The organism is Pseudomonas sp. PDM21, assembly GCF_014852505.2.
Lineage (GTDB): Bacteria > Pseudomonadota > Gammaproteobacteria > Pseudomonadales > Pseudomonadaceae > Pseudomonas.
The window spans coordinates 727,594-840,416 of the sequence record NZ_CM181223.1 but is presented as its reverse complement, the minus strand read 5'-3'; the positions used below and the strand labels follow the sequence as shown (position 1 = coordinate 840,416).

General features: G+C 66.4%; 105 protein-coding genes and 1 riboswitch (2 of these 106 only partly in view). Of the genes, 46 read left to right on the top strand and 59 right to left on the bottom strand.

What is annotated here, in order from left to right; all coding sequences use genetic code 11:
* The 10 genes from IB275_RS04110 to IB275_RS04065 form a co-directional block, all read left to right on the top strand.
* A protein-coding gene (locus IB275_RS04110; RefSeq protein ID WP_192290335.1) for an NAD(P)/FAD-dependent oxidoreductase crosses the window boundary here: on the top strand, positions 1-671 show its 3' portion. Its footprint begins 577 nt before the window's first position; only the last 671 of its 1,248 coding nucleotides appear in the window; its start codon lies off the left edge, out of view; its stop codon occupies positions 669-671.
* Between the two features lie 156 nt (positions 672-827).
* Positions 828-1,607, top strand: coding sequence for an AraC family transcriptional regulator (locus IB275_RS04105; RefSeq protein WP_192290337.1), 780 nt, complete (start codon positions 828-830; stop codon positions 1,605-1,607).
* A gap of 428 nt (positions 1,608-2,035) precedes the next feature.
* Positions 2,036-2,842, top strand: a complete 807-nt coding sequence (locus IB275_RS04100) for an ABC transporter substrate-binding protein (protein WP_192290339.1) — start codon at positions 2,036-2,038, stop codon at positions 2,840-2,842.
* Positions 2,843-2,912: 70 nt separating this feature from the next.
* Positions 2,913-4,631, top strand: a complete 1,719-nt coding sequence (gene lhpI, locus IB275_RS04095; RefSeq protein WP_192290341.1) for a cis-3-hydroxy-L-proline dehydratase — start codon at positions 2,913-2,915, stop codon at positions 4,629-4,631.
* Positions 4,631-5,296 carry an amino acid ABC transporter permease gene (locus IB275_RS04090; RefSeq protein ID WP_045216994.1) on the top strand — a complete coding sequence of 222 codons (666 nt, stop codon included), beginning with the start codon at positions 4,631-4,633 and terminating at the stop codon, positions 5,294-5,296. Before lhpI ends, IB275_RS04090 begins: the two co-directional genes overlap by 1 nt.
* Before the next feature lie 11 nt (positions 5,297-5,307).
* Positions 5,308-5,958 (top strand): amino acid ABC transporter permease, encoded by a 651-nt coding sequence (locus IB275_RS04085; RefSeq protein WP_081517229.1) that lies wholly within the window; start codon positions 5,308-5,310, stop codon positions 5,956-5,958.
* A complete protein-coding gene (locus IB275_RS04080) occupies positions 5,951-6,673 on the top strand; it encodes an amino acid ABC transporter ATP-binding protein (protein ID WP_045216990.1) in 723 nt (240 codons plus the stop codon). Before IB275_RS04085 ends, IB275_RS04080 begins: the two co-directional genes overlap by 8 nt.
* Positions 6,674-6,710: 37 nt before the next feature.
* Positions 6,711-7,742: a trans-3-hydroxy-L-proline dehydratase gene (locus IB275_RS04075; protein WP_138212078.1), complete on the top strand. Its 1,032-nt coding sequence runs from the start codon at positions 6,711-6,713 to the stop codon at positions 7,740-7,742.
* 105 nt (positions 7,743-7,847) lie between these two features.
* Positions 7,848-8,765, top strand: a complete 918-nt coding sequence (locus tag IB275_RS04070) for a dihydrodipicolinate synthase family protein (RefSeq protein WP_192211169.1) — start codon at positions 7,848-7,850, stop codon at positions 8,763-8,765.
* Between the two features lie 261 nt (positions 8,766-9,026).
* Positions 9,027-10,604, top strand: coding sequence for an aldehyde dehydrogenase (NADP(+)) (locus tag IB275_RS04065; RefSeq protein ID WP_192290343.1), 1,578 nt, complete (start codon positions 9,027-9,029; stop codon positions 10,602-10,604).
* 182 nt (positions 10,605-10,786) lie between these two features.
* Here the strand turns inward: IB275_RS04065 and IB275_RS04060 are convergent, their stop codons facing one another.
* Positions 10,787-11,791 carry an Ldh family oxidoreductase gene (locus IB275_RS04060; RefSeq protein WP_192290345.1) on the bottom strand — a complete coding sequence of 335 codons (1,005 nt, stop codon included), beginning with the start codon at positions 11,789-11,791 and terminating at the stop codon, positions 10,787-10,789.
* A gap of 401 nt (positions 11,792-12,192) precedes the next feature.
* On the opposite strand from IB275_RS04060, the gene IB275_RS04055 reads away from it, so the two are divergent.
* The 3 genes from IB275_RS04055 (at position 12,193) to IB275_RS04045 (ending at position 18,016) form a co-directional block, all read left to right on the top strand.
* Positions 12,193-13,692: an Ig-like domain-containing protein gene (locus tag IB275_RS04055; protein WP_192290347.1), complete on the top strand. Its 1,500-nt coding sequence runs from the start codon at positions 12,193-12,195 to the stop codon at positions 13,690-13,692.
* A 234-nt stretch (positions 13,693-13,926) separates the two neighbouring features.
* A complete protein-coding gene (dxs, locus tag IB275_RS04050) occupies positions 13,927-15,837 on the top strand; it encodes a 1-deoxy-D-xylulose-5-phosphate synthase (protein WP_192290349.1) in 1,911 nt (636 codons plus the stop codon).
* A 41-nt stretch (positions 15,838-15,878) separates the two neighbouring features.
* A riboswitch (cobalamin riboswitch) is annotated at positions 15,879-16,053 on the top strand.
* A gap of 106 nt (positions 16,054-16,159) precedes the next feature.
* Entirely contained in the window at positions 16,160-18,016 is a 1,857-nt protein-coding gene (locus IB275_RS04045) for a TonB-dependent receptor domain-containing protein (RefSeq protein WP_192290351.1), read from the top strand.
* Positions 18,017-18,309: 293 nt separating this feature from the next.
* Here the strand turns inward: IB275_RS04045 and IB275_RS04040 are convergent, their stop codons facing one another.
* The 4 genes from IB275_RS04040 to IB275_RS04025 are packed head-to-tail and all read right to left on the bottom strand — an operon-like array spanning position 18,310 to position 21,944.
* Positions 18,310-18,909, bottom strand: a complete 600-nt coding sequence (locus IB275_RS04040; protein ID WP_192290353.1) for an HAD family hydrolase — start codon at positions 18,907-18,909, stop codon at positions 18,310-18,312.
* Complete coding sequence (gene tesB / locus IB275_RS04035) at positions 18,906-19,775, bottom strand: acyl-CoA thioesterase II (protein WP_192290355.1); 870 nt, start codon at positions 19,773-19,775, stop codon at positions 18,906-18,908. The genes IB275_RS04040 and tesB overlap by 4 nt, the downstream gene beginning before the upstream one ends.
* Before the next feature lie 13 nt (positions 19,776-19,788).
* On the bottom strand, positions 19,789-21,405 hold the full coding sequence (locus IB275_RS04030; RefSeq protein WP_192290357.1) for a nitroreductase family protein: 1,617 nt from the start codon (positions 21,403-21,405) through the stop codon (positions 19,789-19,791).
* Positions 21,402-21,944 carry a GNAT family N-acetyltransferase gene (locus IB275_RS04025; RefSeq protein WP_192290359.1) on the bottom strand — a complete coding sequence of 181 codons (543 nt, stop codon included), beginning with the start codon at positions 21,942-21,944 and terminating at the stop codon, positions 21,402-21,404. Before IB275_RS04025 ends, IB275_RS04030 begins: the two co-directional genes overlap by 4 nt.
* Positions 21,945-22,155: 211 nt before the next feature.
* On the opposite strand from IB275_RS04025, the gene IB275_RS04020 reads away from it, so the two are divergent.
* Entirely contained in the window at positions 22,156-23,361 is a 1,206-nt protein-coding gene (locus IB275_RS04020) for an MFS transporter (protein WP_192224594.1), read from the top strand.
* 102 nt (positions 23,362-23,463) lie between these two features.
* A complete protein-coding gene (locus IB275_RS04015) occupies positions 23,464-24,387 on the top strand; it encodes a histone deacetylase family protein (protein WP_192290398.1) in 924 nt (307 codons plus the stop codon).
* Here IB275_RS04015 and IB275_RS04010 read toward each other — a convergent pair.
* Complete coding sequence (locus IB275_RS04010) at positions 24,372-24,872, bottom strand: hypothetical protein (protein WP_192290400.1); 501 nt, start codon at positions 24,870-24,872, stop codon at positions 24,372-24,374. The two genes, IB275_RS04015 and IB275_RS04010, sit on opposite strands and share 16 nt — an antisense overlap.
* 309 nt (positions 24,873-25,181) lie before the next feature.
* Between IB275_RS04010 and IB275_RS04005 the strand changes: the two genes are divergently transcribed.
* From IB275_RS04005 to IB275_RS03995, 3 genes are all read left to right on the top strand, one after another.
* Positions 25,182-26,423, top strand: a complete 1,242-nt coding sequence (locus IB275_RS04005; RefSeq protein WP_192290402.1) for a TIGR03862 family flavoprotein — start codon at positions 25,182-25,184, stop codon at positions 26,421-26,423.
* Positions 26,424-26,483: 60 nt separating this feature from the next.
* Positions 26,484-27,089, top strand: a complete 606-nt coding sequence (locus tag IB275_RS04000) for a GNAT family N-acetyltransferase (RefSeq protein WP_192290404.1) — start codon at positions 26,484-26,486, stop codon at positions 27,087-27,089.
* An 89-nt stretch (positions 27,090-27,178) separates the two neighbouring features.
* Positions 27,179-27,547: a VOC family protein gene (locus IB275_RS03995; protein ID WP_192290406.1), complete on the top strand. Its 369-nt coding sequence runs from the start codon at positions 27,179-27,181 to the stop codon at positions 27,545-27,547.
* Between the two features lie 166 nt (positions 27,548-27,713).
* Here the strand turns inward: IB275_RS03995 and IB275_RS03990 are convergent, their stop codons facing one another.
* The 9 genes from IB275_RS03990 to IB275_RS03950 form a co-directional block, all read right to left on the bottom strand.
* Positions 27,714-29,192 carry an aldehyde dehydrogenase family protein gene (locus IB275_RS03990; RefSeq protein WP_192290408.1) on the bottom strand — a complete coding sequence of 493 codons (1,479 nt, stop codon included), beginning with the start codon at positions 29,190-29,192 and terminating at the stop codon, positions 27,714-27,716.
* A 25-nt stretch (positions 29,193-29,217) separates the two neighbouring features.
* Positions 29,218-30,036 carry an ABC transporter permease gene (locus IB275_RS03985; protein WP_081517210.1) on the bottom strand — a complete coding sequence of 273 codons (819 nt, stop codon included), beginning with the start codon at positions 30,034-30,036 and terminating at the stop codon, positions 29,218-29,220.
* A 1-nt stretch (position 30,037) separates the two neighbouring features.
* Positions 30,038-30,949, bottom strand: a complete 912-nt coding sequence (locus IB275_RS03980) for an ABC transporter permease (RefSeq protein ID WP_081517209.1) — start codon at positions 30,947-30,949, stop codon at positions 30,038-30,040.
* A 95-nt stretch (positions 30,950-31,044) separates the two neighbouring features.
* On the bottom strand, positions 31,045-32,187 hold the full coding sequence (locus tag IB275_RS03975) for an ABC transporter substrate-binding protein (RefSeq protein WP_081517208.1): 1,143 nt from the start codon (positions 32,185-32,187) through the stop codon (positions 31,045-31,047).
* 50 nt (positions 32,188-32,237) lie between these two features.
* Positions 32,238-33,353: an ABC transporter ATP-binding protein gene (locus tag IB275_RS03970; protein WP_192290410.1), complete on the bottom strand. Its 1,116-nt coding sequence runs from the start codon at positions 33,351-33,353 to the stop codon at positions 32,238-32,240.
* Between the two features lie 300 nt (positions 33,354-33,653).
* Positions 33,654-34,472 (bottom strand): helix-turn-helix transcriptional regulator, encoded by an 819-nt coding sequence (locus tag IB275_RS03965; RefSeq protein ID WP_151189338.1) that lies wholly within the window; start codon positions 34,470-34,472, stop codon positions 33,654-33,656.
* 169 nt (positions 34,473-34,641) lie between these two features.
* Complete coding sequence (gene rhlE1 / locus IB275_RS03960) at positions 34,642-36,024, bottom strand: RNA helicase RhlE1 (protein ID WP_192290412.1); 1,383 nt, start codon at positions 36,022-36,024, stop codon at positions 34,642-34,644.
* Between the two features lie 50 nt (positions 36,025-36,074).
* Entirely contained in the window at positions 36,075-36,551 is a 477-nt protein-coding gene (locus tag IB275_RS03955; RefSeq protein ID WP_192290414.1) for a LabA-like NYN domain-containing protein, read from the bottom strand.
* Between the two features lie 93 nt (positions 36,552-36,644).
* Positions 36,645-37,394 (bottom strand): DUF2076 domain-containing protein, encoded by a 750-nt coding sequence (locus IB275_RS03950; protein ID WP_192290416.1) that lies wholly within the window; start codon positions 37,392-37,394, stop codon positions 36,645-36,647.
* 157 nt (positions 37,395-37,551) lie between these two features.
* On the opposite strand from IB275_RS03950, the gene IB275_RS03945 reads away from it, so the two are divergent.
* Entirely contained in the window at positions 37,552-38,202 is a 651-nt protein-coding gene (locus IB275_RS03945; protein ID WP_192290418.1) for a YciC family protein, read from the top strand.
* A 102-nt stretch (positions 38,203-38,304) separates the two neighbouring features.
* Positions 38,305-38,736 carry a VOC family protein gene (locus tag IB275_RS03940; RefSeq protein ID WP_192290420.1) on the top strand — a complete coding sequence of 144 codons (432 nt, stop codon included), beginning with the start codon at positions 38,305-38,307 and terminating at the stop codon, positions 38,734-38,736.
* 86 nt (positions 38,737-38,822) lie between these two features.
* Here IB275_RS03940 and IB275_RS03935 read toward each other — a convergent pair whose 3' ends face one another.
* A complete protein-coding gene (locus IB275_RS03935; protein WP_192290422.1) occupies positions 38,823-39,659 on the bottom strand; it encodes an SDR family oxidoreductase in 837 nt (278 codons plus the stop codon).
* Between the two features lie 142 nt (positions 39,660-39,801).
* Between IB275_RS03935 and IB275_RS03930 the strand changes: the two genes are divergently transcribed.
* Both IB275_RS03930 and IB275_RS03925 read left to right on the top strand, forming a co-directional pair.
* Complete coding sequence (locus IB275_RS03930) at positions 39,802-40,884, top strand: endonuclease/exonuclease/phosphatase family protein (RefSeq protein WP_192290424.1); 1,083 nt, start codon at positions 39,802-39,804, stop codon at positions 40,882-40,884.
* Positions 40,885-40,988: 104 nt separating this feature from the next.
* A complete protein-coding gene (locus IB275_RS03925; protein ID WP_192290426.1) occupies positions 40,989-41,753 on the top strand; it encodes a substrate-binding periplasmic protein in 765 nt (254 codons plus the stop codon).
* 125 nt (positions 41,754-41,878) lie between these two features.
* On the opposite strand, the gene hrpB is transcribed toward IB275_RS03925, so the two are convergent.
* Positions 41,879-44,410, bottom strand: coding sequence for an ATP-dependent helicase HrpB (hrpB, locus tag IB275_RS03920; protein WP_192290428.1), 2,532 nt, complete (start codon positions 44,408-44,410; stop codon positions 41,879-41,881).
* Between the two features lie 193 nt (positions 44,411-44,603).
* Here hrpB and pmcY point away from each other — a divergent pair, with 193 nt between their 5' ends.
* Genes pmcY through IB275_RS03905 form a run of 3 tightly spaced genes read left to right on the top strand, consistent with a single transcriptional unit; the run spans position 44,604 to position 46,430 of the window.
* Positions 44,604-45,020, top strand: coding sequence for a periplasmic Zn2+ metallochaperone PmcY (gene pmcY / locus IB275_RS03915; RefSeq protein WP_192290430.1), 417 nt, complete (start codon positions 44,604-44,606; stop codon positions 45,018-45,020).
* 1 nt (position 45,021) lies between these two features.
* Positions 45,022-45,534 (top strand): DinB family protein, encoded by a 513-nt coding sequence (locus IB275_RS03910; protein WP_081517196.1) that lies wholly within the window; start codon positions 45,022-45,024, stop codon positions 45,532-45,534.
* A complete protein-coding gene (locus IB275_RS03905) occupies positions 45,534-46,430 on the top strand; it encodes a cation diffusion facilitator family transporter (protein WP_192211179.1) in 897 nt (298 codons plus the stop codon). Before IB275_RS03910 ends, IB275_RS03905 begins: the two co-directional genes overlap by 1 nt.
* 6 nt (positions 46,431-46,436) lie before the next feature.
* Here IB275_RS03905 and IB275_RS03900 read toward each other — a convergent pair whose 3' ends face one another.
* Entirely contained in the window at positions 46,437-47,639 is a 1,203-nt protein-coding gene (locus IB275_RS03900; RefSeq protein WP_225607855.1) for a DUF6515 family protein, read from the bottom strand.
* Positions 47,640-48,079: 440 nt separating this feature from the next.
* Here IB275_RS03900 and IB275_RS03895 point away from each other — a divergent pair, with 440 nt between their 5' ends.
* Both IB275_RS03895 and IB275_RS03890 read left to right on the top strand, forming a co-directional pair.
* On the top strand, positions 48,080-48,559 hold the full coding sequence (locus IB275_RS03895) for an Lrp/AsnC family transcriptional regulator (protein WP_017521771.1): 480 nt from the start codon (positions 48,080-48,082) through the stop codon (positions 48,557-48,559).
* Positions 48,560-48,870: 311 nt separating this feature from the next.
* Positions 48,871-49,074, top strand: a complete 204-nt coding sequence (locus tag IB275_RS03890; RefSeq protein ID WP_015475469.1) for a DUF2788 domain-containing protein — start codon at positions 48,871-48,873, stop codon at positions 49,072-49,074.
* Positions 49,075-49,095: 21 nt separating this feature from the next.
* Here IB275_RS03890 and IB275_RS03885 read toward each other — a convergent pair whose 3' ends face one another.
* Positions 49,096-49,662 (bottom strand): pseudouridine synthase, encoded by a 567-nt coding sequence (locus IB275_RS03885; protein WP_192290667.1) that lies wholly within the window; start codon positions 49,660-49,662, stop codon positions 49,096-49,098.
* A 141-nt stretch (positions 49,663-49,803) separates the two neighbouring features.
* Between IB275_RS03885 and IB275_RS03880 the strand changes: the two genes are divergently transcribed.
* The gene (locus tag IB275_RS03880; protein ID WP_192290669.1) at positions 49,804-50,856 is read left to right on the top strand and encodes an MBL fold metallo-hydrolase; all 1,053 of its coding nucleotides are present in this window, start codon (positions 49,804-49,806) and stop codon (positions 50,854-50,856) included.
* 224 nt (positions 50,857-51,080) lie between these two features.
* Here IB275_RS03880 and IB275_RS03875 read toward each other — a convergent pair whose 3' ends face one another.
* The 19 genes from IB275_RS03875 to IB275_RS03785 all read right to left on the bottom strand — a co-directional run bounded on the left by IB275_RS03875 (position 51,081) and on the right by IB275_RS03785 (position 70,567).
* Positions 51,081-51,644, bottom strand: a complete 564-nt coding sequence (locus tag IB275_RS03875) for a hypothetical protein (protein WP_192290432.1) — start codon at positions 51,642-51,644, stop codon at positions 51,081-51,083.
* 116 nt (positions 51,645-51,760) lie between these two features.
* A complete protein-coding gene (gene deoC / locus IB275_RS03870) occupies positions 51,761-52,537 on the bottom strand; it encodes a deoxyribose-phosphate aldolase (RefSeq protein ID WP_192290434.1) in 777 nt (258 codons plus the stop codon).
* Positions 52,538-52,619: 82 nt separating this feature from the next.
* The gene (gene amn / locus IB275_RS03865) at positions 52,620-54,095 is read right to left on the bottom strand and encodes an AMP nucleosidase (protein ID WP_138212040.1); all 1,476 of its coding nucleotides are present in this window, start codon (positions 54,093-54,095) and stop codon (positions 52,620-52,622) included.
* Between the two features lie 254 nt (positions 54,096-54,349).
* Positions 54,350-54,691 carry a type II toxin-antitoxin system HicB family antitoxin gene (locus tag IB275_RS03860; RefSeq protein WP_192290436.1) on the bottom strand — a complete coding sequence of 114 codons (342 nt, stop codon included), beginning with the start codon at positions 54,689-54,691 and terminating at the stop codon, positions 54,350-54,352.
* The gene (locus IB275_RS03855) at positions 54,688-54,939 is read right to left on the bottom strand and encodes a type II toxin-antitoxin system HicA family toxin (protein WP_192290438.1); all 252 of its coding nucleotides are present in this window, start codon (positions 54,937-54,939) and stop codon (positions 54,688-54,690) included. Before IB275_RS03855 ends, IB275_RS03860 begins: the two co-directional genes overlap by 4 nt.
* A 183-nt stretch (positions 54,940-55,122) precedes the next feature.
* Positions 55,123-56,772 (bottom strand): acyl-CoA dehydrogenase family protein, encoded by a 1,650-nt coding sequence (locus tag IB275_RS03850; protein ID WP_192290440.1) that lies wholly within the window; start codon positions 56,770-56,772, stop codon positions 55,123-55,125.
* Entirely contained in the window at positions 56,769-57,452 is a 684-nt protein-coding gene (locus tag IB275_RS03845) for a TetR/AcrR family transcriptional regulator (RefSeq protein WP_192290442.1), read from the bottom strand. The genes IB275_RS03850 and IB275_RS03845 overlap by 4 nt, the downstream gene beginning before the upstream one ends.
* Before the next feature lie 121 nt (positions 57,453-57,573).
* Positions 57,574-58,824: an OprD family porin gene (locus IB275_RS03840; protein WP_192290444.1), complete on the bottom strand. Its 1,251-nt coding sequence runs from the start codon at positions 58,822-58,824 to the stop codon at positions 57,574-57,576.
* 245 nt (positions 58,825-59,069) lie between these two features.
* The gene (locus IB275_RS03835; RefSeq protein ID WP_192290446.1) at positions 59,070-60,047 is read right to left on the bottom strand and encodes an NADH:ubiquinone reductase; all 978 of its coding nucleotides are present in this window, start codon (positions 60,045-60,047) and stop codon (positions 59,070-59,072) included.
* 19 nt (positions 60,048-60,066) lie between these two features.
* Positions 60,067-60,984 carry an SDR family NAD(P)-dependent oxidoreductase gene (locus IB275_RS03830; RefSeq protein ID WP_015475457.1) on the bottom strand — a complete coding sequence of 306 codons (918 nt, stop codon included), beginning with the start codon at positions 60,982-60,984 and terminating at the stop codon, positions 60,067-60,069.
* 54 nt (positions 60,985-61,038) lie between these two features.
* Positions 61,039-62,184 carry an acyl-CoA dehydrogenase family protein gene (locus IB275_RS03825; RefSeq protein WP_192290447.1) on the bottom strand — a complete coding sequence of 382 codons (1,146 nt, stop codon included), beginning with the start codon at positions 62,182-62,184 and terminating at the stop codon, positions 61,039-61,041.
* A 16-nt stretch (positions 62,185-62,200) separates the two neighbouring features.
* Positions 62,201-62,956, bottom strand: coding sequence for an enoyl-CoA hydratase/isomerase family protein (locus IB275_RS03820; RefSeq protein WP_192290671.1), 756 nt, complete (start codon positions 62,954-62,956; stop codon positions 62,201-62,203).
* A gap of 8 nt (positions 62,957-62,964) precedes the next feature.
* Positions 62,965-64,023 (bottom strand): acyl-CoA dehydrogenase family protein, encoded by a 1,059-nt coding sequence (locus IB275_RS03815; protein WP_192290449.1) that lies wholly within the window; start codon positions 64,021-64,023, stop codon positions 62,965-62,967.
* Between the two features lie 4 nt (positions 64,024-64,027).
* Positions 64,028-64,432 (bottom strand): PaaI family thioesterase, encoded by a 405-nt coding sequence (locus tag IB275_RS03810; protein WP_192290673.1) that lies wholly within the window; start codon positions 64,430-64,432, stop codon positions 64,028-64,030.
* Between the two features lie 50 nt (positions 64,433-64,482).
* Positions 64,483-65,850 carry an MFS transporter gene (locus tag IB275_RS03805; RefSeq protein WP_192290451.1) on the bottom strand — a complete coding sequence of 456 codons (1,368 nt, stop codon included), beginning with the start codon at positions 65,848-65,850 and terminating at the stop codon, positions 64,483-64,485.
* Between the two features lie 39 nt (positions 65,851-65,889).
* Positions 65,890-66,771 (bottom strand): MaoC/PaaZ C-terminal domain-containing protein, encoded by an 882-nt coding sequence (locus tag IB275_RS03800; protein WP_192290453.1) that lies wholly within the window; start codon positions 66,769-66,771, stop codon positions 65,890-65,892.
* Entirely contained in the window at positions 66,755-68,890 is a 2,136-nt protein-coding gene (locus IB275_RS03795) for an acetate--CoA ligase family protein (protein ID WP_192290455.1), read from the bottom strand. The genes IB275_RS03800 and IB275_RS03795 overlap by 17 nt, the downstream gene beginning before the upstream one ends.
* A 142-nt stretch (positions 68,891-69,032) precedes the next feature.
* Complete coding sequence (locus tag IB275_RS03790; protein ID WP_081517175.1) at positions 69,033-70,184, bottom strand: thiolase family protein; 1,152 nt, start codon at positions 70,182-70,184, stop codon at positions 69,033-69,035.
* Entirely contained in the window at positions 70,181-70,567 is a 387-nt protein-coding gene (locus tag IB275_RS03785) for a Zn-ribbon domain-containing OB-fold protein (RefSeq protein WP_192211188.1), read from the bottom strand. Before IB275_RS03785 ends, IB275_RS03790 begins: the two co-directional genes overlap by 4 nt.
* A 141-nt stretch (positions 70,568-70,708) precedes the next feature.
* Between IB275_RS03785 and IB275_RS03780 the strand changes: the two genes are divergently transcribed.
* Together IB275_RS03780 and IB275_RS03775 are read left to right on the top strand one after the other, a co-directional pair.
* Positions 70,709-71,521, top strand: a complete 813-nt coding sequence (locus tag IB275_RS03780; protein ID WP_192290457.1) for an IclR family transcriptional regulator — start codon at positions 70,709-70,711, stop codon at positions 71,519-71,521.
* A gap of 372 nt (positions 71,522-71,893) precedes the next feature.
* The gene (locus IB275_RS03775; RefSeq protein ID WP_192290459.1) at positions 71,894-72,913 is read left to right on the top strand and encodes a branched-chain amino acid aminotransferase; all 1,020 of its coding nucleotides are present in this window, start codon (positions 71,894-71,896) and stop codon (positions 72,911-72,913) included.
* Between the two features lie 66 nt (positions 72,914-72,979).
* Here IB275_RS03775 and IB275_RS03770 read toward each other — a convergent pair whose 3' ends face one another.
* Positions 72,980-75,370 carry a hybrid sensor histidine kinase/response regulator gene (locus IB275_RS03770; protein ID WP_192290460.1) on the bottom strand — a complete coding sequence of 797 codons (2,391 nt, stop codon included), beginning with the start codon at positions 75,368-75,370 and terminating at the stop codon, positions 72,980-72,982.
* Between the two features lie 208 nt (positions 75,371-75,578).
* Here IB275_RS03770 and IB275_RS03765 point away from each other — a divergent pair, with 208 nt between their 5' ends.
* From IB275_RS03765 to IB275_RS03750, 4 genes are all read left to right on the top strand, one after another.
* A complete protein-coding gene (locus IB275_RS03765) occupies positions 75,579-76,376 on the top strand; it encodes a hydroxymethylpyrimidine/phosphomethylpyrimidine kinase (RefSeq protein WP_192290462.1) in 798 nt (265 codons plus the stop codon).
* A gap of 16 nt (positions 76,377-76,392) precedes the next feature.
* Complete coding sequence (gene thiE, locus IB275_RS03760) at positions 76,393-77,022, top strand: thiamine phosphate synthase (protein ID WP_192290464.1); 630 nt, start codon at positions 76,393-76,395, stop codon at positions 77,020-77,022.
* 41 nt (positions 77,023-77,063) lie between these two features.
* The gene (gene hemL, locus IB275_RS03755) at positions 77,064-78,350 is read left to right on the top strand and encodes a glutamate-1-semialdehyde 2,1-aminomutase (protein ID WP_192290466.1); all 1,287 of its coding nucleotides are present in this window, start codon (positions 77,064-77,066) and stop codon (positions 78,348-78,350) included.
* 229 nt (positions 78,351-78,579) lie between these two features.
* A complete protein-coding gene (locus IB275_RS03750; RefSeq protein WP_017521798.1) occupies positions 78,580-79,122 on the top strand; it encodes a tetratricopeptide repeat protein in 543 nt (180 codons plus the stop codon).
* Positions 79,123-79,264: 142 nt separating this feature from the next.
* On the opposite strand, the gene IB275_RS03745 is transcribed toward IB275_RS03750, so the two are convergent.
* Entirely contained in the window at positions 79,265-79,597 is a 333-nt protein-coding gene (locus IB275_RS03745; protein WP_138216935.1) for a DUF1820 family protein, read from the bottom strand.
* A 136-nt stretch (positions 79,598-79,733) separates the two neighbouring features.
* Between IB275_RS03745 and miaB the strand changes: the two genes are divergently transcribed.
* The 5 genes from miaB (at position 79,734) to lnt (ending at position 85,270) form a co-directional block, all read left to right on the top strand.
* Positions 79,734-81,071 carry a tRNA (N6-isopentenyl adenosine(37)-C2)-methylthiotransferase MiaB gene (miaB, locus tag IB275_RS03740; protein ID WP_192290468.1) on the top strand — a complete coding sequence of 446 codons (1,338 nt, stop codon included), beginning with the start codon at positions 79,734-79,736 and terminating at the stop codon, positions 81,069-81,071.
* 125 nt (positions 81,072-81,196) lie between these two features.
* Positions 81,197-82,198, top strand: a complete 1,002-nt coding sequence (locus tag IB275_RS03735) for a PhoH family protein (protein WP_192290470.1) — start codon at positions 81,197-81,199, stop codon at positions 82,196-82,198.
* Positions 82,191-82,652, top strand: a complete 462-nt coding sequence (gene ybeY / locus IB275_RS03730; RefSeq protein WP_192290472.1) for an rRNA maturation RNase YbeY — start codon at positions 82,191-82,193, stop codon at positions 82,650-82,652. The genes IB275_RS03735 and ybeY overlap by 8 nt, the downstream gene beginning before the upstream one ends.
* A gap of 21 nt (positions 82,653-82,673) precedes the next feature.
* Entirely contained in the window at positions 82,674-83,513 is an 840-nt protein-coding gene (locus IB275_RS03725; protein WP_015475436.1) for a CorC family transporter, read from the top strand.
* Between the two features lie 224 nt (positions 83,514-83,737).
* Positions 83,738-85,270, top strand: coding sequence for an apolipoprotein N-acyltransferase (gene lnt / locus IB275_RS03720; RefSeq protein ID WP_192290474.1), 1,533 nt, complete (start codon positions 83,738-83,740; stop codon positions 85,268-85,270).
* 48 nt (positions 85,271-85,318) lie between these two features.
* Here the strand turns inward: lnt and IB275_RS03715 are convergent, their stop codons facing one another.
* Positions 85,319-86,080 carry a YdcF family protein gene (locus IB275_RS03715; protein WP_192290476.1) on the bottom strand — a complete coding sequence of 254 codons (762 nt, stop codon included), beginning with the start codon at positions 86,078-86,080 and terminating at the stop codon, positions 85,319-85,321.
* Positions 86,081-86,126: 46 nt separating this feature from the next.
* A complete protein-coding gene (locus tag IB275_RS03710) occupies positions 86,127-86,558 on the bottom strand; it encodes a hypothetical protein (protein WP_192290478.1) in 432 nt (143 codons plus the stop codon).
* Between the two features lie 236 nt (positions 86,559-86,794).
* Here IB275_RS03710 and leuS point away from each other — a divergent pair, with 236 nt between their 5' ends.
* From leuS to holA, 3 genes are all read left to right on the top strand, one after another.
* Positions 86,795-89,416, top strand: coding sequence for a leucine--tRNA ligase (gene leuS, locus IB275_RS03705; RefSeq protein WP_192290480.1), 2,622 nt, complete (start codon positions 86,795-86,797; stop codon positions 89,414-89,416).
* Between the two features lie 80 nt (positions 89,417-89,496).
* Positions 89,497-90,111, top strand: a complete 615-nt coding sequence (locus IB275_RS03700) for an LPS-assembly lipoprotein LptE (protein ID WP_192290482.1) — start codon at positions 89,497-89,499, stop codon at positions 90,109-90,111.
* 36 nt (positions 90,112-90,147) lie between these two features.
* Positions 90,148-91,185 (top strand): DNA polymerase III subunit delta, encoded by a 1,038-nt coding sequence (holA, locus tag IB275_RS03695; RefSeq protein ID WP_192290484.1) that lies wholly within the window; start codon positions 90,148-90,150, stop codon positions 91,183-91,185.
* 97 nt (positions 91,186-91,282) lie between these two features.
* On the opposite strand, the gene IB275_RS03690 is transcribed toward holA, so the two are convergent.
* On the bottom strand, positions 91,283-91,633 hold the full coding sequence (locus IB275_RS03690; protein ID WP_192290486.1) for a YciI family protein: 351 nt from the start codon (positions 91,631-91,633) through the stop codon (positions 91,283-91,285).
* A 178-nt stretch (positions 91,634-91,811) separates the two neighbouring features.
* Between IB275_RS03690 and arfA the strand changes: the two genes are divergently transcribed.
* The 3 genes from arfA to IB275_RS03675 all read left to right on the top strand — a co-directional run bounded on the left by arfA (position 91,812) and on the right by IB275_RS03675 (position 93,819).
* Positions 91,812-91,964: an alternative ribosome rescue factor ArfA gene (arfA, locus tag IB275_RS03685; RefSeq protein ID WP_192290487.1), complete on the top strand. Its 153-nt coding sequence runs from the start codon at positions 91,812-91,814 to the stop codon at positions 91,962-91,964.
* 73 nt (positions 91,965-92,037) lie between these two features.
* Positions 92,038-92,337 carry a hypothetical protein gene (locus IB275_RS03680; RefSeq protein WP_192290489.1) on the top strand — a complete coding sequence of 100 codons (300 nt, stop codon included), beginning with the start codon at positions 92,038-92,040 and terminating at the stop codon, positions 92,335-92,337.
* A gap of 219 nt (positions 92,338-92,556) precedes the next feature.
* Positions 92,557-93,819 carry a lytic murein transglycosylase gene (locus IB275_RS03675; protein ID WP_192290491.1) on the top strand — a complete coding sequence of 421 codons (1,263 nt, stop codon included), beginning with the start codon at positions 92,557-92,559 and terminating at the stop codon, positions 93,817-93,819.
* 1,049 nt (positions 93,820-94,868) lie between these two features.
* Here the strand turns inward: IB275_RS03675 and IB275_RS03670 are convergent.
* The 15 genes from IB275_RS03670 to IB275_RS03600 form a co-directional block, all read right to left on the bottom strand.
* The gene (locus IB275_RS03670) at positions 94,869-97,460 is read right to left on the bottom strand and encodes a fimbria/pilus outer membrane usher protein (RefSeq protein ID WP_225607852.1); all 2,592 of its coding nucleotides are present in this window, start codon (positions 97,458-97,460) and stop codon (positions 94,869-94,871) included.
* Positions 97,461-97,733: 273 nt separating this feature from the next.
* Positions 97,734-98,483, bottom strand: coding sequence for a fimbrial biogenesis chaperone (locus IB275_RS03665; RefSeq protein WP_192290495.1), 750 nt, complete (start codon positions 98,481-98,483; stop codon positions 97,734-97,736).
* Between the two features lie 93 nt (positions 98,484-98,576).
* Entirely contained in the window at positions 98,577-99,080 is a 504-nt protein-coding gene (locus tag IB275_RS03660) for a fimbrial protein (RefSeq protein WP_192290497.1), read from the bottom strand.
* Positions 99,081-99,402: 322 nt separating this feature from the next.
* Positions 99,403-100,398, bottom strand: coding sequence for a lipoyl synthase (gene lipA, locus IB275_RS03655; RefSeq protein ID WP_192290498.1), 996 nt, complete (start codon positions 100,396-100,398; stop codon positions 99,403-99,405).
* On the bottom strand, positions 100,395-101,048 hold the full coding sequence (gene lipB, locus IB275_RS03650) for a lipoyl(octanoyl) transferase LipB (protein WP_192290500.1): 654 nt from the start codon (positions 101,046-101,048) through the stop codon (positions 100,395-100,397). Before lipB ends, lipA begins: the two co-directional genes overlap by 4 nt.
* Positions 101,048-101,347, bottom strand: coding sequence for a DUF493 domain-containing protein (locus IB275_RS03645; RefSeq protein WP_045215124.1), 300 nt, complete (start codon positions 101,345-101,347; stop codon positions 101,048-101,050). Before IB275_RS03645 ends, lipB begins: the two co-directional genes overlap by 1 nt.
* 190 nt (positions 101,348-101,537) lie before the next feature.
* Positions 101,538-102,695 carry a D-alanyl-D-alanine carboxypeptidase family protein gene (locus tag IB275_RS03640; protein ID WP_138216919.1) on the bottom strand — a complete coding sequence of 386 codons (1,158 nt, stop codon included), beginning with the start codon at positions 102,693-102,695 and terminating at the stop codon, positions 101,538-101,540.
* A gap of 98 nt (positions 102,696-102,793) precedes the next feature.
* Positions 102,794-103,816: a septal ring lytic transglycosylase RlpA family protein gene (locus IB275_RS03635; protein WP_192290502.1), complete on the bottom strand. Its 1,023-nt coding sequence runs from the start codon at positions 103,814-103,816 to the stop codon at positions 102,794-102,796.
* The gene (mltB, locus tag IB275_RS03630; RefSeq protein WP_138216917.1) at positions 103,813-104,835 is read right to left on the bottom strand and encodes a lytic murein transglycosylase B; all 1,023 of its coding nucleotides are present in this window, start codon (positions 104,833-104,835) and stop codon (positions 103,813-103,815) included. Before mltB ends, IB275_RS03635 begins: the two co-directional genes overlap by 4 nt.
* An 8-nt stretch (positions 104,836-104,843) precedes the next feature.
* Entirely contained in the window at positions 104,844-105,947 is a 1,104-nt protein-coding gene (gene rodA / locus IB275_RS03625; protein WP_138216950.1) for a rod shape-determining protein RodA, read from the bottom strand.
* Positions 105,948-105,991: 44 nt separating this feature from the next.
* On the bottom strand, positions 105,992-107,881 hold the full coding sequence (gene mrdA / locus IB275_RS03620) for a penicillin-binding protein 2 (protein ID WP_192224564.1): 1,890 nt from the start codon (positions 107,879-107,881) through the stop codon (positions 105,992-105,994).
* A 15-nt stretch (positions 107,882-107,896) separates the two neighbouring features.
* The gene (gene rlmH, locus IB275_RS03615; protein ID WP_015475414.1) at positions 107,897-108,364 is read right to left on the bottom strand and encodes a 23S rRNA (pseudouridine(1915)-N(3))-methyltransferase RlmH; all 468 of its coding nucleotides are present in this window, start codon (positions 108,362-108,364) and stop codon (positions 107,897-107,899) included.
* Positions 108,365-108,371: 7 nt separating this feature from the next.
* Positions 108,372-108,725: a ribosome silencing factor gene (gene rsfS, locus IB275_RS03610; protein ID WP_045215138.1), complete on the bottom strand. Its 354-nt coding sequence runs from the start codon at positions 108,723-108,725 to the stop codon at positions 108,372-108,374.
* Between the two features lie 19 nt (positions 108,726-108,744).
* A complete protein-coding gene (gene nadD / locus IB275_RS03605) occupies positions 108,745-109,401 on the bottom strand; it encodes a nicotinate-nucleotide adenylyltransferase (protein WP_192290504.1) in 657 nt (218 codons plus the stop codon).
* Positions 109,401-110,666 carry a glutamate-5-semialdehyde dehydrogenase gene (locus tag IB275_RS03600; protein ID WP_192290506.1) on the bottom strand — a complete coding sequence of 422 codons (1,266 nt, stop codon included), beginning with the start codon at positions 110,664-110,666 and terminating at the stop codon, positions 109,401-109,403. The genes nadD and IB275_RS03600 overlap by 1 nt, the downstream gene beginning before the upstream one ends.
* A gap of 299 nt (positions 110,667-110,965) precedes the next feature.
* Here IB275_RS03600 and IB275_RS03595 point away from each other — a divergent pair, with 299 nt between their 5' ends.
* Positions 110,966-112,192: an alpha/beta fold hydrolase gene (locus IB275_RS03595; RefSeq protein WP_192290508.1), complete on the top strand. Its 1,227-nt coding sequence runs from the start codon at positions 110,966-110,968 to the stop codon at positions 112,190-112,192.
* 215 nt (positions 112,193-112,407) lie between these two features.
* On the opposite strand, the gene IB275_RS03590 is transcribed toward IB275_RS03595, so the two are convergent.
* Positions 112,408-112,823, bottom strand: partial view of a class I SAM-dependent methyltransferase gene (locus IB275_RS03590; RefSeq protein WP_192290510.1) — the final stretch only. Its footprint extends 439 nt past the window's final position; the window shows 416 of its 855 coding nt (coding positions 440-855); the start codon falls outside the window, past its right edge; its stop codon occupies positions 112,408-112,410.

The following is a 112,823-nucleotide window of genomic DNA, read 5'->3' as shown; positions in this document are numbered from 1 at the left end:
TGCTGCAGTCCTTCGGTCTGTATGACCCGGCCTACCGCGCCGGCAGCCATGTGGTCGCCGCCCTGGGTAGCGATCACCTGGAAGGCGTACGCATCAACCAGGGCGGCAAGCTGAGGGAAATCGCCTGCGACCTGCTGGCCTGCGGCTTTGGCCTGGTTCCCAACGTGCAGCTCGGCCAGGCGCTGGGGTGCGCGGTGGAAGACAGCGCGATCCGCGTCGATGCCTGGCAGGCGAGCAGCCGTGATGGCATCTATGCAGCGGGCGAATGCACCGGCTTCGGCGGCTCGGAGAAAGCCCTGGTGGAAGGTCGTATCGCCGGCCACGCCGCAGTGGGTGAGCACGACCGCGCGCGCGGGCTCTGGTCGCAGCGCCAGCGCTGGCAGGGCTTTGCCGACGCCCTGAAGCGCGACTTCGCCCTCGATCCGCGCCTGAACCAGTTGGCCCAGCCGGACACCCTCGTCTGCCGCTGCGAGGACGTTCCCTACTCGGCGCTGGCCGGCAAACCGGACTGGACCGCCGCCAAGCTCGCCAGCCGCTGCGGCATGGGCGCCTGCCAGGGCCGCGTGTGCGGCGCAGCGGCGAAGCAACTGTTCGGCTGGCAACCGCCGGCCCCGCGCCCGCCCTTCAGCCCGGCGCGGGTGGAAACCCTGTTGCAGCTGGCCGAAGACTGAAGACTGCGCCTGTCCCGTAGGGCGGATAACGCCTTTGGCGTTATCCGCCACACGCCGCCACATCGAAGCCAAGGCGGCGGATAAAGCTTCCGCTTTATGCGCCCTACGAGTTGACAGCGCCCCGCCACCTCGCCACTTTGCACCGTACCTTTCGCCATGTTCCGACAGCCGACCCGCTTCCCGATGCACGACCTGATCCCCCAGGGCGCCCGCGACCTGGACAGCCTGCTGCAGACTTTCCGGCAGATAGCCCCGTTGCTCGATGCCATGCCCGGCGTGGTGTTCTTCATCAAGGACACCGCGGCCCGCTATGTGCTGGTCAACCAGACCCTGGCGCGGCGCTGCGGCGTGAAGGACGCCAGCGAACTGCTCGGGCGCACCGCCGAGGAAGTCTTCCCCTCGCGCTTCGGTCCGGTCTACACCGAGCAGGACCGCCGCGTGCTGGAAACCGGCGGCCAGCTCAGCGACCAGCTGGAACTGCACCTCTATCCCGGCCGCCAACCCGGCTGGTGCCTGACCCACAAGCTGGCGCTGCACGATGCGGACGGCGCAGTGATCGGCATGGCGGGGATTTCCAGTGACCTGCAGGCGGCGCAATCCACGCACCCGGCATACCAGCGCCTGGCAGCAGTGGACGCCTACATCCGCGAGCACTTCGACAAGCCGATCAACCTTGGCGAGCTGACCGAGCTGGCCGGGCTGTCCGTCGCCCAGCTGGAGCGCCACTGCAAGCGTATCTTCCAGCTCACCCCGCGGCAGATGATCCACAAGGCGCGCCTGGGCGCGGCCACCCGCCTGCTGGGCGAAGACCTGCCAATCACCGAGATCGCCCTGCGCTGTGGTTACACCGACCACAGCGCGTTCAGCCGACAGTTCCGCGCGCTCACCGGGCTGTCGCCGACGCAGTACCGTGAATCCCAATCGGTTTCCAACTGACGAAACACCTGTAGGAACCGGCTATGCCCGCAACCGGGGCCCCCGTCCACACCGATATGACGGCAGAGCACGAACGTAGGATGGCGTGGAGCGCAGCGATACCCATCCTACGAAAGCGTTCAGCAGGAGCAACGGCGGAGTGCCGTTCGCGAGCAAGCGTGGCCCGCTTTTACAGGGCATGACTGTGTCCCACCGAGTGCTCCCATAAGGGGCAGCGAAACGCACTCCTGCTTCATTTGGTAACAGCGCGCAGAACCCGCCTACAGTTAATTCGGAAGGCTCCCAGTACCCAATCCCCCAAACACCGGGCCCTGCGATCCATGGGTCACACCCGAGTGGTTTCTGGCACATGCCTTGCTCTAAGAAATATCGTATACGAAATCCATAATACAAAAACTGCTGCACAACACTGACTCAGAGAGGCCCCCATGAAATTCTCCCGAATTGCTCTAGCCCTCACCGCTGTGTTCCTCGTCGGTCAGGCCCAGGCCGACAAGCTCGACGACATCATCGAATCCGGCAAGCTGCGCTGCGCCGTGACCCTGGACTTCCCGCCCATGGGCTCGCGCGATGCACAGAACAACCCGGTCGGCTTCGACGTGGACTACTGCAACGATCTGGCGAAAGTGCTCGGCGTCACCGCCGAAGTCGTCGAGACGCCCTTCCCCGATCGTATCCCCGCGCTGGTTTCCGGCCGTGCCGACGTGATCGTCGCCTCCACCTCCGACACCCTGGAGCGTGCCAAGACGGTCGCCATGACCATCCCCTACTTCGCCTTCCAGATGGTGGTGCTGACCCGCGAGGACACCGGCATCACGAAATACGACGACCTCAAGGACCGCCCGGTGGGCAACACCAGCGGCACCTATGAAGCCATCGCGCTGGAAAAGGACGTGAAGAAGTGGGCCGGCAAAGGCAGCTTCCGCGCCTACCAGAGCCAGAACGACACCATCCTCGCCGTCGCCCAGGGCCACATCGATGCCACCGTGGTGACCAACACCGTCGCCGCCTCCACCCTCAAGTCCGGCAAGTACAAGGGCCTGAAGGTCGTGGGTAACGCACCCTACGTGATCGACTACGTCTCGCTGGCCGCCGCGCGCAACGAGTACGGCCTGATCCATTACCTCAACCTCTTCGTCAACCAGCAGGTCCGCACCGGCCGCTACGCCGAGCTGTACGAGAAGTGGGTGGGTGGCGCCCCGGTCGATCTCACCGTTCCCCACGTGTACTACTGACAGCGGGTGCGACATGTCTTCGATGCAGGCTTCAAGGGTGCGGGACTCACGCCTGACAGGGCGGGTCCTGATGGGGGGTAGCGCCGAAGGGGCGCTACTGTCCGCCGACACCGGGCTGAGCTTCTGGGGAGGCGTCGAGCCTTTCACGGGCGAGGTCATCGACCGCCACCATCCGCTGTCGGGCAGCTTCCTGCCCGGCCGGGTGCTGGCGATTCCCAGCGGACGCGGCTCCTGTACCGGCAGCAGCGTGATGCTGGAAATACTGCTCAACGGCCACGCGCCGGCAGCCCTGTTGCTGGCCGAGCCGGACGAAATCCTCACCCTCGGCGTGCTGGTGGCGCAGGCGTTGTTCGGCCGCTCCATCCCGGTGCTGAGCCTGGGGCGCGAGGGTTTCGAGCAGTTGTCCGCGGGTGGCTGGGCCCGTATCGAAGACGGTCAGGTAACACTCAGCGCCGAGCGCCCTGCCGATGGCTGGCAGGGCGTGATGGCCAGCGACGCCGGCCCGCTGCCGGAAGGCCTGGCACTGAATGCCGGCGACCATGAGCTGCTCGACGGCAAGCACGGCAAGGCCGCCCAGGCCGCCATGCAGATCGTCCTGCGCATGGCCGCGCTGCAAGGCGCGAAAGACCTGCTCGATGTCGCCCAGGCGCACATCGACGGCTGCATCTATACCGGCCCCGCGAGCCTGCGCTTCGCCCGCCAGCTGGCGGACTGGGGCGGCCAGGTGAGGGTGCCGACCACCCTCAACTCCATCTCCGTGGACCACCGCCGCTGGCGCGAGCTGGGCGTCGACAAAGCCTTCGGCGAACCCGCCGCCGCGCTGGGCGATGCCTACATGGAGATGGGTGCACAGATGAGCTACACCTGCGCGCCCTACCTGCTGGACAGCAAACCGGGCCTCGGCGAACAGGTGGTCTGGGCCGAATCCAACGCCGTGGTGTACGCCAACAGCGTGCTCGGCGCACGGACCCTGAAATACCCGGATTACCTCGACATCTGCATCGCCCTCACCGGCCGCGCGCCGAATGTCGGCAGCCACCGCGACGAAGGCCGGCTGGCCACGCTGCGGATCGATGTCGAGCTGCCGGCCGCACACGACGAGTCGATCTTCCCGCTGCTCGGCTACCACATCGGCGAGCTGTGCGGCTCGCGTATCCCGGTGGTCGACGGCCTGCAGCCGCTGGCCCCGGACAGCGATGCGCTGAAAGCCTTCGGCGCGGCCTTCGCCACCACTTCCGCCGCACCGATGTTCCACATCGCCGGGGTCACCCCGGAAGCGCCGGACGCCACCACCGCCCTGGGCAACAAGGCGCCGCTGCAGCACCTGCGCGTCACCCCGGCGGACCTGGTCGCCTCCTGGCGCGAACTGGACCACGCCAGCGAACCGACCGTGCAACTGGTCTCGCTGGGCAACCCGCACTTCTCCGCCAGCGAATGCGCGGACCTGGCGAAACTCGTCGCCGGGCGCCGCAAGCATCCGGGCGTCGCGCTGGTCATCGCGCTGGGCCGCGCCGTGCAGGAGAAGGCCCGCGCCGCCGGAGACGTGAAGGTGCTGGAAGACTTCGGCGCGCAACTGCTCAACGACACCTGCTGGTGCATGATCGGCGAACCAGTGATCCCGCCGGCCTGCACCACGCTGATGACCAACTCGGCGAAGTACGCCCACTACGGTCCGGGCCTGGCCGGGCGCCAGGTGCATTTCGGCAGCCTTGCCGCGTGCGTCGAGGCGGCCTGCAGTGCTCGCGCCGATGGCGGCGTGCCCAGCTGGCTGAGCGAGGGGGTGCGCTGATGTTCAACTACAGCTTCCACTGGCGTTCCGCGTTCAAGGCCCTGCCGGACATGCTCGGCGGCGCCTGGGTGACCCTGGAGACGGCCGCGCTGTCGATGATCCTGGGCGTGCTCATCGCACTGCTGCTGACCGTCATGCGGCAGATGAAGAACCCGCTGCTCAAGGGCTTCGCCGATACCTGGGTGTCCATCGCGCGCAACACCCCGTCGCTGTTCCAGATCTACATCCTCTACTTCGGCCTGGGTTCCTTCGGCCTGCACGTCAGCTCCTGGGTGGCACTGCTGGCGGGGATCACCTTCAACAACGCCGGCTACCTCGCGGAGAACTTCCGCGGCGGCCTCAAGGCCGTGCCGGACACCCAGATGCGCGCCGCGCGCTCGCTGGGCATGAGCGCCTTTCAGGCGTACCGGATGATCATCGTTCCGCAGCTGCTGCGCATCGTCTATTACCCGCTGACGAACCAGATGGTCTGGGCGGTGCTGATGACTTCGCTGGGCGTAGTGGTAGGCCTGAACAACGACCTCACCGGCGTGACCCAGGACTTCAACGTGCGCACCTTCCGCACCTTCGAGTACTTCGCCCTGGCCGCGGTGCTCTATTACATCATCGCCAAGGTCATCGTGGCGGTCGCCCGCCTGTTGAGCTGGCGGCTGTTCCGCTACTAGGAGAAGCGCGCATGTTTTCCACGAGCTTCACCGTCAACGACCTGATGTTCCTGCTGCAAGGGGCCTGGGTCACCGTCAAGCTGACCGTCGGCGCCATGCTCATCGGCACCCTCGCCGGCGTCGTGCTGGGCTGGCTGCGCGCCGCCCTGCCGCGCGCCACGATGCCGGTCGGCTGGTTCCTCGACATCTTCCGCAGCGTGCCGCTGCTGATCCAGTTCGTGCTGTTCAACTCACTGAAAAGCATCGTCGGCCTGAACTGGAGCGCCTTCACCGTCGGCTGCCTGGTACTGGGCATCTACGCGGCGGCGTTCTGCACCGAGATCATCCGCAGCGGCATCCTCGCCGTCGGTCCGAACATCCGCCGGGCGAGCCGCTCGCTGGGTCTGACCTACTGGCAGGACCTGCGCTACATCGTGCTGCCGCTGGCCGCGCGGGTGGCCTTCCCCGGCTGGCTGAACCTGGTGCTGGGGGTGATGAAGGACACCGCGCTGGTCATGTGGATCGGCATCGTCGAACTGCTCCGCGCCTCGCAGACCATCGTGACGCGCATCCAGGAACCCCTGCTGGTGCTGTGCGTCGCCGGGGTCATCTATTACCTCATGAGTTGGGTCGTGGCGCGCCTCGGTGCCCGGCTGGAAAAAAGGTGGCAGGAAAATGATTGAAATCGACAACGTGCACAAAGCCTACGGCGATCTGGAAGTGGTCAAGGGCGTGAGCCTGACTGTGAAGAAGGGCGAAGTGGTCTCGATCATCGGCGGCTCGGGTTCGGGCAAGTCCACCCTGCTGATGTGCATCAACGGCCTGGAGCCGATCCAGCGCGGCAAGATCCGCGTCGACGGCATCGAGGTCCACGCCAAGACCACCGACCTGAACAAGCTGCGGCAGAAGATCGGCATCGTCTTCCAGCAGTGGAACGCCTTCCCCCACCTCACCGTGCTGGAGAACGTCATGCTCGCCCCGCGCAAGGTGCTCGGTCTCTCCAGGGAAGAAGCCGAGGCGATGGCGGTGAAGCAACTCAAGCACGTAGGCCTGGGCGACAAGCTCAAGGTGTTCCCGCAGAAGCTTTCCGGCGGGCAACAACAGCGCATGGCGATCGCCCGCGCGCTGGCCATGTCGCCGGACTACATGCTGTTCGACGAAGCCACTTCGGCACTCGACCCGCAGCTGGTGGGCGAGGTGCTCGACACCATGCGCCTGCTCGCCGAAGAGGGCATGACCATGGTCCTGGTGACCCATGAAATCCGCTTCGCCCGCGACGTGTCCGACCGCGTGGCGTTCTTCCGCGAAGGACTGGTGCACGAGATCGGCACACCGGACCAGGTGATCGTCAACCCGCAGCGGGCGGAAACGGCGGAGTTCCTCCGCTCGGTGAACTGACCGCGCGTTCATTGGCCCATTCGCACAGGAGACAGACATGCGTTCGAGCAAGATCATCCATGTGGTCAGTTGCCATGCCGAGGGCGAGGTCGGCGACGTCATCGTCGGCGGCGTCGCCCCGCCGCCGGGCGACACCGTGTGGGCGCAGTCGCGCTTCATCGCCAGCGACAACGTGCTGCGCAACTTCGTCCTCAATGAACCGCGCGGCGGCGTGTTCCGCCACGTGAACCTGCTGGTCCCGCCCAAGGACCCGCGCGCGCAGATGGCCTGGATCATCATGGAGCCGGCCGACGTGCCGCCCATGTCCGGCTCCAACTCGCTGTGCGTCAGCACCGTGCTGCTCGACAGCGGCATCCTGCCGATGCAGGAGCCGCAGACGCGCCTGACCCTGGAAGCTCCCGGCGGGCTGATCGAAGCCGTGGCCGACTGCAAGGACGGCAAGGTGCAGCGCGTGGAAGTGCGCAACCTGCCCTCCTTCGCCGACAAGCTCGATGCCTGGATCGAGGTAGAAGGTCTCGGCTCGCTGCAGGTGGATACCGCCTATGGCGGCGACAGTTTCGTGCTCGCCGATGCCCACGCCCTGGGCTTCACCCTGCACGCCTCGGAGGCCGCCGACCTGGTTGCCACCGGCCTGAAGATCACCCAGGCGGCGAACCAGCAACTGGGCTTCAAGCACCCGGAAAACCACGACTGGGCGCACATCTCCTTCTGCCAGCTGACCGCTCCGGTGGAGCGCGTCGACGGCGTACTGCACGGCCGCAACGCGGTGGTCATCCGCCCCGGCAAGATCGACCGCTCGCCCTGTGGCACCGGCTGCTCGGCGCGTATGGCGGTCTTGCATGCCAAGGGTCAGCTGAAGGACGGCGAGCGCTTCGTCGGCCACTCGATCATCGATTCCAAGTTCCACTGCCGCATCGACGGCCTCACCAGCGTCGGCGGCAAACCGGCGATCCACCCCTGCATTTCCGGTCGTGCCTGGATCACCGGCACCCACCAGCACCTGCTCGACCCGTCCGACCCGTGGCCTGAGGGTTACCGGCTCTCGGACACCTGGCCGAACGGCTACTGATTCCCCCTTTCACCCCTGATTCGCCGCGTAGCGGCACCCGACGACGAAATTTCAGGAAAACCTTCCAGAACTTTCGTATACGAAATACGACAATTGGAGAAAAACATGAGCAAGAAGGTCAATTGGAGTGGCGTGTTCCCCGCAGTGACCACTCAGTTCAACGACGATTTCTCGGTCAACCTGGAAGCCACCCACAAAGTGATCTCCAACCTGGTGCGCGATGGCGTGTCGGGCCTGGTGGTGTGCGGCAGCGTCGGCGAGAACACTTCGCTGTCCATCGAGGAAAAGATGGCCGTCACCGAAGTCGCCAAGGACGCCTCCGGCGGCCGCGTGCCGGTGATCTGCGGCATCGCCGAGTTCACCAGCCACGGCGCCTCCCAGGTAGCCAAGGCGGTGCAGAAGGTCGGTGTCGACGGCATCATGGTGATGCCCGCCCTGGTCTACTCCTCCAAGCCCCATGAGACCGCCGCGCACTTCCGCAGCGTGGCCACCAGCACCGACCTGCCGGTGATGGTCTACAACAACCCGCCGATCTACAAGAACGACGTCACCCCGGACATCCTCATCTCCCTGGCCGACTGCGAGAACATCGTCTGCTTCAAGGACAGCTCCGGCGACACCCGCCGCTTCATCGACGTGCGCAATGAAGTGGGCAACCGTTTCATCCTCTTCGCCGGCCTCGACGACGTGGTCCTGGAGAGCATCGCGGTGGGCGCCGAAGGCTGGATTTCCGGCATGTCCAACGTCTTCCCGCAGGAAGGCGAGACCATCTTCCGCCTGTGCAAGGCCGGCCGTTACGAGGAAGCCATGCCGATCTACGAATGGCTGATGCCGATCCTCCACCTCGACGCCCGCCCGGACCTGGTGCAGTGCATCAAGCTCTGCGAAGAGATCGCCGGCCGCGGCACCGCCCTCACCCGCCCGCCGCGCCTGGCGCTGCAGGGCGCCGACCGCGAGCACGTGGAGAAGATCATGGCCAAGGCGCTGGCCAATCGGCCGAAGCTGCCGGATGTGGGGCTCTAAGGAAAACACAGCAGAGTTGAGAGCGTTTCGTGCCAGCCGGGACACCTGAGCCCCCGGTCAGCCGTGCCCTCTCCCTAACCCTCTCCCTGAAGGGAGAGGGGACTGGTTCGGCGTAAAGGGAACCCGCGTGCTCCGCCTGCAACCAAGGCATCAGCAAAGCACGGCCGCCAAAGCCACTCGGACACTCCCTCTCCCTTCAGGGAGAGGGCTGGGGAGAGGGGCTCTACGCCATACCGAAATCCAGCCCCAGAGAGCCTGCCCATGACCGCCCACAACTTCATCGCCGGCCAGCGCATCGGCGCCGGCACTGTCCGCCTGCAGAGCCTCGACGCCAGCACTGGCGAGGCCCTGCCCCGCGAATTCCTCCAAGCCACCGAGGCCGAAGTCGACGCCGCCGCCCGCGCCGCCGAAGCCGCCTTCCCCGCCTACAACGCACTGTCACCGGAACGTCGCGCACAGTTCCTCGACGCCATCGCCAGCGAACTCGAAGCCCTTGGCGACGACTTCATCGCCACCGTCTGCCGCGAGACCGCGTTGCCCGCTGCACGCATCCAGGGCGAACGTGGCCGCACCGCCAATCAAATGCGCCTGTTCGCCAAGGTCCTGCGCCGTGGCGATTTCCTCGGCGCGCGGATCGACCGCGCGCTGCCCGAGCGCCAGCCGCTGCCTCGCCCGGACCTGCGCCAATACCGCACCGGCGTCGGCCCAGTGGCCGTGTTCGGCGCCAGCAACTTCCCGCTGGCCTTCTCCACCGCCGGTGGCGATACCGCCGCCGCACTGGCTGCCGGTTGCCCGGTGGTGGTCAAGGCCCACAGCGGCCACATGGCCACCGCTGAATTCGTCGGCGAGGCGATCACCCGCGCGGCCGAAGCCACCGGTATGCCGGCCGGGGTGTTCAACATGATCTACGGCGCCGGCGTCGGCGAGCCACTGGTCAAGCACCCGGCGATCCAGGCGGTCGGCTTCACCGGTTCGCTCAAGGGCGGACGCGCGCTGTGCGATCTCGCCGCCGCACGCCCGCAACCGATCCCGGTGTTTGCCGAGATGAGCAGCATCAACCCGGTGCTGGTGCTGCCCGCCGCCCTGGAAAATCGCGGCGAGAAGATCGCCCGCGAGCTGGCGGACTCAGTAGTCATGGGCTGCGGTCAGTTCTGCACCAACCCCGGCCTGGTCATCGGTATCGCCTCGCCGGCATTCAGCCTGTTCGTCGCCAACCTGATCGCCGAGATCGGCCAGCGCCCGGCGCAGACCATGCTCAACGCCGGCACCCTGAAGAGCTACGAAAAAGGCATCGCCCGCCTGCTCCCCCACCCCGCCATCCGCCACCTCGCCGGCCAGCCGCAGGAGGGCAAGCAGGCGTTGCCGCAGCTGTTCCAGGCCAGGGCCGAACTGCTGCTGGCAGGCGAGGAGCTGCTGCAGGAAGAAGTCTTCGGCCCGACCACCATCGTCGTCGAAGTGGCCGACGAAGCCGAGCTGCGCCGCGCGCTGGACGGCCTGCACGGCCAGCTCACCGCCACGCTGATCGCCGAAGCCGAGGACCTGTCGCGTTTCGCCGCGCTGGTGCCGGTGCTCGAGCGCAAGGCCGGGCGCCTGCTGATCAACGGCTACCCGACCGGCGTGGAAGTCTGCGACGCGATGGTCCACGGCGGCCCCTACCCGGCCACCTCCGACGCACGCGGCACCTCGGTCGGCAGCCTGGGCATCGACCGCTTCCTGCGCCCGGTGTGCTACCAGAACTACCCGAACGCGCTGTTGCCCGAAGCGCTGAAGGACGCCAACCCGCTGGGTATCGCGCGGCTGGTGGATGGCGAGACGACGTACAGTGCGGTGACTCGCTGAGGGTTCGTCGGCGCGGGAGTGAACTGTCGGCCAGTCCCGCGCCGATGCTCAGCCCCGGCCTTGCGCCGGGGCTTTTTTATGCACAGGTGATGGGTTTTGCGTAGGAGCGGACTCCGTCCGCGATAGGTCCGCATCGCGCCGGAAACCATCGCGGATAAATCCGCTCCTACAGGGAGACCGTACTACTCCAGCAACCTGCGCAAATCGGCATACAGCGAATCGCTGATCTCCACGCCCTCGGCGAGGCTGCGCTGGCGCGCCGCGAAACGCCGCTGCGACGGCAGCCGCGCGCCCATGTCGACGATGGACTCGAACAGCGTCTCCGCCCGCGCCAGATGTTGCGGGGCATCCGCGCCGAGGAAGCGCGCCGGGTCCAGCGCGATCAGCAGCTCACCGTGGTGTGGCGAGGACCTGGTGCCCTCATCGAACACCGTGGATTCCGCACTGGTCAGGTCGCCGATCAGCGGGCCGGCGATCAGCTCGACCATGGTCGCCAGCGCCGAGCCCTTGTGCCCGCCGAAGGTCAGCATGGCGCCATCGAGCACCGCGCTTGGGTCAGTACTGGGGTTGCCCTGCGCATCGATGCCCCAGCCCAGCGGAATGGCCTTGCCCTCGCGCTCGTGCAGCTGGATTTCCCCGCGCGCCACTACCGTGGTGGCGAAGTCGAAGACATACGGGTCCTTATCCCCACGTGGCCAGCCGAAGGCGATGGGGTTGGTGCCGAACAGCGGCCGCGTCCCGCCCGCTGGCGCCACATAGGCCTGGGCCGGGGTGACCGCCAGCGCGACCAACCCCTGGGCGGTGATCCGCTCGATCTCCACCCACAGCGCCGAGAAGTGCACGCAATGGTTGATCGCCAGCGCAGCCAGGCCCTGGCTGCGGGCCTTCTCCACCAGCTTCGGCAGGCCAAGATCGAAGGCGCATTGCGAGAAGCCGCCCTTGGCATCCACGCGCACCAGTGCCGGCGCGGGCTCGGACAGTGCCGGCACGGCATCGGCCACCACCTTGCCAGCGCGCACGGTGTGGATGCAGCCCAGCAGCCGCCAGACACCGTGCGACGTGCAGCCATCGCGCTCGCCCGCCAGCACGGTGGCGGTCACCGCCTGTACGTGAGGTTCGCTGAAGCCGTTGTGGCGCAGGATCGCCAGCGACAGCTCACGCAGTTCATCCAGGGTCAGTCGGGTCACAGGTCACTCCTTGCGGACAGGTTGGGAAGCCAAGGGCACCTTCTACTGTGATGCTTCGGCACCGGCGAATCTTGGTCCCTATCGGCCAGCCGAGCGACGAAATCGGCACAGTCCTGTCACTACACCGAAACGATCCGCCCATCGTTGCCGCTCGGAATTCAGCCTCATCTCGCTCAGAACATTTACCAGCAACCAGCCCCACTTCCCAGTAGCGCTGGCCAGAAGTTTCCAACAGCCGAACCGACGAAAACAGAACGCCCTTCAAATTTCCATCTGCCCCCAGGCCATCCAGGGGCTGGGGCCACTTCCAGACCAGTGCTGCCGCTTACCCTTTCGCGCAAACAAGATGGCGGAAAGACCACTTTCAGCCCCCCGAATACTCACACCTCAAGAGCACAGCCATGGAAAACAACTCTGGAAGTACCCGCAATCAAAGCTATTCACTCTGGGGCAGTTATCAGGCGAACAGCCTGTACACCAGCTCCGCAGCGACCCAAGCGGTTGCCACCACCATCACCGGCGCCTTCGACCTGTACGGCCCAGCCGCCGCCGACCTGACCAACGGCGCCACCACCAGCATCTCCCGTCTGACCTTCCACGGCACCGGCACCCCCGGTGAACTGATCAACGTCATGGCCGTTGCCATCGGCGCCGACGGCAAGGCGTCGGACATCTCGATCCACCTCGGCACCGCCCTCGTGCAGCAGAACGGCACCTGGCAGCTCAGCGCCAACCAGCAGCTCCCTCAGGGTGCCTACGACTTCCATGCCGGGTATGGCCCCACGGATGGCAATGCCTTCCACCTGGTCATCGACCGCTCCGCCGGCTTCCCTGCGCCCCAGCCACAACCGGAACCGCAGCCACAACCCGAGCCGCAGCCCCACCCGGAGCCGTCCCACGGTGACACGACCATCACTTCAGCCACCGACCACATCGGCCCGGTGACTGGCGAGCTCGCCAGCGGCGCCACCACCGATGATACCCGCCCGACCTTCCACGGCACTGGCACGCCAGGGGATCTGATCCACCTCAGCGCCACCGCCATCGGCGCGGATGGCAAGGCTTCCGGCCCGATCCTCGGCCTGGGCACCGCACTGGTCCAACAGGACGGCACCTGGCACTTCACCGCGCCTTACGCCATCCAGGAAGGCACCTACGACTTCCGCGCCGGACAGGGCCTGCTCGAAGGCGATGCGTTCCGCCTGGTCATCGACCGCTCCGCGGCCATGCCTCAGCCGCAACCCGAACCCGTTCCGCAGCCTGACCCGCAGCCGCTGCCGGAGCCGCCCCATGACAACGCCAGCATCACCGGCGCCGTTGACCACGTCGGCCCGGTCACCGGCGAACTGGCCAGCGGCGCCACCACCGACGACACGCGCCCGACCTTCCACGGTACCGGCGCCCCCGGTGAGCTGCTCAACGTCAGCGCCATCGTGATCGGCGCAGACGGCAAGGCCTCCGGCGCCATCCTCGGCCTGGGCATTGCCCTGGTGCAGCCGGACGGCACCTGGCACTTCAATGCTCCCTATGCCCTTCAGGAAGGCACCTATGACGTCCACGTCGGTCGTGGCGGCATCGAAGGCGAGGCTTTCCGACTGACCGTCGACAGCCATTCGCCGCTGCAGGCGAACGCCGGATTCGATGCCCAGCACAGCCTCCAACTGATGGGCCAGCAGAGCCTCGAGCTGAACCTGAGCGCACTGGCTCCCCAAGCCGGAGCGGATCAGGCCAAGGCGGCCTTGCCCTCGATGGGCAGCGTTCTGGAGACCGGACACGCGAACCTGACCTTCGCCGGTGACGCAGGCAGCCCCAACCAGGCCGGCTCGACCCCGCACTACGGCGCGATGGACGTGCGCCCGATGCTGATCGACGAGTTGTCCGTCCACCACCCCGTGATCTAAGCCGCGGCAGCGCAGCGGGTGGCCTCCGGGCAGCCCGCTGCGACGCTTTGCCACTCCCCGACCGGGACGCCCCGCCCGCTTCCGCCTGGGACGAAGACCGGCAATCCCGGCCACCAGCGCTTCTGCCCGGCCCCGACCATCCGGTCGTCCAAAGGATTGGCCCCACGTTGCTTGGGCCAATCCGGAGCTTCGGGTAAACTTCCGCATCTTTGCCTTCTCATAACGATCAGCCTGATGCCCACGACGTTTCACGAGATTCCCCGCGCGCGCCCTGCCACGCCCCTGCTCGACCGCGCCAGCACGCCGGTCGAGCTGCGTCGCCTGGGCGAAGCGGAGCTGCTGACCCTCGCTGACGAACTGCGCCAGTACCTGCTGTACAGCGTCGGCCAGACTGGCGGGCACTTCGGCGCGGGCCTGGGCGTCATCGAACTGACGGTCGCCCTGCACTACGTCTTCGACACCCCGGACGACCGTCTGGTGTGGGACGTGGGCCACCAGGCCTATCCGCACAAGATCCTCACCGGGCGCCGCGAGCGCATGGGCAGCCTGCGCCAGAAAGACGGCCTGGCCGCCTTCCCGCGCCGCTCGGAGAGCGAGTACGACACCTTTGGCGTCGGTCACTCCAGCACCTCCATCAGCGCCGCCCTGGGCATGGCCATCGCCGCCCGCATGCAGGGCTCCGGCCGCAAGTCGGTGGCGGTGATCGGCGACGGTGCTCTCACCGCCGGCATGGCCTTCGAAGCGCTCAACCACGCGTCGGAGGTCAAGGCCGACATGCTGGTGATCCTCAACGACAACGACATGTCGATTTCGAACAATGTCGGCGGCCTGTCCAACTACCTGGCCAAAATCCTCTCCAGCCGCACCTACAGCAGCATGCGCGAAGGCAGCAAGAAGGTGCTCTCGCGCCTGCCCGGCGCCTGGGAGATCGCCCGCCGCACCGAGGAATACGCCAAGGGCATGCTGGTCCCCGGCACGCTCTTCGAGGAGCTGGGCTGGAACTACATCGGCCCCATCGACGGCCACGACCTGCCAACCTTGATCGCCACCCTGCGCAACATGCGTGACCTCAAGGGCCCGCAGTTCCTCCACGTGGTAACCAAGAAGGGCAAGGGCTTCGGCCCGGCCGAGATCGACCCGATCGGCTACCACGCCATCACCAAGCTGGAGCCCGAGGGCGCCCCCGCCCACGCCGTGCCGAAGAAAGCTGGCGGGCCGAAGTACTCCAGCGTATTCGGCCAGTGGCTGTGCGACATGGCTGCCCAGGACCCGCGCCTGGTCGGCATCACCCCGGCAATGAAGGAAGGCTCCGACCTGGTCGCCTTCGCCGACCGATTCCCGGACCGCTACTTCGACGTCGCCATCGCCGAGCAGCACGCCGTGACCCTGGCGGCCGGCATGGCCTGCGATGGCGCCAAGCCGGTGGTGGCGATCTACTCCACCTTCCTGCAGCGCGGCTACGACCAGCTGATCCACGACGTCGCGGTGCAGAACCTCGACGTACTGTTCGCCATCGACCGCGCAGGCCTGGTGGGTGAAGACGGCCCGACCCACGCCGGCAGCTTCGACCTCTCTTACCTGCGTTGCATCCCCGGCATGCTGGTGATGACTCCCAGCGACGAGAACGAACTGCGCAAGCTGCTCACCACCGGCCATCATTTCGAAGGCCCGGCGGCGGTACGCTACCCGCGCGGCACCGGCCCCAACGCCCCCATCGAGGCGGCGCTGGAACCGGTCGAGATCGGCAAGGGCGTGGTGCGCCGCGAAGGCAAGGCCGGCAAGGTCGCCTTCCTGGTGTTCGGCGTGCAGCTGGCCGAAGCGCTGAAAGTGGCCGAGCAGTTCGATGCCACGGTCGCCGACATGCGCTTCGTCAAGCCGCTGGACGAAGAGCTGGTGCGCCAGCTGGCCGCCAGCCACAAACTGCTGGTGACCCTCGAGGAGAACTCGGTGATGGGTGGCGCCGGCGCCGCCGTCAGCGAATTCCTCGCCCGCGAGAACCTGCAGCAGCCAATCCTGCACCTGGGCCTGCCGGACTACTACGTCGAGCACGCCAAGCCCGCGCAGATGCTCGCGGAGTGCGGGCTAGACGCCGCCGGCATCGAAGCCTCGGTGAAGGCGCGCCTGGAGGCCCTCGGCAAGCGCTGAGACCGATCGGCGCATCCCTCCCCGGGAGTATTGCCAGTGACGGGCGCACCGACTAAGGTGCGCCCGTTTTCGTTCGAGGTAACGGGAAGCAGGTGAAAGACCTGCGCTGCCCCCGCAACGGTAACCGACGCGCCCCTCACGGAGCGCAGCATCGCCATCCGCCACTGCTGAATGCGGGAAGGCGGCGATGTGACGTCGGCAGCCCGGAGACCGCCCTCGACACGCCCCGACAGGTGTTGCGGAGGGCCGCACCGTCAAGTGCGGCCTGCCGCCCTTGCCACGCCCTCCTCGAAAGTCATCCGACCGCTTTTGAGGACGTTCCATGAAACTGACCCGACTCGCCCTGGCCACCAGCCTGCTGCCCGGCCTGGCCTTCGCCGCCGACGACATCTACCGGCTCTCCGACCAGGTGATCACCTCCGCACGCCAGGCCCAGCCGCGTGCCGAAGCCACTTCGGCCAACAGCGTATTCACCCGTGCCGACATCGAGCGGCTACAAGTGCGCAGCGTGCCCGCCCTGCTCGCCCGCGTGCCCGGCGTGCAGATGGGCAGCTCCGGCGGCGTGGTCTCGTACTCCGTGCGCGGCACCAGCACCGCGCAGACCCTGGTCCTGGTCGACGGCCAGCGCGTCGCTTCTGCAAGCAGCGGCATCGCCCGCCTGGACTACCTGAGCATCGACAGCATCGAGCGCGTCGAAGTGACCCGTGGCCCGCGCTCCGCCCTGTACGGCGCCGACGCCATCGGTGGGGTCATCCAGATCTTCACCCGTCGCGGCGAAGCCGGCCTGCACCCCGAAGTGCGCCTGGCTGCCGGCAGCCACGGCACCTTCGAACGCAGCCTGAGCCTGTCCGGCGGCGACGAGCAGACCCGCTACAACCTCGGTGGCAGCCTCGACGAGAGCCGGGGCTGGGATCGCACCAGCGACAACGTCGGCGCCGACAACGATCACGACGCCCAGCGCAACAAGGCCGTGCACCTGAACCTGGACCACCGTTTCAGCGAGGACTGGAAGGCCGGCCTGAACCTCAACGACCAGCGCGGCAAGAACGAATACGACGACGCCTACAACTTCGAGCCGGGCTTGCCCCGCGACGAATTCCGCGTCAGCAGCTACAGCGCCTACCTCGACGGCCAGATCACGAAGATGTGGAACAGCCACCTGGAACTGGGCCGCAGCTTCGACCGCAACAAGGCCGTGGGTGCCGCCGACAGCTGGAACAACGGCACGCTGGAAACCACCCGCCACTCGGCGAGCTGGATCAACCGCCTGCAACTGGACGACGCCAACCAGCTGGCGCTGGGCACCGACTGGTACGAAGACAAGGTCGACGGCACCACCGCCTTCGCCGACGACCAGCGCAGCAACCGCGCCTTCTTCGCCCAGCACAGCTTCAAGGGCGACAGCTTCGGCACCGAGCTGGGTATCCGCCACGACAACAACCAGGCCTACGGCAGCCAGAACAGCTGGAACGCCGCCTTCAGCCTGCCAGTGGGCGACAGCCAGACCTGGATCGCCAGCTACGGCGAAGGCTTCCGCGCGCCGACCTTCAGCGACCTCTACTACCCCGGCGCGAGCAACCCGGACCTCAAGGCCGAGACCTCGAAGACCTACGAGCTGCAATGGCGTGGGGACTTCTCCGGCACGCATCTGGAAGCCTCGCTGTACCGCACCGAGATCGACGACCTGATCGCCTGGGACAGCACCAGCAACCAGCCCGAGAACATCAACAAGGCGCGCATCAATGGCTTCGAGGCCAGCGTCGCCCGCGACGTGCTCGGCTGGCAGGCCGCGCTCGGCCTGAGCCTGATCGACCCGCGCGACCGCGACACCGGCCACACCCTGCCGTACCGCGCGCGGCGCACCCTGAGCCTGGACCTGGATCGCCAGTTCGGCGCCTTCGGCGTCGGCGGCACCTGGCGTGCGGTCAGCCAGCGCTACGACGATGCGGCCAACACCCGCGAGCTGTCCGGCTACGGCGTGCTCGACCTGCGCACCAGCTGGCTGGCCAGCGACGAGATTCGCTTCGACCTGAAGCTGGATAACGCCCTGGACCGCGACTACACCCTGGGCGACTACCTGCGCCCGACCAGCCCGATGGACTTCATGGGCGAAGCCCGCCCCTACCAGGAACCTGGCCGCACCGCGCTGCTGGCGGTGACCTGGACGCCGGAGCTTTAAGAGAAGCGGCCTGACGGCCCCTCACCCTAACCCTCTCCCGGAGGGAGAGGGGACCGTTCAGCGCACGATGAAACTACAGCGTCAGCCGGCACAATCTGCTCCCTCTCCCCCAGGAGCGGGGCGCGCAGCCAGGGCTGGGGTGAGGGGGAAACGTCGGCACAGACTTGCCGGAAAGAAGACAGTTTCGTAGGGCGCATAACCTGGAACAGGTTATCCGCCGCACGTTACTCCGGCGGATAACGCTGGCGCGTTGTGCGCCCTACACCCACCCAGCCATCGGTGTGGGGATGAGGTCAGCCCAGCACCCCCGCCATCCGCCCCAGCTCCGCACAGTCCTGCGCGTGCCAGTCGGTCAGCTCGGGCCAAGGGTTCTCTGGCAGGTTCACCAATGCGCTGTGCGCACCGGCGGCGCGGGCGCAGTCGAGGTCGAAGCGGTAGTCGCCGACCATCAGCATTTGCTGCGGCGCCACGTCCCAGCGCGCGGCGAGGCGCAGCAGGCCGTCCGGGCTGGGCTTGGGGTCTGCCTCGCCACGGCCGAGAACATCCTCGGTCAGGAAGCAATCACCGATGCCAATCGCAGCCAGCGTGATCAGCGCCAGCTCATGGGCATTGCGGGTGAGGATGCCCAGGCGATAACCGGCGCCATGCAGCGCACGCACCAACTCGACTGCGCCGGGAGCCGCAGTGGAAGCCACCGCCAGCTCGCGCTCGTGCTTCAGCAGCCAGGCATGCTTGGCCGCCGCCTCGTCCTCCGGCAGCGCGGCCAGGTGAGTGAGGATGTCGTGCTCCTGGGGAATCCCCAGGGCGCGCTTGATCGCCGGGAAGTCATGCACCGCCAGGGTCAGGGTGCCGTCCATGTCGAACACCCAGTGGCGGATGCTTTCCAGCGTCATGCCCAGTCCTCGCGGCGGCGGATCAGGCCTTCCTGGGTCGAAGAGGCGACCAGCTGGCCGTCACGGTTGAAGATGCTGCCGCGTACGAAGCCGCGGCCATTGCCGGCCCAGGGGCTGTCGATGGCGTAGAGCAGCCACTCGTCCGCGCGCAGATCGCGGTGGAACCACACGGAATGGTCGATGGTGGCGACCTGCATGTCCTTCTGCCACACCGAGCGACCGTGGGGCAGCAGCGAGGTGGTGAGGAAGCCGAAGTCCGAAGCGTAGGCGAGGATGTACTTGTGCAGCGCCGGGACGTCCGGCAGCTTGCCGTCGGCGCGCAGCCAGAGGTACTTGACCGGCTCGCCGACCTCGGGATCGTACGGGTCGTTCTCGGTCACCGGACGGATTTCGATGGGCTTGGGGTAGAGCAGCTTGTCGCGGATACGCTCGGGGAACTGCGCAGCGCTGCGCTTCTTCAGTTCCTGATCGGTCGGCAGATTCTCCGGGCCGACCACGTCAGGCATGGCGATCTGGTGCTCGAAGCCTTCCTCATCGGTCTGGAACGAGGTGCTCAGGGCGAAGATCGGCTGGCCTTTCTGGATCGCGGTGACGCGACGGGTGCTGAAGGTGCCGCCGTCACGCACCCGGTCAACCTGATAGACGACCGGCTTGCTGGCGTCGCCCGGGCGCAGGAAATAGCCATGCATCGAATGCACGTGGCGCTCCGGCTCGACAGTCTGGCTGGCCGCCGACAGCGCCTGGCCGAGTACCTGCCCGCCGTACAGCTGGCGGAACCCGAGGTCCTGGCTCATGCCGCGGAACAGGTTCTCTTCGATCTGCTCCAGGCTCAGCAGAGCCACCAGGTTGTCCAGGATCTGGGTCATGCGCGTTGTTTCCTCAATTGCGGTCTTGCTGAAGTGGGAGTCGGCGTGGCGACGGATATGCGGGAAGACTGCTGAGGCGTTCGTCCCAGACCGCGCGGCCGATGGTGAAATGATAGAGGCTGACCGGGCAGTCCGGACCGCCGCTGAGCAATTCGTCCAGCGCCGGGTCGAAATAGCAGCCAATGCCGGTGCCCGACAGGCCCGCCGCTTCGGCTTCCAGGTAGAGCAACTGGCCGACCTGTCCGGCTTCCCAGTACAGGCGCGGGTAGGTCCACGCGCCCTCGGTCAGCGCGGCATCAAGATCAGCCAGCATGGCGAAAGCGACGCAGCCGTCGCTGGCGATGTCCTGCCCGCAGGAGAGGAACGCCGATAGCCCGCGTGCGTCGCCGGACAGCAGGCGGTACAGCGGCACGCCGCTCTCCTCCACGCTCTGCCACAGGTAATCCTCGCGCAGCCCACCCGCCTCGCGGCCGCTGCGGCCCAACCAGTAAAGGCCCGGATCCAGGCCCTGGACGCGGTGGACGAACAGCAGCAGGTCGAGGCGCGCCGGCTCGCCAGTACAGGCGAAGGGCACGGGCGAGCGCTCGGGCATCAGGCGGCGCAGCCAGGCATACAACGGCTCGGCGTGAATGCCGCTGCGGCCGTCCATGGACTGCGCGCTGCGTCGGCGATGCAGGATCGGGCGCAGCGGCAGGCCGGGGTTATCCACAGCCGCCTCGGCTTCCGATGTCGACCAGTCGCGCGTTGGCAGCGCAGGAGCACGGCACAGCTGATGCACCCGCTCCAGCTCCGGCCAGTGGCGATAGTCACGCGACAGGCGATTGGGCATCCCCGTCAGCGGCAGCTCGGCGAGGCCCTTGAGCAGCGTGTTCGGCAGCGTGATTTCGGCAGGTTGCGCCGGGCCGATCCACAGCAGTGCATCGGCGAATTCGTGCTCGCTGAAGCCTTCACGGTCGAGGCCGATCAGACTATCCAACTGCGCTTCGGGCACACCGCGCAGCAGGCGCACTTCCCAGCCCTGGATCGCCGCGGCAATGGCGAGACAGGCCAGCGCGTGGCCAAGGTCGTGATTGCAGTAGCGGTAGGCGCGCTCGCCGTACTTCCAGGCCTCGCGCCAGGGAATGCTCGCCAGCGCCAGCAGGAATCCACCGGCGGGCAATGCATCGTTCAGTTGGCTGGCCAGCGGCGCAGGCCACTCGGCGCGCACCTCCAGCACATGCTCGTCGGCGCTGTAGTGCGCCAGCAGCGCAGCGTTATCCACAGCCCCGGCGGGCAGCAACAGATAGGCCTCGGTCGGGTGCAGGTTGCCGCTCGACGGATTGACCCGCAGCGCCCAGCGGCTGCTGCAAGCGTCTTTCCAGGCCGACAGCGCCAGGCTGTCGTAGAGCAGTTGCGAGACGCTGGCGAGGTTCAGCGGCGCGGGCGCACCGAGGGGGCCGGCGAACACCTCGTCATATCCCGGCGACTCTTCCTGTGGCCGGTGCAGCAGCTCGATGCAGCGCGCCCCGGCATAGCGGCGGAAGGCGGCCGGCTGGGTCGCCCAATCGAGCTGGCCGGGGCCGGGGGCGAAACGCTCCGGGCGATGGCTGCTCAGCTCGTGATAGGCGCGCACGCCTTCGCTCGGCGTCATGGCCGAGAAATCCGATAGAGCACATGCAGGCGCAGCGGATGGCCCTGCGGCAGGCGCGGATGCTCGAAGTCACCGGCTTCGTCACGCTGCATCCCCAGGCGCTGCATCAGCCCCTGGGACGGCAGGTTGGCCGGCACGGTGAACGCCACTACTTCCTCCAGCCGCAACTGCTCGAAGGCGAAGGCCAGCGCCGCGCGTGCCGCCTCCAGCGCATAACCCTGCCGCCAGTAGGCCGTGTTGAAGCGCCAGCCGATTTCCACCGCCGGAATGAACGGCGCGTCGAAGGACACCCGCTGCAAACCGAGCACGCCAATGAATGCTCCATCCTCGTGACGCTCGACTATCCACTGGCCAAAGCCGTGCTCGTCGAAGTGCTTGAGGATGCGGGCGGCCAGCAGGTCGCTGTCCTCGCGGCTCATGCAGGCGGGGAAATGGCGCATCACCTCGGCGTCGGCGTTCAGCGCCGCGAAGGGTGCCAGGTCGTCATGGCGCCACGGCCGCAGCAGCAGGCGCTCGGTGGTCAGGCTGGGAAAATCCATGGGAATCATCGCGGATCAGCAAAGGTCACCATGATACCCGGCGACGGGCCTGTAGGACGCAATCCGTCAGACGAGGCGCAATCGATTCAGCACAGAGGCGGCTTCATCTGGTATTTTTCTCCTACCTTCGCTGTCGGTCACTGCCTTGACCGTGCTCACGCAGACAGCCGCGCCGCCATGGCGCACCGCAAAAAAAGACCAAGGAACTCCCATGACGACCTCCACCACCGGACTGCAACGCAGTACGGCTCTGGTGCTTTTCGCATTGGCTGTCGGCGGCTTCGCCATCGGCACCACCGAATTCGCCACCATGAGCCTGCTGCCCTACTTCGCCCCGGCACTGGGCATCGATGCCCCCACCGCCGGCCACGTGATCAGCGCCTACGCCCTGGGCGTGGTCGTCGGTGCGCCGCTGCTGGCGGTGCTCGGCGCGCGGCTGCCACGGCGTACCCTGCTGGTGCTGCTGATGGCGCTGTTCGCCATCGGCAACGGCCTCAGCGCCCTGGCGCCAACCTACCACTGGATGCTGCTGTTCCGCTTCATCAGCGGCCTGCCCCACGGCGCCTACTTCGGCATCGCCGCGCTGGTCGCCGCCTCCATCGTGCCGCCGCACCGGCGCACCGTGGCGGTCGGGCGGATGTTCCTCGGCCTCACCGTCGCCACCATCATCGGCGTGCCGCTGGCCAACTGGCTGAGCCAGGCCGTGGGCTGGCGCTGGAGCTTCGCGCTGGTCGCCGCACTCGGCGTGCTGACCATGATCTGCGTACGCGTCCTTGCGCCCTACTCGCCCGCCGAGCCGGACTCCAGCCCGCTGCGCGAGCTGGGTGCGCTCAAGCGCGGCCAGGTCTGGCTGACCCTGGGTATCGGCGCCATCGGCTTCGGCGGACTGTTCGCGGTGTACACCTACCTGGCCGACATCCTCGGCGCGGTGACCCACGTTTCGCCGAGCATCGTGCCGCTGATCCTGGCGGTGTTCGGCATCGGCATGACCCTGGGCAACCTGTTCATCCCGGTGCTCGCCGACCGCGCCGTGATGCCCACCGCCGGCGGCCTGCTGGTGTGGAGCGCGGTGGTGCTGGCGATCTTCCCGTTCACCGCGGGGAACATCTGGGCCATCTCGATCTGCGTGTTCTTCGTCGGCTTCGGCGGTGCGCTGGGCACCGTGCTGCAGACCCGCCTGATGGACGTCGCCGAAGACGCCCAGGGCCTGGCCGCAGCGCTGAACCACTCGGCCTTCAACTTCGCCAACGCGCTGGGCCCGTACCTCGGCGGCCTGGCCCTGGCGGCCGGCTACGGCTGGACCTCGCCGGGCTGGGTCGGCAGCCTGCTGGCCATCGGCGGCTTCGTGCTGTGGTCGGTCTCGGTGGCCACCAGCCGCAGCGCGCGACGCGACGCCGCCCTCTCCAACGAAGGCTGAAAACGCGGGCTCGAATGAAAAGTGGCCGGCGCAATGCCGGCCCTTTCGTCTGCGCGCTGCGCCGACGTACCCTGTGCAGCACATTCCCGATCCGCCGACGCCATGCCGCTGCCCCTGGTCTACCACGACGACTACAGTCCGCCCTTTCCGGACAACCACCGCTTCCCCATGGAGAAGTTCCGCCTGCTGCGCGACCACCTGGTGGACAGCGCCCTGGTGGAAGACGCGCAATTGCTGCGACCGGAACTGTGCCCGACGGACGTCCTCGCCCTGGCCCACGACCGCGACTACATCGAGCGCTACTGCAGCGGAGAGATGAGCCGCGAGGAGCTGCGCCGCCTCGGCCTGCCCTGGACTGAAGCCCTGGCGCGCCGCACGGTGCGTGCGGTGGGCGGCTCACTGCTCAGCGCGGAGCTGGCACTGAAACACGGGCTGGCCTGTCATCTCGCCGGTGGCACCCACCATGCGCACCACGACCATGCTTCGGGCTTCTGCATCTTCAACGACCTGGCAGTGATCAGCCTGTACCTGCTGGAAAGCGGCAAGGCCAGCCGCGTGCTGATCTTCGACTGCGACGTGCATCAGGGCGACGGCACCGCGCGCATCCTGGAAAACGTACCGGACGCGGTGACGGTATCGTTGCACTGCGAGAAGAACTTCCCCGCGCGCAAGGCGCAGAGCGACTGGGACATTCCCCTGCCGCTGCACCTGGGCGACGGGGAATACCTGAAAGTGGTGCAGGAGGCGCTGGATTACCTGCTGCCGCTGTACCAGCCGGACATCGTGCTCTACGACGCCGGCGTGGACGTGCACAAGGACGATGCCCTGGGCTATCTGCAGCTCACCGATGCGGGACTGGCGGCGCGCGATGAGCACGTCATCCGTCGCTGCCTGTCCAGTGACATCCCGGTGGTGGGCGTGATCGGCGGTGGCTACGACAAGGACCGCCACGCACTGGCCCGGCGCCACGGCATCCTGCACCACAGCGCCGCGCGGGTGGCGCGCGAGTTTCAGTTGGACCGGTAGCGCGAGTTGTTGGTGTCCATGCGCGTAGGCAGACGCTGCTGCTCCCAGCGCATCATCTCGTGGTCGGAGAACCCCAGCAGCGCGGCGGCGCGTGGCCGGCAATCCGCAGCGTAGTGCTTCTCGCAGAAGCGCATCACCTGCTCGGGCACGTGGTGCAGCAGCAGCTCCTGTGCGCGCAATGGCCCCGCATACTGCAGGTAGCGCGGCAGCAGGCGGCTCCAGTTGGTGAACACGTAGAGGTTGTGCAGTGCGATCTGGATCGACAGCAGCTCCAGCACGCGTTGCTCGAACTTCTGTTTCGACCCCTGCAGGTTCTTGTTCAGGCGCACCACCATGTGGGCCACCGCCTCGTTGAGCAAGGCGCGGATTTCCTCATTGGGGAGGCTGCGGATGACAATATCGAGGCCATTCACCCGCACGCGGGTGTCGCTGCCTTCCACCCATAGGTGGGCCTCGTGGGAGCGAAGGTAATCACGGACTTTCATCGACAGTCGGACCAAGGTTGCAAGAGGCCCGCATGCTGATGGATTCACAAAAGCGCCAACATCGGCGCAATCCCGATCCCCTGTAGGAATTCTCGCAACCCCTACCCATCAGGGATCGAAACGGCGCTTCCTCACCTCCCTGGGTTTTCCACGACAACTGTGGAGCGGCCTGTGGATAAGCTGCGGGAAAGCGGCTGACGCGCCCGCCCCGCCGGCTCCGGGCCAGCTGGACGAAAAATGAGCAACCGGTGTGCAGTGCCCCTGCGCTAGAATTGCGCCCTTTCCCGCCCTCCTTCGCCTGGCCCCCGCATGACCGATTCCCGCCCGCTCGCCTCCCGTACCGCCTTCGTCATCGGCGGCGGCCCCGCCGGCCTGATGGCGGCCGAAGTCCTAGCCGGCGCCGGCGTGCAGGTGGAGCTGTTCGACGCCATGCCCTCGGTCGGGCGCAAGTTCCTGCTGGCCGGCGTAGGCGGCATGAACATCACCCACTCCGAGGAGCGCGAAGCCTTCCTGTCGCGCTACGGCCAGCGCGCGCGGACCCTCGCGCCGCTGATCGACGCCTTCGACAACCAGACGCTGTGCGCGTGGATTCATGGCCTGGGCATCGAGACCTTCGTCGGCACCTCCGGTCGCGTCTTCCCCACCGACATGAAGGCCGCACCGCTGCTGCGCGCCTGGCTCAAGCGCCTGCGCGAAGCCGGTGTAGTCATCCACACTCGCCACCGCTGGCTGGGCTGGAACGCCAACGGCGCACTGCTGATCGACGGGCCGGACGGCCAGCGCAGCCTGAGCGCCGATGCGACAGTGCTGGCCCTCGGCGGCGGCAGCTGGCAGCGCCTGGGCTCGGACGGCGCCTGGGTGCCGCTGCTCGCCGAGCGCGCGGTAGATATCTCGCCGCTGCGTCCGGCCAACTGCGGTTTCGAGGTGGCCGGCTGGAGCGAGTTCTTCCGCGACAAGTTCGCCGGCGCGCCGGTCAAGCCGGTGGCGCTCTCGCTGGCCGGTGGCACGCCGCGCCAGGGCGAGTTCGTGGTCACCACCGGCGGCATCGAAGGCAGCCTGGTCTATGCGCTTTCCGCCGGTATCCGCGAGCGCATCGAGCAGACCGGCAGCGCCACTGTGCACCTGGACCTGCTGCCCAACCGAAGCCTGGAACAGGTCGCCAAGGCCGTCGCCCAGCCGCGCGGCTCCAAGTCCATGGCCAACCACCTGCGCGGTCGCCTGGGACTGGACGGCGTGCGCGCCGGGCTGTTGCGCGAGTTGTCCACAGCCGCCGACTACGCCGATCCACAACTTCTCGCCCAGCTGATCAAGGCGTTACCGCTGACCGTGGTGCGCACCCGCCCGCTGGATGAAGCCATCAGCAGCGCCGGCGGCGTGACCTTCGAGGCGCTGGACGAGCAGTTGATGCTCAAGGCATTGCCGGGTGTGTTCTGCGCCGGCGAAATGCTCGACTGGGAAGCCCCCACCGGCGGCTACCTGCTCACCGCCTGCTTCGCCAGCGGTCGCGCCGCCGGGCTTGGCGCACTGAAGTGGCTTGAGGCGCAGGGCTGAACCCTGCCAAAACTTGAACCATGGTGCTAGATTCTCGATTCCCCCTCAGGAGTCGCCTGCATGCCGCTGACCTTCCGCCGCGCCCGTCCCGATGATGTCGACGCCGCCGTCCCGCTGATCTACAGCTCCGGCCCCGACGCCTTCGACTATGCCTTCGCCCGCCCCGGCCGCAACAGCGCCGAGGACTTCCTGCGCTACGCCTTCGCCCAGGGCAGCGGGCAGTTCGGCTGGCGCCAGCACTGGGTCGGCGAACAGGACGGTCAGGTGGTGGCGGCCGGCACGGTATTCGGCGGCGAAGTGAACCTGGGCTACATGCTCGCGGCCACGCGGCAGATTCTCGGCTACTTCGGCGTGGGCTCGGCGGGAGTGATCCGTCGCGGTCTGCAACTGGAGAAGATCATCTGCCCGCCGCCACGCAAGACCCTGTACCTCGCGCACCTGGGCGTCATGCCGACCCTGCGCGGCGAAGGCCTGGGCAGCCAGCTGATCGACCACTTCCTGCAGATCGGCCGCAGCATCGGCCTGCCCATGGCGGCGCTGGATGTCTCGACGGCCAATCCCAAGGCCCAGGCGCTCTACGAGCGGCTGGGTTTCAGCGTGCAGGTGGAGCGCACCTCGACCCTGCCGGGCGTGGCCGGCAGTCGCTACATGCAGCGCCAGCTCTGAGTTAGACTCGCGACCAGCCGCCCGCCAGAGGCCGCCTGCTCCTTTGCCGTCATGAATGCCTGCTCACGAAATACCAGGAAGGTTGCCCCATGAGCACTGCCAGCGTTGAACTGAAAGTCTTCGTCCCCGCCCGCGATTTCGCGCTCTCCCAGCAGTTCTACAAGGACCTGGGATTCCTCTCGCCGTGGAACTCCGAGGAGCTCGCCTACTTCCACCATGGCGATCACTGCGCCTTCCTGCTGCAGAACTACTACGTCAGGGAGTTCGCCGAGAACCTGATGCTGCACCTGCTGGTGGAAGACGCCGACGCCTGGTACGCCAGGGTCCGCGACGCCGGCCTTGCCGAGCGCTACGGCGTGCGCCTGGGCGTGCTGGAAGACCAGCCGTGGAAGATGCGCGACTTCACCCTGCACGACCCGAGCGGCGTGCTCTGGCGGATCGGGCATAACCTCGACTGAATTTAACGCCCTAGCGCGCGCCACAGGACATGCCGCGCCAGAGCCTACCCTCTCCCCCCGCCCTCTCCCTGAAGGGAGAGGGAGCTATCCGTGCCGGCTGACGCAACCGTTTCAACCTGCACCGAGCCAGTCCCCTCTCCCTTCGGAGCAGGGCGCGCAGCCAGGGTTAGGGAGAGGGCAGGTACCACCCCCAAGGCTGATCCGAGATGTACTCGGTCACCTGCTTCACCTCCAGGTAGTTCTCCAGCCCCCACACGCCCAGCTCGCGGCCGATGCCGCTCTGCTTCATGCCGCCCCAGGGCGCCTGGGTGAAGGTCGGCTGCGAACAGTTGACCCAGACGATCCCCGCGCGCAGCCCGTCGGCTACCCGCGCGGCGCGCTGCGGATCGGCCGACATCACCGCGCCGGCCAGGCCGAAGCGGCTGTCGTTGGCCAGGCGCAAGGCCTCGGCTTCGGTCCTGAAGCGCTTCACGCAGAGCACCGGACCGAAGATTTCCTCGCGCCAGATCAGCGCATCCTGGGCCGGCTCGTCGAAGATTGCCGGCTCGATGAACCAACCCTCGTCCAACCCCGCTGGGCGCTTGCCGCCGGTGAGCAGCCGGGCGCCGCCGGCACGGCCCTTGTCGACGAAGCCGAGCACCTTCTCGTGCTGCCCCTGGCTGACCAGCGGGCCGAGCAGCACGCCCGGCTTGAGGCCGTTGCCGATGGTGATGGCGCGGGTCGCTTCCACCAGCCGCTCGATCAGCCGCGGGGCAATGCCCTCCTGAACCAGAAGGCGCGAGGTGGCGCTGCACACCTGACCCTGGTTCCAGAAGATGCCGAACAGAATCCACTCCACCGCCGCCTCGACATCGCTGTCGTCGAAGACGATGAAGGCCGACTTGCCGCCCAGCTCCAGGCTGACGTTCTTGATGTCCTGGGCCGCCGCCGACATGATCCGCGAGCCGGTCGGCACGCTACCGGTGAAGGCCAGTTTGTCCACCCCCGGATGCTGGCTCAGCGGCCCGCCGGCCTCCGCGCCGAGGCCCGGCAACACGTTGAGCACGCCCGCCGGCAGGCCCACGGCGTCCGCCGCGGCGGCCAGTTCCAGCGCGCTCAGCGGCGTCAGTTCCGAGGGTTTGAGTACGCAGGTGGCGCCCGCCGCCAGGGCCGGTGCGACCTTCCACGCCGCCATCAGCAGCGGGTAGTTCCACGGGATGATCTGCCCCGCCACGCCCACCGGCTCCTGGCGGATGCGGCAGCGAAAGCGCTCGTCGGGCAGCGCCAGCAACTGGTCCTGGCGCTGGTCCAGTTCCCGCGCCAGCTCGGCGTAGTAGCGGAAGCAGCCGATGGCGTCGGCCACGTCCCACTGCGCCTCCGGCAGCGGCTTGCCGTTGTCGCGCACCTCCAGTTCGGCCAGGGCATCCTGGTTGCGCTCCAGCTCCCCGGCCAGCGCCTCCAGCCATTCGGCGCGCTCGCTGCCACGGCTCTGCCCCCAGCCACGATTGAACGCGGTACGCGCCGCGCGCACGGCGTGGTCGACATCTTCCTCGGTGGCCGCCGGCACTTCCTGCAGCGGCTGGCCGCTGGCAGGGTCGAAACTGGTGAAGCGGCCGCCCAGGTCCGGCTTGACCCACTGCCCGTTGATGTAGAGCTGGTCGCGCATCCTCGAGTCTCCTTGAAGGCGGCCCTCAGGCGGCCTGAACGCCGGTGCGGCGGTTCTGCAGGTAGCGGGAGGTGAACAGCAGCGCCAACGAGGCGCAGATGATCACCGTGGAGATGGCGTTGATCTCCGGCGTGATGCCCCGGCGGATCGACGAGAAGATGTAGATCGGCAGCGTGGTCTCGGAGCCGGCGACGAAGAAGGCGATGATGAAATCGTCGAAGCTGAAGGTGAACGCCAGCAGGAAGCCGGCGAGGATGGCCGGGGCGATCTGCGGCAGGGTCACCCGCCAGAAGGTATCCAGCGGCGGCGCGTAGAGGTCGGCGGAGGCTTCCAGCAGCGACTTGTCCATCGCCTCGACGCGGGTGCGGACGATCACCATCACCAGCGCCATGGTGAACAGCGAGTGCGCCGCCACCACGGTGCCGAAGCCCATGTTGAGTTTCGGCAGGCCGATGTCCAGCAGTGCCAGCAGCGGGTTGAGCACGTCGAACAGGGTGATGAAGGCAATCAGCGTGGCGATGCCGATGACGATGCCCGGCACGATGATCGCGCAGTAGGTCAGCGCGTCGAACAGCAGGCGCACGCGCTTGCCGACCCGCTGCAGGCCGAACACCGCGAGGGTGCCGAACAGCGTGGCGATCAGTGCCGAGCACAGGGCGATCAGCGCGCTGTTGCCCAGGGCTTCCAGGATGAACGGGTTGTCGAAGGCGCGGCCGAACCACTGCACCGAGCAGCACTGGAAGCTCAGCCCGCTGCGCCCGGCGTTGAAGGCGAAGAGCATGATCAGCGCGATGGGCGCGTAGAGGAACAGGTAGACCGAGGTGGAGTAACTGCGCAGCCACATGTCAGAGCACCCCGTCGTTGCGCGAGCCGCCGTAGCGGGCCACGAGTTTCAGGTAGACGCCGATGATCACCAGCATCATCGCCACCAGGGTCATCGCCACCGCGCTGCCGAACGCCCAGTTGCGCGATTGCAGGAACAGGTCGACCAGCGCGTTGCCGACGAAGAACACCTTGCCGCCACCGAGAATGGCCGGGATCAGGAACTCGCCCATGAGCAGGATGAACACCAGCATCACCCCGGTGATCACCCCCGGCGCGGACAGCGGCAGGGTGATCCGGCGGAAGGTCTCGAAGGCGCTCGCGCCGAGGTCGCCGGAGGCTTCCAGCAGACGCTTGTCGAGCTTCTCCAGGGTCACGTAGATGGGGAATACCATCAGCGGCAGGTAGCCGTAGACGATGCCGATCAGCACCGCGTAAGGCGTGTTGATCAGGCGCACGTCGGCGATGCCGAAGGTTTCCAGCAGCGCCGGGATGCCGCGACCGCTGAGCAGGAAGATCCAGGCGTAGGTACGGATCAGGAAGCTGGTCCAGAACGGCACGATCACCAGCGTGAGCAGCAGCGACTTGTTGCGCCGCACCTTCACCGCCAGGAAGTAGGCCAGCGGGTAGGCCGCCAGCAGGCACGCCAGGGTGCCCAGCGGCGCCAGGGTCAGGGTGTTCCAGAAGGCCTGGGCGCGGGAGCCGAGGTTGAGGTAATTCTCCAGCGTCAGCCCGCCGCCGTAGCCCCCCACGGCGCTGCGCTCGCCGAAACTGAAGACCAGGATGATCACCAGCGGCATCAGGAGCAGCAGCAGGAACCACAGGGTGGACGGCAACAGCAGCAGGAGCGTGACGCGCCGGCCGAGGCTTTTTGCGCGCGAGGCGCTGGGCGTCGCCTGGGTCTGCGGCAACGGGGCGCTGACAGCGATGTTCATGTTCGATTCCCTACGCATGGAACGGACCTTCGCGGTAGGGCGAATAACGCGCCAGCGTTATCCGCCGCATTCCGCACAAGCGCCAGAATTGCCGATCAGGCGGCCTTGAACCGCGCCATCAGTTCGGCGCGCGCCGGGCTGGTGAGGGTCGCCGCGGCGCCGAACTCCAGCGGCGACAGGCGCTCGGCCGCCGGGTACATGATCGGGTCGTCGAGCATCTCCTTGGAGAGCAGCGCATCGACGCGCTTGTCCCCGCTCGGGTAGCCGTGGGAGAGCACCTCCAGCTTGTTGTGCTGCGGGTCGAGCAGGTAGTTGATGAACGCGTAAGCGGCATCGCGGTGCTCGGCGCTCTTGGGAATGGCGAAGAAGTCGCTCCAGATCTCGCCGCCTTCCTTGCCCAGCACGAAGGTCATGTCCGGGTTGTCGCGGTGCAGCTGGGAGGCGTCGCCGGTCCAGGCCATGGCCATCCAGGCGTCGCCGTTGCGCAGCGAGGGCTGGATGTCGGAGTTGATCGCGAACAGGTGCGGCTTGGCCTGGATCAGCAGCTTCTCGGCCTCGGCCAGCTCCTTGGGGTCCAGCGAGTTGAAGCTGTAGCCGTAGTACTTGAGCGCGTTGCCGATGGCTGTGAGCTGGTAGTCATGGACGATGGTGCGGCCCGAAGCGCTGGTCAATGTCAGGTCCCAGAACTGCTTCCAGGAATCCGGGCTGCCCTTCACACGACTGGCGTCATAGACGATGCCGGTGGTGCCCCAGTTCTTCGGCACCGCGTAGACCTTGCCGTCCACCGTGCCCTGGGCCATGAAGCGTTCCTCGAAGGCCTTGGGGTCGAAGTTGGGGATGCGCGACAGGTCCAGCGGTTCGATCAGCCCGAGCTGCACGTAGGTACTGATGGTGTAGTTGGTCGGCACGAAGACGTCCCAGCCGCTACCGCCGGCCTGCAATTTGGCGAGCATCTCCTCGTTGGAACCGAACACATTCATCTGCACCCGCGCGCCGGTAGCCTTGGCGAAGGCATCGAAGTTCTCCTGGCTGTGGTAGTTCGGCCAGGTGGCCAGGGCCAGGCGGTCACCGATGTTGCTGCCTTCGGCCGCGTAGGCCTTGCCGCTCAACAGGCCGGGAGTGTTGGCGGCGACCACCGCCATCGCCAGCCCGAGGCCGGTCTTGCCGAGGAAATCGCGCCGCGTGATGGAGCCGTTTTCCCAGCTGCGCATCGTCTTGATGAAGCTCTTCTTGTCCATCGTCACTCCCCGCCTGTCTGCTGATTGTCGTTATGGTTGGATCGTCGAACTCAAAGGGCCATGGCCAGGCCGCTGGCCTGGTTCCAGCCGACCTGTACCGGCGCGCCGTGCTCGAAGGCTTCCGCCTCGCCGCCGGCCTTGCGCGGCACGCGCACGCAGACGATGCCGAAGGCGTCGGTGCGTACGCGGTATTCAGTGAGGTTGCCCAGGTAGATGCGGTCTTCGACGCGACCCTTCAGGCGCACTTCTCGCTGCAGCTCCGAATCGGCGGCGGCGATGCCGACCAGCTCCGGGCGCACGGCGATGCAGCCCTCGGCCTGGGGCGCCAGCGCGGGGCCGGTGGGCGTCGGCGGGCTGCTCAGTTCCAGCCCGGCCGGGGTGCCCAGCACCACGCGACCGGAGTCGAGGCGGCGCACGGTGCCGGAAAACAGGTTGGACTCGCCGATGAAGTCGGCCACGTAGCGGCTCGCCGGGGTTTCGTAGAGCGCCTCGGGGGTGGCGGTCTGGATGATCAGGCCGTCCTTCATGATGCTGATGCTGTCGCTCATCGACAGCGCTTCTTCCTGGTCATGGGTGACCAGCACGAAGGTGATGCCGACCTCGCGCTGCAGGCGCAGCAGCTCCGACTGCATCTCCTTGCGCAACTTGCGGTCGAGAGCGGCGAGCGGCTCGTCGAGCAACAGCACGGTGGGCTTGTTCACCAGCGCGCGGGCCAGCGCCACACGCTGCTGCTGGCCGCCGGAAAGCTCGTGGGGCTTGCGCGTGCCGAAGCCGGACAGGCGCACCATCTCCAGCGCCTCGTCGGCCATGCGGCGCTGCTGCGCGCGGTCCGGGCGCGGCGTGCGGTAGCGCAGGCCGTAGGCGATGTTCTCGGCCACCGTCAGGTGCGGGAACAGCGCGTAGTGCTGGAACACCATGTTCACCGCACGCTGGTGCGCCGGCACCCCGGCCACTGCCTTGCCGGCCAGCAGTACCTCGCCTTCGCTGGGCTGCTCGAAGCCGGCGATCATCCGCAGGGTGGTGGTCTTGCCGCAGCCGGAGCTGCCGAGGAAGGAATGGAAGGCGCCGCGCTTCACCCTGAAGCTCAGCCCGTTGACCGCCGGCACGCTGCCGTAGCGCTTGACCACGTTGCGGAATTCGATATCGAAGTCCTGACCGCTCTCCATCACCGCGCGCTCCCGCTTTGTTCTTGTTGGGGCTCACGCTAGCAACGGGGCTTTCAGGGTGTATATATCCCTCGGGGGATAGATGTCGGGATTGGATCGCCCGGTGCGCGCGCTGACTCTCCCCCGCAGGAGCGCGCCATGCGCGCGATCGCGGGCATGGCGCGCTCCTGCAATGGGCGCCCGGAGCTTCCGATGACTGTAGGGCGCATAACCTGGAACAGGTTATCCGCCAGCGACGGCACGGCGGATAACGCTGGCGCGTTATTCGCCCTACATGACCGTAGGAGCGAGCCGCGTGGCTCAGCCAACCTCACGCATCCCACCCGCCGCATCGCGCCCCGCCAGTTCGCGAATGAACAGCCCGAGCAGCTCCGACTGGCTGCCGATGCCGAGCTTGGCGTAGATGTTCTTGCGGTGGATCTTCACCGTGCCGGGGCTGATGTCCAGCTGTTCGGCCACCGAGGCGCTGGAGTGGCCGCGCAGCAGCAGCTGGACGATCTCCTGCTCGCGGGGCGTAAGCAACTGGGCGCCGAACTGGTCGAAGGCCTCGCGGATCTGGTAGTCCAGGTCCTGCGCCGGGCGCGGTTGCGCGCGGCGCAGCTCCCAGGCCTCGCGCACCACCTGCTCGACCACCGGCCGCGCGCACTCCAGCAGTTGCATCTCGTCGCGGCTGTAGGCGGGACTGGAGGTCTTGCGCATCAGCGAGAGCACGGCGGTGGCGCCATCGGCGAGGTCGATGAAGAAGGCGATCTCCTCGGTCAGGCCGGTCTGCTGGTAATACGTCTGGTAGTACTCGCCCAGGTAGAAGTGGTCCGGCGCGAACTGCCGCAGGCGCCACAGCCCCGGCGCCTGGTGGCGGGTGCAGGCGAGGTAGAAGGGATCGAGCAGGTAGGGTCCGACCTGGTAGTCCTCGACGTAGACGTGGCGGACGTCGGCCGGGAAGGTGTCGAACAGGTCCAGCGGCCGGTGGTTGCCTTCGTAGACGAAGAGCACGAAGTTATCCACCGCACAGACCTGCTGCAGCCACTGGCTGAGACCGAGCAGGCGCGGACGACCGGCGGCCAGCGGGAGCAGATGGGCGACTCCGCCGGTCCAGGCTTTGAGTTCCTTGTGGCGCATGGGCTGTCGTTCTTGTTGTGTGCGCGATGGGCACACTATAGGCGTTCGGGATTCCACACGGAAATGCAGCTTTTGCGCCACACCCCGCAAGACCCCGCCGCGCCTGAAGACAGCGGCTGATTCAGGCTCTGGCGCGCACCGCGATGAAGCAGGGGCGCGCCGAATCGGCTCAGGGCCGGCGAGCGCCCTTGCCGTTCGGCTTGCCAGCGGACGATTTGCCGGAAGAAGGTTTGCCAGCGGCCGGTTTACCGCCGAGGCCGAAGCCCGGCGTCCTGCGCACCGCCTTGACCTGCGGCTTGTCGTCCAGCAACGAGCCAAGGTGCACCTTGCCCGGCTTGCCTTCGGGCACCTTGGGTTGCTTGGGCTTCTTCGGCTTCTTCGTGATCTGGCCACCCGGAGCGGTGACGGGCACCCGGTGCTCCGCCTCGAAGCCGTCTTCCTCCTGGCGCTGCAGGGTCTGGCCGATCAGCGTCTCGATGGCGGCCAGCTGCTGCACTTCATCGGCGCAGACCAGCGAGATCGCCTGCCCGCTGGCGCCGGCACGGCCGGTCCGGCCGATGCGGTGCACGTAATCCTCGGGGACGATGGGCAGGTCGAAGTTGACCACCAGCGGCATCTCCTCGATATCCAGGCCTCGCGCGGCGACGTCGGTGGCGATGAGGAAGTCCACCTCGCCGGCCTTGAACCGCGCCAGGGCGCGCAGGCGCGAGGGCTGCGGCTTGTCGCCGTGGATCGAGTCGGCGCGGATGCCTTCGCGCTGCAGCAGGTCGACCAGTTCGTCCACACCCTTGCGGGTCTTGGCGAACACCAGCGCCTGGCGCCAGCCCTGTTCGCGCAGCAGGTGCAGGAACAGCTCGGCCTTGCGCTTCTTGTCGACGGTGAGCAGGTGCTGCTTCACCGTCTTCGCCGCCGTGTTGCGCGGTGCCACGTCGATGGTCAGCGGGTCGCGCAGCAGGGTGCGGGCCATCTGGCGGATGGCGTCGGAGAAGGTCGCGGAGAACAACAGGGTCTGCCGGCGCCGGGGCAGCGCGGCGAAGACCTCGTCCAGTTCGCGGGCGAAACCGAGGTCGAGCATGCGGTCGGCTTCGTCCAGCACCAGCACCTGCAGCTGGGTGAATTTCAGGGCGTTCTGCCGGTACAGGTCGAGCAGGCGGCCGGGCGTGGCCACCAGTACGTCGACGCCCTTGCGTAGCTTCATCATCTGCGGGTTGATGCTGACCCCGCCGTAAGCCACGGCAGTGCGCAACGGCACGTGCTGGCCATAGGCGCGGAAGCTCTCGTGCACCTGCTCGGCCAGCTCGCGGGTCGGCACCAGCACCAGCGCGCGGATCGAGTTGGCCGCCACCTGCGGACCTTCCTGCAGCAGTTTCTGCAGCAGCGGCAAAGCGAAGCCGGCGGTCTTGCCGGTGCCGGTCTGGGCGGCGGCCAGCAGGTCGCGCCCCTTGAGCACGGCCGGGATGGCCTGGGCCTGCACCGCCGTCGGGTTCTGGTAGCCGAGCCCGTCGAGGGCGTGCAGGAGGGGATCGATCAGGCCGAGATTGGCGAAGGTCATGGAGCGCTCGCAGAAACGATTCGGAATGGGCGGCATTGTAGCCGCAAGGGTCAGGAGCGCAGCAGCAGCGCGCCTTCGATGGGCACGTAGCGGGTGGCCGCGCGGATCAGCGCCTGGGCGGTGAGGCCCGGCACGCCGTAGGCGGTGGCGTCGGTGCCACCGGCACGGACGCGGTCGAGCAGCAGGTCGAAATCGCCGTCGCCGGAGGCCAGCACGACCTCGTCCACCTTCGGCGCGGCGTCGAGGATATCGATGGTGATGCCGACGTCCCAGTCACCCTTGGCCGAGCCGTCGGCGCGCTGGATGTAGGGCTTGAGCTTCACGGTGAAGCCGAGCTTGCGCAGGATCTGCTGGAACTGCTGCTGCCTGGCGTCGCCACGGTCGATGGCGTAGGCGTAGGCCTGGACGATGGTGCCCTGGGCACTCAGCTCGGCCCACAGCGCGGCGTAGTTGAAGTGGCAGCCGTAGGCCTGACGCACGGTGTAGTAGAGGTTCTGCACGTCGGCGAACAGGGCGATGGTCTTCAACGGTGACTCCGGGACTCGAACAGCGGGGGCGCATTATCGGCACAGCGGCGCGCCCCCGCCAGTCCCGGCGGGCGGGATGACCCCGCATTCGGGTCAGCTGAACAGGTCGCCGTCGTCGTCACCGAAGAAGCTCGAATCGTCGCCGAAGCTGCCGCTGTCGTCGTAACTCGCATCGTTGAAGCCGTTGTCGGCGTAGCGGTCACCGCCCAGGGATGAGTCATCGCCGCGCCCGTCGTCGAAGCTGGACGGCTCCGGTTGCACTGGCTGCTCCTGGATCACCTCGACGATTTCCTGCGGCTGGTTGTGGTGGAACATGCTGGTCAGCAGGTCCGCCACCATCACGCCACCGGCCACGCCCGCAGCGGTCTGCAGCGCGCCGCGCATGAAGCCGCCGCCCTGGGGCGCCGCTTGCGCAGGCTGGGCCGGCCTGAAGTCGTTCGGGTTGCTGGCGCCGGGGTTGTTGGCGTAAGCCGCGTTACCACCGACCGGTTGCGAGAAGCGTGTCTGGCCCCAGCCGTCTGGGCGCTGCTGCGCCTGATCCTGCCGAGGTTGCGGGCTCTGGCCGCCGCCGAACAATCCGGCAAGGAAGCCGCCGCTGCTCGGCCGCTGCTCCTGCGCCCTGGCCTGCTGCGCTTCCAGTTCCTTGACGCGCTGGTCCAGGCGCTTGATCGCCGCTTCCTGGATCAGCATCGCCTGGGCCATGTAGTAGGGCGCGGCCGGCTGCTGCACCAGGTGCCGGTTGATCTGCGCCTCGGCATCGGCGTCGCGTGGCGCGGTCTGTGCCTGCGCGTCACGCAGGCGGGTGAACAGACCATCGATCAGGGATTGCTCTTCGGAATTCATGGCAGGCCTCGAGTGAGCGGGTGGTTCGGCAGAACATTGCCTTTGCAACATTGGATCGGCTCGCAAAAAAACAAGTTCCGGTCGCAGAATTCTGGCGTCTTCAGCTGAGGGTTTGCTTAAGTTAGAGTCGAAGCCCTCGGACAGTATCGGGTTACTGATGAATCCCCTTTCCATCCTCCGCGACACCTGGTTCTTCTTCTCCCGTCACCTCGGCATCCTGGTGCCGCTGTGCCTGCCCTGGATCGTCATCGAGACACTGGTCCAGCAGCAGATCAACGTCGCCGCCGGCCCGCAGAACTTCGCGCCCTGGGGCATGGCCGCGGGCCTGGTGTTCTACCCGATCTACACCGCCAGCCTGATCCTGTTCATGATCGACACCGGCGAAGGCGTGCAGCGCAGCGTGCGCGAACTGTGGAGCGCGGCGCTGCGGCTGTGGCCGGCCTTCGCCCTGCTCTCGGCGATCACTTCGCTGCTGATCGTGATCGGCCTGTACCTGATGGTGCTGCCGGGCATCTTCGTGATGATCAAGCTGGCCTTCGCCGAATTCCTCCTGGTGCAGCGCGGCCGCTCGCCCATCGACGCGATGCGCGAGAGCTTCGCGCTGACCACCGGGCACTTCTTCCTGCTACTGATGACCTCCCTGGCCATCCTCGCGCCGGTCTGGATCGCCGAAGGCTGGATCACCGAAGCGGGCCAGAACGCGCCGGTGCTCAGCGTCGTGCTGCACTCGCTGAGCGGGTTCTTCCAGCTGCTGCTGACGGTGGCCGCCTACCGCATCTTCATCCTGCTCGGCCGCGAGGCGGCCTGAGCGGCAGCAACTCGCAACAAATCCTCCGGCGCATCGCGCGCCGGGGTTCTACGCTGGAGTCTCCTTCCCACCCCCCGAAAATCCGGAGTAAGGAGACTCGCCGTGAGCGACTTCCCGCCCAGCTGCCTTTCGCACATTTCCATCGGCACCAATGACTACCCGCGCGCCAAGGCATTCTACGACGCCGTGCTGCCGACCCTGGGCTGCCAGCCGATCATGGAGCACCCCGGCGCCGTGGCCTACGGCCGGGTGTTTCCCGAGTTCTGGCTGCAGAGCCCCATCGACGGCCGCCCGGCCAGCGTCGGCAACGGTACGCACTTCGGCTTCATGGCCAATTCCCGCGACGAGGTGGACGCCTTCTACCGCGCCGCGATAGCTGCCGGCGCCACCGACGAAGGCGCCCCCGGCCCGCGCCCGCTGTATGGCGACCCTTACTACGGCTGCTTCATCCGCGACCTGGACGGGCACAAGATCGAGGCATCGTTCTGGGACATGGCGCTGGCGGGCGGCGGTTTCGAGACCCACTCCCACTGATGAGCCTCACACGGAGGGCGGCGGATAACACCGTAGGCGTTATCCGCCCTACGTTAACTGTTCGAGCTTGCATCTGAAGCAATCACTCAATGCCCCGGCTTAAGCCCCGACATCTTCGGCACCAGCAGCTTCTCGAACAGCCGCGGGAAGAAGCGCGCCAGCAGCCGCGCCCGCCAGTTGACGTTGGACAGCACCAACAACCGCCGGCGGCGTAGCGCACCCTGGTAGATCGCCTCGGCCACGTCGCGCGGCGAGGCCACTTCCGTGCCCAGCACCACGGCCGGCTGGCGGATTACCGAGCCGTCCCCCACCAGGGCGTTCTTGCGCAGGTCGGTGGCGGTGAAGCCCGGGCAGGCCAGGGTAATCGCCACGCCGGTGCCGTCCAGTTCCATGCGCAGGGTGTCGAACAGTCCGTGCAGCGCATGCTTGCTGGCGTTGTAGGCGCTGCGGTAGAGCAGCGGGGCGAAGCCGGTCAGCGAACTGAGCACGACGATCTGCCCATGCCGCGCCAGCAGGCTGGGCAGCGCCGACTGAGTACAGTGCAGCGCGCCATAGAAGTTCACCGCCATCACCCGCCGGAACACCGCCAGCTCGGTCTCGATGAACAGGCTGCGGTGAGTGATACCGGCGTTGTTCACCAGCACGTCGATGCCGCCGAAGCGCTCGACGGCGAGCGCCATCGCGCGCTCCACCGCCTCAGCATCGGCGATGTCGCAGCGCAGGCCGAGGGCTTCGACGTTCAGGTGCTCGCGCAGGTGCTGCACCAGGCTGTCCAGCGCCGCCTGGTCGAGGTCGAGGATCACCGGGTGCGCGCCGGCCCGGGCGAAGCGCAGCACCAGCGCACGACCGATGCCGGAACAGCCGCCGCTGACCAGCACCACCTTGCGCCGGTACACCGAGTGCGAGAACAACGAGCGTGGCATGGCGACCTCCCGGAGCAGGCGCAGGGCGCGGTGTACGGCCTGCCTCAAGGTTGCAGGATGCTTCGCGCGGCAAATGCGCAGGTGAAATGCGCGGACACAGACACTATCCTCTGGACCCAACAAGCATAGTCCCTGGTCACCCATGAGCCTCTCGCTTCGCCGCCGCTTCCTCTTCGTGCTGTTCATCGCCCTGCTGCTCGCCGCCACCGCTGCCGCCTGGCTGCTGGCCTGGCATCCCGCCGAGCGCGAGGCCGTCGCCGCGCAGTGCCGCGCGCCCGCGCCGCAACTGCAGCCAGGGCAGGCGCTGAAGGTGATGACCTGGAACGTCCAGTACCTGGCCGGCAAGCGCTACATCTTCTGGGACGACCTGCCCGATACCACCGGCCCCGACGACAGCCCCAGCCCCGAGGACATCGCCTACAGCCTCGACGAAGTAGTGCGGGTGATCCGCGACGAAGCCCCGGACATCGTCCTGCTGCAGGAAGTCGACGACGGCGCCGCCGCCACCGGCAAGCAGGACCAGCAGGCGCTGATCGGCGACCGCCTGACCGATCTCTACCCCTGCTCCACCGCTGCCTTCGACTGGAAGGCGCGCTTCGATCCCAACCCCCATGTATTCGGCAGCGCCGGGCGCAAGCTGGTGACCTTCAGCCGCTTCCAGATCACCCGTGGCGAGCGCATCGCCCTGCCGCAACGCTCGTCCATCCCCCTGCTGCACCTGTTCGCCCCGCAACCGGCGTTGCTGCAGAGCGACCTGCCGATCCGCGGCGGCGGCCAGCTCAGCGTGATCAACACGCGCCTTGAGCGCCCCAACGGCGACGACACCCCGCAGCGTCAGGTCGAAGCCGTCGAAGCCCACCTGAACACCCTGCAGGCTGCCGGCCGCCCCTGGCTGCTGGGCGGCGACCTCGGCCTGCTGCCGCTGGGCCAGTACCCCTACCTGCCGGAAGTGCTGCGCGCGCCCTACCGCGCCAACAGCGAGCTGAACCTGCTGGCGGCGCGCTTCCCGGTGGTCCCGGCGGTGGAGGAATCCAGCGGCGCCGACCAGGAGAAGTGGTACACCCACTTCCCCAACGACCCGCGCGTGCACAAGCCCGATCGCACCCTCGACTACCTGTTCCACAGCCCCGGCCTGAACCGCCTCGATGCCGGCGTGCGCAGCCACGATACCCTGCGCATCTCCAACCATTTGCCGCTCTCCGCGCGCTTCCTGCTGCCCCACTGAGCGCCGCGGCACATCGCCACCGGGCCAGACTGGACAAGCGAGGCGCGGCGGCCCCATGCTCGGCCGGCACTGCATAACAACGACAACACGCACTTCGGGTATCCATGCACTTTCGCCATCTCGTCGGGCTGATCGTCGCCCTGCTCTGCCTCAACGCCTTCGCCGTCGACCGGCCCACGCTGGCCGACCGGCTACCGCATCCGCTGCCGGCCCTGACCGTCGGCTACTACGAATTCCCGCCCTACACCTATACCGCCCCGGACGGCAGCACTCGCGGCAGCGGCGCCGAGATGGTCCGGCGCATCCTGCTCAAGGCCGGTTATCGCGCCGATTTCCGCCCCTTGCCCAGCGCCCGCCTGTACCTGGGCCTGCAGGACGGCAGCGTGCAGCTCTGGGCCGGCGCGCCGGGCAAGCCGGAACTGCTGGGCAGCACACTGGAGTGCGAACGCGTGCTGGGGCATGTCGAGCTGAACCTCTATCGCCTGGCCACGCGGACCTCGCCGAAGCTGCCCGAGGGCTTGAGCGGCAGTCGGGTGATCCTGATCAGCGGCTACAGCTACTGGCGGCCGATCACCGAGATGCTGGCCGACCCGAAACTGCAGCTGGAAGTGCACCGCACCAGCACCCACACCGCCGCCCTGCAGATGCTCGAACGCGGTCGCGGTGATTACCTCATCGACTACCAGACCCCGGTGGAACAGGCGCGCCGCGAGCTGAACATGGCGCCGCTGGCCTTCGACAATCTGTACAGCGTGCCGACCAAGCTCATCGTCTCCCGCCACGCCCCCGACGCCGAAGGCCTGCGCGCGCAGCTGGACCACGCCTACGACGAACTGCAGTCGGCGGGTTACGAGATGAAGTTGCCCTGACTCCGTAAGGCGGGAATGGCGCAGGAGCGTACTCAAGCGACGGAGACGACCTGTAGGAGCGGGCCATGCGCGCGATCGCGGGCATGGCCCGCTCCTACAGGGAGCACATCACGTCTGTGCCAGACCTACCCCTTGCGCGGCTTGGCCCGCGCCGTCGGCTCGGCGATCAGCGGGTCATCCGGCCAGTAGTGCTTCGGATAGCGCCCCTTCAGGTCCTTCTTCACTTCCGCATAGGTGCTGCGCCAGAAGTTGGCCAGGTCCTGGGTCACCTGCACCGGCCGCTGTGCTGGCGACAGCAGGTGCAGCTTCACCGCCACCCGTCCTCCGGCAATGCGCGGCGTATCGGCCAGGCCGAACAGCTCCTGCAGGCGAACGGCGAGCACCGGCGGAAACTCGCTGTAATCCAGGCGGATATTCGAGCCGGACGGCACCTGCAGCGCGCGTGGCGCCAGCTCGTCCAGCCGTTGCGGCAGCGGCCAGGGCAGCAGCCCATGGAGCATCCCGCTCAGCTCCAGATTGGCGAAGTGCGACAGCCGCGAGACCTTGCCCAGGTACGGCAGCAGCCAGTCTTCCAGCGAAGCCAGCAGCGCGGCGTCGCTGACGTCCGGCCACTCGCTCTCGCCCTTGCCTTCCAGATCGAGCCGACGCAGCAAGGAGATGCGCGCCTGCCACTGGCGCAGCTCCGGCGTCCACGGCAGCAGCTCCAGCCCCTTGCGCCGCACCAGCCCGAGCAGCGCGCGGCTGCGCGCCTCGGCGTCGAGTTTGGGCAGCGCCTCGGTGGACAGCACCAGCTCACCGACCTTGCGCTGGCGCTCGGCGCGCAGCGCGCCTTCACGCTCGTCCCACTCCAGCTCGTCGTGGACACTGACCTGTTCGGCAAGGATCGACTCGAACAGCCCCGGCTCCAGCGCCGCCGCCAGGTAGATGCGCTCTTCGCGCTGGCCCTGGCGGCTGCCGAGATCGGCGACCACCAGCCAGGCTTCCTTCATCAGCGCATCCGGCTCGCCGAACAGCGCCGCGCGGCCGTTGGCCAGGCGATATTCGCCGCCACCGACACGTCGCTGGCGGGCGATGCGGTCCGGGTAGGCAAAGGCCAGCAGGCCGCCCAGCCAGCGCGGATGATCGGGGTCGGCCACCGGCTCGCGCGCCGGGCCGCGCAGGTAGCCCCTGAACTGTCGCGCCAGCTGGCGCACCCGCTGCACCGCGCCCCGGCTGGCGCGCGGGCCGTTCTGCTCGCCGGCCAGCAAGGCGATGCGGTGATGCAGGTCGGCGTCGTTGCCGCGCAGGATGTCGCGCTCACCGAGCAAAGCGGCCAGGTCGCAAGCCAGTTGCCCCAGCCCGAGCGCATGGCCACGCAGCAGCAGGTGGGCGATACGCGGGTGCGCCGGCACTTCGGCCATGGCCTGACCGTGGGGCGTGAGGCTGCCGCCACCGGCGCGGGAAGCCAGCGCGCCGAGGCGCTCCAGCAGGTCCTGGGCCTGCGCATAAGCGGCGGCGGGCGGCAGGTCGAGCCAGGCCAGCTCCTGCGGGGCGACACCCCAGCGCGCCAGCTGCAGGGCGAGGCCGGCCAGATCGGCCTGGAGGATTTCCGCCGCGCCATAGGCCGGCAGTTGATCGTGCTGCGCCTCGGACCACAAGCGGTAGCAGGCGCCCGGCTCCAGCCGCCCGGCACGGCCAGCGCGCTGGGTGGCGGAGGCGCGGGAGACGCGCTGGGTTTCCAGGCGGGTCATGCCACTGCCCGGATCAAATCGCGGCACCCGCGCCAACCCTGCGTCCACGACGACACGCACGCCGTCGATGGTCAGGCTGGTCTCGGCGATGTTGGTCGCCAGCACCACCTTGCGCTTGCCCGCCGGCGCCGGCTCGATAGCAGCACGCTGGGCGTCGAGGTCGAGTTCGCCATGCAGCGGGCAGAGCAGGACATCGGAGCGGCCGACCAGGGCCTCGCCCAACTGCTCGGCGACGCGGCGAATCTCCGCCTGGCCGGGCAGGAACACCAGCAGGCTGCCGGGCTCGTCGGCCAGCGCCTGCAGAACCGTCTGCACCACGCGCGGCTCGATGAACTCGCCGGCCTGCCATGGCCGGCCCCAGCGAATAGCCACAGGGAACATGCGCCCCTCGCTGCGCACCACCGGCGCGTCGTCCAGCAGCGCGGAGAGGCGCTCGCCTTCCAGCGTGGCCGACATCACCAGCACCTTGAGCGGTGGCTCGTCGCGTAGCAGTGCGCGACCATTGAGGGTCAGCGCCAGCGCCAGATCGGCATCCAGTGAGCGCTCGTGGAATTCGTCGAAGATCACCAGCCCCACGCCCTCCAGCGCCGGGTCATCCTGCAGGCGGCGGGCGAGGATGCCCTCGGTGACCACTTCGATACGCGTCCTGGGGCCGACCTTGCTGTCCAGGCGAATGCGGTAGCCGACGGTCTCGCCGACCTTCTCGCCCAGCTCCGCGGCCAATCTTTCAGCGGCGGCGCGGGCGGCCAGCCGGCGCGGTTCCAGCATCAGGATCGACTGGCCGTCCAGCCACGCCTCATCCAGCAACGCCAGCGGCACGCGGGTGGTCTTGCCGGCGCCGGGCGGCGCCTCCAGCACCACCTCGTGGCGCCCGGCCAGGGCCTGGCGCAGGGCGGGAAGGACGCTGTCGATGGGAAGGGCGTTCATGCCGGCTCCTGGAACTCGAATTTCATAAGGCGGTAACCCGGACTGCGCGGGGGGCGGCGATTATAGCGGGCGAACCACGGTGCCAACCCAGCAGTCATAGAAGCAACGAGAACGCTGGCTAGTGCGAATCTGCCAGCAGCGACAGCAAGCTCGTTGATATAGTTGTCCGCATCATCCTCCCGGAGGTTTTTTCATGCGTCTTGCCACCCGAGTCTCCTGTGCAGTTCTGAGCGCCGCCCTGTTCAGCCAGCTGACGGCCTGCGGCACCCTGTTCTATCCCGATCGCCGCGGCCAGATCGACGGCCGGATCGACCCGGCAGTCGCTGCCCTGGACGCCGTCGGACTGTTGTTCTACATCATCCCGGGCCTGATCGCCTTCGGCGTAGACTTCGCCACCGGCGCGATCTACCTGCCCGACGAGAAGTACTCGGTCGCGCCGGAGAAGCTCAAGGATGCCGTGAGCGAAGACGGCACCGTGGACAAGGCTAAACTCAAGGCGATCCTCGAGCGTGAAACCGGCCGCAGCCTGCCCCTGGACGATCCGCGTCTGATCCAGCGCAGCGGCTACCTCCAACAACTCGCCAGCCTGGGCCTGCGCCCGGAGGCCTGATATGCACGGCGCTCTCGCTTCACACCTTCAGCAACTCCTGGCGTACCACCAGTGGGCCTACGAACGCATCCTGGAGGCCGTCGCGCCGCTGGATGAAGAGGCCTATCGCGCACCGCGCGGGCTGTTCTTCGGCAGCCTGCACGGCACCCTCAACCACCTCGCGGTGGTCGATCGCATCTGGTTCGCCCGTGTGCAGCGAGAGCCCTGGCAGTTCGAACGCCTCGACGCCGAGGCCGCGCCCGACCGCGCCGGCCTCGCCGACTTCCTGGGTGACGGTGTCGGCGCCTGGCGCCTGTGGCTGAGCAAGCAGAGCGATGCCACCCTCGGCACCCAGCTGGACTACCGCAACATGGCCGGGCAGGAACACCGCCAGAGCCTGGCGAACATCGTCCAGCACCTGGTCAACCATGGCACCCACCACCGCGGGCAGATGAGCGCCGCGCTCACCGCGCTGGGCCACAAGGCGCCGCTGCTGGACTACATCTACTTCCTGCCCAACCGCCTGGACACCTGATGCTCAAGCACGCCAGCCACGCCCACCTGATGCGGCTGGCGACCTTTGCGTCGCTCGGCGTCGCCACCACCCTGATAGTCGCCAAGGCCATCGCCTGGTGGCTCAGCGGCTCGGTCAGCCTGCTGGCCGGCCTCACCGACTCGCTGCTCGACGGCGCCGCATCCTTCCTCAACCTGCTGGCGGTGCACTACGCCATCCGCCCCGCGGACGACGACCACCGCTACGGCCACGGCAAGGCGGAATCGCTGTCGGGGCTGGCCCAGGCGCTGTTCATCGCGGTCAGCGCCGTGTTGGTCGGCACTCAGGCCATCGACCGCCTGCAACACCCGGAACCGGTGGAAGCCGTGGGCTGGGGCGTCGCCGTGATGATCCTGTCGCTGGCGCTCACCGCCGGCCTGTTGCTGGTGCAGGGCTACGTGGTGAAGATCACCGGCTCCAACGCCATCCGCGCGGATTCGCTGCACTATCGCTCGGACCTGCTGCTCAACAGCAGCATCCTGGTGGCGCTGCTCCTGGCACAGTTCGGCTGGCAGCAGATGGACGCCATCTTCGGCCTGGGCATCGCCTTCTACATCCTCTGGAGCTCCTTCCAGATCGCCCGCGAATCCGTCGCGGTGCTGATGGACGAGGAGCTGCCGCCGGACGTCAGCACGCGCATGCTCGAACTGGTGCGCGAAGTACCCGGCGTGCTCGGCGCCCACGACCTGCGCACGCGGATTTCCGGCACGCACTGGTTCGTCCAGCTGCACCTGGAGCTGCCCGGCGAGCTGTCACTGTCGAAGGCGCATCATCTTTGCGACGAGGCGGTGCTGGCGATCCACAGGGAATTCCCGCGGGCCGAGGTGCTGGTGCACGCCGACCCGCAGGAAGTGGTAGGCAAAGAGACCATCAGCTAGAGAACATCAGTTGACGCTGTAGCCGCGCCCGCTCAGACAGGCGCCCAGGGCGCGGCGGTAGTTGTCGGCGACGTAGGTCGGCGGCGCATAGCTCGCCAGGGCCGGGTCGAAGCCGCTCTGGTCGGCGGCCCAACGGTGGCATTCATAGCGATCGCGTGCCTGCTGGTCCGGGCCCTGGTTGTACATCGGGTAAGCCATCACGTCATAAGCCGATTGCGCCACGCTGGCCACCTGCTGCTGCGGGGGCTCCACCACTTCGTAATCCTGCGAGCCGGCTTGCCACAGGTAGTAGGTGCCGGCCGCGAGGAAGTAGCCGATGCTGCCGATCCACACCTGCTCGGCGTAGGACGGCAGGTAGCGCACGCGCACACCGTAGGGCGGCGTCACCACCACATAGCGTGAGCCGTAGGGACGATACCAGTAGCCATCGTTGAAGTAGTAGTCGCTGCCGCGATAGGGCACACGGTAATGCCCGCTCGGCATGGCGTTGACCACATAGCCCGGCCGCCAGTAGGACGGATGCGGGCCCCAGTTGCCGTGGGAAGGCGGCGGGCGCCCCTGCCAGCCGGCCGATGGCGGACGGTTGCCGCCCTGCCAGCCGGGGCTGCCGTGATCGTGGCCGTGGTCATTGCCTTGCGGACGACCTTGCCACTGGCCGCCGTTGCCGCCCGGCGGACGTCCCTGCCACTGCCCGCCGTTGTTGCCCTGCGGACGCCCCTGCCACTGACCGCCGTTATTGCCCTGCGGACGGCCCTGCCACTGATCGCCATTGTTACCCTGCGGATGGCCCTGCCACTGACCGCCGTTGTTGCCCTGCGGACGGCCCTGCCACTGACCGCCATTGTTGCCTTGCTGATGGCCCTGCCACTGCCCGCCATTGTTGCCCTGCGGACGCCCCTGCCACTGACCGCCGTTGTTGCCCTGCGGACGGCCCTGCCACTGACCGCCATTGTTGCCCTGCGGACGCCCGTGCTCACGGTCACCATTGCTGCCCTGTGGGCGGCCTTGCCACTGCCCGCCGTTGCCGCCCTGCGGACGCCCGTGCTCCTGGCCGCCATTGTTGCCCTGCGGACGCCCCTGGGACTGCCCGCCAGTGCCGTTCGCGGACGGATGGCCCTGCATATCGGGACCTTCGGCCGCCAGCGCCTGAACCGCGACAGCCAGAGAAAGCACAGCGAACGAGGCGAACCGCCCGATGCCCGACTTCATGGATTCCTCACTTCGGCAACGGCCGAAAACCGTGATGCGACATAGCCATAGACCACGGCGCAAAGCTGCCATTGCGGGGCGCTGGGTAAAGTCAGGGTAAAGATGGCGGGGCAAATCGCAGGCAAGAAAAAAGGGAGGCTCGTCAGCCTCCCTTCCGGAATCTCGTCCTGCTCGTCGCTGTTGGCGCCGGCTCACCTCGCTCCGCCTTCTGGGCAGTGCGTAGCCCGGTGGCCGGCGCGATCCTGTTGGGTCGGCGGGCCGCGAAGCGCCTGATTGGGCGGATCGCTGGGGACGTGATGTCCGGGCTGTGAATCTGGAAGAAATAGTAAAGCGACAGAGCGGGGAAATGATTGCTAAGATTGCTCATACAGGCACCACCTGAGCAACAAATACCTAAAAATTACTCAACAAGCGCAATTCAATCGAAATACGAGGCCTTCATGGACAAGCTGGACCGCTACGACCTGCGAATTCTTGCCGAACTGCAACGCGACGCACGCATCTCCAATCAGGAGCTGGCCGAACGCATCGGCCTGTCGCCTTCCCCCTGCTCGCGGCGGGTCAAGCAGCTCGAGGACGACGGCTACATCGTCCGCCAGGTCGCCCTGCTGGACAGCAAGAAGCTCGGCCTGAGCCTCACCGCCTTCGTGCTGATCGGCATGGACCGCCACACACCGGAGCGTTTCGAACACTTCCAGCAAATCATCGGCAAGTGCCCCGAGGTGCTGGAGTGCAGCCTGGTGACCGGGATGGACGCGGACTACCAGCTCAAGGTGATGGTGCCGGACATGGAACACTACCAGCACTTCCTGCTCGGCACCCTGACCCGCATCGAAGGCGTGACCAGCGTGCGCTCGAGCTTCGTGCTGCGCAACGTGATGGCGAGCACCGAGCTGCCGCTGGATCATCTGCGGGTCTGATCGCTGCCACGGGCATGGCGTGCTCCAGCGGGGACGGGCCATGCCCGAGGTCTGTCCGCAAGGTCGACGCCACCCTGCGACACAGCATCGCACCCCAGTTCCCGCCAAACGAAATCGATACCGCAGATTTCCCGCGCCAACCGGCGTGCGGCGGGAATTTCCAGGGCGTTCCGCCCGTCCCGCAGCAGGAACTGATCAGTTTATGAACGGCTCTGAACGACAAAGCGCCGCATGCGTATAATGCGCGCCTTCTTCACCACCACCGCGCCCCGGCGTCCCTCGGAGACCCTCCGCACCGGGCAGGAGCTGTAATGAACGAAAGTTTCGAAGACTGGATGATGTATGGCCTGGTGACCGGCCTGATCCTGTTCATGGCCTTCATCGTCTGGGACCTCGCCAAGAAGTCCAAGGCCGGCCGCATGGGCACCATGGTGCTGTTCTTCGCACTGGGCCTGGGCGTACTCGGCTTCCTGATCAAGTCCGTGGTCGTCGCCGGGCTCGAAGGCGGCTTCTGACCCCGCGCCCTGCCCCGAGTCTCAGAGCTCGGGGCTGACTTCACGCCACTGTCCCGGCTGCAGCCCCTCCAGCTGCCATGGTCCGATGCGCACGCGCACCAGGCGCAGCGTGGGCAGGCCGACCGCCGCTGTCATCCGTCGCACCTGGCGGTTGCGCCCCTCGCGGATCACCAACTCCAGCCAGGCCGTCGGTATCGACTTGCGGAAGCGCACCGGCGGGTTGCGCTCCCACAGCTGCGGCTCCTCCAGCCGCCGGGCCTCGGCCGGCAAGGTCGGGCCGTCATTGAGCTGCACGCCCTTGCGCAGTTGGTCGAGCTGCTCGTCGCTCGGCTCGCCCTCCACCTGTACCCAGTACGTCTTCGGCAGCTTGTGCTTCGGATCGGCGATGCGCGCCTGCAGGCGGCCGTCGTTGGTCAGCAGCAGCAGGCCCTCGCTGTCGCGGTCCAGGCGGCCGGCCGGGTAGATGCCCGGCACGTCGACGAAATCCTTCAGCGTCGCTCGACCCTCGCTGTCATTGAACTGCGTCAGCACGTCGAACGGCTTGTTCAGCAGAATCAGCCTGGGTTGCGCCGGCGGCGCCTTGGCCACGCGGCGAGGCGCGGGGCGGGTGGCGGAACGACGATTGGCGGGACGCGGAGGACGGGGCATGGCGAAAAGACTGGTAACCGAGGATGGGGGGGCGAGGAATGCCCGGCATGCTAGGTTGTGCAAAGCCCCCACCGCAAGAGCATGCCCATGAGCCACCCCACCTGGCTGATCACTTTGCAGAACCTCAGCGGTCGCCTCGGCGCCCGCTATCGCGGCCCGCAGACGGCGCATTTCGACGGCGCCCGCTTCCATAACCTCGACCGCCAACCGCACAACGGCCTGCGCGCCTTCCTCAAATGGCAGCGCGAGCGCGGCCGCCAGCAGGAGTGGATCGCCCAGCCCGGCCCGGATAACCGTCCGGAGACGCCGGCCCGCGTCGAAGGCGACGAACTGCGCGTCACCTACATCAACCACGCCACCCTGCTGATCCAGCACCGCGGCCTGAACATCCTTACCGATCCCCTCTGGTGCGAGCGCACCAGCCCGTTCAGCTTCGCCGGGCCCAAGCGCGTACACCCGCCGGGCCTGGCGCTGGACGAGCTGCCGCCGATCAACCTGATCCTGGTCAGCCACAACCACTACGACCACCTGGATATCCACAGCCTGCGCGAACTGGCGCGGCGCTTCCCGTCGGCGAAGGTGGTGACCGGGCTGGGCAATGGCGAGCTGATCCGCGCCTGCGGCTTCACCGACATCGCCGAGCTGGACTGGTGGCAGAGCCTGCCGATGCCCGAAGGCATGCTGCTCACCGGAGTGCCGGCGCAACACTGGTCGGCGCGCTCGCGGCGCGACACCAACCGTACGCTGTGGATGGGCTTCGTGCTGGAGTCGCCGGACGGCCCGCTGCTGTTCCCCGGCGATACCGGGCTGGGCGAAGAATTCGGCCTGATGCACGAGCGCTTCGGCCCCATGCGTTTCGCCGCCCTGCCCATCGGCGCCTACGAGCCGCGCTGGTTCATGCGCCACCACCACATGAACCCGGATGACGCAGTGCAGGCGCACCAGCACCTCGACTCGCAGTGCAGCATGGCGATCCATTTCGGCACCTTCCGCCTGAGCGACGAAGGCCAGTTCACCCCGGTCAGCGACCTGGCGGCCGCCCTGCAGCAACGTGGTGTTGCGGCGGAGCGTTTCCGCGCTCCGAAGCCGGGGGAACAGTGGCTGGTGCCACCCATGCCGGATGCATCTCTGTAGGTGCGCGCCCTGCGCGCGATCGCGGGCAGGGCCCGCTTGTACATGAACTCATGCACGGGGCACCGCCCTCTCCCTGAAGGGAGAGGGGACCGTTTGGTGCAGGATGAAACCATGGCGTCAGCCGGCACAATCTACTCCCTCTCCCTTCAGGGAGAGGGCGGGGGAGAGGGAAAACCCAGGCACGGACTCTCAGAAGAAGACAGTTGCTCCTACAGGAGTTGGTATCAGTTCTCCCGTACCCGCTTGCTGCAGCAGTTGCGATAGCGCTTGCCGCTGTTGCACGGACATGGCTTGTCGCCGCGGCCGCCCAGCTCCAGCCAGCTTTCCAGGCGCTGGCGCATGGAGTCGCGGACTTCCCGGCGCTCGTCGTCCATCTGCGGTTTGCTCAGTTCACGGCTGAGCCAGAGGTAATCCTCCAGCAGTTCGTCACGCTCCAGCGCGTGAAGCTGTTCGGCGACCGGAACACCTTCGTAGCGACGTTTCGGATCAGGCAGGAAGGCGATGGCATCGCCGCCCGGCAGCACGTTCCACAAGCGGCCCTGGGCGTCGCGCCAGCAGGCGCTGAAACGGGCGCGCAAGGCAAGGCCCGGCCACTCTTCCAGGCACCAGCCATCCACCCGTGCCCCGCCCAGACCTTCCACTGCCTTGCCCACGGAGAACCAGGGTTCGCCGGTGATGCTGTCGGGCAGCGGCAGTGGCGCGGCGACTTCGGGCACGCCGTTGTCCACCAGTCGGCGGGCGAAACGGCGCAGCGGGTTGGTGAGGTGCGAGGGGGCGCGGAACGGCATGGGATCACCAGCGGAAATGGTCGGCGAAGGTCCGACCGGAGGGACGCGCCACGGTTCCCCGTGGCGCGAAAGGCGAGCATTCTAGGCGCGCCTCAGGCGGCGTCAACGCGGCGCGATCAATAGTCCCGCGTGGAGATCGGCTTCGCCTCGCCGCTCAGCTCGCGCAGCAGGTCATCGAGCAGTGCAGACGCACCGAAACGCAGATGTTCCGGCTTGATCCAGCCCGCGCCGAAGCGCTCCTCCGCCAGCTTCTGGTAAACCTGCGCATCAGCCAGCGTGCGCAGCCCACCGGAGACCTTCAGCCCGACCTTGCCGCCCTCCTCCTCGATGGTTTCGAGCATCACCCGCACGGCTTCGGGCGTGGCGTTCACCGTCGCCTTGCCGGTGCTGGTCTTGAGGAAGTCGGCGCCGCCGGCAATGGCTTCGCGGCAGGCCTTGCGGATCAGCTCCGGGTCGGCCAGCTCGCCGGTTTCCAGGATCACCTTGAGCCGGTGGTACGGCCCGCACAGCGTCTTGCAGGTGCGGATCAGTTCGACCGCGCCAGTGTCCTGGCCGGCCTTGAGCTTGCGCCAGGGGTAGACCAGGTCGATCTCGTCGGCGCCCTCGGCAAGAGTCTTGCGCACCTCCTCCACCACATCGGCCAGGGGCGCGTCACCGCCGGGAAAATTGCATACGCTGGCGACCCGTACATCGCGCCCACCCAGCGTATTGAGCGTGCGTCGGGCAACGTGCGCCAGCTTCGGCCACACGCACACCGCCGCCACTTCGCCGTAGGGCGTCAGCGCGCGGCGGCAGAGGTCCACGGTGCTTTGCAGGTCATCGCCGGCATTCAGCGAAGTCAGGTCCAGCAGGGCGAGCACACGGCCCGCCGGGGTCTTGCGAGGATCGGTCATCGGCAACACTCTCCATCGGCTTTCTTCAGGCAGCCGGGGCAACCACCATCGCCCCGGCAGGCGCTCCGCGCCCTGTCGCAGATCAGCGGAACGGCGGCTCGTCGAAGCTGCGCAGCTTGCGCGAGTGCAGCGAGTTGAGCTGGGTGCGCAGCAGGTCCACGGCGGCAACACCGATGGACAGGTGCTGGCTCACCGCGCGCTGGTAGAAAGCCGTGGCGGCGCCTGGCAGCTTGATCTCGCTGTGCAGCGGCTTGTCCGACACGCACAGCAGCGTGCCGTAAGGCACCCGCAGGCGGTAACCCTGAGCGGCGATAGTGCCGCTTTCCATATCCACCGCGATGGCCCGCGCCAGGTTGATCAGCGGGCGCTCCTGGGCCCAGTGCAGCTCCCAGTTGCGGTCGTCGTAGGTGAGCACGGTGCCGGTACGCAGGCGACGCTTGAGCTGGTCGCCGCGCTCGCCAGTCACCAGCGCGGCAGCTTCCTGCAACGCCAACTGCACCTCGGCCAATGCCGGGATCGGGATGTGCGGCGGCAACACGCGGTCGAGGATGCCATCGCGGCGCATGTAGGCGTGGGCCAGCACGTAGTCGCCGATGGTCTGCGACTGCCGCAGGCCGCCACAGTGGCCGACCATCAGCCAGCAGTGCGGACGCAGCACGGCGAGGTGGTCGGTGATGTTCTTCGCGTTGGACGGGCCGACGCCGATGTTCACCAAGGTCACGCCGTCGCCGTCCTCAGCGATCAGGTGATAGGCGGGCATCTGGAAGCGGTGCCACTCGACGCTGGCGACGATGGCATTGGCCTCGCCCTCATCCGTGCCACGCTCGATGATCACGTTGCCCGGCAACACCATGCGCACGAAGCGCGGGTCGTCGCGCAGGCGCTCCAGGCCCAGGTGGATGAACTGGTCGACGTAGCGGTGGTAGTTGGTCAGCAGGATCCACGGCTGCACGTGGCGCCAGTCGCTGCCGGTGTAATGCACCATGCGGCGCAGGGAAAAGTCGGTGCGTGCGGCGTCGAACAGCGCCAGCGGCATCGGATCGGCGTTCTCCCATTCGTACAGGCCGTCCGCCACACCGTCAGAAGTGGCCGACAGATCGGTGCTGGGGAACACCCGCGCCAGCTCGGCGGCGGTCACGCCCGAGCCACCCAGTTCATCACCGCCTTCCACCACGTAGGGATACGGAATGTTCTGCGCGCTGACGCCGACTTCCACGCGCACGGTGAAGTCTTCCATCAGCGGGCGGAGCTGCTCCAGCAGGTATTTGCGGAAAGCCTTGGGCTGGGTGATGGTCACGGCGTAGGTGCCGGGCACCTGGACCTTGGCGTAGGCGCGGGTGGTCGAGGGCACTTCGCCCTGGCACAGGTAGGTCACCCGCAGCAGCGGGTAGCGGAATTGTTCGCGCTGCTGCGCGTCGGGGACTTCGCGGTCCTTCAGGTACCGCTTGAGCGCCTGGTTCAGGGCGCCGGTGGCGCGCTCATGGAGCACGGCCAGTCGATCGACGGCCTCTTCGGCCGTCTGCGCGACGAAGAACTCGTCGCCAGTCGTAAGACTCATGGTGGGCATCCTGTCTGAACGATCAGCTCCATCTTGCCTGCTTCCGTCACAGAAAGGGATGACAGATTCCGAACCGGCAGGACGAGCGGAAGGGTTGAGGAAAGCCTATGACAGAATCCGCGACCGCGAGTGCGGATGACAGCCGGAATGAAGCGACTGCATTCCATTTTCGTATATTGCTTGTCGGGCCGTCCCTGGCTGCTGGAAGTGCCTTGTCCACCCGCTTGAGCAGGATGGCATCCCGGATCGCGCGCTCAGGCGTGCTGCTCGATGTACTCACTCAACGCCCGGCGCGTCAGGTCGTTCAGCGTGATGTTCTGCTGAATGGCGGCGATGCTCGCCGCCATGTGCAGTTCATGGCCTACGCGGACGTTGAAGGAGCCCTTGCAGGGAATTTCCGGCTCGACGTCCCTGGCAGCACAATCAGACAGGTAATCATCGACCGCGGCCCTGAACGAGCCGGCCAGCTCCGCGACGGTTTCGCCTTCGTAATTGACCAGCGCGCGGATGAACAGCAGCTTGCCGAACAGGCAGTTGTCTTCCGGGCTGGCCTCGATGGACCCGTAGTAGCCCCGGTGCTGCAGCAGATTGTTCATCGGATCAGTCCTCCGCTTTTCAGGTGCTCGATCACCTGGCGCTTGGCATAGGCCTTCAATTCGTTGCCGGGATGAGGTTTGTGCAGGTTGATCATCGCGCGAGGGTCGCCGTTGTCGAACTTGACCCGGCTTCCATCGCCTTCGAGCTTGCGATAACCCAGCCCGCACAGCAGTACAACCAACTCCTGCCAGGTGAACACAGCCTGCCTGTTCAGCAGTTTGGCCAGCAGCTTCTCATGCTGAGACATTCCCCTCTCCCAACTGCAACTAATTTTAGTTGCAGCTATAGACCAAGGCAATCTCAACACTGAGCTGCCTGCACCGAAATGAAGACCTGCAAGGCTCATCCCGGCACCGGCGAAGAACACTCCTCCTGCAACCTATTGTTCGACCAGCGGTGGTTCAAACCGAAAACCTCTACTGAAATTTCCTCACACCAGATGCGGCGTCGCCCGCGCCACCAGCGCTTCCACGTCCACCCCGCGCGGCAGGGTGCCGTAGACGCGGCCGCCGTCGTCCAGGCGGCTGGTGATGAAGGCGTCGGAGACCACCGAGTTGCCCGCTTCCAGCAGCAGCTTGGCCTGCAGGGCGATGGCGACGTTTTCGGTGAGCTGGCGGGCGCGATACTGGATGTCCTGGGTGTCGGCGAAGGAAGCCTTGAGGTTGCCGATGAACGAGGCCAGGCGCGCGTCCCCATGCCCATCGCCGAGTTCGGTGAACAAAGCGTCGAGCACGCCGGGCTCCTTCGACAGCGCACGCAGCACGTCCAGGCACTGCACGTTGCCCGAGCCTTCCCAGGTGGAGTTGACCGGCGCTTCGCGGTACAGGCGCGGGAGGATGGTGTCCTCGACGTAGCCGGCGCCGCCCAGGCATTCGGCGGCCTCGTTGATCATCGCGGGGGCGCGCTTGCAGATCCAGTACTTGCCCACGGCGGTCACCAGCCGGGCGAACTTGTCTTCCTGTTCGTCGTGCAGATTGTCCAGCGCGTGGCCCATGCGCATGGTCAGGGCCAGTGCGGCTTCGCTTTCCAGGGCGAGGTCGGCCAGCACGTTCTGCATCAGCGGCTGTTCGGCCAGCACGCGGCCGCCGACCTGGCGGTAGGCGCAGTGGTGCGCGGCCTGGGTCAGCGCCTGTCGCATCAGCGAGCTGGAGCCGACCATGCAGTCGAAGCGGGTCATGGCGACCATCTCGATGATGGTGGGTACGCCACGGCCTTCCTCGCCGACCATCCAGGCCAGCGCGCCGCGGTATTCCACTTCGCTGGAGGCGTTGGACCAGTTGCCCAGCTTGTTCTTCAGGCGCTGGATGTAGAACTCGTTGCGGCTGCCATCCGGGCGGTGGCGCGGCAGCAGGAAGCAGGTCAGACCCTTGTCGGTATAGGCCAGGGTGAGGAAGGCGTCGCACATGGGCGCCGAGCAGAACCACTTGTGGCCGACCAGCTCGTAAGCCTGGCCCGGCCCGGGGATGCCCACCGGGTAGGCGCGGGTGGTGTTGGCGCGTACGTCGGTACCGCCCTGCTTCTCGGTCATGGCCATGCCGATGGTGGCGCCGGTTTTCTGCTCGATGGGCAGGTTGCGTGGGTCGTATTCGGTGGAGAGGATCTTCGGCAACCACTTCTCGGCGAGGTCCGGCTGCAAACGCAGGGCAGGCACGCTGGCGAAGGTCATGGTCAGCGGGCAGCCAGTGCCGGCCTCGGCCTGGCTGTGCAGATAGCTCAGGCCCGCACGGGCGACGTGGGCGCCAGCGCGAGGGTCGGTCCAGGGCATGGAGGGCAGGCCGGCCTCGATGGCCGCGCGCATCAGCTCGTGGTAGGCCGGGTGGAACTCCACCAGGTCGACGCGGTGGCCGAAGCGGTCGTGGGACTTGAACACCGGTTTGTTCTCGTTGGCGAGGAAGCCCGCCGCCATCAGCGGCCCGCCGGCCAGCGCGCCATAGGCATCGAGTTTCTGCTCGGCCCAGCCGCCGCCGTAGCGGCGCACCCATTCCTGCAGCGGCACGTCGACGCGATAGAGGTTGGCGCCGTCCAGCGGCGGCACCTGGTTGGTCACTTCGTGGGTTTCGGCGTACGGGTGCGGGATCATGGCTGGTCCTCCATAACGGGCTTGGGCTTGGCTGGCTTGGGCAAGGCAGATGTGGACGCGCCGACGGCGCGCAGGCAGAAGCTGGCGAGGGCGTCGCTGACGTCCTCCAGGGAAACGTTGGACTGGCCGGCATCCCGCGCGGCGCGGGCGGGCGGCGAAAGCGGGCCGATCAGGGCTTCGGCGATGGCGCCGACCAGGCAGGCGGCGGTCAGCTGCACCGGCTGGGGCTGGAACTCACCGGCGGCGATGCCCTGCTCCAGCAGGGTGACGAACAGTGCGGCGTAGGCTTCGCGGTAGATCAGGCGCTGCTCGTCCACTTCCGGGTCGACCGGCTCGGCGATCAGCGCGAAGGCCAGCTGGCGGCTGCCCCAGGCGCGCGCGGCGAACTGCTGCAGGCCAAGGTTCAGGCGTTCGCAAGCGCTGCCGGGAGCTTTCAGCAGCGCACCGAGGGTATCGACTTCGCGCTGGCTGGCACGGGCGAAGACCTCGGCGGCCAGCTCGCCCTTGCCGCTGAAGTGCCGGTAGAGACTGCCGGTGGCGATGCCGGCGGCGTCCGCCAGGCTCTGCATGGTCAGGGCGGCGAAACCACCGTCGGCCACCCGCGCCAGCGCCAGCTCGAGAATGCGCTCGCGCAGTTCGCCGTCCTTTTGCAGCCGTGCTGGGGAGTGTCGGTAGGCCATGATCTGAATCCGGATTCACTGCATGAAATTCAGTGAATCACGGTTCAGACCTTTGCTGAAAGGGACATTCCCGCCACGGGCGGAGCGATTCTGGCCAAACCGCCCCCGCCCGTTAGGACGGTTACCAGAGCGGCATCTGATAGCTGACGATCACCCGCGTTTCGTCGATATCGTTGCCGAAGTCGCTGCGGAAGGCGCCGTTGCGCACCTTGAAGCCGAGGTTCTTCAGCGGGCCGTTCTGCACCACGTAGCCGATATCGGTGTCGCGCTCCCACTCCTTGCCGCGCCCCTGGCCGTTCAGCAGGTCGATGTGGTCGCCCTGCAGGTAGCGGGTCATGAAGGTCAGGCCGGGCAGGCCGAGGCCGGCGAAGTCGTAGTCGTAGCGCGCCTGCCAGGAGCGTTCGTCCTTGTTGGCGAAGTCGCCGATCTGCACGAAGTTGGTCAGGTACGGGTCGGTGCCGCTGAGGTAGGCGAACCCGGTGTCGCCGGACATGCGCTGGTAGCCGACGCCGAAGCCGCTGCCGCCGATGCGGTAGGTGAACAGCGCGTTGAGCGCGCGGTTGTCGACGTTGCTGCCGCCATCGTCGGTGGAACGGGCCCAGCGGATATCCGACTTGAGCGACTGGCCCTCGGTGATCGGCAGGGTGTGCACCACGCTCAGGTAGTGCTGGCGGTAGAAGTTTTCCAGACCGCCGTAGTGGTAGCTGGTGCTGAGGTTGTCGGTCCAGCGGTAGGTGCCACCGGCGAGGTTGAAGCGGTCGCTGCTGGTGTGGCTGCCAAGCACGATGTTGCGCTTGTTGCCACGGGTCATCGACAGGTCTTCGTCGTTGGTCGAGTCGCGCTGCTTCACCTGGCGCAGTTGGCCGAGCTGGGCGCTGAGGCCGTCGATCTCGTTGACCTCGGCGAGCCCACCCTGGAAGGTCTGCGGGGCCAGGCGGGTGTCGTTGTACTGCACCACCGGCAGCTTGGGCAGCAGGGTGCCGACCTTCAAAGTGCTCTTCGATGCGCGCAGCTTGGCCGTCACGCCGAGGGAGCTGTAGTCGTCGGTGGCGCGCTTGTCGCTGGCCGAGTACGGCAGCAGGCCGGAGCCGGTGCGATCAGGGCTGGAGTCCAGCTTGATCCCCAGCAAGCCAAGGGCATCGACGCCCACGCCCACCGTGCCCTCGGTGTAACCCGACTCGAAGCGCAGCAGGAAACCCTGCGCCCACTCCTCGGATTTCGACTGCTCCGCATTGCTCTGGCGATAGTCGCGATTGAAGTAGAAATTGCGCAGTTCCAGATTCGCCTTGCTGTCCGCGATGAAGTCCGCGTGGGCGAACAGGGGCAGGCAGGCGAAGCTCGAAACGAGCGCCCGTACGGGAAGATTTTTCATTGTTGTTGTCTCTTCGTCAGGTGAGGTGAAGGCGGCGCCGCTCTGCCTGAGAGTCTGTGCCCGGGCCTGCCCTCTCCCCCGCCCTCTCCCTGAAGGGAGAGGGAGCTGACCGTGCCGGCTGATGCAGTGGCGTCACCCTGCACCGGACGGTCCCCTCTCCCTTCAGGGAGAGGGTTAGGGAGAGGGAGAACCCCGCTACAGTCCCCCAGACGTTCGCGGTTGCTCCCACGCCGCCGCATTAAGAATCACTGGGTGAGCAACCCCTCCAGTCGCTGGCGGATCAACTGGCGCGCCTGCTCGACGATGTCGCGCAGCAGTTCCTCGCAGCTGGGTTCGTCATCGATCAGGCCCTGGACCATGCCCGCCGACCAGATTCCCAGGTCGGTGTCGCCCTGCTCGTAGACGGTGCGCCCGCGCAGGCCGCTGACCAGCGTGGCGATGTCGGCGTAGGTGGCGTTGCCGCGCGCCTCGATGGCCAGTACTTCCTGGCTGATGGCGTTGCGGGCGACCCGCGCACTGTTGCGCAACGAACGCATGATCACGTCCGTGGAGCGCTCGTCCGCCGCGCGGATGGCCGCCTTGACCTGCGGGTGGATCGGACACTCGCGGGTGCTGAGGAAGCGCGTGCCCATGTTGATCGCATCGGCCCCCAGCGCCAGCGCCGCCACCAGCCCGCGACCGTCGGCGAAGCCACCGGAAGCGATGATCGGCACGCGCAGCCGGTTGGCCGCCGCAGGCAGCAGGACCAGGCCGGGAATGTCGTCCTCGCCTGGGTGGCCAGCGCACTCGAAGCCGTCGATGGACACCGCGTCCACGCCCAGTTGCTCGGCCTTGAGCGCATGGCGCACGGCGGTGCATTTGTGGATCACCTTGATCCCGTGCTGGCGGAACTCGGCAATGTGCTCGCCGGGATTGTTGCCGGCGGTTTCGACCACGCCGATGCCGCCCTCGATGATCGCCGCGCGGTACTCCGCGTAGGGGATCGGCTTCTGCGTCGGCAGCAGCGTGAGGTTGACGCCGAAGGGCTTGTCGGTGAGTTCGCGGCAACGCGCGATCTCGTCGGCCAGCGCCTGCGGGGTCGGCTGGGTCAGCGCCGAGAGCGTTGCCAGCCCGCCGGCATTGGCCACCGCCGCCGCCATCTCGGCGCGCCCCACCCACTGCATGCCGCCCTGCATGATCGGGTGTTCGACGCCGAAGGTTTCGGTGAATCGGGTCTTGAACATGCGCCTGTCCTCCGGCGGTTCAGATCGGGTCCCAGGAGAACACGTCCGGGCTGCGCGCCAGGTCCATGAAGCTGCCGCGCAGTGCGGGCATGCCGTGCTCGGCGATGCTCTGCGGGGTCCAGCCGTTGTCGCTGTGCACACTGCGCAGCGGGCGGCTCTGGCTCATCAGGAAGATCTCGTGGTTGCGCGCGGCGAACACCTGGCCGTTGACCGCACTGGCGGCGTCGGAAGCGAGGTAGACGGCCAGCGGCGCGTTCTTGTCCGGGGTCATGCGCTGCAGGTTTTCCACCCGCGCCTTCTGCTCCGGCGTCTCGGCCGGAATGGAGTCGGTCATGCGGCTCCAGGCGAAGGGTGCGATGCAGTTGGAACGCACGTTGTAGCGCTGCATGTCGAGGGCGATGGACTTGCTCAGGGCGACGATGCCCAGCTTGGCCGCCGAGTAGTTGGCCTGGCCGAAGTTGCCGATCAGCCCCGAGGTGCTGGTCATGTGCACGAAGGCGCCGCTGTTCTGCGCGCGGAAGTGCTCGGCGGCGGCACGGCTGACGAAGAAGCTGCCGTTGAGGTGCACGTTGATGACCGACAGCCAGTCCTCGGCGCTCATCTTGTGGAAGATGGTGTCGCGCAGGATGCCGGCGTTGTTCACCACGATGTCCACGCGGCCGAAGGCGTCGATGGCGCTGGAGACGATGCGCCGGGCGCTGTCCCAGTCCGACACGCTGTCGGTGTTGATGGCGCCGTCGCCGCCGCGCTGGCGGATCAACCCGAGGGTTTCCTCAGCCGGGGAAGCCGAGCCGCCCTCGCCCTGCAGGGACACGCCGATGTCGTTGATCAGCACCCGCGCACCGCTGTCGGCCAGGGCCAGGGCGATCTCGCGGCCGATGCCGCCACCGGCGCCGGTGACGATCGCTACCTTGCCTTCGTTGAGTCGTTGGGTCATCGCTAATTCCTTACTGTTCGGTTCGTTCAATCGGAGAATTCGTTGCGCGCGGGATCAGCTCGGCAGGCCGAGCACGGCCTTGGCCAGGATGTTGCGCTGGATCTCGTTGGTGCCGCCGTAGATGGTGGTCGGCCGCGACTGGATGAAGATGCCCGCCGGGTGCAGCTCGGCATCGTCGGTGAAGGGGTTGAGCAGCGCCGAATCCGCGCCGGCGATCTCCAGTCCCAGCTCGCTGATGCGCTGGTACAGCTCGGACTGGTGGATCTTCAGCAGGGAAACGTCCGGGCCCAGCTCCTCGCCGCGCCGCAGGCGTTCGGCGAAGCGCTCGTAGAGCGCCTTGTGGCAGTCCAGGTCCATGCTCAGCGCGGCGAAACGCTGGGCGAACACCGGGTCGTCCCACAGGCCCTGATGGCGAGCCAGGCGCACCAGGCGTTCGAGGGCGAAGGTGGCCTGCTTGGGCGAGCCCAGGAAGATGCGCTCGAAGCCGAGCAGTGCCTTGGCCATGCCCCAGCCGTGGTTGACCGCGCCGACGAGGTTTTCTTCCGGCACGCGCACGTCGTTGAAGAACACCTCGCAGAACTCGCCCTGCAGTTCCAGGTTGAGGATCGGCCGCACCTCGACGCCGGGGCTGTCCATCGGCACCAGCAGGAAGCTGATGCCCTGCTGCGCCTTGACGCTACGCTCGGTGCGCGCCAGCACGAAGATCCAGTTGGCCTCGGTGCCCATGGTGGTCCAGGTTTTCTGGCCATTGATAACCCACTCGCCGTCACGCAGCACCGCCTCGGTGCGCAGGCTGGCGAGATCGGAGCCGGCGTTGGGCTCGCTGTAGCCCTGGCACCAGATGTCTTCACCGCTCAGGATGCGCGGCAGGAAACGCTCGCGCTGGGCGTCGGTGCCGTAGCGGATCAGCAGCGGGCCGAGCATGGTGATGCCGCTGTCGGGCAGGCGTGCGCAGCCGTAGTTTTCCATCTCCTCGATCATGATCAGCTGCTTGCCGGCGGCGAGGCCCATGCCACCGAACTGCACCGGCCAGCCGGGGCACAGCCAACCCTGTTTCGACAGTGCCTGGTACCACTCCCAGGTGTCATCGCGGCCCAGGCGGTGGGCCGGGTTGCGGATGCGCTGCGGGTAGTTGGCGGCGACCCAGTCGCGCACCAGCCGGCGGAACTCGCCATCTTCGAGGGCGTTGTAATCGGTCATGTCACGGCTCTCTTGATTACTGGCCCCGGAAATTCGGGGAACGTTTATCGAGGAAGGCCGCCTTGCCTTCGGCATGGTCGGCGCTGAGGAACAGCTGGCTCTGGAAATCGCCTTCGCGCTCGAGCAGCAGCTCCAGGCCGTCGGCCAGCAGGGCCTTGGTCAGGGCCAGTGGCAAAGGCGCCTGCTGCTCGACCTTGGCGGCCAGCGCAAGGGCGGCGTCCAGCGCGGCACCCGGTGCGCAGAGCTGGTCCACCAGTCCGATGCGCTGCGCTTCCTCGGCTTCGATGACCTGGCCGAACATCAGCACCTGCCGCGCGCGGCCGACACCAATGCGCGCCGGCAAGGTGTGCAGCTGGCCGAGATCGGCGATCAGCCCGACCTTGCCGAAGCCGGCGGCGAAGCGCGCCGTACCGCCGCACACCAGGCTGTCGCAGGCCAGCGCCACCGACAGCCCGGCGCCCACCGCCCAGCCTTCGATGGCGGCGATGATCGGCTTGCCCATGCGCAGCATCTGGCGGATCAGGTCAGCGTTCTTCTGCATGCGCACCCGGCCGGCGTTGAGGTCGGTGACATGCATGTCGCTGAGGTCGCCGCCAGCGCTGAAGACTTCCGCCGAACCGGTGAGGACCACGCTGCGCACGGCGGGATCGGCGTCCGCTTCGCGCAGCGCTTCGAGCAACTCGGCGCGCAGTGCGGGGGACAGCGCATTGCGCCGCGTTGGGTTGTTGAAGCGCAGAAGGCGCACCGTACCGAGTGTTTCCTGCAGCAGCATCTCGCTCATCACGCCACCTCCGCCTGCAGCAGGGCGATGTAGCGCGCCCGGTGGAAGGCCAGCGAACCCTGGCTGTTGAGCAACACCATGGCGCGGCGCAGGAACAGGCCGATGTCGGCCTCGTCGGTGTAGCCGATGCCGCCGTGCAGCTGGATCGCCTGGCGGGTCACCAGCATGGCCGCCTCGGCGGCGCGCACCTTGGCGGTGGACACCAGGCGCTGCACCTGCGCGACCGGCGCGCCGTCGTCCAGCGCGGTGGCCGCTTCGCCGACGATGGCGCGGGCCAGTTCGATCTGCAGTTTCAGGTCGACCATGCGGTGCTGCAGCGACTGGAAGCTGCCGATCTCGCGGCCGAACTGGCGGCGCACGCCGAGGTAGTCGCGGGTCTGTTCGAAGGCCGCATCCATCAGGCCGACCAGGTAGGCGGCGCAGGCCAGTGCCGACTCGTCGAGGGCAGCAGGCGCGGCGTCGACGAGTTGCGCGGGCGTGCCATCGAAGCGCAGGCGCGCCAGGTGGCCGCCGTCCTGGGTCGGTTCCTGGTGAACGCTCAGCCCTTCGGCATTGCGCTGCACCAGCACGAGACCGGTGTTGCAGGCCACCAGCCACGCATCAGCGGCAGCGCCCAGAGCCACATGGGCGATCTCACCGCGCAGTTGCCCATCGCGCAGCACCGGCAATGCAGCGCCGGCTTCATAGCGGATGCCCGCGGGCAGGATCAGCCGCTCGCCGGCCAGCAGCGCGTCGCGCTCGGCGGCGGGCAGCAAGGGAGCGACCAGGCTCGCCTCGATCAGCGGTTCGGGCAGCAGGCCGCGTCCGAGTTCTTCCAGCAACGCGGTGTACTCGCCCATGCCCAGTCCACTGCCGCCCAGCTCTTCGGCTAGGCGCAGGCCCGGCCAGCCCATGGCGCAGACTTCCGCCCAGGCGTCGCGGTCGAGGCCCTGCGCCTGAAAGCGCAAACGGCGCACCCGGCCCAGGTCGCCGCCGCGCGGCACCAGGGAAGCGGCGCTGTCACGGATCATCCGCAGGCGCTCTTCGCGCTCCTCGGCCATTGCGGTGTTGTCGGTCATTTCGTCATTCCCGTGTCGGTTGAACAGTGCCAGCCGCAGCGGGCCGGTACTTGAAACTGCCGGTGGCGCTGGCGACCAGCTCGCCGGCCCCGTCGAAGATTTCCGCCGCGCAGAAGCACAGCGTGCGGGTCCGCCGCAGCACCCGGCCGACGGCGTTGATCTCGCCGCTGGTGCTGCCCATGAAGTGGGTGGCCATGTCGATGGTGACCATCGAGCAACCCGGCATCTGCGCGCGAATGGCCCCGGCCATGGCGGCATCGAGCACGCTCATCAGCACGCCGCCGTGAAAGCTGCCGATGTAGTTCATCAGCTCCGGGCGGTGGCGCAGGCGCACCCGCACCACGTCGCCATCAATCCAGCGCTCCAGGCCAAGGAACTCCTGGAAGGTGAAGCGGCCGCTGGGGAACATCTCCAGTCCACTCTCAGCAGGTGCAGCGGCGCAGGTCGAGGTGAGATCGGTCATCGAACGCTTTCCTCCGTGGCAGGCTGACCCACCGGGCGGGCCACGCCCTGTGCCGCCGGGCGTGCGGGCGCTGCAGGTGCGGCACCGGGCTGCGGGCTGCGCGCTTCGCGGTTCGGGTCATACAGGCGGTTGGGGATCATCAGCGCGGGGATCAGCCCGGTGATGACGTAGGTGATGCCCATGACCAGGAAGCCCGCGCCGATGGACACGTGGGAGGCCAGCAGGCCGATGGCCGCCGGGGCCACCGCCGCGCCGATGCGGCCGAGGTTGTAGGAAGTGCCCACGGCGGCGCCGCGTACCTGGGTGGAGAAGCTCTCGGTCATGTAGGTGGCCAGCACGCCCACCGGTACGCCGTAGATGAAGCCGAACAGCGCGAGGATCCAGACGATGTTGTCCGGCGTGTGCCAGAACACGATCACCGGCATGAAGATGGCGGTGCCGATGGCGCCGGCGGCAAAGGTGGCGCGGCGGCCGAAGCGGTCCGAGGCGATCCCGGCGAGCACCTTGCCGAGGATCATCGCGGTGTAGGTGCCGACCATGTAGCCGGTCATGGACTTGAAGTTCATGCCCAGCTCGCTTTCCAGGTACGAGGGCATCCAGTTGTTGGTGCCGTAGTAGCCGAACAGCAGGAAGCACGAGGTGATGCTCCAGAGCACGAACATGCGGCGGGTGGACGGATCGACCAGCAATTGGCGCATGCCGCCGCTGGGCGCGCTCTGCTGGCGACTACTGGCCTGCTGCGCGCGTTGCGCACGAGCCGCCAGCCAGGACGGCGACTCCGGCACCCAGGGTCGCAACGCCAGGCAGATCAGCGCCGCGCCGATGGCAGTGAAGAACAGCGCGCGCCAGCCGTAGTCCGGGATGATCTGCCCGGCGAGGATGGTCGCCACCAGGTAGCCCACGGTCCAGCCGGCCTGCATGGTCGCCAGGATGGTGGTGCGGTACTTGGCGGTGACGAACTCGGACATCAGGATGTTGCAGGCCACGAACAGCGAGCCCAGGCCCAGCGAGGAAACGAAGCGGATCAGTGCGAAGGCCCAGTAGTTGTGCGCCAGGCCCAGCAGCGCGGTACCGACGGAGAACACCAGGATGGTCCAGGTCACCACGCGCACCCGGCCGAAGCGGTCGCACGCCCAGCCGCCGTAGATGCCGCCGATGGCCATGCCGGCCAGGGTGATGCTGCCCAGCGAGCCGGCCTCGAAGTTGGACAGGCCGAACTCGGCCTTGAGGCTGTTCAGGCTGTAGGCGAGGAACATCAGGTCAGCGCCATCGGCGAGCAGACCCAGGAAGCAGAAGAAGAAGGCGATCACCAGGGTCCGCCGCGGTATCGCGGCGCTCTGGGCCAAGCTGTCGGGTGCGTTCATTGTTGTTGTTCTCGCAGGTTGGTTGAGGTCGTCGTCGCGCTAGGCCCGCCCGGCTGGTTCTCCACGCTCCGGGGTCAGGCTCACGCGGCCGTTGTCCAGCACCACCACGTCGCGCTCGACGACGCGGGTGCGGAAGGAGCCGTCATTCCAGATTTCCGTACGCAGGGTTTCGCCCGGGAATACCGGTGCCGAGAAGCGCACCTGCAGGTGGGCGAAGCGCTCCGCGCGGTAATCGGCGAAGCCGCGCAGCAGCGCATGGAAGGCCACGCCGAGGGTGCACAGGCCGTGCAGAATCGGTCGCGGGAAACCACCGCGAGCGGCCGCTGCCGGGCTGGCGTGGATCGGGTTGTCGTCGCCGTTGAGGCGATAGTGCAGCGCCTGTTCCGGGCGGGTCGGCAAGTCGATGACCAGGTCTGGCGCCTGCTCGGGCAGACGGTGCGGCTGACTGAGCGACTGACTGTCGCCGCCGAAGCCGCCGTCACCGCGCAGGAAGGTGGTGCCACGGGCAATCGCCAGCACCTCGCCGCTCTGCGCGTCACTGACGACTTTCTCGCTATAGAGCAGCGCGCCCTTGCCAGCACCTTTGTCCACCAGGCCGGTGACGCGGGTGCGGCCGATCACTTCGCCTTCCACCGGCAGCGGTTTCAGCCACTCGATACTCTGCTCGCCATGGACCAGGCGCAGGGCATCGACGCCGGTATCCGGATTGCCCAGCCAGAAGCCGGGGTGACCGAGAACCACGGCCATGCAGGGCAGCGCCTGGAGGTCGCGGTTGGCGTCGACGAAGGTCAGTTGGTGCTCGTCCATCGGGTCGGCGCCGAGGCCCACCGACAGCGCGTAAAAGGCGCTGTCGTGGCGGCTGAAACGCTGCCGCACTTCGGGGATCGGGTAGTTCAGCAGGTGCTCAGGATTCAGCGCCATGGGCCACCTCCTCCACTTCCAGCACCGCATCGGCAGCCCACGCGCCCTGCCCCTCGGGCATGGCGAAGACCGGGTTGAGGTCGACCGAACGCAGGCGCGGACCGGCCTCGGCAGCGAACTGCGAGAGCTGCGCGAGCACCCGCGACAGCGCCCTGATGTCGGTCACCGGACGACCACGCGCCCCCAGCAGCAGCGGTGCGCCCTTGATACTGCGGATCATCTGCTCAGCCTCGTCGACGCCGAACGGGCAGCGGCGGAACACCACGTCCTTGAGCACTTCGACGAAGATGCCGCCGAGGCCGAACACGGCCACCGGCCCGAACTGCGGGTCGCGCTGGATACCCATGAAGCACTCCACGCCGCCCTGCAGCTGGCGGGCCACCAGCACGCCGTCGAGGCGGGCGCTCGGCGCGTGTTCGGCTGCTCGCTGGAGCAACAGGTCGTAGCCTTCGCGCACGGCCTGGGAGCTGCTGACGTTGAGTAGCACGCCGCCGATTTCCGACTTGTGCAGGATGTCTGCCGAGGCGATTTTCAGCACCACCGGGAAGCCGATCTGTTCGGCGAAGGCGGCGGCTTCGGCTGCGTTTTTCAGCACGCGCTCGGGCGCCGATTCGATGCCGGCGCGCGCGAGCAATTGTTTGGCTTCGGCCTCACCGGGCGTGCTGGCGGGTAGCTCGACACCACCGGGCGCGGGAATCCTGCGCAGCGGGCGGGCGAAGGCCTCCCCCAGCTGGCCCATGGCCTGGATGGCGCGCACCGCGCGGGTCGGATCCTCGAACAGGGCAAAGCCGGCCTTCTGGTACGGCGCCAGCTCCTCGCCCTCGCCCATCACCGAGACCACGAACAGGCGGTCCGGATGATCGACCTTGATCCGCGCGAACTGCTCGGCCAGGCGCGGGCCGATGGAGGCAGCCGTGCCGGCCTGGGTGAAGAAGGCGATCAGCGAGCGGTAACCGCCGTCCACCACCATGGATTCAGTGAAATCGTGCACCAGGCTCAGGTCGTTCAACGCCTGGGCGGTGCAGTCCACCGGGTTGAGCGGCGAGGCGTAGTGCAGGCGCTGCTTCAAGCGTGCCTGGGCCGTTTCGGGCATCGGCGGCATAGGCAGGCCGAAGTCCTCGGCGGCGTCGCTGACGATGATGCCGGCGCCACCGCTGACGGTGATCATTCCCAGGCTGTTGTTCACCGGGTAGATGCGCTGGGTGGCGAGGTAGGCGATGTCCACCAGCTCCTCGGTGGTGCGCGCGCGGACCACCGCGTAATCAGCCAGCACCGCGTCGAGCACCTTGTCGTCGCCGGCCAGGGAAGCGGTGTGCGACATGGCCGCGCGGCCGCCCAGCTCGCTGCGCCCGACCTTGTGCAGGATCACCGGCTTGCCGGCGCGATGGGCCGCTTCGAGGGCGGCAAGGAAGCTGTCGACGTTGCGGATCGATTCGGCGTAGGCCATGACCACGTCGATCTCCGGCGACTCCACCAGCCAGCCGATGGCGTCGCCCAGGGTGACGTCGGCTTCGTTGCCGGTGGCGACGCAGATTGGCGTGCCCAGCCCGCGCTGCCGCGACAGGCCGAGCAGGTGCGCGCCGTAGGCGCCGGACTGAGTGGCGATGCCGACCCGCCCGGCCAGCGGAATGCCGCGTTCCAGGCTGGTGGAGAAGAAGGCGTAGTAGCCCAGGTTGGCGTTGAACACGCCCAGCGCGTTCGGCCCCAGCAGACGCATGTTCGCCGCGCGGGCGGCTTCGACGATGGCGTCCTGCATGGCCACGCCTTCCTCGCCGACCTCGCTGAAGCCGGAGGAGAACACGATGGCGCTGCGCGCGCCCTTGCGGCCCAGCGCCTGGACGGTCTCCAGCACCTGCGGCGCCGGCACCGCGATGATCGCCACGTCCGGCGCCTCGGGCAGCGCATCGACGCTGGCGTAGGCCGGAAGGCCCTGGATCTCCGTGCGGTTGGGGTTCACCGGCAGGATGCGCCCGGAAAAGCCGTTGCGCAGCATGTAGGCAATGGGGCGGCCGCCGATGCGGTGCGGGTCGCTGGAAGCGCCGACCACGGCGACCGAGCGCGGCTGCACCAGAGGGGTGAGACTGGAGAAACCGGTGTGTTGCAAGTGACTCACTGACATGACGTTCCACCTGAACAAGTAGCGGGTGCCGGGCGTTTGCGTGCCGGCGCGAGGGCGAGCGCATCCACGGCAGGCTGCGGGCAGCAGCCACCGGGAGAGTCGGCCCTGGGTTTCAGAGCCCTGAATTTCAGAGCACGGGCTTTCAGAGCACCGCTTGGGTGCCGAGCAGTGCCGTCACCTGGCTGGACAAGGTGCCGCCGTTGCCGTGCAGCAGCGCCACGTCGGCCTTCTTCAGCTGGCGTTCACCGGCCTGGCGGCGCAGCTGGGTGACCGCCTCGATGATCAGGAACATGCCGTACATGCCCGGATGCACACAGGACAGCCCGCCACCGTTGGTGTTCACCGCCAGTTCGCCGCCAGGAGCGATGCGTCCGCCCTGGACGAAGCGACCACCCTCGCCCTTCGGGCAGAAGCCGAGGTCTTCGAGGAACAGGATCGTATTGATGGTGAAGGCGTCGTAGACCATCACCAGGTCGATGTCCGAGTGCTTCACCCCGGCCATCTGCATGGCCCGCGGGCCGCTCTCGGAAGCGGCGGTGACAGTGAGGTCAGGCATGGCGACGATGGAGCGGTGCCACTGCGCGCCAGCGGCGCCGAGGAAATAGATCGGCGCTTTGGGCAGGTCGCGCGCGCGGTCGGCACGCACCATCACGCAGGCGCCGCCGCCATCGGTGACCAGGCAGCAGTCGGCCTTGCTCAGCGGGTCGCTGACCATCCGTGCGGCGAGCACCTCATCGATGCTCAGCGGGCCACGGGCAAAGGCCTCGGGGTTGAGGTTGGCCCAACCGCGCGCCGCCACGGCCACTTCGGCCAGGTGCTCGCGGGTGGTGCCGTATTGATGCATGTGGCGGCTGGCGGCCAGCGCGTAAGCGGTGATCGGGTGGCGCGGCTGGTAGGGCGTCTCGTGCCACTGCGGCTCGCTCATCGACACCAGCTTGCCGCCGGCAGTGCGCTGGTTGGAGCCGTAGCAGATCAGCGCCGCATCACACAGGCCGGCTTCCAGGGCCAGGGTCGCCTGCAGCAGATGCAGCTCGAAGCTGGAGCCGCCGACGTTGGTGCCGTCGACGAATTTCGGCTTGATGCCGAGGTACTCGCAGACCGAGAGCGTCGGGAAGGCGTGGGAGCTGGTGGCCGAGAACACCGCGTCGATGTCCGAGAGCGCAAGACCCGCATCGGCGATGGCCTTCATCGAGGCCTGGCCGAGCAGTTCCATGGCGCTGTAGCCGTGGGCTTCGCCGATACCGGCGCTGCCGATGCCGACGATGGCGGTCTTGCCGCGCAGGACCTGGCTCATGACTGTGCCTCCGTCAGGGGCTCGAAGACGACGGCGGGGCCGCTGTCCTGCTGAGCGATGCGCGCCTTGAGGCGGGTGCCGATGGGCAGACTGAGGTGACCTTCGATACGGGACATCATGCGCACGCCTTCGTCGAGGTCGACCAGGGCGACGTTGTAGTCACCGCTGCGGGCGCGGTTGACGGTCAGGGCATAAAGGGTGCCCAGGCCACTGGCGGGAACCCATTCCAGGTCCGTTTCGCCGCTGCCGGGCACCTGGGTGCGCGGATAGAACACGTGCCGGCCGGTGGAGGCGCTGCGCTGCAACATGAAGCGACCCTGGGCGAGGAAGGCGAGGTACTGCGCCTCTGGCCCTGGCATGTTGCGGTCGGGGAAATCCACCATTGAGGTTTCTCCTTTGTTCTTGTTCTGCCTTTGTTGCAAAGTGCGTTACCGCCCATGCCAAGCCAGCTTCACGGAAGCCGTTGCAGGCGTCGCAGGGCCAGAATACATTCACAATACTGAATGTCAATCAGAATACAGAATATGACCACTGAAAAGACCGTCGAAGAAGCCAGCAAACGCACCGGCAGCGCCAAGGATGTCGGCGCCGTGGTGAATGCCATCCAGATCCTGCGCCACCTGGCCAATGCCGAAGGCCCCGAGGGCGCAACCGCCATCGCCCGTGCCACCGGCATCAGCCCAAGCACTACCTTCAATATCCTGCGCACGCTGAGCAACGAGCAGCTGACCTCGTTCGACAACGAGACCAAGACCTATCGCCTGGGCCTGGGCCTGTCTGAGCTGGCAGTGAGCTTCATTGGCCGCAGCTACGCCGACCTGATCCAGCCGGAACTGGAACGCCTGAGCACCAGCCACCACATCCTGATCACCTTGTGGCAGGTCACCGACGATGCGCACATCCGCGTGATCGCCGTGTCCGCGCCGACCGTGGCGCACGTCAACGTCGCCGTGGGCTCGCGCTTGCCGGAACTGGTAGGCGCCGCCGGGCGCTGCATCGCCGGGCTGCGCAACCTCCCCGAGGATGAACTGCGACGCCGCCTGACCCGCGTGCGCTGGGAGAATCCACCGAACTTCGAGGAGTACCGCCGCGACGCCGCTGCCACGCTGGAGCGCGGCTGGGCCATCGACCAGGACCACCTGTATCGCGGCGTCAGCATGGTCGCCAGCGCGATCATCGACCACGACCGCCAGCCACGCTTTATCATTTCCGGCATCGGCATCAGCGCCCAGCACGACCGCGAGAAGCTCGAGCAGATCGGCGCCAGCCTGCACGAGACAGCCTGTTTCATCAGCCGCTCACTGTTCCCGCAAAGCGCCATCAGCCCAGCGGAATAGCTCGAACGCAATTCACCATATGAAATGACATTCATGTGAATGGATGACTTCGACAAGAACAACGGCCCCGGCGCGAAACCGCACAGCAAAACCCCGCGCGCCGGCGCCCGCGTCGCAGCATTCCCGATGCGACTGATGGCAGCGATATTCGCCGCCAGGGGCCCACAGCCGCGACTATCGCCGGTATCATGGCAAGTCTTGATGGAGTCCTGGCGGTGACCATCCCACGGAGAACACCGTTCCCGCCGCACGCCTGAATCCCTTGCGATTCAGGCGACCCGCCGCCAGAGCCCGCCAAACCTTCTGCCCGGATGTTCGCCGGCCTTGCATGGCTCGCGGCAGCCGCAGGTAATCCCATTGAATGAGGCAACCATGGAACAGAAAGACATCGATTGGGGCACGCTCGGATTCGATTACATCAAGACCGACTTCCGCTACATCTCCCACTGGCGCGATGGTCTGTGGGACGACGGCAAGCTGACCGAAGACAACACCCTGCACATCAGCGAAGGCTCCTCCGCCCTGCACTACGGCCAGCAGTGCTTCGAAGGCCTGAAGGCCTACCGCTGCAAGGACGGCTCGATCAACCTGTTCCGCCCGGACCAGAACGCCGCGCGCATGGCCCGCAGCTGCGCCCGCGTACTGATGCCGCAAGTGTCCGAAGAGCAGTTCATCGAGGCCTGCAAGCAGGTCGTGCGTGCCAATGAGCGCTTCATCCCCCCATACGGATCGGGCGGCGCGCTGTACCTGCGCCCGTTCGTGATCGGCGTGGGCGACAACATCGGCGTGCGCCCGGCTCCGGAATTCATCTTCTCGGTGTTCTGCATCCCGGTCGGCGCCTACTTCAAGGGCGGCATGAAGCCCCATGACTTCGTGATCTCCACCTACGACCGCGCCGCCCCCAACGGCACCGGCGCCGCCAAGGTCGGTGGCAACTACGCCGCCAGCCTGATGCCGGGCGCCCAGGCCAAGAAAGAAGGCTTCGCCGACTGCATCTACCTCGACCCGGCCACCCACAGCCGCATCGAGGAAGTGGGCTCGGCCAACTTCTTCGCCATCACCCATGACAACGAGTTCGTCACCCCGCGCTCCAGCTCGGTGCTGCCGGGCATCACCCGCCTGTCGCTGATGCAGCTGGCCGAACAGCGCCTGGGCCTGAAAGTGGTCGAAGGCGACGTGCAGATCGACGACCTGGCCCGCTTCAAGGAAGCCGGCGCCTGCGGTACCGCAGCGGTGATCACCCCGATCGGCGGCATCCAGTACAAGGACAACCTGCACGTATTCTTCAGCCGCGAAGACGTCGGCCCGGTGACCCGTCGCCTCTACGAAGAGCTGACCGGTATCCAGAAGGGTGACATGGAAGGTCCGGAAGGCTGGGTCGTCAAGGTCTGAACCTGACCCGCAGCCCCAACGAAAACGCCCGGCAGATGCCGGGCGTTTTCATTTCAGGCGCACCACTCAGGCCGGACTGGGCAGCGCCGGCTGACACAGCAGCCAGTCATGGAGCAGCGCCTGCAGCTCCTCGAACTTCACCGGCTTGGCCATGTAGTCGCTCATCCCCGCAGCCAGGCAGCGCTCGCGGTCGCCGCTGTGGCTGTGGGCGGTGATCGCCAGCACCGGCAGGTCGGCGCAACGCGGCAGCGTGCGAATCGCCCGGCAGGTGGCGAAGCCGTCCATCACCGGCATCTGGCAATCCAGCAGCACGGTGTCGATGGCTTCCCGGCGCAGCAGCTCGATGGCTTCGGCGCCGTTGTCGGCCGTGCGCACGCGGTAGCCGAGCTTGAGCAGCATGCCGCGAATCACCAGCTGGTTGATGGCGTTGTCCTCCACCACCAGCACGGTGCACTGGTCGGGACTGCGCAGTACTTGACCGCCCGCGCGACGCGGCGGCGGAGCGATGCCCTGCACCGGCTGGCCGACATGCAGCTCCAGGGCAAAGCGACTGCCCTGCCCCGGCTTGGATTCGTGGCTCAGCGTACCGCCCAGCAACGCAACCAGCTTGCGGGTCAGTGCCAGGCCAATACCAAGGCCGCCGTACTCGCGGGTCAGCGATCCGTCGAGCTGGAAGAAGCGCTGGTACAGCGCGCCATCCGGCGGAGTGGAAAAGCCGATGCCGCTGTCCTGCACTTCGATGCGCAGCGCCAGCCCTTCGTTGTTCGGCACACCGGCCACCCGCAGGTGGACACCACCCTGGTGGGTGAACTTGATGGCGTTGTCGATCAGGTAGCCCAGCGCCTGGGTCAGCTTGCCGGCATCGCCCTCAAGGGTGTCGGGCAGGCTCTCGTCCAGCTGCAGGACGAAGCGCAGTCCGCGCTCTTCGGCACGCGGCGCGTACTGCGCGCGCAGGCCGTCGCACAGGCCGCGCAGACTGAACGGCTCGCGGCGCGGATAGAGCTTGCCGGCCTGCAGCTCGATCAGCGCGAGGATGTCGTTGACCATGCGCATCATGTCGCGCGCCGAGCCGGTGGCAGTCTTGTGATACTGCGCCAACTCGATGTCCATGGGCACCGTCTGCATCAGCTCCAGCGAACCGATCACCCCGCTCATGGGCGTGCGCAGTTCATGGGTGACGGTAGCGAGGAATTCGTCCTTCAGGCGGTTGCTGCTGGCCAGTTCCAGGTTCAGCTGCTCCAGCTTGCGGCTGGTTTCCTGGAGGATGCGCGTGCGCTCCTCCTTCATGGCGTTGATGCGGTCCGCCAGCGCCAGAGACAGCAGGCCGACCTCCAGCGCCGAACCGATCTGGCTGGCGTACATGGTCAGGAAGATATTGGGCAGCAAGCCCAGCACCATCAGCGTGTTGATGACCCCGCCGAGCAGGAAGGCACTCCAGGCAAAAATGAAGTAGCGCGCCACGCGCATACCACGCAGCCAGGCGACGATGCCGGCGGTAAAGATCACCACGGTGAAGGCCAGCGCCAGGTAGGTGGCCAGCCGCAGGGCGATGGCGTAGCTGACGGTCAGCGCCAGCACCATCACCAGCGCGCCGACCCCCATCAGCACGCGCAGGATGCGGTCGATCCACAGACTGTGCTCGCGGGTATGCAGGAAGCTGCGGGCGAACTGGCAGCCGAACAGGCCGGCCGAACCGATCAGGAAAGGCGTGGCGGCGTTGGCCCACCAGGGGTTGTTCGGCCAGAAGTACTCGATGCCGGCGCCGTTGACCGAGATCTGGTAGAAGCCGAACGAGGCTATATAAAGGATGTAATAGAGATAGCTGGTGTCGCGGACGCTGAGGAAGATGAACAGGTTGTAGATCAGCATCACCAGCAACACGCCATAGATGATGCCCAGCACATAGATGCGCCCCGGCTGCTCTTCCAGGTAGGCCTTGGATGACCAGAGCGTCAGCGGCGCCTGGATCGAGCCCTGGCTTTCCAGGCGCAGGTAGACGCGCAACGGCTTGCCCGGTTCCAGCTTGAGGTCGAACAGGTAGTTGTTCTGGCGGATCGGCCGGCTGTCGAACGGCAGGGTGTCGCCGGTGCGCTGGGCCAGCTTGAAGCCGCCCTGGCCGTCGGGCAGGTAAAGGTCGAGCTTGTCCAGCGGCGGGTAGGCCAGCTCCAGCAGCCAGTTGGCCGGGTCGCGCGAGGCCTCGGGCTGGTAGTCCAGGTCCAGACGCAACCAGAACACCGAGCGCGAGTAGCCGGCATTGAGCACGTCGCGCTCATGGTGGCGAAAACTGGCGGCCAGCGCCGGCGAACTGATCTCGGCGATATCAGCCGTGCCGCGCACGTCCTCGAAGACATCCATCGCCCGCCCCAGGGGCAGTTGCCCGACGTGCTCGTCGAAGCTGATGGCGCCCGCCACTGGCGAGAGGATGAGAAGGATCAGGAAGATCAGCCAGTGCCGCATGGTGCCCCGCAGTGCCGCCGACAGCTGCGCCGGAGATCCCCATCCCCTGCATTGGCGCGCCGTGGAGGCGTTGTGTTGGAATCGGCGAACTCTAGCACAGGCCTTGTGGCCCGTGGCATTCGACCATTCGGGCAGGGCGCGGCCGGGCGATGCGCATTGGACCGTTCGGTCAGCTCAGCGTGGCGATTTGGTGATAAGCTCCCGCGCCATGAAAACACCTGCCTCCCGTCCCGTAGTGCTCTGCCTGTCCGGCCACGACCCCAGTGGCGGTGCCGGCCTGCAGGCTGATATCGAAGCCCTGATCGCCCAAGGCTGCCACGCGGCGCCGACCGTCACCGCGCTGACCGTTCAGGATACCGTCAACGTTTCCGACTTCCGCGTGCTCGACCGCGAGTGGGTGCTGGCCCAGGCCAACGCCGTGATCGCCGATCTGCCGGTGGCTGCGGTCAAGCTGGGCATGCTCGGCTCGGTGCAGATGGTCGACACGGTCGTGGAGGTCATGCAGTCCCTGCCGGGCATCCCGCTGGTCTGCGACCCGGTGCTGCGCGCCGGTGGCGGCGGCTCGCTGGGCAAGGACGACGTGGGCTACGCCATGCGTGAACGCCTGCTGCCGATTGCCGCAGTGGCTACCCCGAACCTGCCCGAAGCGCGCATCCTCGCCGAACTGCCCGAGGGCACCGCGGACGAGTGCGCCGACAAGCTGCTGCCTTATATCCAGACCCTGCTGATCACCGGCGGCCATGGCGACGAGTCCGAGGTGCACAATCGCCTGTACACCCGCGACGGCCAGCGCCACACCTTCACCTGCCAGCGCCTGCCCGGCAGCTACCACGGCTCGGGCTGCACCCTGGCGAGCACCCTCGCCGGCCGCCTGGCCCTGGGCGAGGAACTGGTGAGCGCGGTGCGCAGCGCCCTGGACTACACCTGGCGCACTCTGCGCGACGCGGAAGCGCCTGGCCACGGCCAATACGTGCCGCGCCGCCTGCCACTGGACTTCTGCAACTGATCTGATCGAGGCCTTGATGAAACTGCGCGGACTCTACGCCATCACCGACAGCCAGCTGCTCGACGGCGGCCGCCTGCTGCCCTATGTCGAAGCCGCCCTGAAGGGCGGCGCCAGACTGCTGCAGTACCGCGACAAGTCCGACGACGCCTCGCGCCGCCTGCGCGAAGCCGAGGCCCTGCGCGACCTCTGCGCGCGCTACGGTGCCACGCTGCTGATCAACGATGACGCCGAACTGGCCGCGCGCCTGGGCGTCAGCGTGCACCTGGGGCAGACCGACGGCTCGCTGGCCGCCGCCCGCGCCCTGCTCGGCCGCGACGCGGTCATCGGCGGCACCTGCCACGCCAGCCTCGAGATGGCCGAGAAGGCCATTGCCGAGGGCGCCAGCTACGTCGCCTTCGGCCGCTTCTTCGCCTCCCAGACCAAACCCGGCGCGTCCGCCGCCAGCGTCGAACTGCTGGAGCAGGCCAAGGCCCGCTTCAACGTGCCGCTGGTGGCCATTGGCGGCGTAACCCTGGACAACGCGCCCGAGCTGATCGCCCGCGGCGCCGACATGATCGCCGTGATCCACGCCCTGTTCGCCGCCGACACCCTGGCCGAAGTCGAACAGCGCGCCCGCGCCTTCAGCCAACTCTTCGAAACCCGCTGAGCGCCACGCGCCCAGCCCTTCACAGCTTCGCGAGGTACACCATGTCCCGTTCCGAAACGCTTTTCGCCAATGCCCAGAAACACATCCCCGGTGGCGTGAACTCGCCGGTGCGCGCGTTCAAGAGCGTCGGCGGCACCCCGCTGTTCTTCAAGCACGCGGAAGGCGCCTACGTGGTGGACGAGGATGACAAGCGCTACGTCGACTACGTCGGCTCCTGGGGCCCGATGATCCTCGGCCACAGCCATCCGGACGTCCTCGACGCCGTGCGCAAGCAGCTCGACCACGGCCTGTCCTACGGCGCGCCGACCGCGCTGGAAGTGGAAATGGCCGACCTGGTCTGCTCCCTGGTGCCGTCCATGGACCTGGTGCGCATGGTCAGCTCCGGCACCGAAGCCACCATGAGCGCCATCCGCCTGGCCCGCGGCTACACCGGCCGCGACAGCATCATCAAGTTCGAGGGCTGCTACCACGGCCACTCCGACAGCCTGCTGGTGAAAGCCGGTTCCGGCGCCCTGACCTTCGGCGTGCCGAACTCCCCCGGCGTGCCGGCGGCCTTCGCCAAGCACACCCTGACCCTGCCCTACAACGACATCGCCGCCGTCGAGAAGACCCTGGCCGAAGTTGGCAAGGACGTGGCCTGCATCATCGTCGAGCCGGTCGCCGGCAACATGAACTGTGTGCCGCCGGCCCCAGGCTTCCTCGAAGGCCTGCGCAGCCTGTGCGACCAGCATGGCGTGGTACTGATCTTCGACGAAGTGATGACCGGCTTCCGCGTGGCCCTGGGTGGTGCCCAGGCGCACTACGGCATTACCCCGGACCTGTCGACCTTCGGCAAGATCATCGGCGGCGGCATGCCGGTGGGCGCCTTCGGCGGCAAGCGTCAGATCATGGAGCAGATTTCCCCGCTCGGCCCGGTCTACCAGGCCGGCACCCTGTCGGGTAACCCGCTGGCCATGGCCGCCGGCCTGACCACCCTGCGCCTGATCAGCCGCCCCGGCTTCCACGACGAGCTGACCACCTACACCACCCGCATGCTGCAAGGCCTGCAGGAGCGCGCCGACGCCGCCGGCATTCCCTTCGTGACCACCCAGGCGGGTGCCGCGATGTTCGGCCTGTACTTCACCGGCGCCGATGACATCGTCACCTTCGACGACGTGATGACCAGCGATGCGGAACGCTTCAAGCGCTTCTTCCACCTGATGCTGGATTCGGGCATCTACCTGGCTCCGAGCGCCTTCGAGGCCGGCTTCACCTCCATCACCCACGGCGAAACCGAGCTGAAACTGACCCTGGACGCCGCCGAGCGCGCTTTCGCCGCACTCAAGTAAGCCGCCCCACGCGAAGGCGCCCGTCCGGGCGCCTTCCGCTCTGTCCCGATGCTTTCAGCGCTTTATCCCGGCGTTACACTCACCCCGCCATCACAGTCGTTTCCAGCAAAAAAACAGAAAAGAAGGTAAAGACTTTGTAAGGAAGCGCCTGCTTATTTCATAATGTGAAGGCTGGCGCATTTCGCTGGCCGGGTTTTACCCGCCCCGATCCTGGAGGCCGTTTCTCCCCATGTACCGTTCCGGTCGCACCCTGCTGGGCTGCCTGTTGCTCGCACTGCCCCTGTTCACTCAGGCGGGCGGCAACTCGCTGCTGATTCCAGCAACCGGACGCTGCACCCTGAACACCGTGCCCGAACAGCTGCAACAGGCACTAGCCAGCTGCCAGCAAGCCGCCAACGCCGGCGACGCACAGGCGCAGTTCGAACTGGGGGAGTTTTTCTACACCGGCGAGCGCGCGCCGCGCGACTTCCAGGCCGCCCTGCACTGGTACGAGAAAGCCTCGCTGCAAGGCCACGCCGACGCACAGCTGCGCCTGGGCACCATGTTCTTCCGTGGCGAAGGCGTGAAGGCCAACAACGTGCAGGCCTACATCGTGCTGAAGATGGCCGCGGTCAACGGCGCCGAAGACGCCATGGACAGCGCCGACCTGGTCGCCGAGCAGATGAACAAGGACGAATTGGACATCGCCACCAAGGTGCTTGGACAGATCTTCCGCAACTACCTGATCGAACTGCAGACCGCCGGCAATTCGCCGTTCTCGCCACTGCCCTGATTCACACTGACTTGCTCTCGTAGGACGCACAACGCGCCAGCGTTATCCGCCGCAATGACCCGGCGGATAACCTGTTCCAGGTTATTCGCCCTACTGCCGGGTGACTCGCGAGCAAGCTCGCTCCTGCATGAAGAGCCGAGCGTCAGTTGTCCTTGCCGGGCATCGGCATGGGGAACGGCATCACATTGCCGCTGGGCTTGGCCTCACTGATCTTCGCGGTGCCCAGGCGCTCCACTTCGTCGATGCGGATGATCGAGTGCAACGGCACGAAGCTGCGGATGACGCCGTCGAACTGCGCCTTGAGCTTCTCCTCGCTGGGGTCCACCACCACCTGGGTGCGCTCGCCGAAGACGAACTCCTCAATCTCCAGGAAACCCCACAGATCGCTCTGGTAGATCTGCTTGGCGTACATCTCGTACACCTGGCCCTGGTTGAGGAAGACCACCTTGTAGATCGGGTTCTCGCGCTTGCTCATGAACGAAGGATGACAGCTTTGCAAAAAGGGCACGCAGCATAGCACAGACAGCCACCCCTCAAGCCCGCCGCTGGCAGATGCCCGCACCGGGGCTTATAATGCGCGGTCATTTTTTAACCAGAACAAGACAGGTTCCATGGCCAAGAAGCTTTTCATCCAGACCCACGGTTGCCAGATGAACGAGTACGACAGCTCGCGCATGGCCGACCTGCTGGGTGAACACCAGGCCCTGGAAATCACCGAAAAGGCCGAAGAAGCCGACGTCATCCTGCTCAATACCTGCTCGATCCGCGAGAAGGCCCAGGAGAAGGTGTTCTCCGAGCTGGGCGCCTGGCGCACCCTCAAGCAGCAGAACCCCGACCTGGTGATCGGCGTCGGCGGCTGTGTGGCCAGCCAGGAAGGCGCGGCCATCCGCGAGCGCGCGCCGTACGTCGACGTGGTGTTCGGTCCGCAGACTTTGCACCGCCTGCCTGAAATGATCGACGCCGCCCGCACCACCCGCAAACCGCAGGTGGACGTGTCCTTCCCGGAAATCGAGAAGTTCGACCGCCTGCCCGAGCCACGCGTCGACGGCCCTACCGCCTTCGTCTCGGTGATGGAAGGCTGCAGCAAGTACTGCACCTTCTGCGTGGTGCCCTACACCCGCGGCGAGGAAGTCAGCCGCCCGTTCGACGACGTGCTGGCCGAGGTGATCCACCTGGCCGAGAACGGCGTGAAGGAAGTCACCCTGCTGGGCCAGAACGTCAACGGCTACCGGGGCCCGACCCACGACGGGCGCATCGCCGACTTTGCCGAACTGATCCGCGTGGTCGCCGAGATCGATGGCATCGAGCGCATCCGCTACACCACCTCGCACCCGCTGGAATTCTCCGACTCGCTGATCGCCGCCCACGCCGAAGTGCCGCAACTGGTGAAGTTCGTCCACCTGCCGGTACAGGCCGGCTCCGACCGCATCCTCGCGGCGATGAAGCGCAACCACACCGCGCTGGAATTCAAGTCGCGCATCCGCAAGCTGAAGGCGGCGGTGCCGGACATCTGCATCAGCTCGGACTTCATCATCGGATTCCCCGGCGAGACCGAGAAAGACTTCGAGCAGACCCTGAAGCTGGTGGAGGACGTCGGTTTCGACTACTCCTTCTCCTTCATCTACAGCTCGCGCCCAGGCACCCCGGCCGCCGACCTGGCCGACGACACTCCGGACGAGGTGAAGAAGCAGCGCCTGCTGACGCTCAACAGCCGCCTCAACCAGCAGGGCTTCGAGATCAGCCGACGGATGGTCGGCACCATCCAGCGCATCCTCGTCACCGATTACGCCAAGCGCGACCCCGGCCAATTGCAGGGCCGCACCGAGAACAACCGCGTGGTCAACTTCCGCTGCGACAATCCGCGCCTGATCGGCCAGTTCGTCGACGTGGAAATCTACGAGGCGCTGCCAAACTCCTTGCGCGCGACCCTGGTGGAAGCACGCCACTGACAGTAGAAGCACGTCACTGGCAACCGACCGTTGACTACCCCCTTGGCGACTGAACTTTCGTACTCGGTCGCGCGGGGTTATTCTTCGACCATCTCCCTTTGAAGCACGGCGACTTAGACAACACCTTGAACGCCCCCCTGGATATCCATCGTTTCCTGCTCGAGCCCTTCGAGGCCCGCAGCTTCGCCAACCTGTGCGGTCAGTTCGACGAACACCTGCACCAGATCGAGAAGCGCCTCGGCATCGAGATCCGCAACCGCGGCAACCAGTTCGAACTGGTCGGTGACCCCGAGCGCACCCAAGCGGCCGAAAACCTCCTGCAGCGCCTCTACCGCGAAGTGCAGAACGGTACCGAGCTGACGCCTGACATGGTCCACCTGTTCCTGCAGGAGTCCGGCCTGGAAGAGCTCTCCGTCGAGCCCGTCGCCCCGCTGGTCACGCTCAAGACCCGTCAGGCGCACATCCGCCCGCGCGGTGCGAACCAGCAGCGCTACGTGAAGGCCATCCTCGACCACGACATCAACTTCGGCATCGGCCCGGCCGGCACCGGCAAGACTTACCTCGCCGTGGCCTGCGCCGTGGACGCCCTGGAGCGCGAGCAGATTCGCCGCATCCTGCTGGTGCGCCCGGCGGTCGAAGCCGGCGAGAAGCTCGGTTTCCTGCCCGGCGACCTGTCGCAGAAGATCGACCCGTACCTGCGCCCGCTGTATGACGCACTGTACGAGATGCTCGGCTTCGAGACCGTGGCCAAGCTGATCGAACGCCAGGTGATCGAAGTCGCGCCGCTGGCCTATATGCGCGGCCGCACGCTGAGCAACAGCTTCATCATCCTCGACGAAAGCCAGAACACCACGATGGAACAGATGAAGATGTTCCTCACCCGGATCGGCTTCGGCTCCACCGCGGTGATCACTGGCGACGTTACCCAGGTCGACCTGCCCAAAGGCACGCGCTCGGGCCTGAAGCACGTGATGGAAGTGCTGCGCGACGTCCCCGGCATCAGCTTCACCCACTTCAAGTCCAAGGACGTCGTGCGTCACCCGTTGGTGCAGCGCATCGTCGATGCCTACGACGCCTACGAGAATCGCCTGACCGGCGTAGAAGGCCAGGGCAACAAGCATGCTTGAACTGGACCTGCAGGTCGCCTCCGAAGCGACCGGCCTGCCGAGCGAAGCGCAGTTCCGCCACTGGTGCGAACTGGCCCTGCGCCAACGCCAGAATGATTCGGAACTCACCATCCGCCTGGTGGACGAAACCGAAGGGCGCGAACTGAACAAGACCTGGCGACACAAGGACTACGCCACAAACGTACTGTCCTTCCCCGCCGACGTTCCCGACGAGCTGCTGGACATCCCGCTGCTCGGCGACCTGGTGATCTGCGCCCCCGTGGTCACTCGCGAGGCCGCCGAACAGGGCAAGTCCGCCGAGGCCCACTGGGCCCACCTCGTCATCCATGGCTGCCTCCACCTGCTCGGCTACGATCACATCGAAGATGAAGAAGCCGAGGAAATGGAAGGCCTGGAACGCGAATTGCTGGCTGAACTGGGTCACCCGGACCCATACGCGGCCGATGAAGAATAAAAGCCACCGAGCAAGGAAAAGATGAGCGAAGACCGATCGAGCAATGGGCACAAGTCGTGGTTGGACAAGATCACCCAGGCTTTTGCCCATGAGCCGAGAAACCGCCAGGAGCTGCTTGAGCTGCTGCGCGAAGCCCACGACAACAAGCTGCTGGACAGCGAAGCGTTGTCGATCGTCGAAGGCGCGATCCAGGTGGCGGACCTCCAGGTCCGCGACATCATGATCCCGCGCTCGCAGATGATCTCCATCAAGTCGACGCAGAAACCTGCCGACTTCCTCCCGGCCATCATCGAAGCGGCGCACTCGCGCTACCCGGTGATCGGCGAGAGCCTGGACGACATCATGGGCGTCCTGCTGGCCAAGGACCTGCTGCCGCTGATCCTTCACGACCAGAACCACGCCTTCAACATCAAGGACCTGCTGCGCCCGGCCACCTTCGTGCCCGAGTCCAAGCGCCTGAACGTGCTGCTGCGCGAGTTCCGCGCCAACCGCAACCACATGGCCATCGTCATCGACGAATACGGCGGCGTGGCGGGGCTGGTGACCATCGAGGACGTGCTGGAGCAGATCGTCGGCGACATCGAGGACGAGCACGACGTCGAGGAAGACAGCTACATCAAGCCGCTGCCCAGTGGCGACTTCATCGTCAAGGCGCTGACCCCGGTGGAAGCCTTCAACGATTTCTTCGGCGCGGAATTCTCCGACGAGGAATTCGACACCGTCGGCGGCGTGGTGATGAGCGCCTTCGGGCACCTGCCCAAGCGCAACGAAACCACCGAACTGGGCGGCTTCCGCTTCCGCGTGCTGAACGCGGACAGCCGTCGGCTGCACCTGCTGCGCCTCACCCCGCTGCAGGACTGAGCCACCACGCACCCTGTAGGAGCGGGCCATGCCCGCGATCGCGGACAAAGTCCGCTCCTACAGGAGCGCGCGAAACACCCCTCGCTGAATTCCTACAGAAAAACCCTCCGCGTCCTGCAACATCCCGCCGCAGTCAGCTCATGGCTTTTGGCTTTCATCCCCATAGCCTACCGTTCGTCTCTCCATTACTCTTGCGCATCGCTTAACCGCAACAAGGATTTCCGATGCGCTGGATCACCCGCCCCGGCCTGCCAGGCCACCTGCTCGCCCTGGCCGCCGGCGCGCTCACGCCGCTGACCCTGGCCCCGTTCGGCTACTGGCCGCTGGCAGTGCTCTCGCTGGCCCTGTTCTATCTCGGCCTGCGCGGTACCACCGCGGGTTCGGCGCTCTGGCGCGGCTGGTGGTACGGCTTCGGCGCCTTCATCGCCGGCACCAGCTGGATCTACTTCAGCATCCACAACTTCGGTGGTGCGTCCGGGCCACTGGCCGGCTTCCTGGTCGGCGGCTTCAGTGCCGGCGTCGCATTCTTCTTTGCCCTGCCTGCGTGGGTCTGGGCGAAGTTCTTCCGTCGCAACAATGCGCCGGTCAGCGACGCACTGGCCTTCGCTGCGCTGTGGGTGGTGCTGGAGCTGTTCCGCAGCTGGTTCCTCACCGGCTTCCCCTGGCTCTACGCCGGCTACAGCCAGCTGGAAGGCCCGCTGGCCGGCCTCGCCCCGCTGGGCGGCGTCTGGCTGGTGTCCTTCGGCATAGCCCTGACCGGCGCACTGATCATCAACATTCCGGCCCTGACCCGACGCCCGGCGCGCCTGGTCACCGGCCTGGTCCTGCTGATCGCTCCCTGGGCCGTGGGCCTGGGCTACAAGGGTCACGCCTGGACCACCCCGGCCGGCGCACCGCTGAAGGTCGCCGCGTTGCAGGGCAACATCGCCCAGGAAATGAAGTGGGACCCGAAGGCCATCACCCACCAGTTGGAGCTGTACCGCGACCTGACCGCCGAGCAGAACGACGTCGACCTGATCGTCTGGCCGGAAACCGCCGTGCCGGTGCTCAAGGACCAGGCCACCGGCTATCTGGAGATGATCAACGGCGTCGCCGCCGCCAAGAAAACCGCGCTCATCACCGGCGTACCGGTACGCGAGAAGACCACCGAAGGCATTCGCTACTACAACGGCATCACCGTGGTCGGCGAAGGCAGCGGCAACTACCTCAAGCAGAAGCTGGTGCCCTTCGGTGAATACGTCCCGCTGCAGGACCTGCTGCGCGGCCTGATCAGCTTCTTCGACCTGCCCATGTCCGACTTCGCCCGCGGCCCGGCCGATCAGCCGCTGCTCAAGGCCAAGGGCTACTCCGTGGCGCCGTACATCTGCTACGAAGTGGTCTACCCGGAATTCGCCGCCGAACTCGCAGCGCAGAGCCAGTTGCTGTTGACCATCAGCAACGATGCCTGGTTCGGCACCTCCATCGGCCCGCTGCAGCACCTGCAGATGGCGCAGATGCGCGCCCTGGAAGCCGGGCGCTGGATGGTGCGCGGCACCAACAACGGCGTCACCGCGCTGATCGACCCGTTCGGCAAGCTGGCGGTGCAGATTCCGCAGTTCCAGCAAGGCGTGCTGCGTGGCGAAGTGGTCCCGATGCAGGGCCTGACGCCGTATCTGCAGTGGCGCGTCTGGCCGCTGGCGATCCTCAGCGCCGTGCTGCTGGTGTGGGCGCTGGTACGCCGCCGTACGCACCCGGAAGAACGCCGACTGTTCGGCTGATTCCAACGAAAAAGGGCCTCACTGCGAGGCCCTTTTTTTTGGCGGAGGCTAGCGGTAGAACAACCGATAGCCAACCAGCCCGATCGCCTCGTTGAGCAACTGCCCGCTCTGCCAGATCGCCCGCCCTTCCGGCAGCCAGCCGCCCATGGGCACCACGTCGTCCGTGCCGATATAGCCCGAGGGTGCCGGCAGCACTTCCAGCCCTGCTTTCTCGAAGCTCCAGATCGAGCGCGGCATGTGGATGGCACTGGTGACCAGCACCACCCGTTTGACGCCGGCCTCGCGCAACATGTCAGCGCTGAACCGGGCGTTCTCCCAGGTCGTACGGCTGCGTCCCTCTTCCCAGCGCACCGGCACGCCGTAATCGTCCAGCAGGCTCCGCGCCATGATTTGCGCTTCGGAAGGCGGCGTGCCGTAGTGCAGGCCGCCGGACGTCAGCACTGGCAGGCCGCTGGCCTTGGCCAGGCGTGCGGCATAGCGAATACGCTCGCGGGCCATCAGGCCAGGCTGGTCGTCATCCCATGCGCTATCCCCGCGCACCCGACCAGCCCCGAGCACCACGATGGCGTCGGCGCGCTGCGCCAGCCCCGCCCACTCGGTCTGTTTCAGCGCATCCTGCTGCTCCAGCTGGCGTGCGCCCCACTCCACCGTCACCGGCAGGCTCATCACCAGCAGACCGAGGAAACCGGAAAAGAAGCAGAACACCGACAAGCGCGGATAGCGCCGGCGCAGCACGAAGCCCAGGAAGAGCAACAGCAGCAGCAATCCCGGCGGCATGAAAATCTGTTTGAGGATGAAGCGGATAGGCATTGGCGACTCCTTGTCGAGGCGCCAAGCCTAACGGATCGGGGAAATGTCAGCGTGCCTTCGCGTTGCGGAACAACTGCGAGCCACAGGAAGTGCAGGGCAGCACGCCCTGATTGCGGCTCCAGGCCACCGGCGAACCGCACAGCGCGCATTGCAGCTGCTGCGGGCGCGTCACCAGGCGGGGACGGCTGGGCGGTGTGGGTTGGCGCACATGGCGCGACACCCGAGCCGGGGCACGCTCCAGCATGGCGAGCTCCTCCGCCGCGGCATGCCAGCCACGCAGCCAGTTCACATCCTGGTCCAGATAAGCCCTGATCAACTCCATCTCGGCACTGCTCAAACCGCGCAACTCCAGTTCCACGGGGCATTCGTCACGTAGTCGCTCAGCGGTGTCGGCCTCATCCAGGGCCAGCGCGAGCCGTTGCAACAACCGTTCATACAGACCGGAACCCGAAGCACTTGCGCGATGCAGCTCAGCCATCAGTCACCTCAAGACAGGCGGAAACCTCCCGCCCTCAGGCAAAGCTTAGCGGCACACCCCGTGCAACACCGAGCGTGCGACAAACGGCGCGGGCTACCGGCTCGAGTGGGGGTCATGTATGCTACGAGGCTTTCTGTAGCCGCCCGGCCCGGGTCTTCTCAGGGGTCGGTTCAGCGAAAGGGCCACTCGACCTTCCTGGCTGCACAATTCTTTTCCGTACAGGTTCAAATCGCGCCATGCACGAGCAATATCAGCCTCTCGAGATCGAATCCCAGGCCCAGAACTTCTGGAACGAACACAACTCTTTCCGCGTCGACGAAGTCGCCGGCAAGGAGAAGTTCTACTGCCTGTCGATGTTCCCGTATCCGAGCGGCAAGCTACACATGGGGCACGTGCGCAACTACACCATCGGTGACGTGATCAGCCGCTACCACCGCATGCAGGGCAAGAACGTCCTGCAGCCGATGGGCTGGGACGCATTCGGCATGCCGGCGGAAAACGCCGCGATGAAGAACAACGTCGCCCCGGCGGCCTGGACCTACGACAACATCGCCTATATGAAGTCCCAGCTCAACAGCCTGGGCCTGGCGATCGACTGGTCCCGCGAAGTCACCACCTGCAAGCCGGACTACTACCGCTGGGAACAGTGGCTGTTCACCCGCCTGTTCGAGAAGGGCGTGATCTACCGCAAGAACGGTACCGTGAACTGGGACCCGGCGGACCAGACCGTACTGGCCAACGAGCAGGTCATCGACGGCCGTGGCTGGCGTTCGGGCGCGCTGATCGAGAAGCGCGAAATCCCGATGTACTACTTCAAGATCACCGCGTACGCCGAAGAGCTGCTGTCCAGCCTCGACGACCTGCCGGGCTGGCCAGAACAGGTCAAGACCATGCAGCGCAACTGGATCGGCAAGTCCCGCGGCATGGAGATCGCCTTCCCCTATGACCAGGCTTCCATCGGCGAACCGGGCCAGCTGAAGGTCTTCACCACCCGTCCGGACACTCTGATGGGCGCCACCTACGTCGCCGTGGCCGCCGAGCACCCGCTGGCCACTCTGGCCGCCGAGCGCGATCCGTCGCTGCAGGCGTTCATCGACGAGTGCAAGCGCGGCGGCGTCGCCGAAGCCGACATCGCCACCCAGGAGAAGAAAGGCGTCGCCACTTCCCTGTTCGTCGAGCACCCGCTGACTGGCGACAAGCTGCCGGTGTGGATCGCCAACTACGTCCTGATGACCTACGGCGAAGGCGCCGTGATGGCCGTGCCGGGTCACGACGAGCGTGATTTCGAGTTCGCCAACAAATACACCCTGCCGATCCAGCAAGTGATCGCCCAGGTCGATGCCGACAACGACTTCGAATCGACCCTCTGGAAAGAGTGGTACGGCCTGAAGGATGAGAGCGTCATCACCGTCAACTCCGGTAAGTACGATGGCCTCGGCTACCAGGCCGCGTTCGACGCCATTGGCGCCGATCTCGCCGCCAAGAGCCTCGGCCAGCAGCGCACCCAGTTCCGCCTGCGTGACTGGGGCATCAGCCGCCAGCGCTACTGGGGTTGCCCGATCCCCATCATCCATTGCGACACCTGTGGCGACGTGCCGGTCCCGGCCGACCAGCTGCCGGTGGTCCTGCCCGAAGACGTGGTGCCGGACGGCGCCGGTTCGCCGCTGGCCAAACTGCCGTCGTTCTACGAGTGCAGCTGCCCGAAATGCGGCCAGCCGGCCAAGCGCGAAACCGACACCATGGACACCTTCGTCGAGTCCTCCTGGTACTTCGCCCGCTACGCCTGTCCGCAGTTCGAAGAAGGCATGCTGGACAAGAAGGCCGCCAACTACTGGCTGCCGGTCGACCAGTACATCGGCGGCATCGAGCACGCCATCCTCCACCTGCTCTACGCGCGCTTCTTCCACAAGCTGATGCGCGACGAAGGCCTGATCGACTCCGACGAACCGTTCAAGAACCTGCTGACCCAGGGCATGGTGGTCGCCGAGACCTACTACCGCGTCGCCGCCAACGGTGGCAAGGAATGGTTCAACCCGGCGGACGTGGAAGTCGAACGTGATGCCAAGGCCAAGGTCATCGGCGCTCGCCTGAAAACCGACGGACTGCCGGTGGAAATCGGCGGCACCGAGAAGATGTCCAAGTCCAAGAACAACGGCGTGGATCCGCAGGCCATGATCGATGCCTACGGCGCCGACACCTGCCGCCTGTTCATGATGTTCGCCTCGCCGCCGGACATGAGCTGCGAATGGTCCGACTCCGGCATCGAAGGCGCCAACCGCTTCCTGCGCCGCGTCTGGCGTCTGGCCCAGGCCCACGTCAACGCAGGCCCTGCCGGCGCCGTGGACAAATCCGCGCTGGACGACGCACAGAAGGCCATTCACCGCGCCATCCACCTGGCCATCCGCCAGGCCAGCCAGGACGTGGGCCAGCACCACAAATTCAACACCGCCATCGCCGCCGTGATGACCTTGATGAACGTGCTGGAGAAGGCCCCGACCGACTCCGCCGCCGACCGCGCCCTGCTGCAGGAAGGCCTGGAAACTGTCACCCTGTTGCTCGCCCCGATCACCCCGCACATCTGCCATGTGGTCTGGCAGGAGCTGGGCAAGGACGGCGCCGTGATTGACGCCAACTGGCCGCAGGTCGACGAAGCCGCTCTGGTGCAGGACAGCCTGCAACTGGTGGTACAGGTAAACGGCAAGCTGCGCGGCCACATCGAAATGCCCGCCAGCGCCAGCCGCGAGGACGTCGAAGCGGCCGCCCGCGCCAACGAGAACGTGCTGCGCTTCACCGACGGCCTGACCATCCGCAAGGTCATCGTGGTGCCCGGCAAGCTGGTCAATATCGTCGCCAACTAAAAGCAACGCTGGAAAAGACCCATTCGCCCATGGCACCTTCGCCACGGGCATACCGGATCAACAGGAGTGAGGGAAGCTTGATGAAACGTATCCTGACCAGCCTCGCGCTGATCGGCCTGGCCAGCGTGCTGAGCGCCTGCGGTTTCCAACTGCGTGGCCTGGGCGATACGAACTTTGCGCTCAAGGAAATCGACGTGAGCGCGCGCAACGCCTATGGCGACACCGTCACGCAGCTCAAGCAGGTGCTTGAAGGCAGCGGCGTGAAAGTCGTCTCGCGTGCGCCGTACCACCTGATCCTCGCCCGCGAAGACGTGACCCAGCGTAGCGTCAGCTACACCAGTTCGGCGCGCAGCGCAGAAAACGAACTGACCAACACCCTGAGCTACGAGATTCGTGGCACCGACAACCTGCTGCTGCTCGCCAACCAGGTTCAGGTCCGCAAGGTCTACGTGCAGGACGAGAACAACCTGATCGGTTCCGACCAGGAAGCCCAGCAGATTCGTGCCGAAATGCGCCGCGACCTGGTCCAGCAGATGGTTACCCGCCTGCAGATGATCACCCCGGCCCAGCTCGACGACCTGCAGGCCAAGGCAGAAGCCAAGGCCAAGGCCGAAGCGGACGCGATGAAGGCCGCGGACGAGGCTGCCAAGTCTCAGCCGCAGCAATCGCCGATCGAATTCCCGAAAGCGCAGTAAGCGACAAGGGGCCGGCCAACCGGCCCCTTTCTCATTATGAAGCTCAATCCCGGACAACTCGCCAAACACCTGCAAGGCAATCTCGCGCCCGTCTACGTCGTCAGCGGCGACGAACCGTTGCTCTGTCAGGAAGCCTGCGACGCCATCCGCACCGCCTGCCGCCAGCGCGATTTTGGCGAACGCCAGGTATTCAACGCCGAAGCCAACTTCGACTGGGGCCAGTTGCTCGAAGCCGGCGCCAGCCTCTCGCTGTTCGCCGAAAAGCGCCTGATCGAACTGCGCCTGCCCTCCGGCAAGCCCGGCGACAAGGGCGCGGCGATCCTCCAGGAGTACCTGCAGCGCCCGCCGGAAGACACCGTCCTGCTGGTCAGCCTGCCCAAGCTCGACGGCAGCACGCAGAAGACCAAATGGGCCAAGGCCCTGATCGACGGCAATGCCGCCCAGTTCATCCAGATCTGGCCTATCGACGTACACCAGCTGCCGCAGTGGATTCGCCAGCGCCTGTCCCAGGCCGGCCTCGCCGCCAGCCAGGAAGCCGTTGACCTGATTGCCGCGCGCGTCGAAGGCAACCTGCTGGCTGCCGCCCAGGAAATCGAAAAGCTCAAGCTGCTTGCCGACGGCCAGCAGATCGACGCCGATACCGTGCAGGCCGCCGTGGCCGACAGCGCGCGTTTTGACGTCTTCGGTCTGATCGATGCAGCCCTCAACGGCGAAGCCGCCCACTGCCTGCGAATGCTTGAGGGCCTGCGCGGCGAAGGCGTCGAGCCACCGGTGATCCTCTGGGCCCTGGCCCGGGAAGTCCGCGTGCTCGCCAGCCTCGCTCAGCAGTTCAGCCAGGGTATACCGCTGGACAAGGCCTTCAGCCAGTGTCGCCCGCCCATCTGGGACAAGCGCCGCCCGCTGATGAGCAAGGCTCTGCAGCGGCATACCGCGCAGCGCTGGAACCAGATGCTGCAGGACGCCCAGCTGATCGATGCGCAGATCAAGGGGCAGGCACCCGGCAACGTCTGGAACAGCCTCGCCCGCCTCGCCCTGCTGGTCGCAGGGCAGCGCATCGGCCTGCCTTCGGCCTGACCTCAGCCGTTACGTGCCGGCCACGCCCGCGCTAGCGCCCATCGGACGCTCCTACAACAATCCATACAGATCACCTGCAGGAGCGATGAGCGCTGTCTCACTCCCACTCCCGTACCTGGCGTACCTCCACACAGCCCAGCCGCCCCGGTGGAATCTTCGCGGCGATGCGCTCAGCCTCCGCCATGCTCTGCGCCTCGATCAGGTAGAAGCCGCCCAACTGCTCCCGCGTCTCGGCAAACGGCCCGTCGGTAACGACTAGCTTTTCCCCCTGCCCACGCAATGTGCGCCCCGTTGGCGTCGGCAGCAGCGCGTTGGCCGCAAGGTAATTCCCGCTGCGCCGCAGCTGTTCGCTGTAGGTCATGCAGTCGTCAACGATGCCACACAGCTCAGCCTCCGGCAGCTCGGCCGCCTTGCGCTCGTCGAAGTAGATCATGCAGAGAAACTTCATCGCCCTTGTCCTCGTTCTTGTCCGTTTTATCAGAAAGGTCCGTCGTCCCAGCGTAGCCCCGAACGCCGCGCGCTTGCCGTGGCCCGCCTGCCGGTGGACCAGCGGCATGGACAAGCGTGCCAGATAGGCGGAAGATGCGCGCGCCGGCAACGGCGCCGGCCTCAACGAGGAAAGTCAGATGGCGAAGAAATCCAAACGGCCAAACAAGGCCAAGTCTGTGGTCGCACAGCCCCTGTTCCGCAGCCGCCAGGAACAGCCGCTCAAAGGCAAAGGCAGCTACCGCCGCGAAGCCTCCCGAAATTGGGAGGCTTCTTCGCTTCTGGCGGCCTGAAATCTTCAGAAAACCTGAACCACCCCCGCCCTTTAGCTTTCAACCGGACAGCCAAGCCCTGGAGGTCCTCACAATGAAAGCCCCGCTGATCCTCGCCATCCTCGCCCTTCCCTTCAGCCTGTCCGCCCATGCGTTCTGCTCCGACCAGGAAGCCGAAGCCAAGGGCAAGCAAGTCGCCGCCAAGGTCACCGAAGTCACCCGCAGCGATCCCCAGCGCGCACAGAAGCTCAATGAAAAACTCGCGGAAATGAAGAAGTCTCGCTCCAGCGAACAGCGCCCGGACGACTGCGCCGCCTATGACGACATGCTGAAGGAACTGAACCAGAGCGCGCCGAAGGTTGATCAGGAAACCGGCAACACGCCCAAGCAGTAGCGCGCCAGTCCTGCAGGAGCGAGCTACGCCCGCGATCGCGCCCATGGGGCGCTCCTGCATGGATATTCTGTTTCACCGCCCAGCAGATGTTTCCGTCCCGGGGGAATTTTCCCGCAGCCGCGTCATCGAATTTGCACACCCGCCGCATCTGCACAACGCAGACGCGTCACAGCGGCCATGTTAAGGTGGCCCCTCCCCTGCCAGTTCCCGAGGAGAGCAATGCGCAAGCCTGTTTCACCTGTTGTCGGCCAACGCTGCCTGCTCGTCGCCGCCCTGTCCCTGGCCAGCTTCGGTCTGCTGACCTCCTGTACCGAGCCGCCGCCCAAGGGCGCCGCCGCTGCACACATACAACCCACGCAGAGCTTCGCCCAGTGGCGCGATGGCTTCCGCACGCAGGCGCTGGCCGCCGGCATCCGTGCGCAGACCTTCGACACCGCGTTCGAAGGTATTGAGCCGGACGACTCCGTCGTCACCGCCGACCGCAGCCAGCCCGAGTTCAGCCGCCCCGTCTGGCAGTATCTGGAAAGCGCTGTCTCCCCCGCGCGAGTGCGCAACGGCCAAGACCGTCTGCAGCAGAACAACGAGGTGCTGCAACGCATTGACAGCACCTACGACGTGGACCGCGAAACCGTCGTGGCCATCTGGGGCATGGAGAGTAATTTCGGCCAGCAGATGGGCAGCAAGAACGTCATCCGCTCCCTGGCCACCCTGGCCTATGAAGGCCGGCGCCCGGACTTCGGCCGCGACCAGTTGATCGCCGCGCTGCAGATCCTCCAGCACGGCGACGTGCCGCCCGGCAACATGATCGGCTCCTGGGCCGGCGCCATGGGCCAGACCCAGTTCATCCCGACCACCTACAACCAGTACGCCGTAGACTTCGACGGCGACGGGCGGCGCGACATCTGGGGCTCATCCTCCGACGCCCTGGCCTCCACCGCCAACTACCTGAAGACTTCCGGCTGGCAGCGAGGGCAGACCTGGGGCTTCGAAGTACGCCTGCCACAGGGCTTCGACTACGCCCTGGCGGAGATGAGCATTCAAAAGCCCATGGCCGAATGGCTACGTCTGGGCGTGCGGCCTGCCAGTGGCACCCTGCCTTCGGACCCGCAGGCCAGCGTCTCACTGGTGCTGCCGGCAGGCTATCGCGGCCCTGGGTTCCTGGTGACAGACAACTTCCGCGCCATCCTCAAGTACAACAACTCCACCTCCTACGCCCTCGCAGTAGGCCTGTTGGCCGACAGTTTCAAAGGTGGCGGCCAGTTGGCAGGGCGCTGGCCGGTGGAAGACGCCCCACTGAGCCGCAGTGAGCGCATCGAGCTGCAACAGACCCTGGCCGACCGCGGCCTGGCACCCGGTACAGCGGACGGCATCATCGGCGCTAATACGCGCAAGGCGATCCGTGCCTTCCAGCAGTCCATCGAGCAACCTGCCGACGGCTACCCTACCCCGGCACTGCTACGGCAATTGCGCAACACGAATTGACTAAGGCAGGAAAAGGCGCCCGAAGGCGCCTTGGTCCTTGCCGTGCCCGACGCCCAAGACTCAAGAGACTAACAACACTTAGAAGCGCTCCATCTTTTAGCAATTGAATACTTACTCCTTTCGCACTACCAGGACTTGCCAACACAGAACCAACAGTCGACGTACCGTTCATCCGCACGAAAACAACCGTCTGGATCACGCACTCCTGCAACTGAATATGAAACCCGGTTTCCTTGGCTGTTGAACCTACACTGGGGAAATCCACCAGGGCGGATCTATCCAGAAGGACAGTCTATTTCGCAGCTCCTAAGGAAACTGTGCAAGTCGGCGCTATAAACTGAAAATGAACGGGACTAGTTATCTGACTGCCAAATTTCCAGGTGCACTGCCCAAATGTGCCGCCCGGTATACACCCCCAAGTTTCCGTCCTGATATCCGAAGCGCACGAGACTCTCCTGGAAGACTCCAGGGGCCAGTGAGATGTTAGTGCGCACCAAATCAAGCTTGTAGGTATAGACTGCGGTCGAACTGGCTGCTGCCTTGGTGTGTTGAGCATTCTGACCGTAGTTATCCCCAGCACTCCTCCCATAGCTGGTGGGCCTGATTATCAGTCCGTCAGGCAAGTACATGCGGCACCCCAAACCTTGCAGACTTATCCCGTAGCTATTCGAAATCTTCTACCCATCCTGCAGAGGCGATTGAGGGGTGTAGTTCATTGCCCGGAAATCATTGACTACTCCAGCGCCGGCGCAATTAACTGTCAGCGTGGCGATCGCGAAACCTGGCCGACAGGAGTGGTTTTGCTGATGAACACGACTGCCGGGGCAATTGGGCTTGCCACTACATTTCCGGAACAATAAGCAAAAGACTCCCCACTAGTAACCAGCAGCGGCAGCGGCAGCGGCAGCGGCAGCATGCGACCTAAGATTTTACCGAGAGAGAGCCGGCAGGCTACAGCCAAGTCCAAGAGGACTCGAACATATTCTGGAGCGGCTTTCACAAAGAGAAAACCACTGATTTGAATACTGTCTTTTCGGGTGCCTGCTTCATTAAAGTTGGTTCTGAGCCAATGCAGATTTACCCAACACAGTCCGGCAGGTCGCATCCGTCTTCATAAAAGGGGCGTCCTTCTTAGCACCAGCCGGCAGTTGATAGTTGATCTGACAGCGCTGGCCGGAGCCCTCGCCCCACTTGACCATCAGTTCTCCCGTGGAGGCCAGGCCCCGCAAGAAAACACGGCCGCCCTGCCCCACCATGGACAGGCTGTTACCTTTGGCATCCAGTACTTCGGCACCAAGAGGGATGACTTCGCCGTCGTCGCGCTTCACTGTCATCAGCACAGGCGCACCGGTCACTGTCGGGTACTTGAGCATGACGATGGAGCCGAAGCGCGGCGCCACACTTTGGGAAGTGACCTGCAGTTCGACATCCTCGGAGGTGCCCTTGGGGTCGGTCTCGATGTCGTTCTGACGGTAGGGGGTCAGCCCCCCCACGACGGCATAGCCGTTGCCAGCCACCTTGGCGCCGACGTTGGAGTTGATGGCCGCACCTTCGGCGCCCTTGGCTTCGAGAACGGCCAGGGTCTCCCCCTGGTTCTGGCTGAAGTTGACACCGCCAGGGTGCACGACGATCGCGCCGCGCGCGCCCACACCTGCCTGCTTGTAGCCGTCGCCACCACTGGCGTTGGCGTTGTAGACGGCGTAGGGCGAGTTGTAGGTGACGCTGCCACCGCCGTTGTACTTGCGATCGCTATCGACCTTGTTGCCAGAGCCATACACGGAATAGCTGAGCTGGCGCTGTTCGCCCGTGGTACCACTGAGAGTGGTCTGCACATTGTTGTTCTTGCTGTCGGTGACGTTGAGGTTGGTCGTCAGCGACAGAGGGTTGTCACTGTCCGTGCCGATCGGGATGTTGACGCTGAGCATGTAGGTGTTCTGGTAGTCGCTGCGGCTCAGGTTGTCATTCCAGTCGCTTCTGCCGTTGTTGACCGAGCTGCCAATGCTGGTTCGCGACGCACTCAGGTTGACGGTTCCCCAGTTGAAACCGGTGCTGTAGCCAGCCTGGAAACTGGTGTCGGTGTCGCTGCGGTTCCAATAGTTCTGCTTGGATCCGCTGACGTACAAGGAGCTGCGCTCGCCGACCGGTTGGTTGAGCGTCAATTGGTAGCGGTTGCGCTGGCGGTCGAACTCGTACTTCTCGCTGAGGCGGCCCCACACCTGGGCGTAATCCTGCAGGCTCAGGTAGTTTTCACTGTTGAAGCGGTAGGCGGCAATGGTCATGTTGGTGGAGGTGGCCTCCAGCAACTTGCTGTAGGTCAGCCGGTAACTCTGGCCACTCATGTCGGACTTGATGCCATAGCGATCGGTCGGCAGGTCGGTGGCGCGCGACTGGGTGACGTCCGCCGCCAATGCCCCCAGCGCGGTACTGAAGGCGAGGCCTCCCTGGGCGGCCTGGTAGGAGTTGGCAACGATGCCGCCGGTGTAAGCCGTCATGAAATTGTTGAGGCCGTACTGGTAGGTGCCCTGGCCAAAGTTGGGTTCGCGATCGAGGGTCTTGTCGTGGTACTGGCCCGCTGTCGCGCTGTAGCGGGACACGCCCGGACGGACCAGTTGTCCGACGGAGGCATAGGGCACCAGGAATGACTTCACACGGCCGTCAGCTTCGGTGACCTCTACTGTCAGGTCTCCGGCGTAGCCGGTGTTGAACAGGTCGTTGATCTCAAATGGGCCTGGCGCCACGGTGGTTTCGTAGATGACGCTCTCACCTTGCTTGATCCGTACCCGCGCATTGGTTTCCGCTACACCGCGAATATCCGGCGCGAATCCGCGTTGGGAGTCCGGCAGCATCCGGTCGTCGCTGCCCAGTTGGACGCCGGTGAAAGGCACGGAGTCGAACAGGTCACTGGGAGTGTAGTACTGGCCCGCGGTGAACTGGGACTTCAGGCTGGTGACATCGCGCTGGGCATAGGTACTGATGGGCTGGTAGCTGCTCTGCGTCGGGCTGCCATCGGTCTTGCCATGGTTATAGGTACCGTTGTAACGCAGGCGCCAATCCGCCAGGTTCATGCCAGCGTTGATGCCGGCATAGGCTTGGGTGGAGTCGGAGCCCTGACTGTCGGTGCGATACAGGTTGGTGTCGTAGTTGAGGAAACCGGCGGCGACTCCGCCGTCCCATTGCGACGGGTCAACGTAGCCGCGGACCTGACGGCCAACGTAGAGCTGCGGAATGGACACACGGGCCGTCAGTTCGGAGAGGTCGACGTCGATCTTGCCGTCCGGAACGGCAGCGGCGAAGTCGACGCAGTCACCGGTGACGAGCTTCTGGTTCTCCACGGGCAACTTGCTGACAGCGACGCCCAGCTCAGGGAGTTGCGCCGCCTTGACGCAATATCGAGAGGTCGCATCCTTGCCGCTGCCATTGGCTACGGCAGTTATCGGCATACGACCGATCCAGGAATCATTGACGTAGACGTCCAGCCGGTAGGTGCCCGGCTCCACCGGCGTGCCATTCTCGAATCGCGAGACATCCACGCTGGGGGTGCTACCGCCATTGTCGAAGAAGTTGGGGTTGAACGCGGCGAAGGAAGGGGAATCATGGCGAGTGCCTGAGGATGCTCCCTTATTGGCAGGCTCTGCAGCCATAACAGCGCCACTCCCTAGCATCAGCAAGGCGCTCACTACCAGTCTGCAGCCAACGGCCACCGGTGAGGCTGCATGCTCTGCGACGGCGGCAGCCAGCGATGATCGCCTGAACTGCTGGAAGTATGTGCCTTGCTTCAGATCCATGGTTTTCTCCAGTGGTCCGCCATTCTCAGGACGAACGAATCCTCGCCGCGCGGAGTGCCAGGCGGCGGAACCTAGTGAGGTTGAATGCAACTGGCCGGACTCAATCCGGCCATGCTCAGGTAGCAGCTATCAGAGGGCGCTCTCGTACTGGCTCAATGCGCCGTAGTCCGTCACCCACTGGTAATCAACCTTGGCGCCTGCACCCGGGTGACCCGTGAGGCTCGGCAAAGGGAAGTCCATGCTGCTGCCCGGTGCGAGCATCTTCACGTCGTCCTTGCGCACGTCGTAACTCCTGCCGTCGGCGACAAGCTGAACGCTGGCAAGGGAGACGTGGAATGCCGTGCTATTGCGAGCGCGGATCACGTAACCACTACCGGCCTGGACGACCGACCAGGTCAGGCTTTCCGCAGCCTGGTTCGGGTTGCCCTCCAGACCGTCAGGGCGATAGAAGATCTTCATTCGCGAACGCACGGCAACCTGCAGGAAGTTGGACTCCTGATCCTTTGGCATGGGAGGAACGTCCAGCACGTTCAGCCAGAATACGGTCTCCTGCTTTTTGGAAGCAGCATCATCGCCGGTGTAGACCAGACGCAGAGTCTGCCCCTTCTTGGCCTCGACACGAGTGATGGGGGGCGTGATCAGGAACGGGCCATCGGCCTTATCGGCGGTAAGTTTCTCGTTGCCCCTGTCGACCCAGGCCTGCACCAGGGAGGGCTGTTCGCCAATATTGGTCATCTTGATGGAGACCTCCCGATCTTTGGCGGGATAGACGACACGGGAGCCCTGGATCACGATGCCTGCCTGAGCCAGGCCGCACCAGAAGGTCGCCACGCTCAGGCAACCGGCGAACCAGAAGGATTTTGAAGTCAGACTTGCCATTGCACGATCACCTTAGAAGACCGGAGGAGGCCCGAGATGGAACGCCTCCCCCGGGTATTGCCAACCGCGAGCGTCGAGATCGACGCAGACCGATTAGTAGGTCAGGGTCCAGTAACCGACGGTCTGCAGCTTGCCAGCGGTGGCGGAGCCAGCCTGGGAGTAGTACTGCGCCATGTACTTCAGGGTGGCGCTGCCATCGGCGGCCGGAGTGAACTTGTAACCGGCGTCGGTGTTGATGTTGATGGCGGTGCCAGTCGGGTCGAGCAGACGAACGGTGGCGTTGGTACCGGTGACGGTATTCAACAGAGTGCCAGCGCTGTCGACCCGACCGGTGATTTCCCACTTGGCAGTGGTGGCGCTGACCGGGCAGTTGGTCAGGCTGAAGGTGAACGGGGTATTGCCTGCCCAGCTATTGGCGCCGGCGAGGGCGCTCTTGTTGACGGTCGGCAGGGTCACGTCGACGACGGCGGAGCCTTGCTTGCCGTTTACTTCACAAGTCTGGTCCAGCACCTCGCCGTTGAAGTTGACCTGTGCGTCATAGGCGAAGGCGCCAACGGAAGCGGAGGAGAGAATTGCAACTACGAGCAGCTTTTTCATGTTGTTCACTCAGCAGTGTGGTCGGGATGCCGGGGGCCTCGTTCCCAATCGATTCGGGCCACATTGGTGCTCCCCATGGCATTGCGCGCCGCCAGGAACAATGGCGAGCGACCCTGTGAATTCTGCTGATGACACAACGTTTCGGCTGTCAGTCGAGACGCTAATACCGCCGGGAATAGTCCGAATGAAAAAGGGGAATTCCTACACATCAGGAACCAGGATGACGGGGTGAGCGAAGTGGTCGGCAACGAAAAAGGCCGCCTCTCTTGCGAGAGGCGGCCTTTTCTTCAAGCAGCGACGGCCGGAGATATCCGGCGAGCGATCAACCGATCTTGGTGCCGTGGGCCTGCTGGTCGGCGTGATACGAGGAGCGCACCAGCGGGCCGGAGGCGACGTTCTTGAAGCCCATTTTCTCGCCTTCTTCGGCAAACCAGGCAAAGGTGTCCGGGTGGACGAAGCGCTGCACCGGCAGGTGGTTGCGCGAGGGCTGCAGGTACTGGCCGAGGGTCAGCATGTCGATGTCGTGCTCGCGCATGCGGTGCATGACTTCGATGACTTCCTCGTCGGTCTCGCCCAGGCCGAGCATCAGGCCAGACTTGGTCGGTACATGCGGGACCAGCTGCTTGAACTTCTGCAGCAGGTCGAGCGACCACTCGAAGTCGGAGCCCGGACGAGACGACTTGTACAGGCGCGGCACGGTTTCCAGGTTGTGGTTGAACACGTCCGGTGGCTCGTTGGCGGTGATTTCCAGGGCAATGTCCATGCGGCCGCGGTAGTCCGGGACCAGGGTCTCCAGTTGTACGCCGGGGGACAGCTTGCGGATTTCGCGCAGGCAGTCGGCGAAGTGCTGGGCGCCGCCGTCACGCAGGTCGTCGCGGTCCACTGAGGTGATCACCACGTACTTCAGACGCAGGTCGGCGATGGCGATGGCGAGGTTGGTCGGCTCATCGACATCCAGCGGCTTCGGACGGCCGTGGCCGACGTCGCAGAACGGGCAGCGACGGGTGCAGATGTCGCCCATGATCATGAAGGTCGCGGTGCCGCCGGAGAAGCACTCGCCCAGGTTCGGGCAGGAGGCCTCTTCGCAGACGCTGTGCAGCTTGTGCTTGCGCAGCAGTTGCTTGATGCGGTCGACCTCGGGGGAAACGGGGATGCGCACGCGAATCCAGTCGGGCTTCTTCGGCAGTTCGTCGGTGGGGATGATCTTCACCGGAATGCGCGCGACCTTCTCTGCGCCGCGCAGCTTGACGCCGACTTCCACCTTGCCCGGCTTGGCGGCCGGGGCGGCCTGGCCGGAATTCTCCACAACAGTGCTCATCTAGGTTCGATCCCGCCCGTTAGGGTCTTCTGTGCCGCGTAGCCAAGGCGTTCGACGAGTTCGCCACGCAGGCGCTCGCGCACCTCGGCCAATGCGATGGGGCCGGCCAGCTGACTCAGCTGGGTCATGGCCATGCCTGCGTAACCGCAGGGATTGATGCGTCGAAAGGGTTCCAGGTCCATGTCCACGTTGAGGGCCAGGCCATGGAAGGAGCGGCCGTTGCGGATGCGCAGGCCGAGAGATGCGATCTTCGCGCCGTCCACATAGACGCCCGGAGCGTCGGGTTTGGACACAGCGGTGACGCCGTAACTGTCGAGAAGGCCGATGAGGCTCTGCTCGATGCGCGAAACCAGGTCGCGCACGCCAATGCCGGAGCGGCGCACGTCGAGCATCAGGTAGGCGACCAGCTGGCCGGGGCCGTGGTAGGTCACCTGGCCGCCGCGGTCGACCTGGACGACCGGGATGTCGCCGGGGAACAGCACGTGCTCGGCCTTGCCGGCCTGGCCCTGGGTGAACACGCGTTCGTGTTCGAGCAGCCAGACTTCGTCGGGCGTGACGGGTTCGCGCTCGGCGGTGAAGCGCTGCATGGCGTGCCAGGTCGGCTCGTAAGGAAGGATCCCCAGCTCACGAAAGCCCAGCGTTTCGCCCATCAGAGCACCATGTGGACGCGGCCGGTGGCGCGCAGGTCTTTATGGATGTTCTGCAGTTGGTCGACGCCGGTGGCGGTGATCAGCACCTGCACGGACAGGAAACGGCCGTTGCGGCTGTCGCGGGTGACCAGGGTGGTGATGTCGAGGTCCGGAGCGTGACGCTGGATGACTTCGACGACCAGGTCGGGGAAGCCTTCGCCGGCGTCGCCGATGACCTTGATCGGGTAGCGTTCGCAGGGGAACTCGATCTTCGGTGCGGGCTGTTCGCTGGTGTCGACGGAATCAGGAGTATCAGTCATGGCTCTCGCGGGCGTGTGGCCCGCCTCCGCATGAGCGTCCGGGATGGGGGCGCTCCGGGTGGATCGGACGACGGCCGCCGGGCCACGGGGGGACCAGGCAGTCGCAGGCGGGCATTTTACCCGAGTTTGCGACTGCGCGGGCGGGTCAATCCCGGTCTTGTATACAAAAGTACAAGACCGGGACGGGCGGTCAGTTGAACAGACCGAAGAAGAACAGGCGGATGCTGTCCCAGATACGGCGGAAGAAGCCGCCTTCTTCCACGGCGTTGAGGGCGACGAGGTCGGCGGTGCGGACGACCTTGTCGTTCAGCTTGACTTCGACCTTGCCGATGACCTGGCCCTGCTGGATCGGCGCCATCAGGTTCGGCTCGACGACCATGTTGGCCTGCAGCTGCTTGAGCTGGCCGCGCGGCACGGTCATGGTCAGGTCTTCGGACAGGCCGGCTTTGACTTCGTGCTCGGAGCCTTTCCAGACCATGGCCTTGGTCAGCTCGGCGCCCTTCTTGTAGAAGGTCTGGGTTTCGAAGAAGCGGAAGCCGTAGGTCAGCAGCTTCTGGGTTTCGGCGGCGCGAGCCTGTTCGCTGTTGGTGCCGAACACCACGGCGATCATGCGCTGGCCGTCACGCACGGCGGAAGCCACCAGGCAGTAGCCGGCTTCGTCGGTGTGGCCGGTCTTCAGGCCGTCGACGGTCTTGTCGCGCCACAGCAGCAGGTTGCGGTTGGGCTGCTTGATGTTGTTCCAGAAGAACTCTTTCTGCGCGTAGATGGCGTAGTGAGTCGGCTCGCCGTAGATGATGGCGCGGGCCAGGGTGGCCATGTCCTTGGCGGACGAGTAGTGGTCCGGGTTGGGCAGGCCGGTGGCGTCCATGAAGTGGGAATTGGTCATGCCCAGCTTCTGCGCGGTGGTGTTCATCATATCGGCGAAGGCGTCTTCGCTGCCGGCGATGTGCTCGGCCAGGGCGACGGAGGCGTCGTTGCCCGACTGGATGATGATGCCGTGCAGCAGGTCGCTCACCGAAACCTGGGAGCCGACCTTGATGAACATGCGCGAGCCGCCGGTGCGCCAGGCGTGTTCGCTGACGGTGACCAGGTCGGATTCGGCGATGCGGCCGCCTTCGATTTCCTTGGTGGCGATGTAGGCGGTCATCAGCTTGGTCAGGCTGGCGGGCGGCAGGCGCTCGTCACCGGCGTTCTCGACCAGGATGTTGCCGCTGGCGCCGTCCATCAGCACCCAGGCCTTGGCCGCGAGCTGCGGGGCGGCGGGAACGACTTCAGCTGCCCAGCTGGCCACGGGGGCGCTGAACAACACGAGCAAGGACAGGCGTTTGGCGAAGTTGAAGATGTTCATCCGTCTCTCTGGGGTTCACTAATGGTCAAACAATCCCCTTGGGGGGAACTCGGGTGCTGCGACCTCTGACGGGCCGCTGCGGCACGTGCGGTGGAATCTCAGTCCAGGCGCACGAGCTTGGGTTGGCCTAGATTGGCCACGCGGATGCTGTCCTGCATCCGACTTGCTTCATCCTGCGTTCCGATCGGTCCCAGGCGCACTCGGTACAAGGTCTGCTGGTTGACCACGACCGAGCTGATAAAGGATTTCGCCCCCGTCAGGCCGCCGACCTTCTCCTTGAGAAGCTCCGCAGCGTCCGGGTTGGCGAAGGCACCCACCTGGAGATACAGGCCATCGGCTGGTAATGAAGCGTTTTTTTTTGAGTCGATCTGGACCGGCGCCACAGGCGCGGCGTGTTGCGCCGGCGGCGGGGTGTAGGTTTCGATGGGCTGGGCCATGGCGACCGCCTGGGGCTGCGCGGCAGGCTGCGAGGCCATCTTCGGCAGGGCCATGATCATCGGCGGCTGCTTGCCCTGGGAGGCCCACCAGCGGTCGGGGTCGATGCCCTCTACCTTCACGTGGGCGGTGCCGGTCTCGGCATAGCCGAGTTTCTTGGCGGCGGCGAAGGACAGGTCGATCACCCGGTCGGAATAGAACGGGCCGCGGTCGTTGACGCGGACGATGACGCTCTTGCCGTTGTCCAGGTTGGTCACGCGGACGTAGCTCGGCAGCGGCAGGGTCTTGTGCGCAGCGGTCATGCCGTAAAGATCGTACTGCTCGCCGTTGGCGGTGGCCTGGCCATGGAACTTGGTGCCGTACCAGGACGCGGTGCCGACCACGTTGTAGGTGTTCGCGTTGTTCAGCGGGTAGTAGGTCTTGCCCAGCACGGTGTAGGGGTTGTTCTTGAACGGCCCGTTGTGCGGCATCGGCACGGCATCGGGGATGCGCGAGACGTCGACGTCCCACCAGGGCGCGCCGTCGCGGTGCGGGCGGTTGTAGTCATAAGGCCCGGAAATGCCGCTGCTGGCCACCGGCTGCTGCTGGGGCGCACGGTTGCCGGTGCAACTGACGAGGAACACGGTGCTCAGGCCAACGCAGGCGGCCAGCGACCAGAGGCCGGGACTTGCGATTCGCTTGCTCAATGGACACCTCGCGCCTTGGCGATCTCGCCGGCCAACTGATGGACCGCCATGGCGTACATGGCGCTGCGGTTGTAACGGGTTATCACGTAGAAGTTCGGCAGCCCGACCCAGTATTCGGTGCCCTGTGCGCCTTCCAGGCGCATGGCGGTCACCATCAGGTCGTCGCGGATCACGTCATGGGTTCGCCAGCCCTGAGAGCGTAGCTGACCAAGGTTCATCTGCGGTTCCAGGCCCTGGGTGAGCGCGTCTTCGGCGGTGGAGGTGCCGATTTCCGCCTGCGACACCACCGGCTCGCCGGTATGCCAGCCGTGCTGCTTGAAGTAGTTGGCGACGCTGCCGATGGCATCGGTGGGGTCGCTCCAGATATTGATGTGGCCGTCGCCGTCGAAGTCCACGGCGTAGGCGCGGAAGCTGCTCGGCATGAACTGTGGCAGGCCCATGGCGCCGGCGTAGGAGCCGGTCAGGCTGAGCGGGTCGACCTGCTGTTCGCGGGCCAGCAGCAGGAACTGCTTGAGCTCCTTGCGGAAGAAGTCGGCGCGCGGCGGGTAGTCGAAGCCCAGGGTGGACAGCGCGTCCATCACCTTGAAGTTGCCGGTATTGCGGCCGAAGAAGGTCTCCACGCCGATGATGGAGACGATGTACTGGGCCGGCACGCCGTATTCCTGCTCGGCGCGGGCCAGGGCCTCGGCATTCTGGTTCCAGAAGTCCACGCCGCGGTTGATGCGCGCGTCGGTGACGAAGATCGGGCGGTATTCCTTCCAGGTCTTCACCCGCTCGGCGGGGCGGGAGATGGCGTCGAGGATGGACTGCTTGCGCTCCACGTCGTGGAAGAGGCCCATGAGCTGCTCGCCGGCGAAGCCGTAGTCACGGGTCATTTCGCTGACGAACTCGGCGACCTGAGGCGAACCATCGTAGTCGCCCGCGCCAGCGGCGCCGGACATGCCGATCGCCCCCGCGATTCCGACCCAATGCACCCCCCTGGCAGCCCAGGCGCGCAGTACTTGCATTCCTTTCTTCACTCTTGTCATCAAACCTGGGCGATCCACTTCCGGTGGGTGTGAATCGACATCAAAACGCCGAACCCTGACATCAGGGTCACCAGCGAAGTTCCGCCATAACTGATAAAGGGCAGCGGTACCCCCACCACTGGCAACAGTCCGCTGACCATACCAATGTTGACGAACACATACACGAAGAAGGTCATGGTGATACTGCCGGCAAGCAGCTTGCCGAACAGCGTCTGCGCCTGTGCCGTGATCACCAGCCCCCGGTAGATCACCAGCAGGTACAGCACCAGCAGGAGGCACACCCCGACCAGACCGAACTCTTCGCCGAGCACGGCAATGATAAAGTCCGTGTGGCTTTCGGGCAAAAAATCCAGATGGGACTGAGTGCCCAGCAGCCAGCCCTTGCCGAAGACGCCGCCGGAACCGATGGCCGCTTTGGACTGGATGATGTTCCAGCCGGTGCCCAGCGGATCGCTTTCCGGGTCGAGGAAGGTCAGTACGCGCTGCTTCTGGTAGTCGTGCATGACGAAGTACCACATGCCCACGGCGACCGGCACCGCAGCCGATACAGCCATGATGATCCAGCGCCAGCGCAGCCCGCCGACGAACAGCACGAAGGAGCCGGACGCCAGCACCAGCATGGCGGTGCCCAGGTCCGGCTGCTTGAGGATCAGCACGAAGGGCACGACGATCAGCGCCAGGCCCACCACGCTGTGCTTGAAACCCGGCGGCAACGAGCGCTTGGACAGGTACCAGGCGATCGTCATGGGCATCAGCAGCTTCATGAATTCCGCCGGCTGGAAGCGGATCACCCCGGGAATGTTGATCCAGCGGGTCGCGCCCATGGCGTTGTGACCCATCACGTCCACCACCACCAGCAGCGCCACGCCGATCAGGTAGCCCAGCGGCACCCAGCGGGCGAGGAAGCGCGGCTCGATCTGCGCCAGCACGAACATCGCGCCCAGGCCCAGGCCGAACGACGAGGCCTGCTTGATCAGCAGGTCCCAGCTCTTGCCGCTGGCGGAATACAGGACGAACAGGCCGACCGAGCCCAGGGTCACCAGCAGCAGGAGCAGCAGGCCGTCAATGTGCAGGCGCTGCAGCAGGCTGGAGCGCCGCTTCATCACGTCTTCGCTGGACAGTGTGCGGTCGAAATTTCCGTTCATGGTCATGGTTTGGGCGCCTCCGCCGTGGTCTGCGGTGCGTATTCGGCCTTGAGCTTGCCGGTCTCGTCGAGCAACCAGGCGTCGGTCACGGCCTTCAGTACGGGGGCGGCAACGCCGGAGCCGGACTCACCGTTCTCCACCATCACGGCCACGGCTATCTGCGGGTTGTCCGCCGGAGCGAAACCGACGAACAAGGCATGGTCGCGGTGGCGCTCGAGCAGCTTGGAGCGGTTGTACTTCTCGCCCTGCTTGATCGCGACGACCTGCGCGGTACCGGACTTGCCGGCGATGCGGTAGACGGACGTGGCGCCGACCTTGTGCGCGGTGCCGCGAGCCCCATGGACTACCTGCTGCATGCCGTAGTCCACAAGGTTCCAGTTGTTCGGGTCCTTGAGTTTGATATCCGGCATCGGGTCCTCGTCGACCGGCGGCTTGCCGTCGATGGTCTTGGCCAGGTGCGGACGAATCCATTTGCCCTTGTTGGCCAGCAGCGCGGTCATCTGCGCCAGCTGCAGCGGCGTGGCCTGCATGTAGCCCTGGCCGATGCCGAGAATCAGGGTTTCGCCGGGGAACCAGGCCTGTCGGCGCAGCGCGCGCTTCCACTGGCGCGACGGCATCAGGCCTTCCGCTTCGCCGTACATGTCCAGGGCGACCCGCTGGCCGAAGCCGAACTCGCTCATGTAGTCGTGCAGGCGATCGATCCCCAGCTTATGCGCGAGGTCGTAGAAGTAGGTGTCGTTGGAGCGCATGATCGCGGTCTCCAGGGTCACCCAGCCGTCGCCCATGCGGTTCCAGTTGCGGTACTTGTGGTCGTAGTTCGGCAGTTGGTAATAGCCGGGGTCGAACACTCGGCTGGAGGGCGTCACGACGCCTGCATCGAGGCCGGCGATGGCCACCGCCGGTTTTACCGTCGAGCCCGGCGGGTACAGGCCGCGCAGCACGCGGTTGTACAACGGGCGGTCCTCGGAATCGCGCAGGGCCGCATAGTCCTTGAAGCTGATGCCGGTGACGAACAGGTTGGGGTCGTAGGCGGGCTGGCTGACCATGGCCAGCACTTCGCCGGTGGACGGCTGGATCGCCACGATGGCGCCGCGCCGGCCGGCCAGTGCGGTTTCCGCGGCAGCCTGCAGCTTGCTGTCGATGCTCAGCACGATGTCACGGCCGGAGACCGGCTCGGTGCGCTTGAGCACGCGCAGGACGCGACCACGGGCGTTGGTCTCGACTTCCTCGTAGCCAACTGTGCCGTGCAGCGCGTCCTCATAGAATTTTTCCACGCCGGTCTTGCCGATGTGGTGGGTGCCCGAATAGGCCACCGGGTCGAGCTTCTTCAGTTCCGCCTCGTTGATCCGCCCGACATAGCCGACCGAGTGGGCGAAGTGCTCGCCCAGCGGGTAATGGCGAACGAACTGCGCAGCCACGTCGACGCCGTTGAGGCGGTACTGGTTAACCGCGATGCGGGCGATCTGCTCCTCGGACAGCTCGAACATGATCGGCACCGGCTCGAACGGCCGGCGCCCCTGTTTCATGCGCTTCTCGAAGATAGCCTTGTCTTCCTCGGTGAGGCCGAGGATCTCCACCAGGGTCTTGAGCGTCTCCTGCAGGTTCTCGGTGCGCTCGCGGGTGATGGTCAGGCTGAAGCTGGGGCGGTTGTCGGCGATGATCACCCCGTTGCGGTCGAAGATCAGCCCGCGATTGGGCGGAATCGGCTGCACGTGGACGCGGTTGTTCTCCGACAGCGTCGAGTGGTAGTCGTACTGCGTCACCTGCAGGTGATACATGCGCGCCACCAACACCAGGGCGAGCAGGAAGATCGCCACCCCGCCGACGATGACGCGGGCGCGGACCAGACGGGCGTCCTTCTCGTGGTCCTTGAGCTGTATCGGCTGCGGCATCGAAAACGGCTACGACTACTTGTGGTAGGGGTGCCCGGACAAAACCGTCCAGGCGCGGTAGATCTGCTCGCCGACCAGAATCCGCACCAGTGGGTGCGGCAGGGTCAGCGGCGACAGCGACCAGCGCTGCTCGCTGCGCGCGCAGACCTCCGGCGCCAGGCCTTCCGGCCCACCGACCATGAGGTTGACAGTGCGCGCGTCCAGGCGCCAGCGGTCAAGCTCCTGCGCCAGCTGGGGGGTGCTCCAGGGCTTGCCTTCGACTTCCAGGGTGACGATGCGTTCCCCCGGCTGGACCTTGCTCAGCATGGCCTCGCCTTCCTGGCGGATCAGCCGCGCCACGTCGGCATTCTTGCCACGCGTGTTGAGCGGGATTTCCACCAGTTCCAGGGACAGCTCCGAGGGCAGGCGCTTGACGTACTCCGCCCAGCCCTCTTCCACCCAGCGCGGCATGCGCGAGCCGACCGCGATCAGACGCAGACGCACGGCAGGCTTACTCGGCGCTGTGGTGAGCGCGGCTCTGCTCGGCGCCCTGCCACAGGCGTTCCAGGTCGTAGAACTGGCGGGTGGCCGGCTGCATGACATGGACCACGACGTTGGCGAGGTCGATCAGGACCCACTCGCCGCCTTCCTGGCCTTCGCTGCCGATCGGGCGCACGCCCTGTTCCTTGACCTTTTCCAGGACGTTGTCGGCCAGCGACTTGACCTGACGGCTGGAGGCGCCGGTGGCGATGACCATGACGTCGGTGATGCTGGTCTTCTCGCGCACGTCGATGACGGTGATGTCCTGCGCCTTGAGATCTTCCAGGGCGGCGATGGTCAGTTCGACCAGTTGTTCGGTTTGCATGTATGACTCTCTAGCTTGATCAGTGAGACGCCTGGTACAGGCCGTGCGCCTCGATATAGTTCAATACCGCATCCGGCACCAGGTAGCGCACCGAGCGCCCCTGCGACAGGAGTTGGCGGATCTGGGTGGCGGATACTGCCAGCGGCGTCTGCCAGACGAAGGTGATCTGCCCGGCCGGGCCGGTCATCGCCTTCGGGTCGGCAACACTGCGCGCCGCCAGCAGGTCGCGCAGGTCTTCCGGCGGCTCGCTGTCGGCATCCGGGCGCTGCAGCACGACGATATGACAGTGCTCCAGCAACTCTTCCCAGCGATGCCAGGTCGGCAGGCCGCAAAATGCGTCCCAGCCGACCAGCAGGAACAACTGGTCCCGCTCATCCAGCTCCCCACGCAGCGACTCCAGGGTGTCGATGGTGTAGGAGGGTTTGTCACGCTTCAGCTCGCGGTCATCGACCACCAGCGGGGTCACGCCGGCTACCGCCAGCTCGACCATCGCCAGCCGCTGCTCCGGTTTCACCTGGGGGGTGTCGCGGTGCGGCGGGCGGAAGTTGGGGATCAGGCGCAACTCGTCGAAGTCGAACTGCTCGGCCATCTCCAGCGCACTGCGCAGGTGACCGATGTGCACCGGGTCGAAGGTGCCACCGAACAGACCGACCCGACGGGAACGCGCCTTGTTCATCAGGTCCGCACGTGTCCGTCGCCGAACACCACGTATTTCTCGCTGGTCAGGCCTTCCAGGCCGACCGGGCCGCGGGCGTGCAGCTTGTCGGTGGAAATGCCGATCTCCGCGCCCAGGCCGTATTCGAAGCCATCGGCGAAGCGGGTCGAGGCGTTGACCATGACCGAGGCCGAGTCCACTTCGGTGAGGAAGCGGCGGGCATCGGTGAAGTTCTCGGTGATGATCGCGTCGGTGTGCTGCGAGCCGTAGGTGTTGATGTGCTCGATGGCCGCATCGAGGCCGTCGACGATGCGGATCGACAGGATCGGCGCGTTGTACTCGGTGCGCCAGTCTTCCTCGGTGGCTTCCAGTACGTCGGCGCCCAGCAGCGCGCGGGTGGCGGCATCGCCGCGCAGTTCCACGCCCTTGTCACGGTAGATGGCGGCCAGCGGCGGCAGCACGCGGTCGGCGATGCCGGCGTGAACCAGCAGCGTCTCCATGGTGTTGCACGGCGCGTAGCGCTGGGTCTTCGAGTTGTCGGCGACACGGATTGCCTTGTCCAGGTCGGCGGCGATGTCGATGTAGACGTGGCAGATACCGTCCAGGTGCTTGATCACCGGGACCTTGGCGTCACGGCTGATGCGCTCGATCAGGCCCTTGCCGCCACGCGGAACGATGACGTCGACGTACTCGGGCATGGTGATCAGCGCGCCGACAGCGGCGCGGTCGGTGGTTTCCACCACCTGCACGGCGCTGGCCGGCAGGCCGGCGGCGGCCAGGCCGGTCTGGATGCACGCAGCGATCGCCTGGTTGGAGTGGATCGCTTCGGAACCACCACGCAGGATGGTCGCGTTGCCGGACTTCAGGCACAGGCTGGCGGCGTCGATGGTCACGTTCGGACGGGATTCGTAGATGATCCCCACCACGCCCAGGGGCACGCGCATCTTGCCCAGCTGGATGCCGGACGGCACGTAGCGCATGTCGCGGATCTCGCCGATAGGGTCCGGCAGCGTGGCGACCTGGCGCAGGCCTTCGATCATGTCGTCGATGCGCGCCGGCGTCAGGGCCAGGCGGTCGAGCATGGCGGGCTCCAGACCGTTGGCACGGCCATTGGCCAGATCCTGTTCGTTGGCTTCGGTCAGCTGGGCGCGGGCGGCGTCCAGGGCATCGGCTGCGGCCAGCAGGGCTTGGTTCTTCTGCGCGGTCGTGGCGCGCGCGACAACGCGCGACGCTTCACGGGCGGCGCGGCCCAGGCGGCTCATATAGTCGAGAACGGACTCGGTCATGATCTAACGCGTCTGCGTGAGGGAAATGCGCAAGTATAGCGGGAGCGCCCCCTCAGCGGCCAGCCACAGCAGCCGGCCGGTCAGCGACGCGCTTCGCGTAACGCCAGCGCCCGTCATCCCCCGCCCGCCGGTTACATCCGACACTCCCCACCCCTCCCTGCCGCCCGAAGGTTGGGTAAACAAATTCGTATCGGCTGGTTACTTTGCAAGCATGGCTCATTGCCCCCGCAGCGTTCGCATTGCCAGGGAGGCACGCCAGGGAAGAACAACAAGAGGCGGTCCACCGCCGGAGAACTGCCATGCGCTATCGCACCGATTACAGCGCCCAGTCCCTGACCACCGCCCCGGCGGTGCTGGAACTGGACGGTTGGCAACTGCACTACCAGGCCTTCTCTTCACGGGAGGATGACACCCGCCCGCCGGTCCTTCTGCTGGGCGGCGCGTTCCAGAGCTTCCGCTCCTTCGCCAGCGAGGTCTCGGAGCTGCTCGCCGGGCACCCGGTGATCCTGCTCGACCTGCCCAGCCAGGGCGGCAACCTGCAACTGGCGCCAGAGCTGAGCCTGGAGGACCTGGCCGACCTGATCGCCGCCTTTGCACAAACCCTGCAGTTGCCGCCGCTGATGCCCATCGGGCTGTCCTACGGCTCGGCGCTAGCCGCGCTGTTCGCCGCCCGCCACCCGGCGCGCTGCGGCCGCCTGCTGCTGGCCGGCATCACCGCCTTCGGCCGCCCCGGCGCCCGCGCGCTGCTGGTGGAGGCCCTGGCGCGCCTGGAACTGGGCGAGCAGACGCCTTTCGCCCACGGCGTGCTGACCGGCCTGATCAACCCGCTGCGCCTGGCCGATACGGGCGTTTCCCCGGTATTCCGCAAGGCCCTGCTGCGCCAACTGCAGCGTCTGACCCCGGCGGAGATCGAGCGCTACCGGCAGAACAGCCAGCGCCTGCTGGCCTTCGGCGGCTTCGACCGCCACCCGCAGTGCCCGACCCTGGTGTTGGCCGGCGAGTACGACCACTTCACCCAGCCCTGGGAGCATGCCGAATTTGCCCACGCCTGCGCGGACGCCGAGTTCGCGCTGATCCACAACGCCGACCACCTGGCCCAGTTCGAGCGCCGCGACGCCTGCGCGCGGCTGTACAACCCGTTCTTGCGCGGTGAAGCACTGCCGCGCAGCGCCGCCGGCAGCACACGCTTCCAGCGCCAGCAGCTGCTGCACCTGGAACGCCGCTTCGAACCGCGCCTGGCGCCGACCGACACGCGCGCCGTGCTGCGCAACGGGGAAGGTGGCGAATGGCGCTGCGAGCTGGCGGAGCTGGGGTATTTCGGCGGACTGATCCGCGTCGCGCTGCCGGCCGATCGTCCTTCGCGCGGCTGGAAACTGGCCGCCGCCGGCCTGCCGGAGCTGGATATCCTGCCGCTGCGTTACCGCGGCGACGGCCTGGCCTTCATCTTCGCCCACGGCGACCCGCAGGCCAGCGCGGCGCTGGCGGCAATGGTGGTGCCGATGCAGCAGGGAGCGTGTGCGGCTTGAAGGACCGCTGGCTGGTTGAAACCCTGGGCGCCCCGGCGCTCAGGCATTCCCCTCACCCTAACCCTCTCCCAAGGGGAGAGGGGACTGTTCGGCGTGAGGCGAAACGGCAGTATCAGCCGGCATGATCGGCTCCCTCTCCCTTTGGGAGAGGGCTGGGGTGAGGGAAACGCGCTGACACCGTCGACCTGCATTGGCACTGTTCGCGAGCCTAGGAACTAAACCCGCGCCTCGATCACCCGCACCAGACTCGGCATCCGCCCCTTGGGCAACCCCAGCCCCGCGCCATCCACCTGCGGATCGAGGACAGCCACCCGGCCGAACCCGCAGCCGTTGAACGCCTGCTCGATCTCGCCGGCACTGCGGTAATGCAGCGGATAGCCGCCACGGGTCAGCCGGCCGATCAGCCCGACGCCCCAGCGGATCTGCCGGTAGCGCGGATGTTCGCGCAGGTCGGGATACAGTTCGGTCAGGTAGGTCGCGTCCGGGAACACCCGCAGGGCGGCCGCCAGACGGCGCCAGAAGCCCTCGATCACCGGGCGCTGAAAGTAGTTCACCAGACCCTCGGTAATCACCGTCACCGGGCGGTCGCGGTCCAGCTCGGAGAACAGAGCCGCCAGGCTTTGCTCGCCCT

What these genes read in the sequence shown, in the direction of transcription:
- IB275_RS04030 (WP_192290357.1), bottom strand. Translation starts at nt 21,405, where the DNA reads ATGACGCCGAGCGAAGGCGTGCGCGCCTATCACGAGCTGAGCAGCCAT.
- IB275_RS04055 (WP_192290347.1), top strand. Translation starts at nt 12,193, where the DNA reads ATGGAAAACAACTCTGGAAGTACCCGCAATCAAAGCTATTCACTCTGG.
- IB275_RS04075 (WP_138212078.1), top strand. Translation starts at nt 6,711, where the DNA reads ATGCGTTCGAGCAAGATCATCCATGTGGTCAGTTGCCATGCCGAGGGC.
- nadD (WP_192290504.1), bottom strand. Translation starts at nt 109,401, where the DNA reads ATGAACAAGGCGCGTTCCCGTCGGGTCGGTCTGTTCGGTGGCACCTTC.
- IB275_RS03820 (WP_192290671.1), bottom strand. Translation starts at nt 62,956, where the DNA reads ATGCTGCTGCAGGAAACACTCGGTACGGTGCGCCTTCTGCGCTTCAAC.
- lipB (WP_192290500.1), bottom strand. Translation starts at nt 101,048, where the DNA reads ATGGGCGAAACGCTGGGCTTTCGTGAGCTGGGGATCCTTCCTTACGAG.
- IB275_RS03790 (WP_081517175.1), bottom strand. Translation starts at nt 70,184, where the DNA reads ATGAGCCAGGTCCTGCGCGGCAAGACCGCCATCGTCGGCATCGGCAGC.
- IB275_RS04040 (WP_192290353.1), bottom strand. Translation starts at nt 18,909, where the DNA reads ATGACGCTGGAAAGCATCCGCCACTGGGTGTTCGACATGGACGGCACC.
- holA (WP_192290484.1), top strand. Translation starts at nt 90,148, where the DNA reads ATGAAGCTCAATCCCGGACAACTCGCCAAACACCTGCAAGGCAATCTC.
- IB275_RS03850 (WP_192290440.1), bottom strand. Translation starts at nt 56,772, where the DNA reads ATGATCCCGCACCCGTACGCCGAAACCCACGAAGTGACCAACCAGGTG.
- IB275_RS03890 (WP_015475469.1), top strand. Translation starts at nt 48,871, where the DNA reads ATGAACGAAAGTTTCGAAGACTGGATGATGTATGGCCTGGTGACCGGC.
- hemL (WP_192290466.1), top strand. Translation starts at nt 77,064, where the DNA reads ATGTCCCGTTCCGAAACGCTTTTCGCCAATGCCCAGAAACACATCCCC.
- IB275_RS03600 (WP_192290506.1), bottom strand. Translation starts at nt 110,666, where the DNA reads ATGACCGAGTCCGTTCTCGACTATATGAGCCGCCTGGGCCGCGCCGCC.
- lhpI (WP_192290341.1), top strand. Translation starts at nt 2,913, where the DNA reads ATGGGGGGTAGCGCCGAAGGGGCGCTACTGTCCGCCGACACCGGGCTG.
- IB275_RS03675 (WP_192290491.1), top strand. Translation starts at nt 92,557, where the DNA reads ATGCGCAAGCCTGTTTCACCTGTTGTCGGCCAACGCTGCCTGCTCGTC.
- IB275_RS03680 (WP_192290489.1), top strand. Translation starts at nt 92,038, where the DNA reads ATGAAAGCCCCGCTGATCCTCGCCATCCTCGCCCTTCCCTTCAGCCTG.
- IB275_RS03750 (WP_017521798.1), top strand. Translation starts at nt 78,580, where the DNA reads ATGTACCGTTCCGGTCGCACCCTGCTGGGCTGCCTGTTGCTCGCACTG.
- IB275_RS03690 (WP_192290486.1), bottom strand. Translation starts at nt 91,633, where the DNA reads ATGAAGTTTCTCTGCATGATCTACTTCGACGAGCGCAAGGCGGCCGAG.
- thiE (WP_192290464.1), top strand. Translation starts at nt 76,393, where the DNA reads ATGAAACTGCGCGGACTCTACGCCATCACCGACAGCCAGCTGCTCGAC.
- arfA (WP_192290487.1), top strand. Translation starts at nt 91,812, where the DNA reads ATGGCGAAGAAATCCAAACGGCCAAACAAGGCCAAGTCTGTGGTCGCA.
- IB275_RS03670 (WP_225607852.1), bottom strand. Translation starts at nt 97,460, where the DNA reads ATGGCTGCAGAGCCTGCCAATAAGGGAGCATCCTCAGGCACTCGCCAT.
- hrpB (WP_192290428.1), bottom strand. Translation starts at nt 44,410, where the DNA reads ATGAACGCCCTTCCCATCGACAGCGTCCTTCCCGCCCTGCGCCAGGCC.
- pmcY (WP_192290430.1), top strand. Translation starts at nt 44,604, where the DNA reads ATGCGTCTTGCCACCCGAGTCTCCTGTGCAGTTCTGAGCGCCGCCCTG.
- IB275_RS03785 (WP_192211188.1), bottom strand. Translation starts at nt 70,567, where the DNA reads ATGGTGGATTTCCCCGACCGCAACATGCCAGGGCCAGAGGCGCAGTAC.
- IB275_RS03860 (WP_192290436.1), bottom strand. Translation starts at nt 54,691, where the DNA reads ATGAACAATCTGCTGCAGCACCGGGGCTACTACGGGTCCATCGAGGCC.
- IB275_RS03795 (WP_192290455.1), bottom strand. Translation starts at nt 68,890, where the DNA reads ATGTCAGTGAGTCACTTGCAACACACCGGTTTCTCCAGTCTCACCCCT.
- IB275_RS04085 (WP_081517229.1), top strand. Translation starts at nt 5,308, where the DNA reads ATGTTTTCCACGAGCTTCACCGTCAACGACCTGATGTTCCTGCTGCAA.
- IB275_RS04070 (WP_192211169.1), top strand. Translation starts at nt 7,848, where the DNA reads ATGAGCAAGAAGGTCAATTGGAGTGGCGTGTTCCCCGCAGTGACCACT.
- IB275_RS03905 (WP_192211179.1), top strand. Translation starts at nt 45,534, where the DNA reads ATGCTCAAGCACGCCAGCCACGCCCACCTGATGCGGCTGGCGACCTTT.
- dxs (WP_192290349.1), top strand. Translation starts at nt 13,927, where the DNA reads ATGCCCACGACGTTTCACGAGATTCCCCGCGCGCGCCCTGCCACGCCC.
- IB275_RS04010 (WP_192290400.1), bottom strand. Translation starts at nt 24,872, where the DNA reads ATGAAAGTCCGTGATTACCTTCGCTCCCACGAGGCCCACCTATGGGTG.
- IB275_RS03895 (WP_017521771.1), top strand. Translation starts at nt 48,080, where the DNA reads ATGGACAAGCTGGACCGCTACGACCTGCGAATTCTTGCCGAACTGCAA.
- IB275_RS03805 (WP_192290451.1), bottom strand. Translation starts at nt 65,850, where the DNA reads ATGAACGCACCCGACAGCTTGGCCCAGAGCGCCGCGATACCGCGGCGG.
- miaB (WP_192290468.1), top strand. Translation starts at nt 79,734, where the DNA reads ATGGCCAAGAAGCTTTTCATCCAGACCCACGGTTGCCAGATGAACGAG.
- IB275_RS03875 (WP_192290432.1), bottom strand. Translation starts at nt 51,644, where the DNA reads ATGCCGTTCCGCGCCCCCTCGCACCTCACCAACCCGCTGCGCCGTTTC.
- leuS (WP_192290480.1), top strand. Translation starts at nt 86,795, where the DNA reads ATGCACGAGCAATATCAGCCTCTCGAGATCGAATCCCAGGCCCAGAAC.
- IB275_RS03645 (WP_045215124.1), bottom strand. Translation starts at nt 101,347, where the DNA reads ATGACTGATACTCCTGATTCCGTCGACACCAGCGAACAGCCCGCACCG.
- IB275_RS03715 (WP_192290476.1), bottom strand. Translation starts at nt 86,080, where the DNA reads ATGCCTATCCGCTTCATCCTCAAACAGATTTTCATGCCGCCGGGATTG.
- IB275_RS03830 (WP_015475457.1), bottom strand. Translation starts at nt 60,984, where the DNA reads ATGACCCAACGACTCAACGAAGGCAAGGTAGCGATCGTCACCGGCGCC.
- IB275_RS03700 (WP_192290482.1), top strand. Translation starts at nt 89,497, where the DNA reads ATGAAACGTATCCTGACCAGCCTCGCGCTGATCGGCCTGGCCAGCGTG.
- IB275_RS03780 (WP_192290457.1), top strand. Translation starts at nt 70,709, where the DNA reads ATGACCACTGAAAAGACCGTCGAAGAAGCCAGCAAACGCACCGGCAGC.
- IB275_RS03725 (WP_015475436.1), top strand. Translation starts at nt 82,674, where the DNA reads ATGAGCGAAGACCGATCGAGCAATGGGCACAAGTCGTGGTTGGACAAG.
- IB275_RS03745 (WP_138216935.1), bottom strand. Translation starts at nt 79,597, where the DNA reads ATGAGCAAGCGCGAGAACCCGATCTACAAGGTGGTCTTCCTCAACCAG.
- IB275_RS03855 (WP_192290438.1), bottom strand. Translation starts at nt 54,939, where the DNA reads ATGTCTCAGCATGAGAAGCTGCTGGCCAAACTGCTGAACAGGCAGGCT.
- rhlE1 (WP_192290412.1), bottom strand. Translation starts at nt 36,024, where the DNA reads ATGACCTTCGCCAATCTCGGCCTGATCGATCCCCTCCTGCACGCCCTC.
- IB275_RS03965 (WP_151189338.1), bottom strand. Translation starts at nt 34,472, where the DNA reads ATGCGCCACAAGGAACTCAAAGCCTGGACCGGCGGAGTCGCCCATCTG.
- IB275_RS03910 (WP_081517196.1), top strand. Translation starts at nt 45,022, where the DNA reads ATGCACGGCGCTCTCGCTTCACACCTTCAGCAACTCCTGGCGTACCAC.
- IB275_RS04015 (WP_192290398.1), top strand. Translation starts at nt 23,464, where the DNA reads ATGCCGCTGCCCCTGGTCTACCACGACGACTACAGTCCGCCCTTTCCG.
- IB275_RS04090 (WP_045216994.1), top strand. Translation starts at nt 4,631, where the DNA reads ATGTTCAACTACAGCTTCCACTGGCGTTCCGCGTTCAAGGCCCTGCCG.
- IB275_RS04100 (WP_192290339.1), top strand. Translation starts at nt 2,036, where the DNA reads ATGAAATTCTCCCGAATTGCTCTAGCCCTCACCGCTGTGTTCCTCGTC.
- IB275_RS03995 (WP_192290406.1), top strand. Translation starts at nt 27,179, where the DNA reads ATGAGCACTGCCAGCGTTGAACTGAAAGTCTTCGTCCCCGCCCGCGAT.
- IB275_RS03880 (WP_192290669.1), top strand. Translation starts at nt 49,804, where the DNA reads ATGCCCATGAGCCACCCCACCTGGCTGATCACTTTGCAGAACCTCAGC.
- rodA (WP_138216950.1), bottom strand. Translation starts at nt 105,947, where the DNA reads ATGAAGCGGCGCTCCAGCCTGCTGCAGCGCCTGCACATTGACGGCCTG.
- IB275_RS03800 (WP_192290453.1), bottom strand. Translation starts at nt 66,771, where the DNA reads ATGGCGCTGAATCCTGAGCACCTGCTGAACTACCCGATCCCCGAAGTG.
- IB275_RS03845 (WP_192290442.1), bottom strand. Translation starts at nt 57,452, where the DNA reads ATGGCCTACCGACACTCCCCAGCACGGCTGCAAAAGGACGGCGAACTG.
- IB275_RS03985 (WP_081517210.1), bottom strand. Translation starts at nt 30,036, where the DNA reads ATGTGGCTGCGCAGTTACTCCACCTCGGTCTACCTGTTCCTCTACGCG.
- IB275_RS04000 (WP_192290404.1), top strand. Translation starts at nt 26,484, where the DNA reads ATGCCGCTGACCTTCCGCCGCGCCCGTCCCGATGATGTCGACGCCGCC.
- IB275_RS03970 (WP_192290410.1), bottom strand. Translation starts at nt 33,353, where the DNA reads ATGGAGAGCGGTCAGGACTTCGATATCGAATTCCGCAACGTGGTCAAG.
- IB275_RS03775 (WP_192290459.1), top strand. Translation starts at nt 71,894, where the DNA reads ATGGAACAGAAAGACATCGATTGGGGCACGCTCGGATTCGATTACATC.
- IB275_RS03900 (WP_225607855.1), bottom strand. Translation starts at nt 47,639, where the DNA reads ATGAAGTCGGGCATCGGGCGGTTCGCCTCGTTCGCTGTGCTTTCTCTG.
- IB275_RS04045 (WP_192290351.1), top strand. Translation starts at nt 16,160, where the DNA reads ATGAAACTGACCCGACTCGCCCTGGCCACCAGCCTGCTGCCCGGCCTG.
- IB275_RS04080 (WP_045216990.1), top strand. Translation starts at nt 5,951, where the DNA reads ATGATTGAAATCGACAACGTGCACAAAGCCTACGGCGATCTGGAAGTG.
- IB275_RS04105 (WP_192290337.1), top strand. Translation starts at nt 828, where the DNA reads ATGTTCCGACAGCCGACCCGCTTCCCGATGCACGACCTGATCCCCCAG.
- tesB (WP_192290355.1), bottom strand. Translation starts at nt 19,775, where the DNA reads ATGACCCAGATCCTGGACAACCTGGTGGCTCTGCTGAGCCTGGAGCAG.
- IB275_RS03660 (WP_192290497.1), bottom strand. Translation starts at nt 99,080, where the DNA reads ATGAAAAAGCTGCTCGTAGTTGCAATTCTCTCCTCCGCTTCCGTTGGC.
- IB275_RS03665 (WP_192290495.1), bottom strand. Translation starts at nt 98,483, where the DNA reads ATGGCAAGTCTGACTTCAAAATCCTTCTGGTTCGCCGGTTGCCTGAGC.
- IB275_RS03950 (WP_192290416.1), bottom strand. Translation starts at nt 37,394, where the DNA reads ATGAATTCCGAAGAGCAATCCCTGATCGATGGTCTGTTCACCCGCCTG.
- IB275_RS03595 (WP_192290508.1), top strand. Translation starts at nt 110,966, where the DNA reads ATGCGCTATCGCACCGATTACAGCGCCCAGTCCCTGACCACCGCCCCG.
- IB275_RS03815 (WP_192290449.1), bottom strand. Translation starts at nt 64,023, where the DNA reads ATGACCGACAACACCGCAATGGCCGAGGAGCGCGAAGAGCGCCTGCGG.
- IB275_RS03770 (WP_192290460.1), bottom strand. Translation starts at nt 75,370, where the DNA reads ATGCGGCACTGGCTGATCTTCCTGATCCTTCTCATCCTCTCGCCAGTG.
- IB275_RS04025 (WP_192290359.1), bottom strand. Translation starts at nt 21,944, where the DNA reads ATGGATTTTCCCAGCCTGACCACCGAGCGCCTGCTGCTGCGGCCGTGG.
- lipA (WP_192290498.1), bottom strand. Translation starts at nt 100,398, where the DNA reads ATGAGCACTGTTGTGGAGAATTCCGGCCAGGCCGCCCCGGCCGCCAAG.
- IB275_RS03840 (WP_192290444.1), bottom strand. Translation starts at nt 58,824, where the DNA reads ATGAAAAATCTTCCCGTACGGGCGCTCGTTTCGAGCTTCGCCTGCCTG.
- IB275_RS03990 (WP_192290408.1), bottom strand. Translation starts at nt 29,192, where the DNA reads ATGCGCGACCAGCTCTACATCAACGGGCAGTGGGTCAAGCCGGACCTG.
- IB275_RS03810 (WP_192290673.1), bottom strand. Translation starts at nt 64,432, where the DNA reads ATGTTCCCCAGCGGCCGCTTCACCTTCCAGGAGTTCCTTGGCCTGGAG.
- IB275_RS03825 (WP_192290447.1), bottom strand. Translation starts at nt 62,184, where the DNA reads ATGACCGATTACAACGCCCTCGAAGATGGCGAGTTCCGCCGGCTGGTG.
- rsfS (WP_045215138.1), bottom strand. Translation starts at nt 108,725, where the DNA reads ATGCAAACCGAACAACTGGTCGAACTGACCATCGCCGCCCTGGAAGAT.
- IB275_RS03975 (WP_081517208.1), bottom strand. Translation starts at nt 32,187, where the DNA reads ATGGACAAGAAGAGCTTCATCAAGACGATGCGCAGCTGGGAAAACGGC.
- IB275_RS03935 (WP_192290422.1), bottom strand. Translation starts at nt 39,659, where the DNA reads ATGCCACGCTCGTTGTTCTCGCACTCGGTGTACCGGCGCAAGGTGGTG.
- IB275_RS03945 (WP_192290418.1), top strand. Translation starts at nt 37,552, where the DNA reads ATGAATCCCCTTTCCATCCTCCGCGACACCTGGTTCTTCTTCTCCCGT.
- ybeY (WP_192290472.1), top strand. Translation starts at nt 82,191, where the DNA reads ATGCTTGAACTGGACCTGCAGGTCGCCTCCGAAGCGACCGGCCTGCCG.
- IB275_RS03765 (WP_192290462.1), top strand. Translation starts at nt 75,579, where the DNA reads ATGAAAACACCTGCCTCCCGTCCCGTAGTGCTCTGCCTGTCCGGCCAC.
- amn (WP_138212040.1), bottom strand. Translation starts at nt 54,095, where the DNA reads ATGAGTCTTACGACTGGCGACGAGTTCTTCGTCGCGCAGACGGCCGAA.
- IB275_RS04020 (WP_192224594.1), top strand. Translation starts at nt 22,156, where the DNA reads ATGACGACCTCCACCACCGGACTGCAACGCAGTACGGCTCTGGTGCTT.
- IB275_RS03640 (WP_138216919.1), bottom strand. Translation starts at nt 102,695, where the DNA reads ATGAACATCTTCAACTTCGCCAAACGCCTGTCCTTGCTCGTGTTGTTC.
- deoC (WP_192290434.1), bottom strand. Translation starts at nt 52,537, where the DNA reads ATGACCGATCCTCGCAAGACCCCGGCGGGCCGTGTGCTCGCCCTGCTG.
- IB275_RS03925 (WP_192290426.1), top strand. Translation starts at nt 40,989, where the DNA reads ATGCACTTTCGCCATCTCGTCGGGCTGATCGTCGCCCTGCTCTGCCTC.
- IB275_RS04065 (WP_192290343.1), top strand. Translation starts at nt 9,027, where the DNA reads ATGACCGCCCACAACTTCATCGCCGGCCAGCGCATCGGCGCCGGCACT.
- IB275_RS04005 (WP_192290402.1), top strand. Translation starts at nt 25,182, where the DNA reads ATGACCGATTCCCGCCCGCTCGCCTCCCGTACCGCCTTCGTCATCGGC.
- mrdA (WP_192224564.1), bottom strand. Translation starts at nt 107,881, where the DNA reads ATGCCGCAGCCGATACAGCTCAAGGACCACGAGAAGGACGCCCGTCTG.
- IB275_RS03930 (WP_192290424.1), top strand. Translation starts at nt 39,802, where the DNA reads ATGAGCCTCTCGCTTCGCCGCCGCTTCCTCTTCGTGCTGTTCATCGCC.
- lnt (WP_192290474.1), top strand. Translation starts at nt 83,738, where the DNA reads ATGCGCTGGATCACCCGCCCCGGCCTGCCAGGCCACCTGCTCGCCCTG.
- IB275_RS03980 (WP_081517209.1), bottom strand. Translation starts at nt 30,949, where the DNA reads ATGAACATCGCTGTCAGCGCCCCGTTGCCGCAGACCCAGGCGACGCCC.
- IB275_RS03710 (WP_192290478.1), bottom strand. Translation starts at nt 86,558, where the DNA reads ATGGCTGAGCTGCATCGCGCAAGTGCTTCGGGTTCCGGTCTGTATGAA.
- IB275_RS03835 (WP_192290446.1), bottom strand. Translation starts at nt 60,047, where the DNA reads ATGTTCAAGACCCGATTCACCGAAACCTTCGGCGTCGAACACCCGATC.